We start from the raw sequence: 109647 nt of genomic DNA on the forward strand, positions 1-109647 counted from the left end.
CGTTCTGTGGGCATTGATCCGTGACGGACGGTGCTTCCAACGCGAACTCCCTGTCACAGTCGCGGCTTGACAACGTCATTAGGAGGTGTTCGGTACCGTTTCAGGCTGCCGCGGGCCGTTTCGGGCGGAGGTATTGCCCGATTTGATTCGGGCTTGCGGTCAACCGGCTGGTCATGGAGTTGACCATGGCCCAGTGGATCATTGACCGGGACCGTGTCGGCAGGGCTTCGCAGTCGCGGTGCAAGCGCCGGCACCGGCTCGTGATCCCGAAAGTCTGCTTCACACGCCATCGGACCTTCTGGACCACGAAACCCTTCTGCTCCGCATCGCGCGAGACGACCTCCACGTTCGCGGATCTCCTCGGCGGTGCCGTCTGCCTCCCACGCCTAGAAATATCCGTAGACCGTTGTGTGAGGAGGCAGGTCGTGCGGCAGGTACCGCCACGCGATGCCGGTGCGCGCGACATAGAGGATCGCGTTCACGACCTCACGAAGGTCGGTGGTCGGCTCCCGGCCCTCGGCACGCGCTGCCCGCCGCTCCAGCAGTAACGGCTCGAGGCAATTCCCACTGGTCGTCCTTCAAATCCGAGGGATACGCCCGTCGTTCAGTCACCACATAGTGAATACAGCCTCGGTAGCAGCTCCCGCTACGAGATCATGGAGCCGAGGTCCATCCCGCCACCGAGCGATCTGGACAGTTGGGGGGAATCCCCTACCGAACGCCCACTCAGAACGCCGCGCACCTCGGCCAAGGCGCTCGCCGGACGGCACCGGGCATGGACGAGATCGAGGCCGCCGCAGGCTTCGAGCGGCTCGGCAGCTGTCACCGCAAGGGTGAGTCGGCGGTGGGCGTCAGCACGGACTCGGCCACGTCGACGATCTGGCCGATGTCGAAGCCCTCCATGTCTGCGCGGAATTCGGGGCTGGACAGGTACGCCTCCAGCCGCTCCTGAACGTCGTCGGCGTCCCGGTAGGAAACGAGGGCGTACAGCTGGGGCGCCTGACTCCCGGGAGCTGCGGGCACCGTCCAGACGCCGTGTGTGGCGATCCTGTGCTTGGCCATACCGGGAATGTGCTTGGACCAGATGTTCTCGTAGGCGACGAGCGCCTCAGGGCTGCGCAGTGTGTAGACACGAAGCTGATACTGGGACATGAACTCTCTTTCCTTCTCTTCTGCGGCCGGGGCAAAGATCCCCGTCCGTAAACCAGTGGGGAGGCTTCTCTCAGCCTTTCGGGAACAGGTTTGCCAGTTCGAGGTTCCAGTCGATGTGTCCGGACTCGGTACCCCGTGGCACCAGCTCCTCCGTGTTCTCCAGGAAGGTTCTGACGTCCTGCACGGGAACCTCGAGCAAGGCGGTGCCCGCGGGAGACCCGAGGACGATGTACATCGCCTGGTCACCACGGCCAACGGCCGGCCAGATCCGGATGTCCCCGCAGCCTGTGGAACTTTTCAGGCCATCGGCCAGAAGATCACGCCCCAGGACCCATTCGACCGGCTCGTCAGTGTCGGTGAAAAAGACGGCACGCACGACGTAGGGATCAGTGGGCTCGTAACGCAGGCTCATGCACACGGACAGCGAGTAGGTGCGCGAGATGACAAGCTGCACGGCCACCCCCTGCACCACGGTCTTCAAAGACTCCATCGACTTTCACTCCAAGGTGTCTCTGCCTCGGCTCCCGCCGCCGGACCGCCGCTGGGCCGGCAGCGAAGAGGCAACGGAGAAAGAGGCGTTACAGCACGGCCCCCGCGCCGGAGCGCCGGCCGCCCGGGCGGCGGTCAGCGACCGTCGATCTCATCCCGGCCATCGTGGTGCCAGCCACGGATCCCGTCCCAGGAGTAGCCCTGCTCGAGCAGGTAGCCGACACCGTGGTCCCAGCGGTAGGCGCCGGCGTCGACACTGACGGCCGGGGGGACGTGCGCGGATGCAGAAGTCGCCGCAGAAGCGGTGCCCCCGGCACCGAGGACGGCGGCACCCGCGACCGCCACGGAGGAAGCGGTGACAGCGACGCGCCTCGTGAGCCTCTTCATGGTCTTTCCTTCCCGATCGGTGCGATCTGCACCATCGACTGCATGCAGGCGATGTGCGGCGCCTGGCGTGGTCCGAGCGAACCCTTCCATACGGCGTATGGAAGTGCCCTCCCAGGATTACCATACGACGTATGGAACTGTCGAGGCGGCGAAAAGCGGCCCGCACGGCCGGCCGCGGCATGTACAGCCCGACGTCCCCGCCAAGCCCGCGCCGGCCGCCCGGACGAAGTCCGCCCGACCTTCGAGAAGATGCTCACCCGCATCAACCATCTCCGGCTCTGCACCAAGGAGATCAGCCACACCGGCGAACAACCCGACAGCCCTTCCCGGCCGTTCACCCACCCTTTCCCTCACCGGCGGGCCCTCGGACTCGACCACGCCCTGAGCTGAGCCGTCGCCCGGGGCGGACGAGCTGCCCGCAATTTCCGGAGCGTGGCGTGCGGGCACCCCAGGTCCGGCCCCATGCTGGAAACAAGGGGGTGAGACAACGGAGGGAGTGGTGGGGATGCAGACCGTTGTGGATCTCACGCGCTGCCAGGGCTATGCGCAGTGCGTGTTCCTCGCGCCGGAGGTGTTCCAACTGCACGGGGAGGAGGGGTTGCTGTACACCACGGCCGTCCCCGACGACCAGGTCGAGCGCGTGCGCCAGGCCGCGGCGGCGTGCCCGGTGCAGGCGATCCTCCTCGGTGAGGAGGTGAGCGCCGGTGCCCGGTGACCTCAAGGACGGCCGCATCGTCATCGTCGGCGCGTCGCTGGCGGGGCTCAGGGCCGCGGAGGCGCTGCGCGAGGAGGGCTTCACCGGCTCGCTGACCGTGGTCGGGGACGAGCCCCACCCGCCCTACGACCGGCCGCCGCTGTCCAAGCAGGTGCTGCTCGGGCAGGCGTCGGCGGACACCACCGGGCTGCCGATGCGCCAGGACCCGAACGCCGACTGGCGGCTGGGCGTTCGTGCCACCGGCGTGGACCTGCTCGGGAAACAGGTGCTGCTGGAGGACGGCGAGTCACTGCCGTACGACCGGCTGCTGATCGCCACCGGGACCCGCGCGCGGCCCTGGCCCAACCCGGAGGAAGCCGCCCTGGACGGGGTGTTCACCCTGCGTACCCGCGAGGACGCCGGGGGACTGGCCCAGCGGCTGGCCGCCGGGCCGGAGCGCGTGCTGGTGATCGGCGGCGGCTTCACCGGCTCGGAGATCGCCTCGGCCTGCCGGGAGCGGGGCCTGGAGGTCACGGTCGCCGAACGCGGCCCCGCACCCTTGGTGGGCGCGCTCGGTGGCACCCTGTCGAAGCTCGCGGCCGTCATGCAGCGCAACCACGGCGTGGACCTGCGCACCGGGGTGACGGTCACCGCCCTGCGTGGGAACGGCAGCTTCACCGGTGCGGAGCTGTCCGACGGCAGCCGCCTCGACGCCGACCTCTGCGTCGTGGCGCTGGGCGCGGTACGCAACGTCGAGTGGCTGGCGGAGTCCGGGCTGGCGGCGGGCCCGCGCGGGATCGCCTGCGACGCCGGATGCCGGGCCTTCAACATGTACGGGATCGTTACCGACGACGTCTTCGTGGCCGGTGACGTCTCCCGCTTCCCCCACCCGCTGTTCGGCTACCAGATGATCTCTCTGGAACACTGGGCAAACGCGGTCGAGCAGGCCGAGGTGGCGGCACACAACATGGTCAATCCGGGGCCCTTGCAGCGCCCGCACCTGGCCGTCCCGTCGTTCTGGTCGACCCAGTTCGGGCTCAACATCAAATCGGTGGGCGTGCCCACCTACTCCGACCACGTGGTCATCGCCCAGGGCTCCCTGGAGGCGCGCCGTCTGGCAATGGTCTACGGCTACCAGGGGCGGGTCACCGCCGCCGTCACCGTCGACATGGCCAAGTCGCTCGACTACTACCGGCACCTGATCGAGACGGCTGCGCCGTTCCCGCCTCCGCTCGGCGCCCAGGACCGTGCGATCGCGGCCGACATCCCGATTCCGTCCGACGTGCCGGACCCGAAGGGGCTGTCCCACGGCCCCACCGTGGCGCTCACCGGTTACCTGCCCGACCGCCGCCTGACCGTGGTGCAGCCCACCGGCTGACCCACGTCCCGCCTCACCACGAGGAGCCGTACGCATGACCGCCGACACCCTCCTGTCACGGATCACTGACTACGCAAACCGCCCCAACCCCTACCCGCTGTACGCGGAACTCCGCGAGACCGGTCCTGTGGTGCAGCAGGCAGACGGCAGCTACCTGGTCGGCACCTACCACGAGATCGCCGCTCTGCTCCACGACCCGCGGATGAGTGTCGATCCCCGCGCCCGTGGCGAGACGACACACAAGCCGCCGTTCCTGCGGCTCGACGACCCCGAGCACCACAGGCTGCGCACCCTGGCCATGCGGCCCTTCGGCCCGCCCCACAGCCCGGGCCGGGTCGATGCCATGCGCGGCGAGATCGACCAGAGCACCAAGGAACTGATGGAGGCCTTCGAGGCGGGCCGGCAGATCGACGTCGTCGACGATTTCGCCTACCCGCTGCCCGTCACGGTGATCTGCCGCCTGCTCGGCGTACCGCACGAGGACGAGCCGCTGTTCCGGGCCTGGTCCGACGCTCTGGTCGCAGCCGCCGACGTCAGGCCCGAAGAGGACACCACCGAGACGGACAGGGCGGGCGATCAGGCGCGCATCGAGATGGGCGGGTATCTGGTGAACCTCGCCGAGCAGCGCCGTGGCCGGCCGAGCGACGACATGCTCTCCGCCTTCGTCAACGAGCCGGACCCGGCCCTGCGGCTCAGCCAGGAGGAACTCGCGGAAACCGCCGTGCTGCTGCTCATCGCCGGACACGAGACCACGGTCAACCTGATCGCCAACGGAGTGCTCACCCTGCTGCGCCAACCCGAGCACCTGGACCAGCTGCGCCGCGACCCCGACCTGCTGCCGAAAGCGGTGGAGGAACTGCTGCGCTACGAGCCCCCGGTCCACATGCGCGAGCGCATCCCCCTCGCCGACATCGAGGTCGCCGGCACCACGATCCCCGAAGGCACACCCGTCGTCCTGGTGCTGGCCTCGGGCAACCGCGACCCCAGGCGGTTCCACGAGCCCGACCGGTTCGACCCCACCCGCCCGGACAACCAGCACCTCGGCTTCGGCAGCGGCATTCACCTCTGCTACGGCGCCCCCCTCGCCCGCATCGAAGCTCAGGCCGCACTGGGCGCGCTGCTCCCCCACCTCGGCACGGCACGCCTAGTCCAGGACCCGCCCCCCTACCGCCAGAACGCCATGCTCCGCGGACCCCGCCACCTGCCCGTCCAACTCTGAGGCTGCGGGGAGGCGACAGCAGGCGGGAGAGACCAGTCACCCCGGTACATCACGCAGGGCGGGAACGCGGGAACCGGTGCGCAGTCGGCGCCGGTCGGCCGGTGCGCGACAGGATCCTCTTCACGCTGCAGCGGGAAGGGGCCGCCGGGCGAGGTTTCGGGCCTCATCCGGGGAGAGGCCGAGCATGTGCAGGATCATCTCGGCCATCGTGCCTGCGGCCTGGTCGCTGTCGGCCTCGGGCTGGTTGCACCACAGCTCCAGGAGCGCCAGCAGGCTGCCGTTCAGCACGGTCAGGGCGACCACCGGGTCGACCACGGCGAACCGGCCTGCGGCCATGCCCTGCTCCACATCGCGCTTCGCGCGCGGAGCCAGTCCGTTGCCGGCGTATATCCGACCGAGCTGGCTGTGGCACAGGATCTGCATGATCTCCGGATATGACTCGGCCATGCGCGCGCTGAGCCGCACGCCCCCAGCGAGGCGCTCGGCGGGATCGTCGACGCCGTGCAGGCGTTCGTCGACGGCTTGGGCGTACTCCTCCAGTGCATCGGCCACGGCCGCGTCGAACAGGTCCGGCTTGCCCGTGAAGTGGTTGTAGAAGGAGCCGAGGCCAACGTCCGCGCGCTCCGCGATGGCATGAATGCTGGCGCTGGTGCCACCGGACTCGGCCAGGATCTGCCGTGCGGCGCAGACGAGTGCCTGGCGGGTCTCGGCACGACGGCGTTCGAATCGGTTCCTGCGTGGAGCTGGCATAGGCATGCTCCATGAATAAGAGCAGCAGTTCTGATCAATTCATCATTGCACTGCCCGCCTCGACTGTCCATCCTGGCCCACCAATCCCGACTCCGCGGTTGCGTGACGAGACGGCGTGCGCGCGTACGGTCACATCTGGCAATTTCAAATTCGGGCGACTTGACGATGAAGCGGTCGTATCTGACTATTTCATCAGAAGTGGACAAAGTCGTCCAAGGTTGGCAGATGTCGCGCCGGTGGCCGCTCAACCGTCGGCGAGGTTGCGCGCTCCATCGCAGATCGGGCCGACGCCGCACATGCCGACCCTGTCTCACACACGTCCGCACCGATGGGAAGAACCGGATGACGATGACCGACCGCACGCCACTCGCCGAGCCGGTGAGCCCCCGAGAGATACCCGATGCGGCAATAGCGATGCTCGATGCGGAGGGGACCGTGGTGGGGTGGACGCACGCCGCTGAGCAGCTTGTCGGGTACTCGGCCGGGGAAGTGGTGGGCCGGTCCGCCGCACAGGTGCTGCCGCCCGCCGAGGAAGCCCCGAGTGCTTCGGCGTTCGCCGAGCAGTGCCGTGACCAAGAGGGCTGGTCCGGCACCGTGGCGGTCCGCCACCGCGACGGCCACGCCATCAAGATGACGCTGCGGATCTCGCTGCTGTGGGGGCAGGACGCCGGAACCCGGTGGCTGGTGTCCGTGACCGACATCGGCACCCTGTCCTCGGGGGCGTCCGAGGGAGCTGTGCGGGAGTCGCTCCTGGCCCACGCACCGATCGGCATCGCCGTCTATGACCCGCAGCTGCGCTGTGCCTGGATCAACGACGTCATGGAGCGTCACCACGGCACTCCTCGTGAGCGATGGTTCGGACGCCGCCTGCGGGACTCACTGCCCGCCGTCGAGGCCGAAGCGCTCGAGGTGGTGATGCGGCAGGTACTGGAGAGTGGCACCACCACGGTCCACGAGTACCGGGCGTGGTCCTCGACGGACCGGCGCCGGGAGCACGCGTTCTCGGCCTCGTTCTTCTGCCTCCTGGACGCGGACGGCACGGCAGTGGCGGTGTGCTCCATGAGCGTGGACGTCACCGGCAACCGGCGGGCGCGCGAGCGCCTTGCCATCCTCAGCGAAGCCGGCACGCGCATCGGCAGCACCCTCGAGGTCATGCGGACCGGGCAGGAACTGGCCGACCTTGCCGTGCCCCTGCTGGCCGACCACGCAGTCGTCGACCTGATGGAGTCGGTTCCGTTCGGCGTGGATCCCTCGGCGGGGACCGGCAAGGCGAACGGCCGCCCACCTGTGCTGCGCCGTGCCGGTGTGGCCTCCATCGACCCGGGTCTCCTCAAGTTGCCGTGGGTGCGCCAAGAGGTGATCCGCCCCTTCCCGACCTCGCTGTTCGCCACCGCCCTGCGCACGGGCAGGTCTTACCTGGAATCGGTGCTGGACACCTATTCAGGCCCCTGGACCCACCACGACCCGGTGCGGACGCAGAAGCTCCGTGACAGCGGCATCCACTCTTTGATGGTCGTACCCATCCGTGCGCGGCGCTGTGTGCTGGGACTGGCGGTGTTCGGCCGCTCCGAGGAGCCGACGCCGTTCCAGGAGGACGACCTCCTCCTCGCCGAGGAGCTCGTCACCCGGGCCGCGCTCAGCCTGGACAACGCTCTTCAGTACGCTCGCCAACGCGCCGCGGCCCTGACGCTCCAACGCGACCTGCTCCCCCACCATGTGGGAGGCGGCGCCGCCGTCGATGTGGCCTCGCGCTATGTGCCGGCTGACATGGACCACGGCGTTGGGGGCGACTGGTTCGACGTGATCAAGCTGTCCGGCGCCCGGGTGGCCCTCGTCGTCGGAGATGTGGTCGGACACGGCATCAACGCCGCGGCGACGATGGGCCGACTGCGCACCGCCGTCCGCACGCTCGCGGACATGGAATTGCCTCCCCACGAACTGCTGACACGCCTCGATGACACGGTCAGGCGGCTGAGCGAGGAAGATGCCGACGCTCCGGACCAGGTCCCCGCGGTGGTGGGCGCCACCTGTGTGTATGCCGTCTACGACCCGGTCACCCGGCGGTGCACGATGGCGCGGGCGGGGCATCCCCCGCCCGCGATCATCGACCCGCAGGGCCATATCACTTTCCCCGACATGCCCGCCGGGGCCCCGCTCGGCCTCGGCCTCGGTCTGGTCCCCTTCGAGTCCGTGGAACTGGAACTGCCCGAGGGAACTCTGCTCGCGCTCTACACCGACGGTCTGGTCGAGTCCCGCGACGACGACATCGATGTGGGCCTGGACCGCCTGGGCGCCGTCCTGGCAGAGGCCGGTTCGTCCCTGGAGGACCTGTGCTCCCAGGTGATCGAGACCTTGCCGACTCAGGCCCCGGCCGACGATGTCACCTTGCTCCTTGCGCGAACTCGCGGACTCCAACCGGCCCAGGTCGCCTCCTGGGAACTGCCGAACGAACCGGCCGCCGCCCGCATCGCCCGGCAAGCAGCAGCCCGGCAGCTCAGCGAATGGGGGCTTGCGCATCTGGTGACCACCGTGGAGCTGATCGTCAGTGAACTGGTCACCAACGCCATCCGCTACAGCGGCGAGCCGATCCGCCTACGGCTCATCCAGCACCAGGTCTTGACTTGCGAAGTCTCCGACAGCAACACCAGCCACCCACGCCCCCGTCATCCCCACATCATCGACGAGAACGGCCGCGGTCTCTTCCTCGTCGCTCAGTTGTCCCGCAGATGGGGCTCCCGCTCCGCAACGGACGGCAAGGTCGTCTGGGCCGAACAAGACCTGCCCTCCAAAGCCGTTGCGGTGTGACGCGCTGCCGACCGGGCGGCCGACGGCCGCCACAGCAAGCCGATCTCTCGAGCCGCAGGCTCTCGTATAGAAAGCCAGAGATGGATACAGACAATGTCAAGAACGCCCACCCGGCAGGCGCCTCCCCAGGACGGACGGGCGTCAGCGGTTCCGGTCCCAGCGCCGGGTTGCACGCCTTCGACGGTCTGGCAGCCGCCGTGCTCGACACTCGAGGCGCGGTGGTGCGGTGGGCCGGGACAGCAGAGGACCTGACCGGCTTCCGCGCCGAGGAGGTCTGTGGCCGCCCCGTGCAGGAACTGGTGGCCGACCTCCCGGACAATCTGTGCGGCGCCACGCAGATGCCGGCCTCCGGGCGGGTACGGCTGTGGCACCGGTGCGGCGACACCATCGATGTCACCTTCCGGACCACAAAGGTGGAGGGCACGGCGGAGGTCCTCGTCCTGGCGGCCCCTACACACCACGTCGCCGACCACGAGCAGGGCGCAGCGCTCCTGCGCGCACTGTCCGCACAGAACCGGATCACGATCGCTGTACACGACACGGATCTCACCACTGTGCAGACGAACGCCACGCCGGGCACTCTCGACGGCCGTCCAGTACAGCCCGGCGCTCGGCTGAGCGACGTGCTGTGCGCCAAGGACGCCGAGAACCTCGAGGCAGTACTGCGCCAGGTACTCAAGACGGGTGCCCCAGTGGTCCGCAGAAACCAGCAAGTGAGCTGGCGGCACGATCCGGCGCGGCAGCACACGCTGTCGCTGTCCGCCTTCCGTCTGGAGGACACGCGAGGACGCCCCACGGGGGTCGCAGCCCTGTACACCGACAACGCCGACCAGATGCGCGCCCGCCGTCATCTGGATCTCGCCCGCGAGGTGGCCGAGCGAGTAGGAGGATCCCTGGACGTCGTGCGCACTGCACAGGACCTTGCGGACGTTCTCGCACCTGCGTTCGGGGATCTCGCCGCAGTCGACCTCGCGCACTCCGTCTTCGACGGGGAAGAACCCTCGAAGCAGCCGGGCAGTGGAGACATGGCCAACGCGGCCCTCGCGCCGGCCACCGCAGTGTGGCCGGCCGGCATCAAGCGCGGCGAGCCCGTCCCGCCCCTTCCCGACCACCCCCTGCTGCGCAGCTTCCGACACGGCGAGACAGTCGTCTTCAGCCTTGACGACTTCATCGCCATGGTCAGCGACCCGCATCTGGTCGTGTATCTCGTCCCGAAGGACGCCCATTCGGTGATGGTGGCACCGCTGCATGCCCGCGGGCTCACGCTCGGCGCCATATCGGCCTGGCGCTGCGGCCGATCCGCCCCCTTCACCCAGGACGAGGCGGATCTCATGAAGCAGATCGCCTCACGGGGTGCGCTCGCCATCGACAACGCCCGCCGTTACACGCGCGAGCACAGGGCGGCCGTAGGTCTGCAGCAGCTCCTCCTTCCCCCGGCCACCACCGACACTCCGGCAGCCGAGACCGCCGGCGCCTACCTGCCCGCAGGCGGCGGAGCCGAAATCAGCGGCGACTGGTACGACGCCATCGCTCTGCCCTCTCTCCGACTGGCTCTTGTCGCCGGGGACGTGGTCGGCCACGGTATGCTCGCGAACGCCACCATGGGCCGCCTGCGCGCCGCCATCCAGACGCTCGCGGACCTGGAACTCGAACCGGACGAGTTGCTCACCCGAATCGCGGACCTGGTCCAGCGCCTCGCGGCCGAAGCCCCACCCGGCGACCACGACATCGTCGGCGGCACATGCCTGTACGCGGTCTACGACCCGGTCACCAGGCGGTGCGCCATAGCCAGTGCCGGGCACCCGCCACCCGTCCTGATCCGGCCCGACGGGACCGCCGAAGTCGTCCAGATCTCCCCGGGGCCACCACTCGCCGTCTGCGACATGCCGTACGAGACCACCACGATCGACCTCGAGCCGGGCAGCGTCCTCGCCCTCTACACCGACGGCCTGGTCGAACAGCACGACCGCGATCTCGGCCAAGGCCTGCGGCGCCTGACGGATGCCCTCGCCGCGTCCTGCCGTCCGGATCGCGCTCTGGCCGAAACCGGCCGGGCTCTCCTGGCCGACCTGACAGACCAAGCGCCGCGCGACGACGCGACGCTGCTCCTGGCCCGCACCCGCGCCGTCCCGGCGGAGGACACCGCTCACTGGGAATTCCCGGCCGACCCTGCCGCCGTCTCCGAGGCCCGAGAATGGACAACCCGCCAACTCACCACGTGGGGGCTGCAGGACCTCCTCTTCACCACCGAACTCATCGTCAGCGAACTGGTCACCAACGCCATCCGCTACGGTCGTGCGCCGCTGGACCTCCGCCTGATTCGCCACAACGTCCTGGTGTGCGAGGTCACCGACTCCAGCAGCACCCAGCCTCGTCTACGGCGCGCCCGCACCACCGACGAGGGAGGACGCGGTTTGTTCCTCGTCGCCCAACTCGCCGAGCGCTGGGGCTGCCGCCACGGCCACAACCGGAAGACGATCTGGTCCGAGCAGCCCATCGAGTGCCCCCGCTGACCGTGGCCCACTCATTTGCGGCCCCAGTCGACGACGCGGTGGGCGCGTCGGTACACCATGAGCGCTTCGCGGGACCGGCAAGCCCGGCCCCGCCCGTGCCATCACTCGTAGCAGACCGGGCCCAGCCCGTTCCTCACCATGCCGCGCAGCGAACAGCCTCCACAGGCCTACTGCACGGCAGCCACCGTGCCCGCCGGCGACGCGTACCGGCCCCACTGCGGCCGCACCGAGTGGGGCCGCGCCGCCGGAAGCGCCGCGTGGCCAGGAGACGGCCGGCCCGGGACGCCCGCCCGTCGGGACCGGGCGTGTGGCCACTGGAACGTCGTGAGCGCGAAGGCCCGACATGATGCCCGGTCCGAGAACACTCCTTACGGCGGTCGGGTCGTCCCCCAACCGTGCGTGTGCCGCAGCCAGCTGGCACCCCCAGTCCATACCGCCCGGCCTGCACGCACAGGCCCTCCCCCGTACGTCGCGAGCATCGCCTCCGAGTGACCGCAGCTACGCAGCCGGCGGCCGCCGTCAGGTCAGCCGGAACGCAGTCGCCCACCGGGACGGACCGGCCCGTCTGCTGATGCGACGTACGGCCGTGCCGCATCACCCATCGGCAGCGTTGAAGAATGCAGCGCCTCCCGGCCCGCGCCCCCGCGCATCCGGTTCACCGTTCAGCTTTTTCCACCGCCTGCTTGATACCGCTCAGTGCCTCCTTGAGGCCGTGCTCGACCTGCTCGCCCGTGTGCCCGGTGTGCAACTCCACCGTCAGTCGGCAGGAGCCGGCGCCCTCACCTTCGTCGACGTGCAACCTGCCCCGGTAGTCGTGCGGGCCGGGCGCGCCCCATTCCAGGCTCTTGCCCTCCTCGACCACATGCAGGTACGCCTCGCTGGTCACGTCCTGCTCCGGGGCGTCGGCGGGTTCGATATGGGCGGTGACGGTGACCTGGTCGCCTTCATGAGGGTGCACGGAAGTCAGCCGCGGCATGTAGGAGGGCAGGTGCTCCACATCAGACAGATAGGCAAAGAGCCGGTCCGGCGGCACGTGCACGGTAATACTGTCGCTGTATTCACCCATAGCCAAAGAGGTCCCCGAAGCGTTTGGTCAGCAAACGGAAAAGCGCACGCTTCGCCCGGCAAGCGCACACCTCATGCCACGACGGGCACGTGGGCGCGGATTCCCCAACGGAGTCCTTAACGGAGTCCTTCAGCCGGGAGAGCACTTCAATGCTCGCGCAGGCCCCAGGGGGAGCCGTACTCGCTGAGCAGGTCGAGGAAGGGCCGCGCGGGAAGGGCCTCGGGACCGAGGATCCCACTGCCGGACCAGGTGCCCGACGCGATCAGCTCGAGGGCCACGACCGGGTTGATGGCGGTCTGCCACACGACGGCCTGGCAGCCGTACTCGCCCATGGACCACTCGTTGTCGACCACGTGGTAGAGGTACACCTCGCGCGGGCTGCCGTCCTTGGTGCCCTTGACCCAGGTGCCCGCACAGGTCTTTCCCCGCATGCGCTCCCCCAGGGTCGCCGGGTCGGGCAGGCAGGCGGCGACCACGTCGCGCGGGGAGACGCGTACCGTGCCGGTCCCGTCGGCCGCCGGGACCGGAACCGGTTCGGTGCGGTCGAGTCCCAGCAGGTGCAGGGTCTGCAGTGTGCGGATGAAGTCCTCGCCCAGCCCGTACTTGAAGGTGACGCGGCGCGCGTCGACCCAGCGGGGCACCAGGAGGACCTCTTCGTGTTCGACGTTGACGCACTCGACGGGCCCGATCCCCTCGGGGAAGTCGAAGACCTCCGGTTCGCTGAAGGGGGCGGTGGTGAACCAGCCGCGGCCGGCTTCGTAGACGACGGGCGGGTTGAGACATTCCTCGATCGTGGTCCAGATGCTGAACGACGGCGCGAAGTCATAGCCGTCGACCGTGAGGTTCGCCCCGTCCCGGATCCCGATCTCCTCGATCTCGTCGAAGAGCTCGTCCGCGGCGTAGCGCGCGAAGACATCCGACAGCCCCGGCTCCACTCCCATGCCGACCAGGGCGAGTGAGCCCGCCTTCTCCCAGTCGGCGGCGCGCTCGAACTGGGCGTCGCCGAGCTTGACACCACAGAGGTCGTACGGGCGATCGGGATGGGGCCGTGACAAGGACATCGCCATGTCCAGGTAGTGCGCCCCGGCGGCCAGAGCCGCCCCGAAGAGCGGCATGACGAAGCGTGGGTCGGTCGCGTTGAGGAGCACGTCGCAGTGCTCCTGGTTCAGCATGGCGGTGACGGCGGCCTCGTCGCTCGCGTCGATGCGCACGGCGCTGAAGCGGTGGCTTTCCTCCCCCAGGGCTTCGACGGCCGCTTCGGCCCGGGACAGGTCGTAGTCGGCGACGACCATGTGGTCGAAGAAGGAGCGGCGGGCCGCGATACGGGTGATGGCGGTGCCGACACCGCCGGCCCCTACGAGCAGAACACGCATGGAAGAAACTCCGTTTCTCGGACACTGCGTCCAGGGCGCCGCTGACGATGCCGCGCCCGCGAGATGCGATACAACGCCTGCGCTCCTATTCACGTCAATCGTGTTGGCATAAGCTCGGCGGGCCGGACGTCACGTCGTGAAGGAGAAGGCCATGCCCAAGCCAGTGGTGGCGGAGAACGCGCGACGACGACGTCGCCCCACGAAGAACGGCGCGGTCCTGTCGGAGCAGCTGATCGTGGAGACGGCGCTGCGCATGCTGCGGGAGCACGGGAGCGCGGGGCTCACGGTACGCCGCCTGGGTACGGCTCTGGGGGCCGATCCGAGCACGCTGTACCGGTACTTCAGCGGTATCGACGACCTGACGCTCGCCATCGGGGACGTGCTCATCGGCAGGGCCCTGGCAGGCTGGCAGGCAACCGGTGAATGGCGCGCCGATCTGCGCGAACTGGGCCTGCGGATCCATGCCGCGTACCTCGGGCACCCGCAGGCGGCGGTGCTCACGGCCAGCCGGGTGACCGGGCGGGACCACGAGGTGGCGGCCGACGAGACGATCCTCGGACTGCTGCGCTCGGCCGGCTTCGCGGACGCCGACGCGGTCCGGGTCTACCACGCGTTCATCGACCAGAGTCTGGCCTTCGCCGCACTCGACGCCGCTTCTCTCGCGCTGCCCGAGGCTGCTCGCGCGGCGGACGAGGAGGTCTGGCGAGCCACGTACGCCCGGCTGCCTGCGGCTACCCATCCGCACATCGCGGCGACCGCTCCGCTGCTGGTCGCCCGGATGAACGACAGCGCCTACCCGACGGCGTTGGACATGCTGCTGGACAGCGCGCAGGCACAGCTCGCCGCCCGGCGCGGGGGCGGCTGAGCGGGCAGGGCACACCGGCCTCCAGCGCGCGACCGAAGCCGGTCGGCGCGCCGATGAACGCTGGCGACCGGCAACGACAGGCGCCCGGCGAAAGGGACGTCCCTGCGCTGGGAGGCGGCAAGGCTGGCCAAGGCGGCCTGGGACGCCCCCGACTTCTATTGCGACGCGATGGCCCAGATCCGTATGGACCGCTGGTCGCAGGGCCGGGTGGTCCTGATCGGGGATGCCGGATACTGCGCATCGCCGCTGTCGGGCCATGGGACGAGCTTGGCCCTGGTCGGTGCCCAGGTGCTCGCCGACGAACTCGGTCGTACGCGGGCGAACACCTCGCCGCGTTCACCCGCTACGAGGACCGCATGCGGCCGTTCGTCGCCCTGAACCAGGATCTGGCCACCGAGAATCCCGGTGGGCCGGCCTCCGAGGCGTTCGTCACGCGGGCCAAGAACGCCATCTCGCTCGACAGCTGACGAACGACTCGCGCCATCGGACCCCCTTCTGACGTGTCATCAGCCCGTGTTCGAGGGAGAGGCTTTGGCGTCGGGAGCTCCTACCTGCCGATCGCCGCGACACTGTAGGCGTAGAGAGCGACCACCCCTGCGAGGCAGGCGAGGACCACCCAGGAGCCCAGGCCCGTGTGTCTCCCTCTGCCTCCCTGCTTCCCGGAGCGTCCGGGCTGAGGGAGCCGACCGGGCCGGCCGGGCGGGCGCGAGCGGCCGGCCGGTTCCCGTCTCGGCGCACGCGACGCCGCATCGGCAGCGGCCTCGGCAAGAAGCCGGCGGCAGGTCGCGGCAAGTTCGGCCGTCCCGGCGGCCAGCGGCACGATCGCCTCCGAGCGCGCCGGTGCGGTGGTGCCGCCGTCAAGAATGCGGCCCGCACGGACGAGAACCTCGCCCCGGCCGCCCGCAGGGGCGAGACTGATCCAGCGCTGGACGTGTTCACCGCGGATGACGACACACCCGGACCGGTCCCGGTACACGACACACTCCCGCCACAGCACCTGGGCCAACTCGCTGGCGGTCTCCTTCAGTTGCGCACTCACGCGCCCCTCCCCCCTGCCGTACGGCATTCGTCGAGCACCGCACTCTAGCGTCAGGTACACACCAAGCTGACCCAGGGGGCTCATGGTTGGTGGGGAGCCCGGGCGGGACCGGCCCCGTCGGGTCGGCCCTCCCCTCGGGTCGATCGGAGGAGTGACCGCCGACCGGGCGTGACCGGCCACCGAGGAGGCCTGGAACCGGCGACCGCCGGCGCCGCGCATTTTCCGGGTCTGAGCGGGCACCCGGCCGCTGTGAAGGGCCAGCGACTGCAGTTCGACGGCTGGATCGCGGGTATCGGGACGTCCTCCGGCACCCGGCTGGTGCTCGGGCACTGGCCGCGGTCGCCGTTCGGCCCGTTCAGCGACGTGATGCTCGAGCGGGCCACCGGTGAACGTCTCCTGCTCGCACCCACCCGGTCGATCGCGGAGTTCGTCGGCGATACGTATGCCTTCGATCGCATTCAGGTCGTACCGGTGAGGGTGCGCCGCGCGGAAACCACGTCCTGGACCGTCGAGGCCGGTGCGCTGGCAGTGCAATTCACCGTCGGCAGGCGCGGCACTCTGGGCCTGCTGCTTCGCGCCGTACCCGGTCCGCTCGCCGCCCGGCCGGCCTGGGCCGCCGTGCTGGACCGCCCCGCCCGGCTGCTGCACGGTGTACGAACCCGGGGCAGCGCCGGTCCCGACCGCCGTGAGTGGTACGGCGCTCTGGACCTGTGGCCGGTCACCACGGCCACCGCCACCTTCGGGGGAACCGACCTCGGCGCACTCGCCCCCGTCGACCCGCCCGTACGTTTCGGGTTCGGTTCGGTCCCCCGCAGTCCCGCCCTCGTACGTGTCACGACCACGGTCGAGCTGCGCAGGGGCCCTCCCCTTCGATGCGCCCTTTGATGCGGCCCTGTTGTCGCGTCCCTGTTGTTGCGGGGGACCTTCCCACTCATACCGGAGGCCTGCTCCTTCGATGTCCGGGTAAAGGCCCAACATCCGTACGTCCACTGGAGGACAGAGTGACCAGCAGCGAACAGAACGCCGTCGCCAGACCGAACGAGGGCCGGGAGGAGACCGAGGACGAGCGAGCCGATCGGCGCTGGCAGGAGCTCATCCAGGAAATACGCGTGACCCAGACCGGAGTTCAGATCCTCTTCGGCTTCCTGCTCACCGTCGTGTTCACTCCGCACTTCCAAGGGCTGGGGCAGACGGACAAGAACACCTACATCGTCACCGTAGTGCTCGGCGCGCTCGCAACAGGGGCGTTGATCGGGCCGGTGGCGTTCCACCGGATCGTGTCCGGACGCCGGATCAAGCCTCAGGCAGTTGTATGGGCCTCCCGGCTCACCTTCACCGGAATCATCCTCCTTCTCGCGACCCTGACTTCCGCTCTCTTCCTGGTTCTCCGGGCCGCCACGCACAACGGATTCGTGCCGTGGCTGGTCTCCGCGGTGGTCGCCTGGTACGTGCTCTGCTGGTTCGCCCTGCCCCTGTGGGCCCGTTACCGGCTGACCTCACAGAGCTGAGGATCCTCGTGGTCGCGGCAGGTGCGGCCGCGACGATTGCGGCAGCCGGGTGGTGTTCGGCCGCCACCCGGACGGCGTTACGGTCGGCGGCGCTCCTTCTGGCCCACAGTTGGTGCGGTCGCGTCCGGGCTCCAGCGCACGCGGCACGGAATGCCGTACTCCGTCCCGCAGCCGAGCAGAACCGGGGAGACCGATGCCACCCGCCGTCCAGGCCGCACCGCTCGGCAAGCGCTCGTGATGCTCATGACGCCGGTGCTCGCGGCGTTCGGGGAGCCGGACCTGGCAGCCGCACGGATGCAGATGGCTTTGTCGCTCGGCTGGCACATCGTCCTCGCCTGCCTGGGCGTGGGCATGCCCGCCATCACGTTGATCGCCGAGTGGCGCGGCCACCGTACGGGTGATGTGTACTACCGGCTGCTGGCCCGGCGCTGGGCCCGGGCGATGGGCGTGCTGTTCGCGGTGGGGGCGGTGTCGGGCACCATTCTGTCGTTCGAGATGGGCCTGCTCTGGCCGGGGCTGATGGGCACGTACGGCGAGGTCATCGGCCTGCCGTTCTCGCTGGAGGGCATCGCGTTCTTCGTCGAGGCGATCTTCCTGGGTATCTACCTCTACGCATGGGACCGGTTGCCGCCGGTGCCGCACATGCTGTCCGGGCTTCCCATCGTGGTGGCCGGGGTGGCCAGCGCGTTCTTCGTCGTCACCGCGAACGCCTGGATGCAGGTGCCGACCGGTTTCGACACGGAGAACGGGCAGATCGTCGCGGTCGACCCGTGGGCGGCCATGTTCAATCCGGCCACTCCCCCGCAGACCGTCCACATGATCCTGGCCGCCTTCATGGTGGCCGGGTTCCTGATGGCCGGCGTGTACGCGGTGGCGATGCTGCGGGGAAGGCGGGACCGCTACCACCGCCTGGGGTTCCTGCTGCCCTTCACCGTCGCCGCGCTCATCACGCCCGTGCAGATCGGCGTCGGGGACTGGGCCGCGCATTTCGTGGCGGAGAACCAGCCCGTCAAACTCGCCGCCATGGAAGGTGTCTTCCACACTGAACGCGGCGCTCCCCTGCACCTCGGCGGGTTCGCGGTCGGTGGCGAACTCCGTTATGCGCTGGAAATTCCCAACGGACTGTCGCTGCTGGCGCATTGGAGTCCGAATGCGGAGATCGTAGGGCTGGAGAACGTGCCAGAAGCGGATCGCCCGCCGGTCAACATCACCCACTGGGCGTTCCAGATCATGGTGGGGCTGGGCGTCGGACTCCTGGCCCTGGTCGTATGGGCTGCCTGGGCCTGGCGGCGCCACCGCGAGCTGCCCCGCTCACCGTGGTTCCTTCGGGCCTCGGCCCTGTCCGGGGTGGCCGCGGTCCTCGCACTGGAGGCCGGATGGACCGTCACCGAGGTGGGACGCCAGCCGTGGATCGTCTACGGGGTGATGCGGACCTCCGAGGCGGTCAACCCCGCGCCGGGGCTGGTCTACGGGTTCGTCCTGGTGGCGTTGGTCTACGCGGTGCTGACGGTGGCCACCGTGTACGTCCTGCGGCGCCTGGCGCGCGACGAGCCCGTCCCTGTCGCCCCGCAGGAGCGCGACGTCACCGACTACAAAGTCATCTGAGGACACAATGCACCTGCCGGAGATCATGCTGACCGTGCTGTGGATCGGCATGACCGCCTACGTACTCTTCGCGGGCGCCGATTTCGGGGGCGGAGTGTGGGATCTGCTGGCTGGGGGCACGGAGCACGGCCGGAGCCAGCGCGCACTGGTCGAGCACTCCATCGGCCCGGTGTGGGAGGCCAACCATGTCTGGCTGATTTTCGTGATCGTGCTCACGTGGACGGGGATTCCGCCGGTCTTCGCCGCGATCGCCTCCACCCTGTACATTCCGCTGACCGCCGTGGCGCTCGGCATCATCGCCAGGGGTGCGGCGTTCGCCTTCCGGAAGGTCAGCCGCGAACCGTGGCAACAACGCCTTTTCGGCGCCACCTTCGCCTTCTCCTCGGTGGTCACACCCTTCTTTCTGGGGACCGTGGCCGGCGCGATCGCCTCCGGACGGGTGCCTCCGGGCATCGCGGCGGGCGATCTGGTCAGTAGCTGGCTCAACCCCACGTCGCTGGTCAGCGGGGTGCTGGCGGTGGGGACCGCCGCCTATCTGGCTGCGGTGTACCTCACCCGGGACGCCCAGCGCGAGGGTGATTCGGACCTCACGGAGGCGTTCCGGCGCCGCGCACTGAGCGCGGGGCTGTTCGTCGGTCTGATGTCGGCGCTGGGTCTGCTCGTACTGCGAGCCGACTCGCCGCCGTTGTACGACAAGCTCACGTCCGGGTCCGCCCTGCCGTTGCTGGTGCTCTCGGTGAGCGCGGGTGTGGTGTCGCTGGCTCTGCTGCTCTGGGGCCGTCTCTATCTGGCGGTGCGGCTCACCGCCGCGCTTGCGGTGGCCGGGCTGCTGTGGGGGTGGGGGGTCGGCCAGTACCCGGTACTGCTGCCCGGGACGACGCTCGAGGAGGCGGCGGCGACGGACACCGTACTGAGCGCCAGTCTCGGTGCGCTGGGGGTCGGCGCCCTGCTGCTCCTGCCGTCACTGTGGTGGCTCTACGCCACGTTCCAGCGTGACCGCACAGCCTCGAAGGAGCAGCCCACCTCCCCCACCGGGCAGTGACGCCCCGGCGTCGGCCGCGTTGTCGACGGCCCGCGTGCTCGACGGCCCGGGACGGCTGCCCTCCGAAGTCACGCAAGTTTCTGCCGGCCAGGTTTGAAAGCTCCGTCACCGCGCACACGGTGACTGGAAGAAGTCATGCACTTCGAGGCAGGAGGAGCCACACATGGGCATCATCGCTTGGATACTCATCGGTCTTCTGGCGGGCATCATCGCCAAGACACTGATGCCCGGCCGGGACCCCGGCGGGATCATCATCACCATGCTCATCGGAATTGCGGGTGGGCTCCTCGGTGGCTGGCTCGGCAAGGTCATCTTCGGTGTCGATTCCATCGACGGCTTCTTCGACCTCTCCACCTGGGTCGCCGCCATCGTTGGCTCGCTCATCCTGCTGATCCTGTACCGGCTCGTCACCGGCAACAGGTCCTCTCACCGCCACGCCTGACCGACGGCGAGCACGGATGCGTGCGTGATGACGAAACGCCGACCCTGTACGGCCCTGCTCCCTTCAAGGGGTGGGGCCGTACAGGTGTGTCCGACCGAGGCACGCGCCTCGGTCGGACACGCCGGCGGGCCGTGCGTCGCGCTCCTGCTGGAGTACGACGCCCTCCCCGAACTCGGGCACGCGTGTGGGCACAACCTGATCGCCTCGGCCGGCCTCGGCGCGGCGCTGGCCGTGCGCAGCGCGCCGGGAGAGGTCGACGGAACGCTGCTGGCCGTGGGTACTCCTGCCGAGGAGGGCGGTGGCGGCAAGGTCACCGAAGTCGACGCCGGTGTGTTCGACGGGGTGGACGCGGCTCTGATGTTCCACCCGGGCGTCCACAGCCGGTCGTGGGCGCCGTTGACCGCGCAGGTTCAGGTGCGCGTGGGGCTCCACGGCCGGGCGGCGCATCCCACCGGAAACCCCACGGAAGGGATCGACGCGCTCGCCGCGCTCCTCCAGCTGTTCCACACTCTCGCCGTACTGGGCGGGCGGCTGCCGTCCGGTTCCCACGTACAGGGCGCCGCGGCGGCCGCGAGCACGTCGGGCCGGCGGGCCATGCTCGCGTCGGCGGAAGCGCTGGCCTGTACCGCAGCCGACGTGGGGGCGCGCCCGCGAGTGAGCTTCAGTCCTCCGGTCAGTCCTCCAGGGAGACGCGAACGGTCTTCACCTCGGTGTCGGCCGCATCGGGCACGACCATCCCGGCGTCGACTCCGGTGCGCAGATAGCGCACGACCTCCGCGTTGAGGCGCTCACCAGGCACTGCGACCGGGATGCCGGGGGGATACGGGGTAAGCATCTCCGCGGTGATCCGGCCCGCTGCCGACTCCCACGAAACCTGTTCGGTCCGGCCGAAGAACGCGTCCCGCGGCAGCAGCACCTGCTCCAGGCTCAGCTGCGCGGAGCCGGGGACCTCGACCTCCCGCGCAGGTCGCAGATCACTGACGTGAGCGGCCACGTCCCGGAGCGCCGCCAGGAGGACGTCCGCGGTCTTCTCGTCGTCGGCGTGGGTCAACTGGGCACTGATCCGGCGGTGGTCGGAGAGGTGCATGTTGATCTGGTGGTGCTCGCGCAGCCAGTCGGCTGCCTGGTAACCGGTCGTGCCAAGGGCGGTGATGTCGACGATGATCTGGAGCGGATCCAGGTCGGCCGCCGCGCCGGGCCCGCAGAAGTCGTCCCGTTCGTGCACGTGAATGCCGTCGATCTCGGCGATCCGGGGGACCGCACGCCCTTCGCCCCACGCCTCGTCCACGATGAGCGGCTTCCCCCGGTTGTGGCAGACCGTCGCGATCGCGCCGAGATCCGAGCAGGTGCCGTACGGGGTCGGAGTGGTCACCAAGGCGCCCGGGCGTCCGGATGCTCGGCGAACGCAGTTTCGAAGGCGGCGGCGGACGGCGGGTGGGCCAGGTGACGTTCCCCGTCCCATCGCCGCTCGACCCAGATGGGCCGGATGCCGGCAAGGATGAGGCCCGACACCACGGACTTGTGCGCGTCCCGCCCCACCAGCAGCTTCTCGTGGGGGCCCGCCACCGACAGCATCGCCGACTTGACCGAGAGAGAGCTGCCGCAGGTCGAGAAAATGCGACCGACGAAAGGGAAGGGCACATGGCGACCGACGACTCAGGGCCGGGGCTGCACTGCCTGGTGACCGGGGCGACGGGCTACATCGGCGGACGGCTGGTTCCCGAGCTCCTCGGTGACGGTCACCGGGTACGCTGCCTGTCCCGCTCCCCCGGCAAGCTCTGGGCAGCGGCTCGGGTTTCGAGGAGACCGACCGCAGGGCCGCGCGGATCTTCGCCCGGCACGCTCGTCGGGCGGGCGTACGGCGCATCGTCTACCTCGGTGGTCTCACGCCCGCAGGGGTCCCGGACCGGCAACTGTCGCCGCACCTGCGCTCCCGTACCGAGGTGGGCCGGATCCTGCTGGATTCGGGGGTGCCGACCACGGTGCTGCGCGCCGCCGTCATCATCGGCTTCGGCTCGGCGTCCTTCGAGATGCTGCGGTACCTCACCGAGCGCTTGCCGGTCATGGTTACGCCGAGCTGGTGCGCACCCGGATCCAGCCGATCGGCGTCCGCGACGTCCTGCGGTACCTCGTCGGCAGCGCGCGGATGCCCGCGGGCGTGAATCGCACCCTCGACATCGGCGGCCCGGACGTCATCACCTATCTGGACATGATGCGCCAGTACGCGCACGTGGCCGGGCTGCGGCGGCAGTCTCTACACCGACCTGCGGGAGCTGCCGGTCGACGCGCCGCCCGGAGCGCTGTGGCGCGTGATCGAAGGCATCGGAGGCGACAACGGCTGCTACTCGTTCCCGCTCGCCTGGGCCGTGCGCGGATGGCTGGACCGGTTCGTGGGCGGCGTCGGACTACGCCGTCGGGCGCCGGGACGCGGCCCGGCTCAGAGTCGGCGACTCACTCGACTTCTGGCGGGTCGACGAGATCGAACCCGGCCGGCTGCTGCGGCTACGCGCCGAGATGCGTCTTCCGGGCCTGGCCTGGCTGGAGATGTACGCCGACGAGGACGACACAGGCCGGACCCGCTTCCGGCAGCGGGCGCTGTTCCATCCGCGCGGACTGCTCGGGCACGCGTACTGGTGGAGCGTGTCACCGTTCCATTCTGTGGTGTTCGGCGGCATGGCCCGCAACATCGCCCAGGCCGCCGCCGAAGGCATGCCGACGGACAGGGGAAAGCACCCGGCGTCGCGTTGACCACCGCATCCGCGCAGCCGTCCTGAGCGGAACAATGCGTATCGCCTTCCATCCCGACCAGGAGTGGCGCCATGAACGTCTCGGTCGTCCTTTTCACCTCCGACCTTCGTCTGCACGACAACCCTTCGCTGCGCGCGGCTCTCGCCTCCGGTGACGAGGTGGTGCCCCTGTTCGTGCACGACGACGGCATCCGCTCCGCCGGCTTCGCCGCCCCCAACCGCCGGGCCTTCCTCGCCGACTGCCTCGCCGATCTCGACGCGGCACTGCGCGACAGGGGCGGTCGGCTCGTCGTGCGCTCGGGCGATGTCGTCGACCAGGTCTGCAGGACCGTCAGCGAGGCGGATGCCGTGGACGTGCATACGGCTGCCGGAGTCAGCGGGTACGCCCAGCGGCGCGAGGCGCGTCTGCGGGCGGCGCTGGAAGCCACCGGCCGGCGTCTGCACGTCCATGACACGGTCGTGACCGCCGTGGCACCGGGCGAGGTGACCCCGGCAGGGTCCGACCACTTCGCGGTCTTCACTCCGTACTTCCGGCGCTGGTCGGAGCTGCACACGCGGGGGGTGCACAAGGCACCGCGCACGGTGCGGGTGCCAGACGGGATCGGCTCGGAGGAGATCACGCCCCGCAAGGACGTGGCCGGCGTGTCGGAGGGCCTTGCCGCCGGTGGGGAATCCGAGGGCCGGATGCGGTTGCAGACCTGGCAGCTCAACGGCTTGGCGGACTATGCGGAGCGCCACGACGATCTGGCGGGTGACGCGACCTCCCGGCTCTCGCCCCACCTGCACTTCGGCACCCTCTCCCCGGTCGAACTCGTCCACCGGGCACGTACGTCCGGCGGGCCGGGCGCCGAGGCCTTCGTGCGGCAGTTGTGCTGGCGGGACTTCTACTACCAGGTCCTGGCGGCCCGGCCGCAGGCCGCCGCCGCCGACTACCGCGGCCATCGCGACCAGTGGCGGGCCGAGCGCGCGGCGGCGGAAGACATCGAGGCCTGGGAAGAGGGCCGGACCGGCTATCCCGTCGTCGACGCCGCGATGCGCCAACTGCGGTACGAGGGCTGGATGCACAACCGCGGTCGTCTGCTGACGGCCGGCTTCCTCACCAAGACGCTGTACGTGGACTGGCGCATCGGGGCCCGGCACTTCCTCGAGCTGCTGGTGGACGGCGACATCGCCAACAATCAGATGAACTGGCAGTGGTCGGCCGGGACGGGCACGGACACCCGCCCCAACCGGGTGCTCAACCCCGTGCTCCAGGGAAAGCGGTACGACCCGGACGGCGCCTACGTCCGGCGCTGGGTGCCGGAACTCGAAGGCCTCGAAGGGGCGTACGTTCACGAGCCGTGGAAACTCCAGGGCTTCGAGCGGGCCCAGTACGACTACCCCGAGCCGCTGGTCGCACTGACGGAAGGGCTGGCCCGCTTCAAGCGCGCCCGCGCCACCCACTGAGGGGTCGCCACCGGCACCCTGGAGCGGGACCGGAGCCCGCCGGTGTCCTGACGTCCCCGCGCCGCAGGGGGGGCGTGACGCCCAGTACCGGCCCTGCCAACTCCAGGCCGGGCCGCTCAGACAGGTAGCGCAGCAATGACCGCGAAAGCAAGTGAGCACCCCACGACGCTGACCACGCCTTCGGACCGCGAACTCGTCATCACCCGCGTCTTCGACGCGGCGCGCCCCCTTGTCTTCGAGGCATGGACGAAGCCCGAGCATGTCCGGAACTGGTACGGCCTCCGATCGATGGAGACGACCGTCCGCGACATCGACCTGCGACCGGGTGGTGCCTGGCGATGGGGCCAGACCGCACCGGACGATCAGGAGATCGTGAGATCCGTGACGCCGCCCTGGCCACCGGCATGGAGGACTGCGCCGCCGAGCAGTACGAACGCCTCGACGAGCACCTGCGCACCAGGGCTGAGGGGAGTACGGTCCGCGCGGCTCACCGAGGTACGGTCCGCGTCGGCCCACCCGAGTTGTTTGTCCCTCGGGCGGACGGGCAGCCGCAGCACGTCCCGGGATCCACGAACAGCCACGGAGCCACACCATGAAGCGCACCGTTGACCATGACGCCGTGCGACTGCTGTTGCTCTCCGACACGCACGTGCCCAAGCGCGCCAGGCATCTTCCCGAGGAAGTTCTGCAGCGGATCCAGCAGGTCGACGTGGTGCTCCACGCCGGTGACTGGGTGGACACGGACACCCTCGACCTGCTGCACGCTCTGGCACCGCGCCTGATCGCGGTCCACGGAAACAACGACGGCCCCGATCTGCAGGCCCGGCTCCCCGAAGTGGCCCGGGCGCAGCTGGGTGGTCTGCGGTTCGGCGTGGTCCATGAGACCGGCCCGGCCGAGGGTCGCGAACGTCGGTGCGCCGCCCGGTTCCCCGACCTCGATGTCCTGGTGTTCGGTCACAGTCACATCCCCTGGGACAGCACCGCTTCAGGTGGCCTGCGGCTCCTCAACCCCGGCTCCCCCACGGACCGGCGGCGCCAGCCGTACTGCACCTACATGACCGCCGTAGCGGCGGACGGCCAAATGACCGAGGTGCGCCTCCACCAACTCCAGCCGCGCCGCTGACAGGCCGGGCGCTTGCAGGCTCGTCGATTCATCGCTTGCCCCGCCTGACGGCCGGGGAAGAGCCATCGGGAGGTCCTGCTGCTGGCGTAAGGCACATGCTGATGTGATCCGAGGCAGGCCCACATCAAGTCGGCGACGGGCTTGGGGAGCGGAAAGGGCGGGTCGCGCAGACGAACGGTGACGCTGGTCCCGTCGTCGGTGCCGCCGTACGTGGCGCGTCACCGCTTCGAGAGGGGCTTGTCCGTCCACAGGGGACGACAGAAGGCAAAGGCAAGGAGGTTACCCACTCCTTGCCGCTCTCAACATATAGCGCACCGGGGGCCTTGCGGCAAGACCCGCGTCGTGCCGCAGAATGGCCGGCCAAGGCCAGAACCTGCGGAAATGGCAGCTTCGCCAAGTGCGTGTGCTGTTGTCGACGTATGGGTTGCGCGGGACGTCGAACCGCCGGTGGGACTCGCGGTGCGGTTGCGGGGACTCGACGCGGAGGTGCGGGTGTGCGTGCCGCCGTACTGCGCGGAGCGGCTGGCCGAAATCCAACTGCGTCGAATGGGCGTTTTGATGATTGACGTGATCGTGGTCGGCGGCGGACCGACCGGCTTGATGCTGGCCAGCGAGTTGCGGCTGCACGGCGTGCACGTGGTCGTGCTGGAGAAGCTGACCGAGCCGACCGGGCAGTCCCGCGGGCGCGGCCTGCACGCGCGCAGCGTCGAGATGATGGACCAGCGCGGCCTGCTGGACCGGTTCCTCGCGGTCAGTGAGAAGTTCCAGATCGGCGGCTTCTTCGGCGGCATCCACAAGCCGTGGCCGGACCGGTTGGACACGGCTCACCCGTACGGCCTCGCCACCCCGCAGCCGGTCACCGAGCGGCTGCTCGACGAGCGTGCCCTCGAACTCGGTGCCGAGATCCGGCGCGGCTGCGAAGTGGTCGGGCTGAGCCAGGACGATGACGGAGTGATCGTCGAGCTGGCGGACCTTACGCACCTGCGCTCGCGCTACCTCGTCGGGTGCGACGGCGGCCGCAGTGCGGTGCGCAAGCGGCTCGGCGTCGGTTTCCCCGGCGAGCCCGCCACGGTCGAGACGCTGCTGGGTGATATGGAGGTGACCGAGGATCCGGCGACGGTTGCCGCCATCGTCGCGGAAGTCCGCAAGACCCAACTGCGGTTCGGCGCCATTCCCAACGTGGACGGGAACGAGGGGGTGTACCGCATCGTCGTGCCCGCCGGCAAAGTGGCCGAGCACCGTACGACCGCGCCGACCCTCGAGGAGTTCAAGCAGCGGCTGCGGGCGTTCGCGGGCACCGACTTCGGCGCGCACTCGCCGCGCTGGCTCTCCCGGTTCGGCGACGCCACCCGGCAGGCCGAGCGCTACCGGGTCGGACGGGTGCTGCTGGCCGGCGACGCGGCGCACATCCACCCGCCGACCGGCGGGCAGGGCCTCAACCTCGGCGTCCAGGACGCGTTCAACCTCGGCTGGAAGCTGGCCGCCGCGGCCAACGGCTGGGCACCGGAGGGGCTGCTGGACAGCTACCACGCCGAACGGCACCCGGTGGGCGCCGCCGTGCTGGACAACACCCGCGCGCAGATCACCCTGCTGGGGACCGATCCGGGTGCTACCGCACTGCGGGAGCTGTTCTCGAAGCTGATGGACTTCGAGGAGGTGAACCGGTACGTGACCGAGATCATCACCGCGGTCGGGGTCCGCTACGACTTCGGCGAGGGCCACGAACTGCTCGGCCGGCGGCTGCGGGACGTGAAGCTGAAGCGGGGTCGCCTCTACGAGCTGATGCAGGGCGGCCGCGGACTACTGCTCGACCAGACCGGCCGGCTTACGGTGGCAGGTTGGGCAGATCGGGTCGACCACGTCGTCGACGTCAGCGAGGAACTCGACGCGCCCGCGGTGCTGCTGCGGCCGGACGGCCACGTGGCGTGGGTCGGTGAAGATCAGCAGGATCTGCTGAGCCAGCTGCCACAGTGGTTCGGCGCTGCCGTCATCTGAGCGCGCAGTTGTGGCCGGAAAGGGTGGGGCTTTGATCGCGCCGGTCGTGCGCTGCTGCCACGTGCGCGGCCGGGTACCGCATGGTGCCGTACGCCGCCAGCTCGAAGCCCCCGCGAAGTAGGCCAACCCCAACAAGACGCAGGACCGCAAAGATGTTCGTGATTGCCACGTTGAGCACCCCTTCGTCTGCGGTCGAACCCTACTGACTTCCCGTCATGCGATCGTGGACATGGTTGCCGTACAGCGCCCGTTTCTGATCCCCGGTTCTGCGCAGCATGGGGCTGTACGCCGTCGTGGTGTCCGAGTACACCGGGCGGAACGGGGAGAACGGCAGTCGCGTATGGATCTCCGGTTGGGCAAGCGTCTGGCGGCCGTGCGCAGCGGCGCCGGTGAAGTCGGGTGCCCCTGCTGCGCCACCGCCCTCTGCGGGCGGGACTGACACCCGATGGGCGCAACCTACGCGCCGCGTTCGCCGAGCGGCTCCTCCATCGTGTTCAACTGACGCATCGTCACAGTCAGCTCTTCCGATCAAAGGATCACGATGACGCGTCACAAAACCGCCGGGACCCCCATGAGGCGTATCGGTACGGCCATGGGCGCCGTCGTCCTCGCCGCAGCCGTCCCGCTGATGACCGGTCCGTCCGGCGCCTTCGCCGCCACTCCGTACGCAGATCCGCGCGTCGACTGGGACGCCATCGCCCGATGCGAGTCCAGTGGCAACTGGCGGGCGAACACCGGTAACGGCCACTACGGCGGCCTGCAGTTCAAGCAGTCGAGCTGGCTGGCTGCCGGAGGCCGGAAGTACGCGCCGCGCGCGGACCTGGCCACGCGGACCGAGCAGATCAAGGTGGCCAAGAGACTCGCCGCGATTCAGGGCATGGGTGCCTGGGGCTGTGCCTGACAGGAAGAACCGGGGCTGACGGGGCACGTAGCGGGGCGGGAGTCGCATCCTCGGCCGGAAGCTGCGTGCTCGTCAGCCGGCAAACGCGGGGCAGCCACCACCTGGCGTGCCTGCACGTGCGAGAGAGCGGCGGCCATCGCGCCGTACCCGGCGGGTGGCGTACAGGAACGGCCGGTGCCGGCCCGTACCGGCGCACCGGGTGCTCCGGACACGGGACGGCAACCGGCCGGCGCCCTCTCACGTCCCCGCCACGCGGGACCGCCGGTGAGGAACCCCAACGGGACCGGGCGGGCGCCTGGAGAGTCCTCAGCCCTGCATGCCGCGGCCGGTCAGCATGTCGCGGGCCCGGTCCACCATCCCGAGGCCGGGCGCGAGCAGCCTGTTGGCCGGAGGCGTGTCCGGGGCCCAGGGGTGCGGGCGGGTGGGGGCGGACTCCTTGGCTGCGCGCACCTTCTCGCCGAGCTGCTGAAGAACCTCGGCGGAACATGACTCGGCCAGCAGGACGAACAGCCGTTGCTCTTCGTCGGCAACATGCTCGGTGACCGCGGCCTTCACCTGCCGGACCAGAGTGTCGAACTTGGGGTCGTCAGGCCGGCAGTCCTCGAGGTCCTTGAGCATGCGCTCGACCCTGCTGTGGTCGGCGATCTCCTTGTCGGCCATGTCGTCGCCGTCGTCCACGTACCGGCGCACCGCCGGGTAGAGGTGTTCCTCCTCGGCGACCGAGTGCCTCACCAGCTCCATCGTCAGCTCATCCGCCAGCTCGCGGCGCTTCGGATCGCCGACCGGCCGGCCCTCGATCTTCGCGAACAGCTCTTCCACCTCGCGGTGGTCCGCCGTCAGCTCCTCGATCACATTTCCGCCGTGTCCCATGTCTGAGTGGTCCTCTCTCCGGGTCTGCTGTGCTGACCGTCTCAGAGCCTTCCTTGGCGGCCCTCGCGACACGCGTGTGCCCGGCCGCAGCTCGCCCACACGACCCAGCAGCGGCAGGGGCGTCGCTGGGCTGCGGGAGCGGCGGGGGCTACCCCACCGGGGCGGTCAGGCCGGGTGCCGGCACAGCCGGAGCCGGAATGGCGGTCGACGCTCCGGCCGCCGGGTCGGACGTCTGGCTCGGTGCCGGGGCGGGCGTGGGCGTCGGCACCTGCGCGGCCGCGCTGTTCAGCTCGTCGATGCAGTCGACGAACGTGACCACGCCCTCGGGAATCGCGTTGTCGAGGACCGCGAAGTCAACGGCCGTGTGGCTCCGGATCAGACACATGTCGTAGCGCGCGACCTTCGGGATGCTCTCGGTCGGAGCGGACGTCCGGTACTCGTGGCGGCCGACCAGCTGGCAGGAGTCGTAGCGGATCAGCGGGCCCCGCGCACCGATGGCGTAGCGATGCGGGCGGACCTCCCCGGAGAAGTCCTTGAACGCCTGAGCGGTGTCGTCGCAGTCACTGAAGCGGACGGTTCCGCCCTTCCACGAGCAGTCGATGACCAGCACTTCGGGGTCGCGTACTTCGAAGCGGATGTCCGCCGCGTGGAAACGCTGCACGGAGTCGTGGTGCTGCCCCTGGGGGAAGCGGAAGAAGGTACTGCTCCTGCCGTACTCGGGAGTGTCGACGGGGCGTCTGCCGGTGATGAGATACGACCCCCCGCGGCATGTGATCGAGCCGCCGTAGGGAAACTCCAGGAAGTTCCCCCACTCGTATTCGACCTTCATGTCGTTGAACCAGTAGTTGAGGAACTGGTCCTGCCGCTGCGGGTCCGGAGTGCGCTTCGACAGGCCCGAGTACAGGAAGGCCTTGCGGTAGGAACCGCCGACCCGGCAGGCGTCCCAGCGCATCTCGGAGTTGGTGTCGACCCCGTCCAGGGCGACCCCGTACTCCCACTCGCCCATCCACTCGCATTCGGAGAACCGGTAGTCCTGCGCCAGACCGGTCGAGTACGAGTAGAAGAACGACGCGCCCGGAGTGGCCGAGCGGAACTGCATGTGCTCGAACATCACGTTGGCCCAGACGTCCTCGTTCCGGCACAGGTACGAGCCCGGGCCCGTCTCCGGCTGAAAGACGATCTGCGTCATGCGCTTTCCGGCGCCCCGGAAGCGCAGGCCGTTCGCCGGGCGGGGCGGAGCTGTGCCGTTGAGCAGCGCATGCGGGCGCTTGACGAGGAACTTGCCGGCGGGGATGTCGATGACGGTGCGGCCGATGCCGTCCCTTACCCGTGAGGCCGCGTACCGGTAGGCCAGTTCGAACGCCCGGGTGTCGTCCGTCACTCCGTCGCCCCTGGCCCCGAAGTCCGCGACCATGTTCACCACGGACGGCGTCCAGAAGGGAAAGCCCCGATCCTGGCCGGCATGGTTCAGGACCTTTCGGCCCGTCCCGTCCGGGCCCGGCGCCGCGGCCGCCGGCGCACTGTTCGAGAGCACCGTCGCGCCGGCAAGTACTGCCCCGCCACGCAGGAGATTTCTACGGCTGGCTCCGGGTGCCCCACCGTCCCTGTCTGCCATAATTCATTCCTTTCCTGCCATCTCACAAAGAACAGGGACAAAGTGAGCGATTTCGCTGAAGCTCTCAGGCTGCTGTCGACGGCGCAGAAGTCCGCGAAGGGGGTCTCGGTCTACACGCGGTACGTCAACCGCCCGGCGGGTCGCCTGCTCGCCGCTCTGGCGTACCGGGTCGGAGCGACTCCCAATCAAGTGACGGCGCTGGGCGCCCTGTTCACTTTTCCGGCACTGCTGGCCGTCGCGCTGCTCCGGCCCGGGCCGGCCATGGCGTTCTGGGTATGCGCCGCCCTGATCGTGGGGTTCGCGCTGGACTCGGCCGACGGGCAGCTGGCGCGGAGCCGACGGGCGGGAAGCGTCTCGGGAGAGTGGCTGGACCACGTTCTCGACTGCGCCAAGATCGTGACCCTGCACCTGGTGGTGCTGATCTCGTTCTACCGCTTCTTCGACCTGCCCGATCCACTCTTCCTGCTTGCCCCGATGGCCTTCCAGCTGGCGGCCGTCGTCATCTTCTTCGCCGGGATCCTGACGGAGCAGCTGAAGAGGAGGACTGAGCGGACAGCGGTTCCATCGACACCGCCCCCGGCGCTGCGGTCGCTGCTCCTTCTCCCCGTCGACTACGGGATGGTCTGCGTGATGTTCCTATTCCTTGGCAGCCAGGATCTGTTCCTCGGCCTTTACAGCGCGCTGCTCGTTGCTCACGTGCTCTTCATGGCCGCCTTCCTTGTGAAGTGGTTCCGGGAGCTGTCCTGAGCCGCCGACTCCGACGGCAGCGGGAGCGGGCACGGGCTCTGACGAGGGCGAGGACGAGGTGAGCAGGTTGAGCGCGCTGCGCAGCAGCGTGCTCGACGTATGCACCGTGTAGGGGAAGTAGACGACCTCTACGCCGACCTTCCCGAACCTGTTCTCGTACGTAGTCCACACGTCCGTGCCCCGCCAGTCGTCTCCCTTGAAGATGACATCGAATCCGACGCACTTCCACGTCTCGAGCTTGTCGAACAGTGACTCCACGATCGCTTCGTCGACGAAACGGATACTCTTCACGATTTCCAGGCGCTCGACGAGCGGGACGACCGGTGGCCGTCCTTTCAGCCTGACCACCATGTCGTCGGAGGTGACGCCGGCGATCAGATAGTCGCAGTGCGCGCGAGCCTCGCGGAGGATGTTGAGGTGTCCCACGTGGAACAAGTCGTATACGCCGGGCGCGAATCCGACACGTTTTCCTACCATGAAAGGCCTGCAATTCCTGTCTCGGCGGAGGCTGAACGCCCGGCGACCGATGCGGAAAGTGGCGAGGTGTTGGTCCCGTCGGTCACCCTGATCGCGTACTGGTGGCGGCTGTTCGCGGCCACCGTGTCCGTGAAGCTCATCTGCGGGCGGTTCCAGAGGGCGGATCGCTGCGTGAGCGAAGTCAGCAGCACGCCGTCGCGGTAGATCCTGTACGTGAGATAGGCGTCGTCCCGGTCCCACGAGGCACGCCAGGTCAGCCTGTTCCTGGTGGCGCTGGTGCTGGAGACATCAAGCTGGGGAACCTTCGGCGCCTCGATGTCGGGACCCGGGCCGAAGCGGGTCAGCCCCTGCTGCGGCTTGTCGTTGACGGTGGTGAATTCGCCACCGGCCCACAGAATTCCCCGGGCCACGACAAGTGACCTCGGACCCAGTTTCTCCCCCAGCCCCCCGTTGGTATCGGGGAACCAGTGCTGAATGGTCTTGTGATCGGTCGAGTTGGCCAGGAAGTGCTGGCGGTTGTGGTGCTCGGGGAAGCCGCCGGGCGTGGCGCGGCAGTCGTGGGCATGCGATCCGCTGTAGAGGACACCCTTGTAGGGGGCGAGAGCCTGGGTGGCGCCGAAGCAGTAGTCCTTCCACCGCATGGCACCGGTGGCCAGGCTGCCGGCGATGCGCCCGTCGAAGGAACCGTTTCCCGTTCCTTCGCCTCCCACGTAGAAACTCGTACCGTCGTTCGCGAGGGCTTTGACGTCCGACCCGCGCGGGATCCAGCCTCTGTATCTCTGTACCGTCGAGCCGCTCGACGGGTGGAGGGCGACAAGGGCCTGCGCCCGCTTGCCGTTGACTCTGGTGAAATCACCGCCGACGATGATCTTTCCGTACTTCTCGGCCGCCGTGATGGCCCGGACCGTCCGGTCCAGGTCGGCGCGGAACGGGAGCAGGGCTCCGGTCGGCTTGAACGCGGCGACCCGTTTCCTGCTCTGGCCATTGACGCGCTTGAAGTCGCCCCCCAGGTAGACCGCCTTGTCAGTGACGTCGATGGCTCGCACGGTCGCCGACACGACGGGCTTGAAGTCCTTGCGCAGCGAGCAGTCGGCGGTATTCAGCGCGACGGCGCTGCCCGCGCCGCTGGCATTGACCCGGCTGAACGAACCGCCTACGTAAAGCACCGAGTCGTCCCTGGACGCCTTGAGTGCACGCACGGTGCCCGCCCCACCGGTGAACGTGGGAGCGCAAGGAAGCAGGGCGCCGGTTACGGCGTCGAAGGCGGCGAAGTTCTTGCGGGGCTGTTCCTTCACGCCGGGCGCTGCGCCCGGCGGACGGACCGCGGTGAAGGTTCCTGCGGCGTAGACGACGCCGCGTGCGTATTCGACCGACCAGACGATTCCGTTCGTCTGCCAGGTGGCCATCGGGTCCGCGGTCACGGCGGTCCCGTCCGCCGCCGCGGAGCCGGACCCGGCGACGAATGCGGTGGCGGTGAGGCAGGCTGTGGCGCATGCCGTACCGGCGACTTTGGTGGTGACTCTTTTCAGGCGCATGGAAACCCCGGGCATAGCAGCGAATTGGGATGGCGATGAGCAGTGGTGGAACTACGGCGTTCCGGATTCTGCGGGGAGTCTGTGATGACGCAGGTGCGGAGTACGTCTGCGGAATGCGGCGACGAGGTCGTTCAGACCCAACGTCTCGCGATATCGCCACAAACTAATACCAAATACGCATAGTGTCACGGCGATTCCGACGGCGAGTCCCCACACCGTGTCGCCGGCCAGCAACCGGGCGGGGACCGCGAGCGCCATGGTGACGCCGAGCCCGACGCGGACTGCGGCAAGGTAGCCGCCGTCGATCGTCGTGAAGCCGAGACGACGATGAACCAGCCAGGCCGAGACGAGGTTCTCCACGATGATCGCCGCGCCCCATGACGCCGCGGCGCCCACAACCCCCCAGCGCGGAACAGCGAAAAGCCCGATAGCCAGATGCACGGCGAAGGCGGCGCCGGTGACGACCAGGTGCCATACGCTCTTCCCCGCCATGAGGAGCACGGTCTGGGCATTGCCCACCGCGATGTTGACCGCCGAGGCCGCGCACAGGACGAGCAGGGCGGCCGTCCCCTGGTCGAATCCAGCTCCGAATACCGAGAGCACGGTGGCCGGGAAGCAGGCGACGATCACGAACAGCGGCCATGTGAACAGGACCATCCAGCGGGTGGAAATCCGGTGCAGGCTGCGCGCCTGGCCGGTTTCACCCACCGCGAGGAGCCGGCTGATCTGCGGAGCGACCGCGAGTCTGATGGCGAGTTGCAGCAGAGTCACCGCGGTGATGATGCGGCCGATGGCCGTATAGAGGCCCGCCTCTTCCGTCGTGGCCAGCATCGACAGAAGGATCACACCCACCCATGCGGCGCTGATGTCGAAGACCGTGGAGACGGCTCGGGGGGCCGCAAATGCCCAGAACTCCCGCCGTGGGAAAGGCAATTGGGTCTTCCGCAAAGCTCCGGCAGGCACTGCGCGACAGCGGCGCAGGGCGAGCCAGGCGGCCACCCCCCCGGCCAGGGTCGGGACGAGCCAAGCGGCGGCGAGCGTCAGAACGCCCGGCACGAGCAGTGCGGCCGGTACGGCGAGGAGTACGCGCAGGACCGGTTTCCCGATCTGCTCGACACCGACGAACGGCAGCACAGTGCCGTAGCCGCGCGTCGCACCGAGCAGCAGCAGTGAGACGGTGGCCAGCGGAAGGAACACCGCGAAGAGCCTGACGAGCGTGCGCGCGTCACCCGGGGCCATCGAGGGAAACAAGGCTGTGGAAAGCGGGGCCACGGAGAAGAGCATCGCCGCGACCGCGGTGGCGGCCAGTGTGCCCGGCGCCACCGCGATGCGCACCAGCGACGCAACCTGGCGCCCTTCACCCGTCGCGAGATCGCGTGAGATGAAGCGCACCAGGCCGGCATCGGCGCCCAGCTTGCAGGCGTTGCTCAGGATCGTGAAGACGGCCACGCCGGTGAACACCACCCCCGCCCCGTAGGGCCCGGCGACACGGGTGATCAGAGCGACCAGGACGAAGCCGAAGACCGCGTTGGCGCCCGATCCCAGCAAGCCCCACCAGCCGCCGCGTGCGGTGGCGGCCACCCCGCTCGAGGTGGCCGTCTCGCCAGTGGCGGGGACGGCCATTCCCGATGCGGTCATCCCTGGGAGGCCGTCAGCGTTTCGTCCTTCTCCGTGAGCGGGGACTCAGCGTGGTGCTCCGGGTCGGGGCGGAACATCGGGATCCGTCCGCGGTACTTCTTCCTGCGGTGCCGGGCGCCGTCCAGGGCGGTACTGAGCCGCCCGCCCCGGACACCGGTGTCCAGTACCGCGCCGGCGATTCGGCCACCCGCACAGACGATCAGCTCGTGCACCCGCCTGAGGTCGTCGCGCCGGGTGCTGTTCAGACCGCCCACCACGAGAACTCCGTCCACCCGCTGGGCCAGAGCCAGGCCGTCGGCCTGTTCAAGCATGGCCCGGGCCAGTACCACCACTGAGGCGGCGGGGAAGTTGGAGGGCAGGATGTGGGTCGCCCCGCGCGGGGCCGGCGAACCGGAGGTGTCCAACTCGCTGTTGCCGGAGACGATCGAGAAGCGACCGGCCCTGCCGGCGTCGACGACGGAGTCGGCGCTGTCGGGCAGGATGGGCAGCCGGGACGCCAGTGCGGGCGCCGAGCCCGTGGCGTCCACGAGCACCACGTCGTGGCCGATCTCCGCGATCGCGGCGCAGAGATTCACAGCGACGGCTTCGGTGTTCGGGTGCTCTCGCGGGGCCAGGACGAGCAGGCTGTGGCGGCCGGCCGACCGCTCGTCGTGGGTGAGCCGGAAGGCGAGCGTGCGGTACGCCTCGGTCAGGCGGTTGTGGTTGCGGCCGACCGTCAGCAGTTCGTCGTCCTCGGTCGCACCGGGCAGGATGCCGATGACCGGAGCACGCAGGCTGCTTTGCATGTCGGCCACGGAGCGCACCCGCGGTTCCAAAACGGCGCGCAGCCAGGCGAGCATGATGCCGATCGTGAGTCCGCCGAGCAGGCCGAGCCCGACGATGACGACCTGTCCCGGTCCGGCCGGGTGGGCGGGCGGCTCGGCCCCGCGCACGACGTCACCGCCGCTGGTGTCGCGGGTCTCGAGGTCCGAGAGGCGCTTTTGCAGTGAGGCGATCTGTGTCTCGACTCCTGAGCGCGTCGGTCCCTTGGTCGTCGCACTCTGTTTCCTGAGCGTGAGGATCTGCTCGTCCAGGGCCCTCGTCATCCGCTCTACCTTGGCGTCGGTCCGGTCCTTGCGGTCGGCAAGGTAAGCCTCGACAAACGCGTTGGCCGCGCGAGCGGCCCGCTTCGGGCTGCCGGCCGTGTACTGGAAGCGCAGTACCTGCGTGTCCGGCGGGTTGACAACCCTGAGGCTGCTCTGCAACGCGTCGGTGCGGGCCGCCGGTTCACCCAGCGTCTTCGCGGCGCGGTCGGCGACCGTCGCGCTGAGGGCGACCTGCCGCTCGGTGGGCATACTCAGCTGGTGGTCGATGGACACGCTGATGTTGCTGAACGGGTCCGCTGTCGACCGTACGACCACCTCGCCGGTGGAGATGTACTGATCGACACGCAGCAGTGCGAGGAGCACTCCGCAGAGCAGCCCCAGTGCGGCACCGAGCGCGATGATGGCGCGGTACCTCAGCAGTCGGCGCACCTGGTCGCGCAATTGGTCCGGCTCGTTGTACCGGTCGTCGAAGCTGGTGGGGCCGGTCACGGATGCCCTCCTGTTCCGGAGATTGTTGCGTGGCCGGCGGTGCCGGCCGGCACCGCCGCTGACGAGAACCGGCGAGCCCGGGCGCCGCGGGTGGTGATGAAGAACGGGATGGTCAGGAGCAGGAACAGCGGTCCCACGATGCCCATGAGGCTGCCCCGCAGGAGGACCAGCTGGTACATGGCGAAGGCCGGGACCAGCAGGGCGGCCAGGGTGGCGTGTCCGAGCCGGCTGCGGATGTCGTCCATCCGGCGTCCGGCCGCGCCGAGCAGGCAGAAGACAAGGATCACTGCCGGGAAGCCGGCCCAGAGGTAGCTTTCGATCCACAGCGGTGCGGAAAGGTTGTGGAAGTCGTAGCCCGCGAACTGGGCGATGTGGACCCCGCTGTCCGGCGGTTTGTCGGGCCAGACCGAGCGCGGCACCATGAAGAGGACGGGACCCAGGGCCGTCGACGGCGAGAATCCGGACTCTTTCGTGTAGTCGATACCGGTCTGCATCTGCTGGAAGGCGTCGTAGTCACTGTTCGTGGTGAACTGCTCCGCGATCGAAACCACGTTGACCGCTTCGCGTTCCTCGTAGCGGAAGTAGTCGCTGTACGGGAAGACCAGGAGCAGCGTGGCCAGGACCGCGGCCGCGGTGACGCGGAAGGCGCGCGGGCGGCGCAGGAAGCTCGATGCGAACAGCAGCGTCAGCAAGACGGTGCCGGCCCAGAAGCGGGGTTTGCTGATCGGGTTGTTGACGACGACGTTGAGGGCGAGCAGGAGCGGCAGCAGCATCCAGCGGACAGCGCGCAGCACCCGGTCCCCGACGTTCATACGGGGCAGGTGCACCAGGGCCACCAGCGCCCAGAACGCGGGCACGGCGAGCGACCAGGCCACCATGACCTGGGCCACGCTATGGGTCGAGTCGCTGACGCCGCGTGCCTCTCTGACCGCCTGCCGACTGGTGAAGAAGATGCCCGGCCCACCCTGCTGGGGAATCAGCACGGCGGCGATCACGAACACCAGACCGCACAGAAGGAGCACGCGAACCGGAGCCAGTCTGCGGGACAGTACCGCCTCCACCACCACGGACTGGTCCTTGACGTGCCTGGCCGCGATGAAGGCCCCCGCGCTGTAGGCCAGGAATCCGACTTCGATCAGAACGGTGGCGGTGAACGCGGTGCTCGCCCCCGCCCGGTAATCGAGGGGGTACTCGTCGGTGGCCAGCATGGTGAGCGGAGCAAGCCCGAGCCAGACGTAGGCGAAGAGCCAGAAACCGAAGGCGACCAGCCGCACTTTCGTGGCGGTGAGCACGCGGGCGAGCGCACCGCCGGCGTGGGCCACGACGACACACTGCAGAGCGAGTGCGGCACTCAGGCGCACGTCGAGCGCCTGCAGAAGCAGTCCTGGCAGCAACGCGATCAGCAGGACCGCCCAACCGCAAACCGCAGCCACACTACGGACTTGACCGCCCTGCTCCACGCGTCCCTCGCTCACCTGGACTTGACAGGATTAATCATCATGAGGCGCTATCTATATCTCATTTCGACACCGCCGCGTGAGCCGACATACCGACCTAAAACGGCATTAGTCCGATACCTCACCTATGCAATGTAATCTTCAGAAATGAATAGTTCGCTCGTGGGTCGACGTGTACTAGTGGTGTCGACCAACTACGCCCCTGAGCACGCGGGGATCGGACCGTACTCGACCCAGACCGCGGAGCATTTGGCCGCGTGTGGTGCCGAGGTACATGTACTCGCGGGAATGCCGCACTACCCGGCCTGGCGGCTGGACGACGACTACCGGGGACGCCGACGGGTGACCGAGATCCGGCAGGGCGTCCAGGTCCATCGCCGCCGCCACTACGTGCCCCCGCGTCAAACCGCGCTGCGCAGGGCCCTCTACGAGGTCAGCTTCCTGGTGCACGGATCGGTCGCACCGCCGCCCGGACGCCCGGACATCGTGCTCAGCCAGATGCCGAGTCTGGCCGGAGGCATCATCGGCGGCCGCCTGGCCCGCCGGCACGGGGTTCCGCACGTGGTCGTCGTACAGGATCTGATGGGTGCCGCCGCGGCGCAGAGCGGCATCAGCGGCGGCAGCCGGGTCGCCTCACTGGCCTCCCGGGTCGAGGCGGCAGTCCTGGGGTCGGCCTCACTGGTCGGCGTGGTGCACGAAACGTTCGTGGACCGCGTCAAAGCCATGGGGATCCCCGCGCCGCGCATCAGAACGGTGCCCAACTGGACCCATGTGGCCTCTCCGACCGCCAACCGCCACGCCGTACGGGAACGGCTCGGCTGGTGGCCGGACGAGGTCGTCGTGCTGCACTCGGGCAACATGGGTCTCAAGCAGGGACTCGAGGTGCTCATCGAAACCGCTCGGCTCGCGGCCGGCGGGAGCCCACGCGTCCGTGTGGTGCTGATGGGGGACGGCAGCCGGCGTACCGAACTGGCGCGCCTCGCTGTAGGTCTGCCGAATCTGGACCTGTTGCCGCCGGCGGACGAGAAGGACTTCCCCGACGTGCTGGCCGCGGCCGACGTGCTGGTGGTGACTCAGCGGGCCTCCGTCATGGACATGAGCCTGCCCTCGAAGCTGACCTCCTACTTCGCCGCCGGACGGCCCGTGGTGGCGTCGGTGGCCCAGGAAGGCGGTACTGCCCAGGAGGTGCGCCGCTCGGGCGCGGGGATCGTGGTCGCACCGGAGGACGCCGCGGCGCTGTACGACGCCGTACGGGAGTTGAGCGGGGATCCGGACCGTTCAGCCGCACTCGGGGCCCGCGGTCCGCTCTATGTGGAGGAGCGACTGAGCCGCGAGGCCGGACTCGGACGGATCACCGCGCTGCTCTCCGAAGCGCTCAAGGCCTAGATTCTGGGCCGGCGGCTCAGCTGACGTCCTGCGGGCCGGCTGAGGCTTCCTCTTGCCAAGGCCGGTCGGCAGGCGGTGGTGGAACCTCGTGGTCGGTGCCGCGCGTCGGCCCTCAGGCCGAGGCCGCCGCGACGCAGAACTCATTGCCCTCCGGGTCCGCCATCACCACATGGTGCCCGTCGAACTCCGCCAGGACGGTCCCGCCCGCCTTCACCAGCCGCTCGTACTCCGCCCTGATCCGCGCCCACCGCTCACCGGGGTTGCCGTACCCCGGCACCCGGACATCGATGTGCAGCCGGTTTTTCGCCGTCTTCGGCTCGGGAACCCGGAGGATGCAGAGCCGGGGGCCGAGACCTTCCGGGTCGCAGAGCCACGCCCCGTCGTCCACGGAGTCGTCCTCCGGCACGTCGAACTGGGCAAGCCACTGCGCGCGGGTCTCGAACGGAGCGGGCGGCGGCTCGTCTACATACCCCAGCGCCGTCTTCCAGAACGTGGCGAGTAGCTGCGCGTCCGTGCAGTCAAGGGTCAGATCGATGCCGGCTGCCATGGCAGGACCCTACTGCGTGCCTCTGACAGTCACGGCCGAACCACGTGCAGGCCGCTCGCGAGGAGCCGGTGGCGGACGGCACAACGCCCGACGGGTACCTCTTCCGTCGGGCGTTGTGCGGAGTCAGTGCCGTGGCACCGGGGGTGCGGTCACAGCCGGCCGTCCGCGATGGCCTGCCGTACCCACGGGATGACCTTGTCCAGGATCTCGTCCAGGGCGGTCGTCGCCTCGAATCCGAGAACGTCCCTGGCCTTGGACACGTCGGGGGTGCGACGCTGCACGTCGTGCTCGAAAGGCGTGTCGGTCGTGTAGCGGAACGGCACGTCGTCACCCTTGATCTTGTGCCAGATCCGTTCGGCGAGGCCCAGAACCGTGGTCGACTCGGCGTTCGCCAGGTTGAAGCTTTCGTTCAGGGCGTCGGGGTGGAACACCGCTTCACAGATCCCGCGAGCCAGATCCCCGCCGTACGTGAAGTGCCGTACCTGAGCGCCGCTGCCGAGGATGTGCAGCGGGTCCTGTCCCTTGAGCACCTTCTGCACCAGGTCGGGGACCACATGCGACATGCTGACCTTGATGTCGCCGGAGCGCTCCTCCCCCTGGCCGACCGTGCGCTCCTCGCCCACATCCACACAGTTGAAGGGCCGCACGATGGTGTAGGGGAGCTTGTACTGGTCCCAGGCCGCCCGGGCGAAGTACTCGACCGCCAGCTTCTGGAAGCCGTAGGAGGACGACGGCGGCGGTACGTGGCGTTCGTCACCCTCCTTGGACGGCCAGGTTGTGGTGTTCTCGTACACCATCGAGGAACTCAGGTAAGTCACCTTCTGCAGCGGCCCGTTGCCGTAGACCCGGATCGCCGCGTCGCAGGCCGCGGCGGTGATCCGCTCGTTGGTGGCGAGGAGGTCGTAGGCGAAGGTGTGGAAGTAGGAGATGCCACCGATCATCGCGGCGCAGGCCACGAAGTGATCGCAGTCGACCAGCAGATCCGTGAGCAGATCGGCGTCGCGCGCGTCTCCCTGGACCAGTTGGTACTGCGGGTGCTCCAGGCTACGGCGCCCGGCGGGGCCGTACTTGGAGAAGTTGTCGACGCCGACCACGCTGTGACCGCGGGCGAGCAGTTCCCTGACCAGATAGCTGCCGATCAGGCCGGACGAGCCGGTGACGAGAACCTTCACGAGATCCCTTTCTAGTGTTGAGTCAGGCCTTGACGCCGCGGCCGGTGATTCCCCAGAGGTCCACGACCGGCTTGTCCGTTTCCAGGTTCCGGTACTCGGCGTGGGGGGTGGCGATGACGAGCACGTCGGCCCTGCGCAGGACCTCGCTCAGCTCCGTGAAGCGCGGATCGCTGACGTACGGGTCCGTGCAGAGCGTTTCCCGTGCCTTTGCATTGAGGATTCTGCGCAGTTTGAAGGACAGACTTTCGCGTACGTCGTCGCTGCCTGCCTTGAATCCCATTCCGAGGACGCCGACCCGCGTTTCGGCAAGAGTGAATCGGCGCTCCATCCGCGACACGAGGTAGAGCGGCAGCCCTTCGTTGATGAGCATGGCCGTGTGTCCCAGGACGAAGTTGTTCCCGGTGAAGGCGGCGAGCTGGAGCGTGTCCTTGAGCAGACAGGGGCCTGCGGCGAATCCCGGCCCGGGCATGTCCGCCGCCCGTGGATATTCGAAGGTGATGGCCTTGCGGATCCGTTCGAAGTCGAGTCCGGAGTCATTGGCCATCATCCAGAACTGGTTGGCGGTGGCGAACTTGATGTACCGCCAGGTGTTGGCGAACAGCTTGGCCAGCTCCGCCTCCTCCGGCTCCATCCTGATGATGCGGTCCGTGAGGGTGCGGAAGAATTTCTCCGCGCGGTCGCCGGCCCGGTCGGAGCGGGCGGCCACCAGCTGAGGGAGTTCGAAGAGCTCGGTCATGGCCTTGCCCTCGGCGATGCGCTCCGGGCAGAACGCCACGTCGACGTTCTTGCCGAGCCGCTCGAGCAGCCGCTCGGTCAGTGCGGTGACTCCGGGGTGGACAGTGCTCCGGAGCATGATGAGCTGCCCGTCGGAGAGGTGGTCGGCGCAGCGCTCCAACGCCCTTGGCACCGCGCCAAGATCGGGGTTGAGGTGCTCGTCGACCGGCGTGCCGACCACGACGACCAGGTTCTCCGCGGTGGCGACGCTCGCCGCGTCGGTCGTGGCCCGCAGACGGCCCTCGTCCACCGCCTCGCGCAGCGGTTTCGCCGCGCCCTCCTCGGCGAAAGGCATGGTGCCGTTGTTGACCTTGTCGACCGCCGTGGCGTCGATGTCGTAGAGGGTCACCGAGAGCATTCCCCGGGAAGCGAGCGCGATCCCGAGGGGAAGGCCCACGCGCCCGCAGCCTCCGATGATGACCACGTCGGCTGTGGAGAGAGACGGACTCTCCTTGCCGGTAAAGGATTCCAGGCTCATAGGTCAGCGTCATCTCCGTTGCTTTGTTGACGGCAGTTGTAGATGTCTTCGAGTCGGTCTCCCACCGCACGAATGGAGAAGACTTCGTCGACGGCACGGCGTCCGGCTTCGGCAAGCGAACGCCGCAGTTCTTCGTCGCCGAGCAGGTCGCGGACCGCGTCGGCCATTTCTTGCGGGCTGCCGTCGGTGACGATCGCCGCTTTGCGGCGGGCCAGCTCACCCGCGATGCCGCTGCTGTCGGTGCAGACCACGGGAGTTCCGGCGGCAAGCGCTTCGAGGACAGTCATGGGGAATGGCTCGTTGACGCTCGGCAGTACGTACACGGAGGCCTGCCGGTAGGCGCGCACGGCATCGGTGTACTCCAGTGCGCCGCCGTAGGAAACGACCGTGTCCAGCCCACGGGCGGCGATCAGTTCGCGGACCCCCGGCAGCGATCCCTCGTCCGACCCGTACAGGGTGAATCGTGCGTCGGTCACCTCTTTGTGGACCAGCGCGGCCATCTCGACGAACGCCTCGGGGCGTTTCCGCGGGTGCAGGCGGGCGAGGAACAGCACCTCGCGGCTGTCGGGGCCGCGCTCGTCACGGCCGGCCGGAGGGCGAACGCCGTTCGGCAGCAGCAGCAGCGGTGGGCCGTCCGGGCCAATGGCCCCGGTCAGCGCCTGCCCCTCGGCCTCGGTGAGCACCAGGCAGCCTCGCGCCCTGCGCAGGAGGGGAACGTAGGCCCGGTCGAAGAGCCTGGCGGCCACGGTCTGCCGGGGCTCCACCATGCCGTGCGTCTGGACGAAGAACCTCTTGCGCCGCATTACGGCGAGCGTGAGCGCCGTGAGCGAGACCAGGTCGCGCCCCGCGTGGACATGCACCACATCAGCGCCCTTCATGGCCCGCCACATGTCGCGTACCAGCATCGGGTGCATCAGTCCGAGAAAGCCCTGGCCGGGGACGATGGTGCGGGCCGGCCTGGATCGCAGCAGGACCGAACCGATCCTCTTCGGTGCTTGGGACTTGCCACGCCACAAGGACAGGAGCGCCACCGAGTGTCCGCGGGCGGCGAGTTCGTCGAGGTGACCGAGGGCCACGCTCGTCGGCCCGCCGTAGGCCCCGTCGTCGCTGACGAGCGTGACCACGTGCACGACTCTCATGCCATGGCTCCCGTCGTGACGACCGCGCCGGGGCTGACATCGCGATGGGCGACCGAAGCGGCCCCCACCACCGAGCCACGCCCCACGGTGACTCCGCGCAGCACTACCGCCTTCGCCGCCACCCACGCGCCGGGCTCCAGCGTGATGGGGCCGTTGTCGAACTCGAACGTGGGCGAGAGCCGCCGGTGGCTTCCGGTGCACAGAAGCGCGCCCTGGGAGACGCACGAGTCGCTGCCGATCGTGATGGTCTCGAGGTTGAGGAGCCAGGCGTCCTCACCGATCCATACGTCGTCGCCCACCACCAACTTCCACGGCCAGTGGACCCGCACCCCATGGCGGATGAACACTCGCTTCCCGATCCGCGCGCCGAACGCGCGCAGCAGGGCGGGCCGCCAGCGAGCCGGGAACCACCACTTGACGAAGACAAGCCTGAGCACGACGAACCAGGCAGCCTGAACGACCAGCGGGCGGCCCTTGTCATACCCGGCTCCGGTGAAGCCGCGCAGCGAACGCTCCAGCATCGGTACCCCTTCCTGAGGGCGAAGGAATATCCGCTTTTACTAGGTTTTATGCGTACCGACATGAAATGCACCGTTTGCGGGTGTGCTGCTGGCACACTCGGCCCATGGAAGATCTACTCCCCACCCACGCCCGCGTCTTCGTCGCAGGTCACCGCGGGCTCGTCGGCTCGGCCGTCGCCCGCCGGCTTTCTGCCGACGGGTATCAGGTCCTCACCCGGCCCCGGTCCGAACTCGACCTCCGCGACGCCGCCGCGACCGAGGCGTATCTGCGCGACGCCCGTCCCGACGCCGTCGTGCTGGCCGCCGCCAAAGTGGGCGGCATCATGGCCAACAGCACCTACCCGGTGCAGTTCCTCGAGCACAACCTGCGCATCCAGCTGAGCGTGATCGCCGGAGCGCATGCCGCAGGGGTACCCCGGCTGCTGTTCCTCGGCTCGTCCTGCATCTACCCCAAGCTCGCACCGCAGCCGATCCGGGAGGACGCGCTGCTGACGGGACCGCTGGAGCCGACCAACGAGCCGTACGCCCTCGCGAAGATCGCCGGTATCACCCAGGTGCGGTCCTACCGGCGCCAGTACGGCGCCTCGTACATCTGCGCCATGCCGACCAATCTCTACGGACCCGGCGACAACTTCGACCTGGAGAGCTCGCACGTCCTCCCGGCGCTCATCCGCCGCTTCCACGAGGCCGCGCAAGATGCGCGCGACGAGGTCGTGCTGTGGGGAAGCGGCACGCCGCGCCGGGAGTTCCTGCACGTCGACGACCTCGCCGCCGCGTGCCTGGTGCTGCTGCGCGGTTACGACGGGGACGAGCCGGTCAACGTCGGCTGCGGCGAGGACCTGACGATCCGTGAACTCGCGGAGACAGTGCGGGACGTCGTCGGTTTCGACGGCCGGATCGCCTTCGACACCACGAAGCCGGACGGCACACCCCGCAAACTGCTGGACATCTCCCGGCTGGCCGGTCTGGGCTGGAAGCCGAAGATCGCTCTTCGGGACGGCATTGCCGCCACCTATGACTCGTGGCTGAGCAGTCGGGAGACGCTGACCGACGACCAGGCGGCGGTCAGCGTCTGAGCCTCAGTACGCCCCGCGTCCGCTGAGCACCGCGCGGACCGTGCGGGTCATGACGTCCATGTCCCAGGACAGGGACCAGTTGTCCACGTAGCGCAGGTCGAGCGAGACGGTCTCGTGCCAGGTGAGGTCCGACCGTCCGCTCACCTGCCACAGTCCGGTGAGACCGGGCTTGACGCTGAGCCGGCGCATCTCCACGGCGTCGTAGTGCGCCACTTCCTCCGGAAGGGGCGGGCGCGGACCGACGAGTGACATGTCGCCGAGGAGAACATTGAGCAACTGGGGCAGCTCGTCCAGCGAGTAGCGGCGCAGGAAACGGCCCACGGACGTGACGCGCGGATCGTTGCGCATCTTGAACATGTGGCCGTCGTTCTCGTTGACCGACTCCAGGTCGCTCTTCAGCCGGTCCGCGTCCACCACCATGGTGCGGAACTTCCACATGGGGAAGTGGGTGTTGCGCTTGCCGACCCGGATCTGACGGTAGAAGACCGGTCCGGGCGATCCCACGCGTACGGCGACCGCGAGCAGAGTCAGAACCGGAGCCATACAGACGATCAGGAGCAACGCACCCAGCCGGTCGATGACGGACTTGAGTACCGTCGGCAGGCCTCGGCGGGCGGGGGGTGCGACGTGCAGCATGGTGAGCCCGGCCGCCGAGGCGAGCCGAAGCCTGTGCCGTGCCACGTCGAAGATGCCCGGCAGAACAGCCAGCGGGCATCCGTGGTCGTGCAGAGCCCAGGAGAGCCGGCGCAGCCGTTCGCCCGACATGTGCCCGCCGGGACTCACGAAGACCAGGTCGACGCCGAGTGAGTCCGCCGCCTCGATCACGGCCGAGGCGTCCTCCTCGAGCACCACGGGGCGCTCCGCCGCGAGCCGGACGTAGACCGGTACGCCGGAACGCACGTCGCCTTCACCCACCGCGCAGGCTCCCACCACGACGTACTCGTGGTCGGTGCGCTGGGCCAGCTGTTCGACGACCTCGTCCACCGCGGCGGCCTCACCGATGACGAGCACATGGCGCAGGGCCTGGGCGTCCCGGCGGGTGGCCATCAGGTCCCGGTGGATCAGCTTCCGGCAGACGACAGTGACGACGAGGGAGGGAACGAGCGCGGCGCAGGCCGCGGCCGGTGCGCTGTCGAGACCGCTCACGGTCCGTAGGACCGCCAGAATGCCGAGCATCGCCAGCCAGTCCCGGAACACCGGGCCGGCGCGCCCTCCGCCCAGATTCCAGGACGCGTAGCGCTTGCCGACCACACCTGTGAGCAGCCAGATGAGGGTGGCGATCGCCGCATGCTGGAAGGGGTGGGGCTGACCGGCAGCGGAGAGCGCGGTCGCCACTGGCAGCGCCACTCCCACGGAATCGAAGAAGAGCACAGCGGGCAGATACCAGCCGGCCTTCGTTTCTCTGCGCCTTGTTGACGCATTTCTCTGCGGCGTGACAGGGGACGCCTGTCGTTCTGCCGCGACTCTGAACCGCCGCATGGCTCTCCCTGCTACCCCGACGGAGGCGAGTGGGCGCGACTGCAACGCCCTCGTTGCCGACCGCCGCACGCCTCAATTGGATTCTTATATCAAGAAATGCAGATTTATACGGGGCCCACATGTGCTGCCGCACCATGTGGGCCGGTACCGGCGCTAGCTGCCCGGGAGGGTGACGTACTGCCGGATCGGCAGGTCACTGGCCCGAACCTCTTCGGCGACCATGCGGGCCAGCCGGGTCGCGCCGTACTTCTGGAAATGCACGTTGTCCGACTTGCCCGACGGATACGCCGGGTACTTGCGCGGGGCGACGTGCAGGAAGACGCCCTTGCTCGCCTTCGCTCCGATGCGGTTGTAGAACGCGATACTCCTGGCGTTCAGGTCGATGACCTGCGCTTTGCGCTCCTTGCCCAGCTGCCGCATCGCCTTGGCGTAGTCGGAGAACTCGTTGACGAAGCGCCCCTCCCCGTTGAAACGGCGCGTACCCATCGGGGTGACCAGGACGGGAGTGGCGCCGTGTGCGCGGGCTCCGTCCACGTACTTCGCCAGGTACTTCTTGTAGCTCGTGTAGGGCTCGGTGTGCCGGTTGCAGTACAAGGGCTTCGATGAGCACTTGGAGTCGGTCAGCGGCTTGTCGTTGTGGCCGAACTGAATGAACAGGTAGTCGCCCCGGCGGACTTTGGTGAGGATCCGGTCGAGATGGCTTTCGAGCACAAAGGACTTCGCGCTGCGTCCGCCGCGCGCCCGGTTCTCGAACTTCACCTCCGCGGTGAAGAACTGGCCGATCATCTGGCCCCATCCCGCCATGGGACGGACCGACGCCGGATAGTTCGCGACGGTCGAGTCCCCGGCGAGAAACACAGTGGTCGGACGCTTGGCAGAGTCGTCCGCTGCGTTCCCTGCCGCGGCGGGTCCGGCGAGGGGGAGGACCGACCCGGCGGACAGCAAAACGGCGAGCACCACACGGAGGCGCGGCATGGTTGTAACCCCTTGTCTTAGTGCGGGCACTCCCGGGGTGCGGGCAACGTGCCGGGATGACTGTCCTTGACTGGAGCCTCGGCCACGCTCGCGAGGCATGCCAACTCTTGTTGGTCCATCAGCCGTACGGACAGCCTCCGGACCTCCCGCCGCCGCCTGTTCCGGGCGGGAGCCGCCGGAGCACCGTGCCCAGCACTCGATCCGCCGGAAAGTAGCCCACTCGGCGTGAGTCGAAGCTGACGGCGTGGTGGTCGCCCAGCAGGACCAGGCTGCCGCGGGGCACGCGCTCTCCTCGAGAACGGCGCCCAGAGCAGGGACGCGGTCGCGGGGCACCGGGTCGCCCGGCGCCGCCGCCACCCGCTTGATGAGCCACTGGCGGCCGGCCACCTCGGCGGCGCTCGCCCGCCGCGGCACCGGCGGCAGGTTCCATGCGGCGCCGGCGGCGGGCCGCTCCGCCACGACCACCTGACCCGGTACGGGCGCCCCGTCTCGGCGCACGAGCACCCGGTCGGCGTCGTGGTACGAGGGCTCCATGCTCGCCCCGCGCACGGTCACGGCGACGAGCTTGCGCCCAGCACGGCGTACAGGAGCCCGACGGGCCCGCCCGTCATCACCCTCCTCCCGCAAGGACGGGGTCCTGCTCCCCGTCGGTGCGGTACCCGCACGCCTGCAGGGTGAAGAGCCTCGCGTACACGCCATCGGCGGCCATCAGCGTGGCGTGGTCGCCCTGTTCCACGACCTTCCCCTCGTCGAGTACGACGATGGCGTCCGCCTCGCGCACCGCCCCCAGACGGTGGGAGACGAGCGGGCTGGTCCGTCCCTCGCGGTGCCGCCGCGGTGACACGTGCGTCTCGTGCTCGGCCACCGCGTTGCGGTCATCCTTCAGCCGCTCCAGCTGCAGCCTCTGCGTGACGTCGATCAGCTCCAGGTCGACCGCCATCTCCAGCAGGCTGTTCTCCACCTGCTGCATTGGTGCACGCCGAGTCGGCGTCGAGCCTGCCTTGAGCCGCGTCGACGTCCTGGACCAGGTCACGGGCCTGGCTCTCACCGCGGTCCTGCAGCACCCCGGCCTTGTCGATCAGATCCGCACATACAGCAGTCCAGGTGAGGACTGTGGCCGCCCTGGCAGCGCCCGCCGTGTAGCAGCGGTACGCCTCACGCACCAGCGGCGACATGCGCGCGGTCGGACCGAGGTCGTCCCGCACGCGTACGGCGCCCCGCAGGCGGCCGGGCCGCAGCGGCCACGCGATGCCTTGACGGGCCAGGCGTGGCCGCCCTCGTCGTCGCGCACGCGACACCTGTCCGACACAGGTGTTCAGCACGGCTGTCGACGCCTCACCCGAGCCAGCGGCCGTCCTTCATGAGATCGCGCCCGGCGATCTCATTGACCTCGCGCCAGGCCTGGATCCGGACGGGCGTGATGCGGAAGTACGGGTAGGCCGGCCGGATGTCGCGCGGGTCGAAGCCAGTCTTGACGGCGAAGGCCGCCCCTTCCCCAGGGCCGAGATCCGCGACCTCCGCCGTCGTGGAGGTGCCTTCCACGAGGACGACGTCCCGCGTCGCCCCGAAGGCCAGCCGCACCCGCCCGTGGGTGTGCAGGTTACGGGCGGTGGGGCTGGCACGGGCGGTGGAGAGGAGAAACGTCCTGCCGTCCCAGAGGAACGACAGCGGTACGAGACACGGCACGCCCGTCCCGTCCGCCGTCGAGACCCAGACGTCGACATCGTTCTCGAACCGCGCGAGCGTGTCCTTGCGGCGTTGATCGAAGGTGCGCGGTGCGTCGAGTGTCACGTGTCTGCTCCCGTCGGACGGCGGAGGCTGCCTCGCTCAGGGTGCCGTACGGGCCCGCCGAGACCAAGGCGAGCGCCCCCGGGTGAAGCAGACGTTGAGCGACGGTCCGCTGATCGGGCGGATCCGAGGGCATCTGCCCGATGATTCAGCGCCGCGGCGGGAGTCCTACTTCCGAGCACACACATGGCGGGCCCGAGCTTCCCGGCGCTGATGCGGGACTTCTGGTAGTACGCGGCGGGGGCGTGAGGGGTGGCGCCTGGCCGGCGCGGGGCCGCAGTCGGCCGAGCTGCTCGAGGCGCTCGCCGACGGCCGGAAGGGACCGGGTCTCGGAGCGGCTGGCGGCACGGGACGCGATCACCCAACCCCGGTTGTGCCTGACCGACGGACGGGTCGAGGACCGGCGGTACACCCCGCTCGTGGCCGTACAGCGGCCGTGCGGCAGCGTGGCACCGCAGAACACCATGCTGGAGCCGGTGGGCGGGGATATGTACCGCATCCAGTGGCACCACCACCACCCGGACTACGGCAAGCGCTGCTTGAAGACGCTGACCGACGAACCGGGTGCGGGACTGCTGGAACCGATGGACGCCTGCCAGGACGGCAGCCGCTTCCACATCGAGCCGTCCGGGGCCGACGGAAGCGGCCGTGCTCCGCGTCGACTGACAGGGCTGCGTGGGCACCAGGGAGTCGAATACGTCCGAGGGCACCGAGGCAGTGATGGAGCGGTGCGTGGGCAAGGGCGGCCAGATCCTGCTCAGTACGTCTCCTGGCGACGGGGCGGCGGCCGCAGCGCGCTCCAGTCCAGGGCGCTCCGTGCTTGCTGATGCGTGTAGTGGGCAGCCTCGCGAGCCTCCTTGACGACGTCGCCGTGCTCCCGGAGCAGCTGGTCGTATATCGGTGGGTTCGATGACACGTTGTCTCTCCTGGGTCAGGCGGTGAGTTGTACATCCAGCTGCGCCTCGGCAGCGGCCAGCGCGGCCTCGGCCGTCCGGGTGCCGGTGGAGACACACAGGGTATACGTGACGTCCTCCAGCTCCCTGCGCGATTCCGCCGTGCGCTGTTCCGCGTGCAGCTTCCGCAGCGCCTTGTACCGGTCGACAAGATTCCGCAGGACCAAGGGGTGAGCCATCAGCACGGGCGATACCTCCGTCGTCGAACCAGGGTGGGCAGACCGCGCCTACCCGGACCGGCGAAAAGCATTCTGGGGGCGCCGTCACGCAAGACATGCATTTCTTCACGGGTCACTCATGACGTTCGTGACTGTTACGCGGTCCGACGGCGTGTCAGCGTCTTGGTGTCACCGGCCGAAGGAGTGGGATGAACAAGGGGTACGCCGTCTTCTGCGACGCGGACCGGCATTTCTATGATGCCCCGCACCGTTCCCGGCAGGACGGCGCCGGCAACGGCACCGGCACGGCCCCCTACACGGCCGCGCTGCGGGAACTGCCCGAGAACTGGCAGCGCCATCAGTCCGGCGACTGGCTGGCGTTGCGGCCCCTCGACAGTGAACTGCCCAGCCAGGGCTGGAAGATCCACCTGTCGGCCACCCTGGACAACGCGGAGAAGGTGCTCGCCCAGGTCTGGGACTACTGCGTCCCGAGAGCGATCGCCTTCAAGTTCATGCCGAGCCGGTATCTGCTGCACACCCGCAACGCCAAGTACGCCGACCGGGCCGCCAGCGGGAAGTTCATCACCGTCTACCCCGTGGACGACCACCAGTGCCGCACCGTCGCCGAGGACCTGGACGCCCTGCTCGGCGGCGAGCCGGGCCCGTACATCCTCAGCGACCTGCGGTGGAACGCCGGTCCGGTGTACGTGCGCTACGGCAGTTTCACGGAGCGGCACTGCTACGACGACCGGGGCGAGCTGTGCCCCGCGGTCGAGGACGCCGATGGACTACTGGTCCCCGACCGCAGGACACCGGCCTTCCACGTCCCGGAGTGGGTCTCGCCTCCCGCGTTCCTCGAACCGCATCTGGCCGCGCGTTCCGCCACGCGGCTCGACGAACTCCCGTACCGGATCGAGCGCGCACTGCATTTCTCCAACGGCGGCGGCGTATATGTCGGCCGGGATCTGCGCACCGATGTGCAGGTTGTCCTGAAAGAGGCACGCCCGTACGCCGGCCTGGCCGCTGACGGGGCCGACGCGGTGTCCCGGCTGGAGCGCGAGAGGGACGCGCTGCGACGGCTGTCGGGGCTCGCCTGCACTCCCGAGGTGCTCGACTGGTTCACCTGGGGCGACCATCACTTCCTGGTGATGGAGTTGGTCGAGGGCCGCCCGCTGAGCAGTTACTTCGCTCACCGGCACCCGCTGATCGAAGCGGACCCCGGCCCGGAGCGCCTTGCCGAGTACACCGAGTGGGCGCTGCGGATCCACGGCCTGGTGGAGGATGCCGTCGCGTCGATCCACGCGCGGGGCGTGGCCTTCAACGACCTGCATCTCTTCAACATCATGCTGTCCGAGGACGAACGCTCGGTGGTTCTGCTGGACTTCGAGGCAGCCGCGGTCGACGACGTGAACCGCCGCCAGGTCATCGCCAACCCGGGGTTCGTCGCACCGGCCGACCGGCGGGGCTTCGATGTCGACCGGTACGCCCTGGCCTGCCTGCGTCTGGCCCTGTTCCTGCCGCTCACCAGTCTGCTGGCCATCGACCGGTCGAAGGCCGCTCATCTTGCCGGGATCGCCGCCGAACAGTTCCCCGTACCGCGCGCCTTCCTACGGGAAGCGGTCGACGAGATCCTGCGCGGCCATCGTGCTCCGGACATACCGGGGGCCCGGGCGGGTGGCGGCGGCGAGCCGTACCTGCCTGTGCGGCTCGCCGACTGGCCGAGGAGCCGCGACTCCATGGTCCGGGGCATCCTGGCCTCCGCCACCGGGGAGCGGGAGGATCGTTTCTTCCCCGGAGACACGGCGCAGTTCGCCACACCCACCGGCGGGGCTTGCTTCGCCTACGGAGCCGCCGGCGTCCTGTACGCGCTGACCGAGACCGGCGCCGGACCGGCGCCGCAAGCGGAGGAATGGCTTCTGCGGGCCACGAAGGCGCCTCCGTCCGGAAGCCCCCTCGGGTTCTACGACGGCCTGGCTGGTATCGCCTGGATGCTGGACCGGGTGGGGCACCGCGAAAGGTCACTCGACCTCATCGACACCGTCACCGCACAGAGCTGGGAGCACATCGCGCCCGACCTGCACAGCGGGCTGGCCGGCATCGGCCTGGCCCTGGATGCCCTGGCCACGTCCACGGGCGAGAGTGCCCTGCGGGAGGGAGCCATGCGGTGCGTCCGGCTGGTGGCCGACAGTGCCGGTTCCCTCGATGACCCCGGCAACAGCAGGACACCGCGGGCCGGACTCCTCCACGGAGCCGCCGGCACGGCGCTGCTCCACCTGCGCCTGTACGAGACGACCGGAGACTCCGCGTTGCTGGACCTCGCCGCCGACGCGCTCCGCCGGGACCTCGCCCGCTGCGTACGGGGAGCGGGAGGCGCGCTCCAGGTCGACGAGGGCTGGCGGACCATGCCCTACCTGGGCGCCGGCAGCGTGGGTATCGGCATGGTGCTCGACGACTACCTCGCACACCGACCCGACGAGGAGTTCGAGCAGGCCAGGGGCGAGATCGTACAGGCGGCCCAGGCACGGTTCTACGCCCAGCCCGGCCTGTTCCGCGGAGCGGCGGGCATGGTGCTGCACCTGAGCCGTACGACAGCCGGAGGCCCCGGCACCCGGGCGGCCGACCTGCGGCGCCAGATCGACTCGCTGGCGTGGGGCGCGGTGCCCTACCAGGGGCATCTGGCCTTCGCCGGCGAGCAGATGATGCGCCTGTCCATGGACCTCAGCACCGGCACCGCCGGCTGCCTCCTCGCGCTGGGCAGCGCACTGCACGACCGCCCCGTGCACCTGCCCTTCCTTCCGCCGCCCCGGCGGCCCTGAAGCCGGCCCCCCGGTCGGGGGGCCTGAGCAAGATCCGTCCCCAACCAAGGAGAGAACACCTCATGACACTTCTCGACCTGCAGACGCTGGAGACCCCCAAGACCGAGGACACCGGCGAGTTCGCGACCGGAGGCGGCAGCCGCGCGAGTCTGCTGCTCTGCGGCGACAGCAGCCTGAGTGTCACCACCTGTAACTGACCCGCGGTCGCCGCGGTCCCGGGCGGGCGACCCTCGCCCGGGACCGCGGCATCCCGCTGTGCACCGCACCGAGGGAGGCGAGGACCGCATCCGATGGCCCCGACGACGACCCGGCCACAGCCGTCCCGGAACAGCACGGAACTCGCGCCCCGCGCGGACGGTTCCGGCCTCCTGGCCGATGCGGTCCGCCACAGTGCCGGCCGCACAGGCGCCGTCTTCCTCTTCAGCGCCGCGTCCGCCGCCGCTGCCGTCGCCCTGCCCGCCGCACTGGGGCACACCCTCGACCTGCTTCTCGACGGAGCCCCGGGAATTCGGGCGGCTGTCGCCCTGTGCACCGTACTCGTCGCCGCCGAGGTCCTCTTCGACGTTCTGGAGGCACTGGCCGGGGGCACGACCAGCGCCCGCAGTACCGCTTGGCTGCGTCGGCGCGGGATCGCGCACCTGCTCTCGGTTGCGCCACACCGCGCCGCCAACCGCTTCACTCCAGGCGACCTCGTGACCCGCCTGACCGGCAATGCCGCGGAGGCAGGCACCGCGCCCACCACCGCGGCGATCGGGCTGGCCTCGCTGCTCGTCCCGGCCGGCGGCCTGATCGGCCTGGCGCTCATCGACCTCCGGCTGCTCCTCGTCTTCCTCGCGGGGATCCCCCTGCTGGCTCTGCTGCTGCGCGCGTTCGCCCGGGGGTCCTCCGACAGCATCTCCCGGTACCAGGGCGTGCAGGCGGACATCTCGACCCGCCTCCTCGAAGCGCTCGGCGGCGCCCGTACCGTCGCTGCCGCGGGAACCGCCGAGCGGGAACGCGTACGCGTACTGGAGCCGCTTCCCGAACTGGCAGCACACGGGCGGCGCATGTGGCGGCTGTACGGTCGCGCCTCGGTCGGCAGCGGCATTCTGGTACCGCTGCTGACCACCGGCGTCCTGGCCGTCGGCGGAATGCGGCTGGTCGGCGGGGACCTGTCCGTCGGTGACCTGCTGGCCGCCTCCCGCTATGCCGCGCTCGCCGCCGGGCTGGGGGGCATCGTCGGCCAGCTGGGCTCACTCCTGCGCAGCCGCGCCGGGGCCGGCCGGGTGGCCGAAGTCCTCTCCCTGCCCGCCGTGCCGTACGGAACGCGGCCCCTGCCCGCGGAAGGCCCCGGGCGCCTGGAGCTGCGCGGTGTCACCGTCACGCGCGGCGGCGCCTCCGTGCTGCGCGGGGTCGACCTGGTGGTGCCCGGGGGGACGACCACGGCCGTCGTCGGGCGGTCGGGTGCCGGCAAGTCCACGCTCGCGGCTGTCGCCGGGCGGCTGACCGACCCCGATGCGGGGATGGTGACGCTGGACGGCGTACCGCTCACCGAGGCTGATCCGGCGGACCTGCGCCGGGAGATCGGCTACGCCTTCGAGCGGCCGGTCCTCTTCGGCGACACGGTCGGCGGTGCCATCGCTTTCGGACCGCGTACGCCCTCGGAACCGGAGGTGGAGGCCGCCGCCCGGGCGGCGGGGGCCGACACCTTCGTCCGGCTGCTGCCTGCCGGTTACACGACACCACTGGCCGACGCACCGCTGTCGGGCGGCGAACTGCAACGCCTGGGTCTGGCGCGGGCGTTCGCGCACGCAGGCCGCCTGCTCGTCCTCGACGACGCCACGTCCAGCCTCGACAGTGTCACCGAACTCCACGTCGGCCGGGCACTCGTGCACGACGTGCGGGCGGGAACCCGGCTGCTGATCGCCCACCGCGTGTCGTCGGCAGCTCGTGCCGATCAGGTCGCGTGGCTGGAGGACGGCCATGTCCGTGCGGTGGGACCGCACGAATGTCTGTGGGAAGAACCCGCCTACCGGGCCGTCTTCGCGGACGGCACGGACACCGGCCGGAACCCGGACGGGAGTTGACCGCGACGATGACCAGCCCCCGGCTGATGCCCCAGGCCCGGCGTTTCCTCGGCAGGCGCCCGCGCGTACTGCTCAAACTCGGTGGCTGGTCACTGCTGGAGTCGGCCCACACCTTTCTCGGCGGCTACGGCGTGGCAAGGGCACTGGACGATGGGTTTCTCGCCGGCCGGAGCGGCACGGGCCTGGCCTGGCTGGCCGTCGCCGCAGTGGCCGTCGTCATCGGCGGCCTCGCCACGGGTGGCGTCTTCCGGGGACTGGCAGACCTGGTGGAGCCGCTGCGGGACGGTCTGCTGCGCCGGGTGGTGGCACGGTCGCTGAACGAGGCGCTGACAGAACCGGCACGTACGGCGGACAGCGCTGTGGTGTCCCGGCTGACCAGTCAGACGGAGATCGCGCGCGACAGCTTCGCCGGGCTGGTGCTCGTGGCCCGGTCCTTCGTCTTCACCTCGGCAGGTGCCCTGTTCGGCCTGGCGGCCCTGGCTCCGCAGCTGCTGTTCGTGGTGGCGCCGCCACTGCTGACGGGGCTGCTGCTCTTTATGGCCACGCTCGTGCCCATGGCGGCCCGGCAGCGGGACTTCCTCCGCGCCGACGAAGCCCTCTCGGCTCAGGTGGGGGCGCTCGCACACGGCCTGCGTGATGTGGTGGCGTGTGGCGCCCGGACGCCCACCGCGGACCGGACGGACGTCCTGGTCGAGGCCGAGGCACGCGCGGCACGCTCGCTCGCCCACTGGTCGGCTGTACGCGTCCTGTCCCTCGGGGTGGCCGGACACCTGCCGGTGGTGCTGCTTCTGGTGGCCGCTCCGTGGCTGCTGCGCGAGGGCGTGAGCGCGGGCGCTCTGCTCGGGGCGCTGACGTATCTGACCCAGGCTCTGCTTCCCGCGCTGCACACTCTGATGAACGCCGTCGGCGCGGCAGGAACCCGGCTGCTCGTGGTCCTCGGCCGGCTCTCCCCCGGACCGGCCGGGCTGCCCGCTGTACCGGCATGGGCGCCGGGGGACGAGGCACTGGGCGGCCGTCCTGACGTACCCGGTGCCGAGTTCCACGGGGTGACGTTCGCGTACGGCGCAGGAGCGCAACCCGTTCTCCGGGGCCTCGATCTGACGATCGGGACCGGCGAACACCTCGCCGTGGTGGGGCCCAGCGGCATCGGCAAGTCCACACTCACCTGCCTGCTCGCCGGCCTGCTCACACCGGACCGTGGGACGGTGCGGGTCCAGGGCAGGCCGGCGCACCACCCGCCCGGCGACCCCGCTCGGCTGCGCGTGCTCATCCCGCAGCAGGCCTACGTGTTCACCGGCAGCCTGTACGACAACCTGGCCTACCTCTGCCCGGACGGGACATCACCGTCCGCGATGGAGGCCTCGGCGGAGGCGGTCGGCCTCAGACCCCTGGTACGCAGGCTCGGCGGTTACACCGCCCGAGTCGATCCGACGGCCCTGTCGGAGGGCGAACGGCAGCTCATCGCCCTTGCCCGGGCGCATCTGTCCCCGGCGCCGCTCGTCATTCTGGACGAGGCGACGTGCCACCTCGATCCGGAGGCCGAGGCCCGGGCCGAACGGGCCTTCGCGCGGCGACCCGGGACGCTGGTCGTCGTCGCCCACCGGATCAGTTCGGCACAGCGGGCCGACCGGATACTCGTGCTCGACGGCGTGCACGCCGAGTGCGGGAGCCACGAGCAACTGCTCGACACCTCGCCGCTCTATCGGGATCTGGTCGGGCACTGGCGCGCCGAACGCATCTGAAGCGCATCTGAGCCGTGCGGATCCGGGCTGATCCGGGCGGATCCGGGCGGTTCCGGGCGGGGCGCGGGCCTGCGCACCGACGCGGCCCGCTGCCCGCTGCCTACACCCAGCCGGCTCCCTGGGATCTGCGCACCGCGTCCAGCCAGTTGCGGGCGTGCGTCTTCCTGACGATCGCGGACATGTAGTTCCGCACGGTTCCCTTGGCCAACCGGAGGGTCGAGGCGGTCTCGGGTACGGACGCGCCCTCCGCCGCGAGGGCCAGCACGCTCAGCTCACGCGGAGTCAGTGGCACGTCGGCGGCATGGAGGAGGTCGAGTGCGAGGGTGGAGTCGACGTACCGCTTCCCGGCCGCCACCAGTCTTATCGCCTTCAGCAGCACGGCGGGCGAGGCGTCTTTGTCGACAAAACCCAGGGCCTTGGCCTGGGCGGCACGGCGCAGCACACCCGGCCGGCAGGACGTGGCCAGGACGAGGAGGTTGCAGCCCTCCCCCGCCGGGTGGTCCGGTAATCGCGAGGATCCCGGACAGTCCGCGTCCACGACGCAGAGGTGGGGCCGTAAGGAGAGGGCCCGGCTGGGAGCCTTCTCCCAGCAGGCGGCGGCTGCGTCGATGCCGTCCGCGGCCTGCAGCAGCGCGGTGAGCGCGGACCGCATCAGCCCTGAGTCGTGCACCAAGAGAACCCGGATCACATTCGCCCCACTTCGTGTGAAGTACCGAAACTCGCGCCGAGCGCATCCCTCCCTCTACCCAGTCGGGACGGCGGGATGGGCCCCCCTTTCAGCCAGCCGGGCGCAGGGGGCGCACGGGAGGGGCGCACCCCGTCCCGACCGTCCGCTCCCGCCAAGAAACCCCCCTCCGCAGGTCCGCCCAGACTCCACGCGCAGACAACGGCTGCGACCACCCCGGCCAAGAGCCGGCCGCGGCGGCGTCGAACCGGGTCTCCGGCCGTGGACATGAAGCCGTAGTCCACCAGGGCGCAGGTCCGGAGATCGTCGTCCACCAGGACGTTCTCCGGGAAGAGGTCACCGTGGACGACCGCCTGAGGGGCTTGGGCCACAGACCGCAGTCCTCCGGCGAGGCGGGCATGCTTACCGCCGAAGTCGTCGACGTGCGCGGTGAGCAGCTCACCGCACCGGACGCCCCCCCGATCAAGGAGGTCCGCCAGGGCGGAGGCGAAGGAGGCGTGGCCCTGCCACAGCGGACGGCCCTCGTCCAGGTCGGGCACCGCCGAATGTCCTCGAATGCGCGCCCTGGCGGCCGCCAGGGCGCGCAGCACCGCGACCAGGCAGTCGACGGCTTCCGGCAGCGGCTCGGGGTCGTCGGTGGACACCTTGGCGGCCAGTGGCTCGCCGGTCGGCTCCCGTTCCAAGGTCACCGGGATGCCGTGCGGCTGCCGGACGCGCCGCGGGGCGGGCGGGGCGCAGGCCGCCGCGTCCAGGAACCTCCGTCCACGGCCGCCCGGAAGCCGGCACGGCCCGGCACCGCGGTCCGCGCTAGTTCTCCCGGGTGGTCGTCGAAGCGGGGTCGCCCGGGGCGGGTAGTCAGCACATCTGTGCCACCCGTCCTTTTCCGTACTCGACCTCGACGGAGCCGCCGTGAAATTCGGAATCGCAACCTTCATCACCGACCAGGGCATCAGCCCGACCCGGCTCGGAACCGCACTTGAGGAACGCGCGTTCGACTCGTTGTTCATCGCCGAGCACAGCCATATCCCGGCGAACCGCCAGACGCCCTACCCGGGCGGTGGGGAGCTGCCGGAGATCTACTACCGCACCCTTGACCCGTTCATCGCGCTGACGGCGATCGGCGTGGTGACCGAGCGGCTGCTGCTGGGCACCGGCGTCGCGCTGATCCCGCAGCGCGACCCGATCATCACGGCGAAGGAGGTGGCCTCGCTCGACCTGGTCTCCGGCGGCCGCGTGATCTTCGGCGTCGGCGTCGGCTGGAACCGTGAGGAGATGAGCAACCACGGCGCCGATCCCTCCACCCGCGGCCGGCTCGCCGACGAGCGGCTGCGCGCCATGCGAGAGCTGTGGACTGCGGAGAAGGCGGAGTTCCACGGCGAGTTCGTGAACTTCGATCCGGTCTTCGCCTGGCCCAAGCCCGTACAGCGCCCCCATCCGCCGATCTACGTCGGTGGCGGCGAGGGCGCGTTCCGCCGGGTGGCGCAGCTCGGAGACGCGTGGCTGGCCAGCAGCGTGCCGCCGCAGGAGCTCGGTCCGCAGATGGAACGGCTGCGCGCCCTTGCCGGCCGGGACGTGCCGGTGACGGTGTACGCGGTTCCCGACGATCCCGAGCAGATCGAGGAGTACAGCCGTCTGGGGGTCGAGCGGCTGCTGTTCTACGTGCCGACGATGCCGGAACGGGAGACGCTGGAGTATCTGGACCGGCTGGCTGCAGTCGCTGCCCGCTTCCGCTGAGACACCTGGGCAGCGCCGGGCCTCGGAAGTGTGGGACCGACCCGGCAACCGCGAACGCCATGACCGCCGCGACTGCCGTGATTGCCGTGATTGCCGGAAAGGGGTGCGATGCCCGCTCTGACGAATGCCGAGGCACGGAAGCGGTTCGCCGCGGCGCGCATCGCCCACCTCGCGACGGCCGACACGACGGCCCGCCCGCACCTGGTGCCGGTGGTGTTCGCTCTGGACGGCGACACCGTGACGCTGGCCGTGGACCACAAACCGAAGCGGACGACGCGGCTGAAACGCCTGGCCAACATCGCCGCCAACCGGTCGGTCTGCCTGCTTGCCGACCACTACGAGGAGGACTGGGACCGATTGTGGTGGGTCCGGGCCGATGGCGAGGCCCGAGTGCTCCCGTCCCCGGACCGGTCGCCGGAGGCCGCCCGCCGCATCGGCCTGCTCACGGCGAAGTACCAGCAGTACGCGGACCGGCCACCCGGCGGACCGGTGGTCGAAGTCTCGGTCCTGAACTGGAGCGGCTGGCGCGCGTCGTGAGCCGCGCGCAACTCAGCGCGGCCGGTCCGCCGCGGAAGAAGGTCGTGCCGGTGATCGTCACGACCACCATTCGGAACCGCCGGCTCGACGGATTGGGCCACCACCCGATCGGGTGAAGGTCGCCGCCTGCCCGGCCGCCGGCGTGGATCCGCTCTCGGGTGCGACCGCTCCGGATCAGTGGTGACATGGAAGGCGAGATCGCCCGAGTGCGACGACGCGACAGGTGAGCGAGGAAAATTGCGTGTCATCCGCCGACAGCGGACCTGACGCCCGACTCGAATCGGGTGAGAACCTGGACGAGCTGTTGGCCCGGGTCGCTCGAGGGGACCGGGACGCGTTCGGCGCGGTGTACGACGCGGTCAGCGGACCTGTCATGGGACTCGTGGCCCGGATTCTGAGGGACCCGGCGCTGGCCGAGGAAGTGACGCAGGATGTGCTCCTCGAGGTATGGCGCACCTCCGGACGGTTCAGCCGCGAGCTGGGCACGGCCATGGCGTGGGTCATGGTCCTCGCCCACCGGCGGGCGGTGGACCGGGTCCGGTCCACGCAGGCCGTGAGGGACCGTGAGCACAGAGCGGCCCTGCTGGCGCACACCACACCGTTCGACGAGGTGACCGAACAGGTCGAGACCCGCATGGAGCAGCAGGAGCTCCGCCGCTGTCTGAGGAGCCTCACCGAGATCCAGCGGCAGTCGATATGCCTGGCCTACTACGAGGGAATGACGTACCGGGAGGTGGCCGAGTCGCTCCAGTTGCCTCTGGGGACGGTCAAGACCCGGCTGCGAGACGGCCTGATCCGGCTCCGTGACTGTCTGGGAGAGAGCCGGCAGCACTGATCGGCACACCAGATCCGGCGCCTACGCTCCGCGGGCCGTGTCGGCGTACGGCGGGCAGTCCGCCGTCAGGCGCTCAGACCGCCTGTGGGCGGCCGAACAACTGGTCGTATTCCGGAGGGAGTTGGAGGAGAACGCGGCGCATCAGATCTTCGTCGGCCGCGTCGGCCACCACGCTCAGCACGGCGCTGACGTCCCAGCGGGCGGTCTGTTCGGTGGCTCCCTCGATCCATGCGGCCGCTGCCCGGACAAAGCGTTCGGGCGTCAGCGGTTCGGCGGCCGGGAGCGGGTTGAGCAGCACGAGGGCGCATGCCTCGGGGAGCCGGGCGGCCAGTTCGGTCCGCTCGGAGCCCACCACGTGCGCGCCCAGCAGGGCGAGCACCACGCGGGAGGCCCGCTCGGCCTCCTCGGGCGAGGCGTATTCGCCCCGCTCCTGGACCTGCTCCAGGAACGCTTCCCATCTCATGACCATGTCGGCTCCTCGGCGGCGTAGCTGCGTCGGACGATGCCCGTCGCGGGGGCGGGAAGGCGGGCACCTGCCCGGGGGTCCCGCCCCCGTCCGGGTCAGCCGCGGATCTGCTTCGGGACGTCTCCGCCGGTGATGGCGATCTTGCGCGGCTTGGCCTGCTCGGCGACCGGGATGGTCAACCGCAGTACCCCGGCGTCGTAGGACGCGTCGATGCGATCGGTGTCGAGGGTCTCGCCGAGGAACATCTGACGGCTGAAAGTTCCGGCCGTCCGTTCGGCGATCAGGACTTCCGCGTTCGCGCTCGCGCGGGAGCGGCGCTCGGCCCTGACGGTCAGCACATTCCGCTCGACGTCCAGGTCGATCGACTCGGGGGCCACCCCGGGAAGGTCCAGTTCGACGACGAAGGTGTCACCCTCCCGGTAGGCGTCCATCGGCATGGCCGTCGGCCTCCCGGGGGTCCCCAGCAGCTGCTGGGTGAGCCGGTCGAACTCGCGGAACGGGTCGGTTCGCATGAGCATCATCGGTCACTCCTTTCCCGGATACGGGATGCACATGTGGCGACACCACTTATATAGCTCGCCGCAGCAACCTTGACAAGTAACCGCTCAAGTCGGGTCTCACGACTGCGCCCGGCGACTTCCGCTTCTGCTGCGGCGGGCCAGGGCTCGTTGCGCCCCGGCGAGCACGCGGGCGGCCGCGCGGTGGGTCCGCAGGGCCGCGCGGGCCGCGTTGGCGCCGGGTGCGCCGTGCACGCCGCCGCCCGGGTGGGCGCTGGCGGAGGCGAGGTAGAGGCCGGGCACCGGTGTCTCCGGGCGCCCGGTGCCGGGGATCGGGCGGAACACGAGCTGCTGGTGGAGGCTGGTGGTGCCACCGTTGATGGCGCCGCCGTGCAGGTTCGAGTCCATCGCCTCCAGCGTCGGCGGGGCAAGGATGCGCCGGGCGAGCACACGCTCGCGGAAGCCCGGTGCGTAGCGTTCCACTTGCGCTTCGATCCGGTCCGCCATCGCCTCCTCCTCGCGTCTGTCCCACACACCGCTCAGTTCGTCGGGCCCGGCGTCGCCCTTGATGCGGTGCGGGACATGGGTATAGGCCCATGCGGATTCGGTGCCGGCCGGCGAGCGGCCGGGGTCCGCGGTCGTCATCTGGCCCAGCAGGACGAAGGGTTCGTCCGGTACCTGTCCGGTGGAGATCTGGGCCGCGAACCGGGTGAGCCCGTCCACTCCGTCCGCCAGGTGCACGGTGCCGGCGGTCGCGGCTTCCCGTGCGGTCCAGGTCACGGGCCGGTCAAGTGCCCAGTCCACTTTGAAGGTGGCAAAATCCCACTGGAAGCGGCGCAGATCGTCGAAGACCCGGGACGGCAGATGCCGGGGGTCGACGAGCCGGGTGTAGAGGTCGGGGGCGACGACATCCGCCAGTACGGCCTTCGTCGCGGGGACCGCCTCGCCGGCGGCGGTGCGTACGCCCACCGCCCGGCCGCCCCGGACGACGACTTCGGCGACCCGCTCACCGCAGCGGACCGCCGCATCGCGCTGTTCCAGCCGACGGACCAGGGCGGCGGTCAACTCCCCCGACCCACCGACCGGGACCGGAAAGCCGTGTGACTGACCGAGCATGGACATGAGCCAGCCGAAACCGCCACTGCCCGCGGCTTCGGGCGCCAGATCCGCATGCAGCGCGCTTCCCGCGAGGAGGAGCCGGCCCCCCTCGCCGCCGAACTCCTCTTCACCCAGCCGACGTACAGGAAGCATCAGCGTCCGGGCGAGCCGCAGTCCGCCTCCGCTGCGCAGCCGCGCGGCCAGCCACGCCGTGGCGCGCACGGGCGGGAACGGCGTGAAGAGGGCCTCGAGAATCTTGTCGCCCAGCAATTCCCAGATGCTGCACAGGCGTTCCCAGGCCTCACCGTCGCCCGTGCCGAACGCTTCCAGGCCGGCCGCCGTCGTGCCGCGGTCCTGCTCGAGTACGGCGCACCGCCCGTCCAGCAGGGGATGTGCCAGCACCCGGGGCGCGCGGCTCCAGCGCAGCCCGTGCCGGGGCAGGTCGAGGGCTTCGATCACCGGCGACGCGGCAGCCAGCGGATAGAACGCGCTGAACAGGTCGCTGACGTAGTCCGGATGTACACCACGGTCGCTGCGCACGGCTCCGCCGGGCTCGTCCTGCGCCTCCAGCACCTCCACGCTCCACCCGGCGTCGGCCAGGACGTTGGCGGCTACGAGGCCGTTGGGTCCCGCCCCGATCACCACCGCGTCGGGCATGGCCTGCCTCCCGTCCCGCGCTGCTCGGCGCACCCCTCGTCCACCTCGCGCACCCGCCCGCCGGCACCGGCGCGGCTGTGCGCCCACCCGTCGGCCGGGCGGCGGCCTGCGCTCATGTCGAGGTCGTGGCCGCGCGGGGGCGGCTGGTCGCTTCCTCGACCACGTCCGCGAGGCGGCTCAGCATGCTGCGGTGCCGTATCTGGATCAGGGCGTCCAGGGCCGTGTTGTGCAGCGCGCCGCCGGGACCCCGCAGGGGGTGCTCGTCGACGATGACCAGCGTGTCCGGGCCCCATGAACGGATGTCGAAGGCGATGCGCGCGGTGCCGAGCGGCCCGCTGAGGGCCTCGAGTTCGAGCCACTGCGGTGGTTCGAGGCGCCGTACGACGGTGTTTCCTGCGAACGTCCACGGGCCGAGCCGAATGTCGTATTCGATCTTCGAACCCAACTGTGGCCAGTTGTCGTCGACGGGGCGGGAGTCGGACGTACCGACGACCCAGTCGGCATAGCGGTTGCCGTCTTCGAGCACCGCCCACACCGCGGGCGGAGGCCTCTTGATCAGCTGGTGTCGTACGGCCATTCTGCGCCTCCACGAACCCTCGGCGGAACAATTGCCATGGCCCTCCCCGTGTTCCCAGCCTAGGTCAGACCACTGCGTGGGGCCCCCGGGCCGTGGCCCGAGTGGAGAACCCCTCCCAACGGGCGCAGACTGAGAACGCCGAGCAGGCCGGTTGGGCCGACATTAAGCTCAAGGGCGCGGTAGTGGTCGTCACGGGGGCGTCCAGCGGAATCGGCCGGGCAACCGCCCTCGGGTTCGCCAGGCGGGGATCGACCGTCCCGTACGGGGTCTGGACTGCGCGCGGCGGCAGGAACTCTGGCTGGAGAAGGCCCGGAACATTCATGTGTGCACGGTGCTGCCGGCAACCATCGACACGCCGTTCTTCCATCATGTCGCCAACCGGACCGGCCGGAAGGTACGTGCCATGGCACCCGTCTACACGCCGGCGCGGGTCGCCCGCGCGATCCGGGGTCTGGTCCGTGTGCCGCGGCGTGAGGTCGTGGTCGGGCCGCTGGGGCGTGGCCTGTTGCTGCAGACACAGCTCGCCCCGGGGATCACGGAGAAGGTGCTCGCACTCAAGGTGGACCGGAACCACTTCGAACGGCACGAGTCCGCCCCGACAGCGAAGGCACCCTGTTCGTACCGCCGCCCGGGCCCGGGAGCGTTCACGGCGGCTGGCACGGCGCCGGCCACAGCGCCGCGCGGAGGTTCGCGGCCGTCGCGGTCGCGTCCTGTGCCGCGGTGAGGGCGTACCGGCGTCTGTCGGCGACGGGAGCACATGCCGCCACGGGAGATAGGCGGGCGCAGCCTCGATACGGGGCGCGGCCTGACCGGGCCGGGGCACGGAGCCTGGTCGCGGGGCGGCGCACCGACGGTTCGCCGCCCCGCGGCGGGCCTACTTCAGGCCGAGCGCCTTGCAGGCCGACTTGTACTTCGGCGTGCAGATCTCCTCGACCGTGTACACGCCGTCCCTGACGACCGTTTCCTCGATGTTGTCCTTGGTCAGCGAGACCACGGGGACCAACACCGCCGGGATGCCCGACTTCGTCGGGCTCTCCACCTCGGACTTGGCGATCGAGTCGAGCTTCTCCCCCTTCGCGAGCGCCACCGCCATTTCCGCCGCAGCCGCGGCCTCGGGCCCGTACGGCTTGTACACGCTCATGAACTGCTCACCCGCGACGATCCGCTGTACGGCGGCGAGTTCGGCGTCCTGGCCGGTGACCGGCGGGAGCTTGGAGAACCCGACGGCCTTCAGGGCGTCGATGACGCCGCCGGCCATGCCGTCGTTGGCGGAGTAGACGCCGATGATCCGGTCCGCGCCGATGGCCGAGGCTGCCCCCTCCATGTTCTCGTAGGCGTTCTCCGGCTTCCACTCCTTGGTGTCGTACTCCTTGCCGATTTCGACCTTGCCGTCGAGGACGGAGTGCGCGCCCTTCTTGAACAGTTGCGCGTTGGGGTCCGTGATGGCGCCGTTCATCATCACGATCCGGCCGTCGTCGGCCTTGCTCCCCAGGGCCTGGAGCAGGGCCTTGCCCTGGACTCGGCCGACCTCCTCGTTGTCGAACGAGACGTACCCGTCGATCGGACCCTCGGCCAGACGGTCGAACGCGACTACCGGAATCCCTTCGTCGTTGGCTCTTCGGACCGAACTCGAGATGGTCCACGTATCAACAGCGCCCAGGATGATCGCATCCACCCGCTCGGTGATCAGCTGGTTGACCTGGCGCTTCTGCTCCGTGGCGTCCTGTTCGGCATTGAGGTACGTGACGGTGGCGTCCGGCGCGAGCTCCTTGATCCGCTTCTCGATGAGCGGCCGGTCGAACTTCTCGTACCGCGCGGTCTCCTTCTCCGGCAGCAGCAGACCGATGTTCAGCGGGCCCTTGTTGGACTGGCCGCCCTTGTCGTCCGTCTCGGCACTGCCGCACGCGGCGAGCGAGAGCGCGGTCACGGCTGTTGCGGCAGCCATAGCGGTACGACGCACTGTTGTGTTCACTTTCCAAGCCTCCCTGACAAGGCCGCATCCCTGCGGCCGAGGTGCAGGAAGTCAACGTTGCCGTCAGGTTTGAGTCAAGAAGTCGCACACTAACGACCAGGCAACGGGGCTGTGCCTCTGCTTAGTGAAGGCAAGCCGGGCGTGGTACATCTCGTCCTGACGTGCCGCACGGCCGGCACAACCCCGCACGGGACGCAGGAGGCACGGGTGCGAGATCTCGCGGTCATCGAGGCGCCGTCCATTCTGGGGTTGCGGCCCTCCGGCGTCGAGGACCTGCCGACGGCACTGCTGCGAGCCGGTCTGCTCGACGGCCTGAAGGCGGTGCACGCGGGCCGCCTCGACGCACCGCCGTACGATCCGCTGCGGGACCACGACACGGGTGTGCTCAACCCGCACGGCATCGCGCGGTACTCGGCCGACCTGGCCGACGTCGTCGGCGGGGTCCTCGACCTCGGCCTGTTCCCCGTCGTCCTCGGTGGTGACTGCAGCATCCTGCTCGGCAACCTGCTCGCCCTGAAGCGGCGAGGCCGCTACGGCCTGCTCTTCCTCGACGGCCACACGGACTTCTACCAGCCGTCGGCGGAGCCGACGGGCGAGGTGGCCTCGATGGAACTGGCTCTGGCGACGGGCCGTGGCCCTCGGCTGCTCGCCGACGCCGAGGGGCGGGGTCCTCTCGTACGGGACGAGGATGTCGTCGCCTTCGGCTTCAGGGACTCCGAACAGTCCGCGGAGGCCGGTATGCAGCCGCTGCCGCCCGGGCTGAACACCATCGGCCTCGGCGCGGTACACGAAGCGGGTGCCGCGGCGGCGGCGCAGACGGCGGTGGACCTGCTCACCGCCGCCGACAGCTCCGGATTCTGGGTCCACCTCGATGCCGATGTCCTGGACGACGCGGTCATGCCCGCTGTCGACTACCGGCTCCCCGGTGGGCTCGACTGGGCCGAGTTGGACAGTGTGTTCGAGATGGCACTCGCCCACCCCGGGGCGATGGGGCTCGACGTCACCATCTTCAACCCGCGGCTCGACCCGGACGGACGGATCGCGGCCCGTCTCGCGGCGTGTCTGCGCCGGGGGCTGTCAGTATTGACCAGCCACGACCGGCCACCGCTGAACCGAGACAGTTCTCCCGATCCCGGAGAGAGACAGTGATGAAGGAAGTGACGCTCCCTCTGGTTCCTGACGACCGTGGCGTGTTGCATGCCGCGGCTTCCGATGTGAGCGGTGTGCTGCGGAGCCTGGGCGCGGGCTGGCTGCGCGCGGTCCGCGCGGGCGCTTCGGAGCTGGACGAGGAGACCGTGGCCGCGCTGACCATCGAGCTGGCGAAGCTCGCCGACCGGATCGATGTCGAGTGCATCGGCCACACGAGCAGGGAAGACGGCCGATGAGCCGGCACCGGAAGGGAGCGGGGGAGCAGACCCCGCTCCCTTCCGGTGCACCGGTGTTTCAAGCCGTCACATGGGATCAGCTTTCGCCGCCACCGTAGGGGCGGGTGATGACCTCCATGCCGTAGCCGGCCGGATCCATGAAGTAGACGCCGCGGCCGCCGTCGTTGTGGTTGATCTCGCCGGGCTGCTTGCCGTGCGGGTCGGCGAAGTAGCTGGTCCCGCACGCTCGGATGCGCTCGAAGATTCCGTCGAACTCTTCCTCGGTCACCAGGAACGCGTAGTGCTGCAAGGCGATCGACTCGGCCGGGATGGCCGCGAAGTCGAGAGTGACGCCGTTGCTCAGGGCGACCGGGATGAACGGGCCCCACTGGGGACCGGTCTCAAGACCGAGGATGTGCGCCAGGAACTCGGCGGATTCCCGGTTGTCCCGGGCGTGGATGATCGTGTGATTCAACTGGACAGACACTGTGGAATGCCTCCGTAGGGCAATCTCACGGGCACCTCCATGCCTCACCCGGCCGGTGACCGGCACGCGATGCCGTTCCGGGGATCCTACTGGGGCGTGTGCGGAGTCGCGACGAGCCGGTGGCCGGCCCAGGGCCGCCAAGCCCGGGCCGTCGACGCCGAGGTCGTCGATGAGCTGGTGCGCACCTACGGGCCCGCCGCCTGAGTCAGAGCGTTTCGCTCAGGGAGTCCGCCAGCCGGCGCCGGGCGGCCCGGGCAGCAGGCAGCGCGGCGGCGGCGACCGCGCCCAACAGGGCCCCGGTCACGACCGCGGCCGGCAGCGACGCGGGGGGCAGGTGGGCGATTCCGGCTCCCATGCCGCTGAAGCGGCCCTGGGTGTCCACCAGCCAGCTGCCCGACACCAGGCCGAGTCCAGTGCCGAGGAGGGCCGCCGCGAGTGCCGTGAAGCCCGCGGCTGCCACGATGGCCGCGCCGATCTGCCGGGGGGTCAGTCCGATCGCCTTGAGGGCGAGCAGATCCCGGCCACGGTCGCGTACTCCCGTACCGATCAGTGTCATCAGCTCGGTGAGCCCGATCAGGGCCAGTACGGCGATGAGCGCCGCGATGACTCCCCGTGCGGGTTCCAGTCCGTCCGCCGGATTCCGTGTCTCCCGGATCTCCAGGACTCCGCCCGCCGCACCGGCCAGCTCGGCGCTCACCGACCGGGGGTCGGAACCCGGGCGCAGGACGACATGGCGGACGTCCGGCCGCAGCCCCGGGTCGCGTTCGCGGAGCGTGTCGACGGTCGCTGAGATCACCCGGCCGCCCGCTTCCGGTTCGATGCTGCGCCCGACGACGTGCAGGATCTGCGGGCGCCCTTCGACGGTCATCCGTACCCAGTCGCCGATCCGTACGTCCAGCAGATCGAGCAGCCCCTGTCCTGCGACCGCTTCGTCCGGGCCGTGGGGCGGGCGGCCCTCGACGACGGTGAAGGGATAGGGGTCGCGCGCTGTGCCCAGCCCGCGCAGGGTGATGGTGCCGGTCTGCCCCGGGACCAGGGCCGCGACCTCCACCGCCGGATGGACGGCGGCGACGTCCGGCGGCGCACTGAGGGTTCGGTCGAGTTCCTGGGCGGTGAGGCTGCCGGGCCGCTCGGCCCGTACGGTCAGGGCTGCGGGCAGTCCCATCCGCGCCGGGCTGCTGCGGAACTGGTCAAGGGTGGACCAGGCGACCAGCGCAACCGTGATCATGAGCAGCGGAAGCGCGAGCCGGGCCACGGTGATCAGGGTGCGGGGCCGGCGGGGGAACGCGGCCCGCCAGCCGAGCACCAGGGCGGGCGGCACCCGCAAGCCGATGGCACGGCGCCCCAGGCCGGTCATGGGCGCGGCCGAGGGGAGCGCCGCCCGGCCGGCGGGCACCGGCGGGACCCGGCCGGCGCGCCAGGCGGAGAGGCCGGTCGCTGACGCGATCACCAGCACCGCCCCACTCGGGACGCCGAGCATCAGCGCCGTGTGCCCGGGCAGGTCCTGCCACACGGCGGCCGCCTCCCCGATTCGGCCGGGTATGCGGGCGCCCAAGAGGGCGATCGCCGCGGCGCCCAGGGTGACCCCGAGCAGCGCGAAGGCGAGGTGCTGGAGGAGGAAGCCGCGTATCACCTGGCCGGGAGTGAATCCGATGGCCTTGAGGATGGCTATGTCCCTCAGCTGTCCGCGAATACGGGCGCCGATGGCACCGGACGCGGCGAGCGCGGCGGCGAGCAGCGCACCCAGACCGAAGACGGCGAAGAGCTGTCCGAGCAACCGGTCGTCGCCGCCGGCTTCGGCACGCGCCTGCTCCCATGTGGTGACCTGGGCGACACGGTCGGCGCCGAGCAGGGTGACCGCCCGCTGGACGGTGAAGTCGGTATCGCCCGGATCGTCCAGTCGCAGTCCTGTGCTCTGCCCGGTGCTGCCGGGTGCGATGCGGTCGAGCGTGGCCGGCAGTACCCAGCCGATGCCCGGCTGCCCGCCGGGCCGGTATCCGGGTTCGGCGGCCTCGGCGACACCCGTCACCCGGAGGGAGCGAGTGGCGCCGTCCGTTCCTGTGACGGTGAGGGTGTCGCCGGGCTCGGCCCACAGCACTCGGGCGAGGGAGCTCTCGAGGACGACTGCGCCGGCGGCATCGGGGGCGTCGGCGTGCGGAGTGAGCCAGCTGCCCGCGGTGACGAGTGGCCGGCCGGTCTCCGGTGGGCGGGTGTCCGCCGCGCGCAGGGTGGTACCCGCCCTGGCGCCGCGCGACTCCAAAGTGGTCTGGGCGGTTCGGTAGGGCCCCGATACGCCGACGACACCGTCCAGCCCCGAGAGGGCATTCGCGTCCGCGGCGACGCGGGTGTGAAGCCAGACGTGTGCCCCCTGGGACTGGGTGAAGATCCGCTGCCAGGGGTTGGCGGCGTAGCTGAACAGGGCGCCGGCGAGGAGCAGCGAGGCTATGATGCCGGCGCTGGCCAGCACGACGAAGAGGGCCTGGCCGCGATGTGACCGGAAGTCGGCGTGCGCCCAGCGCAGGGTGGCCCGCACGGTCACTCCTTCAGTTCGAGTACGCCGGAGACTCCGCGGCCGGGGTTCCGGTGCCCGCCGCCGAGCGCCGCGTCGTCGGCGATGCGCCCGTCGAAGAAGCTGATGACCCGGTCGGCGGCGCCCGCCACCCGCGCGTCATGAGTGACCAGCAGGATCGTCTGGCCGCGCTGGTGGAACCGGGAGAGGAGCCGCAGCACCTCCCGGGTCCCCTTGCTGTCCAGGCTGCCGGCCGGCTCGTCGGCGAGCAGTAGCGCGGGGTGGTTCACCAGGGCTCTGGCCAGGGCGACCCGCTGCTGCTCGCCGCCGGAGAGTTCGCCGGGCATGGACCGCTCCCTGCCTTCGAGGCCCAGTTCGGCGAGCAGTTCACTGCGGCTGTCCCGGGCGGCCTTGGGCGAGGCGCCCGCGAGCAGTGCGGGGAGTTCGACGTTGTCGGCCACGGTGAGGTCGGAGACGAGATTGAAGAACTGGAACACGACGCCGACGCTGCGGCGGCGCAGTACCGCCCAGCGTGCTTCGGAGAAGGTGTCGACCCGTTGGCCGTCGAGCCAGAGGCGCCCGGTGTCGGGCCGCTGGAGTCCGCCGATGAGGTGCAGCAGAGTGGACTTGCCGGCGCCGGAGGGGCCGGTGACGGCGACGAACTCGCCGGGCCGGACAGTGAGATCCACTCCGCGTACGGCCTCGACGGGGGTGCCTTCGCCGTAATGGGTCTTGGTCAGGCCCTCGGCGCGCACGATCGGCTCAGGGGCCCCGGGGCCGGGTACGCCCGTCGCGGCGGGAGCGGTGCCGTCGCTCATTCCAGCTCCTCCTGACAGCGTTCCAGCCAGTCGAGGTCGGCTTGCAGATGCAGCATGGCGCCCTCGATCAGAAGCTGGGAGAACCGGTTGTTCCGGTCTTCGGCCGCGGCCAGCTTCGACAGGTCGCGCATGGTTTTCAGGTACTGCCGCCGCTGCTTGTTGATCAGGGCGATGGGGTCGGCCAGTCCCGACTCCGGGGCGAGGGCGAGCTTCATGAAGAACTCGTCCCGCACCCTCGGTTCGTCGTTGGTCTCGTCGAACCAGGCGAGCACGGCCTCGTGTCCGGCATCGGTGAGCCGGTATGTCCGTTTGTTGGGCCTGCCGGACTGCTCGACATCCTCACCGGCGATGAGACCGGCCTTTTCCAGCCGCCCGAGGGTGACATAGATCTGGCCGACGTTGGGCTGAGGGTACGCGGCGCCCAGGAGCTTCTCAAGGTCCTGCTTGAGCTCGTAACCGTGCGCCGGGCCGCGGGTGAGGAGTGCCAGGAGCGGCAGCCGCACGCGCTCCCCCTCCCTCCCGGTTCCGTAGTTTCTTGTTGGCTCGGATGCGAGAGTGGTCCGCGCCACCAGGCTTCTCCGCCTGGGTGTCTAGTATCGCCCATGCCTAACGGGTATACATAGGCCACGATGGACGGCGGCGCGGCCGGATCGGTGCACTGGGAGGAACCTATGCGGTGGATGCATGCCGCGGGTAGGGGGCTCCTCGCGGTCGCGGTGTTGCTGGTGGGTTACGCGGGATTCGGCATTCAGCCCGGAGACGCAGACGCCGGCTCCACGAAGGGGCGCGGGCCCATGACGCTGGTGACGGCCGGCGATCTGACCGATTACCTGGGTCCGTTGCTGGACGACTGGAACCGTGGCCGCCCCAAGGAGCGGGTGACCGTCGTGGAGCTGCCCGACTCGGCCGACGAGACCCGGGCCCAGATGATCAGTGAACTCCGTTCCGGCAGCGACCGTTTCGACGTCCTGAACATCGATGTGGCCTGGACTTCCGAGTTCGCCGCGGCGGGCTGGGTCCGTCCGCTCGATCCGGACCGGTTCCCGCTGGACGCCTTCCTGCCGCCGGTAGTTGACACCGCCACCTTCGACGGCCGCCTGTACGCGGTCCCTTATGTGACGAATGCCGGAATGCTCTACTACCGTTCGGACATCCTCCGACGGGAGGGCGAACGGCCGCCGCGCACGTGGGCGGAACTGGCCCGGCAGGCCAGAACCCTCGCGCCCGAATACGGCATGGGCGGGTACGCGGGCCAGTTCCTGCCGTACGAAGGACTCACCGTGAACGCCACCGAGGCGGTGCACTCGGCTGGTGGCTCCTTCCTGCGGGACGACGGCGCCCGGGTAACGGTCGACTCGGCCGCGGCGCGCGCCGGACTGGAATTCCTGGCCGGTGGCGTGCGGGACGGCTGGATCTCCCCGGACGCCCGCGGTTACAAGGAGGAGGAGTCGCGGCAGGCGTTCCAGGACGGACGGCTGCTCTTCCTGCGGAACTGGCCCTACGTGTACTCGCTCGCGGGCGCCAAGGGCTCCAAGGTGGCCGGCAAGTTCGCCGCGGTGCCGCTTCCCGGTCCGTCCGGCCCGGGCACCAGCGTCCTGGGCGGCTCCAATCTCGCCGTCAGCAGCCGCTCCCGACACCCGCAGTCGGCGGCCGATCTGATCTCGTACCTGACCAGCGAGCGGGTCCAGCGGCAGGTACTCACCGCGGGATCGCTGCCACCGGTGCGCGCCGCGCTGTACGAGGACCCCGCGCTCATCCGGGACTTCCCTTATCTGCCGACGCTGCGGCAGAGCATTCTGGCAGCCGAGCCGCGCCCCAAGAGCCCGCGGTACGACCAGGTGAGCCTCGCCGTGCAGGCCGTCGTACAGGACGTCATGGCGCTGCGTCAGACGCCGGAGCAGGCAGTGGCGCGGCTGACCCGCGAGCTGGGATCGATCGCCCGCAGGGGCTGAATCCGCCCTCCTCATCCTCGCATGCGCGGCACCCGCTTCTACTTTCGCGTTAGGTAACCCGCCTTTTTCGATATCGCCAAATTCCGGGCAAACTTGGGCCGCTTTTCGCAGCATCGTTGACACTTGCCTGTCACCCCTACTTAACATGCATGCATAACAGCGCACCCGCTCTGGGTCGCTCTCGCATCCAGCAGGAACAGGTCAACGCGAGATGCTCACAGCTCTTCCGGCCGGCATCGGCCACCCTGCCCGCACCGCCACCGCCGCCTGGTGGCGCGATGCGGTGATCTACCAGGTGTACGTACGCAGCTTCCTCGACAGCACGGGGGACGGCATCGGCGATCTGGCCGGCGTACGCGCAGGTCTGCCGTATCTGCGGAAGCTCGGCGTGGACGGGATCTGGCTGAGCCCGTTCTATCCGTCGCCCCAGCACGACCACGGCTACGACGTGGCCGACTACCGCGACGTCGACCCCGTATACGGGGACCTGGCCGAGTTCGACCTGTTGATGGCCGACGCCCGCCGCCTCGGACTCAAGCTGCTGCTGGACATCGTCCCCAACCACTGTTCCAGCGAGCACCCGTGGTTCCGCGAAGCGCTCGTCGCCGCCCCGGGCAGCGGCGCCCGCGCCCGCTTCCACTTCGCCGACGGCCGCGGGCCGGACGGCGCGGAGCCCCCCAACAACTGGCGGGCCATGTTCGGCGGGCCCGCCTGGAGCCGGATCACGGAGCCGGACGGCACCCCCGGGCAGTGGTATCTGCACCTGTTCACCCCCCAGCAGCCGGACCTCAACTGGCGCAACCCCGAAGTGGGCGACTCCTTCGAGCAGGTGCTGCGCTTCTGGCTGGACCGGGGCGTGGACGGATTCCGCATCGACGTCGCCGCCGGCCTCTTCAAGCACCCGGAACTGCCGGACTCGGCCGACCCGGGAGCCGACGAGCGCGCCCGGGACTCGGTGAACCCGCTGGCCTGGAACCAGCCCGAGGTCCACCAGGTGTGGCGGCGGTGGCGCTCGGTCTGCGAGGAGTACGCGGACCGGGACGGCAACGAGCGGCTGCTGGTCGGCGAGGTGTCCGTACCGACCGCACGTGAACACGCCGAGTACGTACGGTCCGACGAGCTGCACCAGGCGTTCTTCTTCGACCTGCTCAGCGCCCCCTGGGACGCCGACGCCTTCCGGGCGACCATCACGGAGGCGATACGCGACATCGCCGGGACCGGCTCCACCGTCACCTGGGTGCTCAACAACCACGACCAGGTCCGCACAGTCACCCGGTACGCGGGCGAGCCCGGTGTGGAGGGCAGCGGCCTCGGCGCCGCACGTGCCCGTGCCGCCGCGCTGCTGATGCTGGCGCTGCCCGGCGCCGCCTACGTGTACCAGGGCGAGGAACTCGGCCTGCCCGAGGTCCTGGACCTGCCCGACGACGTCCTGACCGACCCGATCTTCCACCGCACCGGAAGCCGCAAGCGCATCCGCGACGGCTGCCGAGTGCCGCTGCCCTGGTCCGGGCACGCCTCCCCGTTCGGCTTCAGCCAGGGCGCGGCCGGCGCCCGGCCCTGGCTTCCGCAGCCCGAGTGGTTCGCCGAGCACGCCACCGACCGGGCCCTGTCCGACACCCGGTCCTTCTGGCACCTGTACCGCGAAGGACTTCAGCTGCGCCGCAGCCTGCCGCAGCTGGGCGAGGGAACCCTGCGCTGGCTGGAAGCGCCCCCGCAGGTCCTCGCCATGACCCGCGGAGACGGGTTGATCTGTGCCGTCAACTTCGGTACCGAGCCGGTTCCCGCCCCCGTGCCCGGCACCCCGCTGCTCTCCAGCGGCCCCTGCCCGGACGGTGTGCTGCCCGGCGCGACGGCCGCCTGGTGGACAGGCGACTGCGCCGCCCCCTGAACTTCCACCCCCGAATCTCCACTGACCGCGCGTACTTCTCCCCACCCGTTCCGGAAGGACACCCACCATGCGACGACCCACCACAACCCGGCGGACGGTAACGACCGCGTCCGCCGTGCTCGCCCTCACCCTCGGCGCGACTGCCTGCGGCGGCTCGCCCGGCCCGGCGAGCGGCAAGGAACTCAGCGGCCAGACCGTGACCGTGGCCGGAGTCTGGACCGGCAGCGAGCAGAAGAACTTCAAAAAGGTGCTCGACGCGTTCACCGAGAAGACCGGCGCCAAGACCGACTTCGTGCCCACCGGCGACAACGTCTCCACGTTTGTCGGCAGCAAGATCGAGGGTGGCAACGCCCCCGACGTGGTGATGGTGCCCCAGCTCGGCGTACTCCAGCAGTTCGCCGGGGAGGGCTGGCTCGCACCGCTCTCGCAGCAGACCGCGACGACGGCCGGCGCCAACCTCGCGCAGGTGTGGAAGGACTACGGCACCGTCGACAAGACCTACTACGGGCTGTACTTCAAGGCCGCCCACAAGTCCACGGTCTGGTACAGCCCGAGCGCCTTCGAGCAGGCCGGCGTGGCCGAGCCCAAGAACTACGCGGAGATGCTCAAGACGGGCCGGACACTCGCCGACTCCGGGCTCCCGGCCTTCTCCGTCGCGGGCGAGGACGGCTGGACCCTGACCGACTGGTTCGAGAACATCTACCTCTCCCAGGCCGGGCCCGAGAAGTACGACCGGCTTGCCGCCCACACCCTGCCGTGGACGGACGCGAGTGTGGTCGCCGCGCTGACCACCCTGGGTGAGCTGTTCAAGGACAAGCAGCTGGTGGCCGGCGGCTCCGAGGGTGCGCTGCGCACCGACTTCCCGGCCTCGGTCGAGCAGGTCTTCGGGCCCGCGCCGAAGGCCGGCATGGTCTACGAGGGCGACTTCGTGGGCGGCATCGCGAAGGACGAGTTCGGCAGGAGTCTCGGCAAGGACGCCAAGTTCTTCCCCTTCCCCGGTGTCGGCAACGGCAAGGCTCCCGTGGTGAGCGGCGGGGACGCGGCCGTCGTGCTCAAGGACGGCAAGAACCAGAAGGCCGCGATGCGGCTGCTGGAGTTCCTCGCCACCCCAGAAGCCGCCTCCGTGTGGGCGGGCGCGGGAGGCTTCCTCTCGCCCAACAAGGAGGTGGACCCCGCTTCCTACGGTGACGACACCACGCGCGCCACCGCCGAATCGCTGGTCCGGGCGGGCGATTCCGTCCGCTTCGACATGTCCGACCAGGCGCCGGCCGCATTCGGCGGCACCAAGGGCGCGGGTGAGTGGAAGCTCCTCCAGGACTTCCTGCGCGACCCCTCCGACCCGAAGGCCACGGCGGCGAAGCTGGAAGCCGCGGCCGCCAAGGCGTACCGGAACTGAAGGCCCACACCATGGCTGTCACCACATCCGCCCCCGCTCCCGCCGCCGTGTCGCGGGACGTCAACCCCCGCCGGCGGGCCCAGCGCAGGAAGCGGAACATCGCGGTGCTGTTCGTTCTGCCCGCCCTGCTGCTGCTCGGCGCGCTCGTCGTCTACCCCGTGCTGTTCTCCCTCGGACGCAGCCTCTTCGACGCGAGCGGCGACCGTTTCGTCGGCGGCGAGAACTACGCCGAGATATTCAGGGATCCCGCGACGCTCAAGGCGATTCGCAACAGCACCATCTGGGTGGTCGTCGCCCCGGTCCTGCTGACGGGACTGGGCCTGGTTCTCGCCGTTCTCACCGAGAAAGTGCGCTGGGCAACTGCGTTCAAGCTCGTACTCTTCCTGCCGATGGCCGTCTCGTTCCTCGCGGCCGGAATCATCTTCCGGCTCGCCTACGAGCAGGACCCGAACCGGGGCGTACTCAACGCGGTGGTCGTCGGCGTACACGATGCGTTCAACGACCGGTCCGCCTACCCCACCGCCCGGGCCCGGGAGAACCAGGGCCTGACCGGGGACGCGGGTGGTGCGTACCGCACCGGCGACACGGTCCGGCCAGGGCAGTCGGTCAGCCTCGGCTTCGTGGGAGTGGCGCCGGACAAGATGCCCGCCGACGCCCGCCCCGCCCGGTCCGCGGCCGCCGCCCCGCCCGCCGGGGACGCCGTCGGCGGAGTGGTCTACCTCGACTTCACACCGGGCGGAGGCGGCACGGCGGGCAAGGTGGACCCGGCCGAGAAGGGCCTGCCGGGCATGACGGTCGAGGCGGTCAGGGACGGCCGGGTGGCCGCCACAGCCACGACGGCCAAAGACGGATCGTTCAACTTCCCCGCTCTGCAAGCCGGTTCGTACACGGTGCGGCTGCCCGGTGAGAATTTCGCCGCCCCCTACGAAGGGGTCTCCTGGCTCGGACCCGCTCTGGTGACGCCGGCCGTCATCGGCGCCTATCTCTGGATCTGGACCGGCTTCTCGATGGTGCTGATCGGCGCGGGACTGGCCGCGCTGCCGCGGGACACCCTGGAGGCGGCCCGGATGGACGGCGCCACGGAGTGGCAGATCTTCCGGAAGATCACGGTGCCGCTGCTCGCTCCGGTGCTGACGGTGGTCTTCGTGACCCTGGTGATCAATGTGATGAAGGTGTTCGACCTCGTCTACATCATCGCTCCGGGGCCGGTGCAGGAAGAGGCCGGCGTACTGGCGACCCGGATGTGGCTGGTGTCCTTCGGCGGCGGCAACAACCAGGGACTCGGGAGCGCCCTCAGCGTGCTGCTGCTCCTGCTGGTCGTTCCCGCCATGGTCTTCAACGTACGGCGCTTCCGAGGGAGCGGAAAATGAGCGGTCACAGCACCATCGAGCGCAATCCGTCATCCGTGCCCGCGGCCGCATCCCCAGGTCGCGTCGCCACCCCGTCGCCGCCCCCGCGCCGGCGTGCTCCGGGCCTCCTGGCCCGATGGCTCGGCAACGGGCTGGTACAGGCTGTCCTGATCGTGGTCGCCCTCGTCTGGGTCACCCCGCTGGCCGGGCTGTTCCTCTCCTCGATGCGCTCCGAAGGGGACAACGCGGCCACGGGCTGGTGGACGGCACTCACCGATCCAGGGCGACTGTCGCTGGACAACTACACCGTGCTGCTCCAGGACTCGGGCATCACCCGCGCCTTCTGGAACACCGTACTGATCTCGGTGCCGACCACCGTCCTGGTCGTCGGAATCGCGGCGCTGGCCGGATACGCCTTCGCCTGGCTGGAATTCCCCGGCCGCGACACGATCTTCCTGGTCGTGGTCGGGCTCCTCGTGGTGCCGGTCCAGATCGGCCTGCTGCCGGTGGCCAAACTGTTCGGCTCCCTCGGCCTGTTCGGCACCATCCCGGGCGTGGTCCTCTTCCACGTCGCGTACGGGCTGCCCTTCGCGATCTTCCTGCTGCGCAACTACTTCGCAGAGATCCCCCGCGAAATGCTGGAAGCCGCCCGGATGGACGGCGGCGGCGAGTGGCGGATCTTCTCCCGGCTGGTCCTGCCACTGGGGCGGCCCGCTCTCGCGAGCCTGGCCATCTTCCAGTTCCTCTGGGTCTGGAACGACATGCTCGTCGCACTCCTCTTCGCGGACAGCGACGCCCAGCCGCTCACCGTCGCGCTCCAGTCCGAGATGCGGCAGTTCGGCAGCAACTTCGGCGTACTCGCGCCGGGCGCGTTCCTGTCCCTGGTCGTGCCGGTGGTCGTCTTCTTCGCCTTCCAACGGCACTTCGTCCAGGGGGTGATGGCCGGCTCGGTCAAGTAACGGAAGAAACGGGACCGGTGGCGGGCCCGGTACGGCCGGCGACAGGGGCGCGGACGGCGAGGCGGGACGGGGCGGCGGGGCGGATGTGTCAGACCAGGCTGCCGGCGCTGGTCAGTGCCGACGGCAGGCTGCGGCCCAGTTCCAGCAGGCGGCGGGGCTGGCGGAGCCAGTTTACAGCCGCCACCGCCACCCCGCGCCGGTCGGCGAAGTCGTTCAGCCGCTCCAGGAAGTGCAGTCCGGCCGAGTCCATGAAGGCCACTTCAGCCATGTTCAGCACGACATTGTGCGTATCGGCCGACAGGGCTTCCAGGGCCGCGTCCAGAACCCGGACGGACTCATGGTCGATCTCCCCGCACGGCGTCAAAACGGCGCTGCCGCCGCTCAGTCGGGTGCGGACGTCCAGGCCGTACGAGCAGTCCGAGTCAGACAGGTCTGTCCTTCGCGACATGCCTTTACCATGGCAGGGACAGACCAATCTGTCCATCGACGGACGACAGGCCTACGCACGGGGCAGTGATGACCAGCGAGAAGTCGGCACCGGAAGCACCGGCACTGTTGCCCCGCGAGCAGCCCCGCGAACGCATTCTGAACACGGCCTACGCGCTCTTCTCCCAGCGCGGGATCCGGGACGTCGGCGTGGACGAGGTGATCGCCCGTTCCGGAGTGGCCAAAGCGACCCTGTACCGGCACTTCCCCTCGAAGAACGATCTGGCGCTGGCGTTCCTGCAGATGCGTGAGGAACGCTGGACACTCGGGCTGGTGGAAGCCGAGGCCAGGCGGCGTGGGAGCACTGCCGAGGAACAGCTCCTGGCGATCTTCGATGTGTTCGGCGACTGGTTCCGCCGTACCGACTTCGACGCCTGCGCGTTCATCAACGTGCTCCTCGAGATGCGGCCCGAGCACCCCCTCGGCCAGGCCAGCATCCAGTACCTCGACAACATCCGCTCCATGGTGCGGGGCCTGGCCGAGGAGGCCGGCCTCGAGGACACCGATTCCTTTGCCCGGTCCTGGCACATCCTGATGAAGGGCTCGATCGTCTCCGCGACCGAGGGCGACATGGACGCCGCCTCCCGGGCTCAGGCGATGGCCCGCGACCTCATCGGCCGGCACCGCCGCGGCGCGGACGGTGCCGTCGGCGACTGATCCGTCCGGATACGGTGGGACGGTACGGAATCCGCGGGCGGCGGGCACGGCGGCGTGGTTCAGCCCGCGGGGCCGGCCTGTTGAGAGCCCGGGCGAGGGCGGACGCGTGCCGCGAGGACAGCGACGTCGTCCTCGGCGTGCAGCGCGTCGAGGCGGGCCAGCACCTCGTCCAGGATCTCGTCCACACCGGCTCCGGCAGGCATCCGTAGCCGGGCCAGCCGGGAGAGAGACTCGTCGATGTCCTCTCCGCGCCGCTCGACCAGGCCGTCGGTGAACATCAGCAGCGTTTCGGCGGACGAGAGGTCGCGGGTGACCAGTTCGTAGCCGCCCAGCCCTGTACCCAGGGGCGGCCCCACGGGGACGTGCAGCACGTCGGCGGTGCCCTCGCTCGTGAACACCACGGGAGGCAGATGGCCCGCGCTCGCGAACGCGGCGATTCCGCGCGCGGGATCGACGCGGACGAGCAGGCAGGTCGCGGGACGCCGGACCCCCTCCTCGGACACGGCGGCGTCGAGTTGGCGCAGCACCCGGTGGGGTGGCAGATCTGTCGAGGCCACATAGCGGAGCATGGAGCGGTAGGCGTTCATGTCGACCGCGGCATCGATACCGTGTCCCATCACGTCCCCCATCACAAGCAGTGTCCGGCCGTAGTGCAGCCGTACGGTCTCGAACCAGTCACCTCCGACGAGCGCGGTGGAGCCCGAGGGCAGGTAGCGGGTGGCGAGTGCGAGATTGGGATGCGGCCGGCCCGGTTCGGCGAGCAGCGCCCGCTGGAGGTTCAGGGCGGTGGCCTGCGCCTCGGCGTGCCGGCGGGCGTGTCCGACGTGGACCGCCGCCAAGCGTGCCGCGTAGTGAATGGTCGCGGTCTCGTGGTCGGTGAACGTACCGCCCTTACGGACGGCGAGCAGGACGCCGTAGATCCGGCCGTGGGCGAGCAGTGGCACCGAGACAGCCGCCAGGGCGACTCCGTCGGACACGGCCGCCGTGGAGATGATCGGATGCCCCTCGTCCAGCGCCCGCACCGATACCGTCGGGGCAGGTTCCGGGGCCGCGGACCCCGCTTCCGCTGCGCCGTGCTTCGTCACCTCTGTGTCCAGCAGGTGTACCTGGCCCGCCGTCGCGGCGCGCCTGTGCGGGGCGTGGGGAGACGCGGAGCGCTCCGCCGCGGCGTCCTTGTCGAGGAGGTCGACCGCTGCGGCGTCGCACAGCCGGGGGCAGAGAAACCGCGTGAGCTCCAGACAGGTCGCACGCTCGTCGAGGGTGGTACCGATCCGCTCGGCGGCGTGTTCCATCGCTCGGAGCCGCGCCAGAATCCGCGCTTGCTCGCCTTCCCGGTTCGACAGGGCAGCCTCCACGACACTGCGCGCCGCCTCTGTGGTTCAGCGCTGATGCAGCTATTTCAGCAGGAGAAGGGCATTTCCACCCATTACGGCCCAGACTCCAGTGGGCGGGGCGGTCGAGAGAGAGGGGCAGCCGGGTGGTGGCGTCGCCCTTGGCGGCGTTGAGCTGGGACTGGGTGAGGAAAATGCTCCCGGTGAGGTCGGCGCCGCGCAGATCCGCGTCCCGGAAGGCGGCCCCGATCAGATCGGCCGCTCGCAGGTCGGCACCCCTGAGATCGGCGGCGATGAGACAGGCGCCGCGGAGATTGGCGCCCCGAAGGGCGGCTCCCTTGAGCTCGGCGCCGATGAGATCGGCTCCCCGGTAGTTCTTCTTCCTGCCCGGGACGCGTGCCCGCACGAATTCGCCCACGCGCAGCAGCAGGACGTTGACCTCCTCGCGGAGCGCCGCCACGTCCGCCTCCGCGAGCGTTTCGGCACTGCTGCGCGTGAGCTCGTCGATCCTTCCGGGACAACGTACTTGATCTCCTGGTACATGGTGCGTGCCGCTTCGCGCCGCGCTCCTGACGCGTCCCATTCTCTCCGACCGGACGCGACAGAACGTGACCGGCTTCCGCACACCCCATCGCAAAACCGGGGGCGCCGTGAGACTCTCCCGGACGTGGCACGGCGACGGTGAGGGAGCGCGGCCGTGGAGTTGTTCAGCCTTTCCCCGGTGGTCCTGGCCGAGCCCAGGCGATCGCTGCTGCGCGCCCATCACGGGCCGAAGATGGTCCTCTCCGCTGCCGACGGCCCCGTGCTCGCGCGGCTGTACGAGCGAGGCACGCACAGCTACGCCGTCGAGGACCTGACGGGCACGCCCGTACTCGGGGTGGATCTGGTGGCCGGAGCGTCGTTCGGGAAGCCTCGGTTCCGGCTGACGGGGCAGGGTGGCCGCCTTCTGGGCGAGGGGCGGGCACACAGCCGGTTCTTTTCCGGCCGACTGGATGTGTGCACGCCCAACGCGACGCTGCGTTTCTCACGTACGGCGCCGGCGGGGAAGGGTGCCTGCAGGGCGCGCGTCCCCGCAAGGGGTGGTGTGACCGTCTTCACCCCACCGAGCCCCTGTTGTGACGGTACGTACTGAGACCATTACGTCCTCGATACGTACTGTTACCTGTGTGGTCAAAGCACACCACGGGGCACTGGAGGAGAAGCATGCGACCGTTCGCGCTGAACTACGCACTTCCGGCAGAGGACTCACCGGCCATCAGCTCCTACGCCTATGACTCCACACTGCAGTTGAACGTTCTGCCCGACGGACGTCCCGCGATCAGCGACCGGGCCGTACTCCTGGCGGCCGGCGCCACCGCCTCCACGGCCGGCTCCAAGACACACTTCGACGACTGACCTCCCCGGCGCACCGATGACTGTGCTGATCCTGACCTGTAAACAGGATGTGACCGCGGACATGGTCGTGGCCGAGCTCCACGAACGCGGTGTCCCGCTGGTACGCCTGGACCCCGCGGATCTCCCCGGCGAGGTGGCCCTCTCGGGCGAGTACGTCCGCGGCGACTTCCACGGCCACCTGACGGTCGGCGGGCGGCTGTTGAGCATGAGCGCCCTGCGCTCGGTCTGGATCCGCAGGCCGGGCGAGCCCGCGGCCCACGCCCCCGACCCGTCGGCATGGCTCACCGCCGAAGCGGGGCAGGCCCTCTACGGAACGCTGTACTCCACCGGCGCGCGGTGGATGAACCATCCCTGCGCGGCCGCACAGGCCCGGTTCAAGCCGTGGCAGCTGCATGCCGCCCACCGCAGCGGGTTCGCGGTACCGCCCACCCTGATCACGACGTTTCCGCGGATCGCCCGTCAGTTCGCCGCCCAGTACCGGGACATCGTGGTGAAGTCCGCCACCGGCCCGCCGCGCGACGATCAGCCGACCACCCTGCCCACCACGCGTCTGGCCCCGGACACCGACTTCACGGCAGTCACCGCAGGCCCTACGCTCCTTCAGCAGTACATCCCGAAGCAGGCGGACATCCGCCTGACCAGTGTGGGCGGCCGGCTCTTCGCCGCCCGGAAGGCTGCCACGCGCGGCCAGGTCGACGGCCGCTACGACACGGCCGGGGCCTGGGAGCCCACAGAGATCCCCGACCGCATCACCCGCGCCGTCCACGAGTACACGGGCCTCGCCGGGCTGGCGTACGCCGCGTTCGACTTCGCCGAGGACACCGAAGGCACCTGGTGGTTCCTGGAATGCAACCAGGGCGGCCAGTTCGGGTTCGTCGAGCTCCACACCGGGCAGCCCATCGCCCGGAGCGTCGCATCGTGGCTGGCCGGCACCGCCCCTTAGGCCACCGAAACCCGGTAGGGGATCCGCGCGTCGCGGATCTTGCCCTTGGCCCGTACGAGTCGCTGGGCCATGGTCGCCTCCGGCACCAGGAAGGCGTGGGCGATCTCCGCGGTGGTGAGTCCTCCCAGCAGCCGGCGCGTGAGCGCGACCTGCGTGCCAGATGCTCCTTCCCTTCGGCGTACGGGCCGGATTCGGGCTTGGACGGTGTCAGGCGTTCTGCGGCTTGGCGTAGTCCGTCATTTCGCCGGCCATGTCATAGACCAGGGCCGTCTCGTCCCCCACCACCCAGGCGTCGTGCCCCGGTGAGCACACGAAGAGGTCGCCCGGGCCGGCCTCGTTCTCCGTGCCGTCGTCCATCAGGACATGCAGGCGCCCCTGGGCCACATATCCGATGTGCGAGAACTGGCAGCTGTCCGTCCCGGCCAGCGGACGTACCGACTCCGACCAGCGCCAGCCCGGCTCGAACTTCGCCACGCCGAAGTTCATTCCGGGCAGGCTGACGACGTCGAGGTGTCCTTTGGGGAAATCGCGGCTCTCGTCGGCTTCTCTGACGTTCTTGATCTCAAGCATGACGTTCCGCTCCCTCCGCGGATGGAAGAACCCGTCCTCTCCATCATGGCGCCCGACCGGCCGGGACGCCGCAGGAGCGGAACAGGGCGGTGGCGGCGGTCAGTCCGTGGTGTCGCCGAGCGATTCGAGGAGATTCCGCAGCGCGTCGGCCAGGGCGTCGCGCTCGGTCGTGCGGAGTGCTCCGAGCAGCCGGTTCTCGTTGGCGATGTGGTCGGGCAGGGCCTGGTCGATCAGCACGCGGCCCGCGACGAGTGCGGCGAGGACGACGAGTCCGCCCAGGGACTGTGCAGCGGTGAGTTCCTGACCGAGCGCGAGCCAGCCGAGGCCGGTGTGACGACCGGGCTGAGCAGGCCGAGGAAGCGGGCCTCCGTACCGCCTGCCCCCCGCCGACCTGATGCGGACGGCCATGGTCACCTCGGGAGCCGTCACCCAGCGTCTGGACCGCCTCGAAAGCCGCGGCCTGGTGTCGCGCACCCCGAGCGAAGCGGACGGCCGCGCCGTCCACGTCGCACTCACCGGCGAAGGCCCCAGACGAAGGATCAACCGGCCCCGGCCGACCGCAGATTTCGTCAGTCCGATCGGAACAAGGAGCGAATATCCATGCGCAGCAGCGTCTTCTGAGCGGCCGAAAGCGTAGGCGGCCGAGTGGTCACGGAGGCCCTGTTTCCGGGGCCACCGGGTCCCGGCAGTCGTACGCGATCCGGCCCGATTACCCGAATTACCCGCCGCCGCGGTCCCTCGGCGATGCCGGAACGGTGCCGCTCGGACACCGCAGCGTGGTCACGTTGCCGGTGGGGTCACTGCGCCGCCGCCTCCCGGAGCGCGTCGAGCAGCCCGCGCAGCGCGGGCTCCGCCGGTGAGGACTCGCGCACCGCCGCGCAGATCGGCCTGATCGGCTGCGGTTTGCGGACCTTGCGCACCACGACGCCGGGGTGGCGATTTCCCAGACCCATGCGCGGCATCAGGCTGATGCCGAGACCGGCCGCCACGAACCCCTGCGCCGTGGCGTAGTCCTCGCTCTCCACCACGAAGTTCGGGCTGAACCCCGCCGCGGCGCAGGCATCCAGTACCACTTCGAGGCAGGGGCCCGCCGGCCACTCGTTACCGACCCACGGCTCGTCGGCGAGATCGGCCAGATCCAGCACCCGTTTCACCGCGAGCCGGTGGCCCCGTGGCAGCACCGCCCGGTACGGGTCGTCGAGCAGGTGGACGAGACGGATGCCTTCACTGTGCCCGCCTCCCGGTCGGACCACGATGGCCAGATCGGCCCGGCCCTGTTTGACCTCGGGCAGCGGGTCCTCGGGGTCGATCAGCTTGAGGTCGACCCGCACGCCCGGGTGGTCGCGGCGCAGTCGCGCCAGCGCGGGCGCCACCAGCGCGGCGCCGGCGGTGGCGAAGTAACGGATCGACAGATGCCCCGTGCGCCCGGCCCGCAGGTCGGCCAGCGCCGTCTCCGCTTCGGCGACCTGTTTGCCGATGGCGGCCGCATGCTCGGTGAGCAGGCGCCCCGCCGCGGTCGGCTGTACGCCCCGGCCGACGCGTTCGAGCAACGCGACTCCGGCCTGCTTCTCCAGCGCCGCCACCTGCTGACTGACGGCGGACGGCGTGTACCCGAGATTCCTCGCTGCCGCGGTCACCGAACCACTGGTCACCACGGCCCGCAGCACCTGCATACGTCGCACATCAAGCATGTAGCAGAGGTTAACAGTGCATGCAGGTCTTTTCACTTGTCCTGTCAGGTTGGCTCAGGCACCGTGCAAGCAACGGAGCGAACAGAAGGGCCAACTGTGTTCAGTATGTTCAGTGGCGGACGGGGAACCCTGGTACGCATGGGCCTGCTGGCCCTGCTGTGGGGATCGGGCTTCCTCTGGATCAAGGTGGCCCTGAACAACGGCCTCCCCCCTCTGCACATCACCGTCACCCGCTGCGCGCTCGGCGCGGCCGTGCTGCTGATCCTGTGCCGCTCGGCCCGTCAGCGCCTCCCGCGTGGCCGCGCGACCTGGGGGCATCTCGTGGTCGCCGCGTTCTTCTGCAACGCCCTGCCGTTCGCCCTGTTCAGCATCGGTGAGCAGACCGTCGACTCCGGAGTTGCGGGCGTACTGAACGCGACGACGCCACTGTGGTCGCTGCTGATCGGTCTCGCGATCGGCGCGGAACGCAGCTCTCACCCGATCCGCCTTGCGGGGCTCGTGCTCGGGTTTGCGGGCACGCTCCTGATCTTCGCGCCATGGCAGCAGACGGGGCTGGTGAGCTGGGGGGCTCTGACCATCCTCGCGGCGGCGGCGAGTTACGCCGTCGCGTTCGCCTACATGGGCCGCAAGCTCGTGGGGACCGGCACCACTCCCCTCGCCCTCTCCGCCGCCCAACTGCTCACCGCCACGGGGCTGAGTACGCTGGCCCTGCCCGCAGCCGGGCCGGTGACCTCCGGGATCACTCCGGCGGCCCTGATCGCTGTCGCCGTCCTGGGCGTCTTCGGCACCGGGTTCACCTTCGCCCTCAACTACCGCCTGATCGCAGACGAAGGCGCGACCAACGCCGCGACGGTCGGGTATCTGCTGCCGGTGGTGTCCGTGACGCTGGGGGCGATCGCGCTGGGCGAGGAGATCGGTCTCCGGATTGTCGCGGGCATGGTCGTGGTACTGGTCGGCGTGGGCCTTACCCGGTGGCGGAAACGGACGCCCTCCCTCACACCTGTTGCGACTGACGCCCCCGGAGCGCGGCCGGAGTTGCCGCACCTTCGCTGATGTGGTCCGTCGAACGGTGCCTGCAGCCGGAAAAAAGAAGCCAGATCTGTCGCGCCAGGCAACAGACCGAATCCGTGCGGGTACCGCTCGGATCGCGTCGAAGATGTCGGCGCCGGGAGCGGAGACGGGCAGCCCGGCGGCCACCCACACAGCGCGTGCGCGTGCCATGCGGCGATCAGTCGCCTGTTCGGACTGCGCCCGGCAGCCGGCTGCCGGCGAAAACGCGCTGATCGGCCGGCAGCCGCAGCACACACGCTCAACGAGGCCGGATTTGGTGATGCAGTGGAGCGGCCTCGGTCGGCGTACGCCGAACGGACGCGGCAGCCCTCGTCGGCGGCTTCCCCCGTCACTTCTTCATCGCCGTGATGGAATCCATCGACATTGAAGCGCCGGCCACCGGACTCACCACCACAACCGACGGAACCGGGCACATCACGGACCGGACCTGGGCCATGGGCGACGGCACGGATTCAACTACATGTTCTTCACAGCGCATGCGGTGCGCATGTCCTCCTGATAATGCGGGGCTCTTTGGAGATCTATTCCGGCCGATCACGGATTCGGCCGGATGACGCCGGACTCGGGCGTCCGCACCGCGAACCCGGGGAGGCCCTCTTCACAACTCCGTTGCATGGTGCTGAGATATGCGCGCCATCTCGGCAAGTCCCCCGCTTTACCTTCACAATGGAGAACACCCATGCGCAGAACTCTGGCTGTCGGCGGCGCAGTCGCGGCGTTATTCGCCTCGGCGACGTCCGCGCAGAGCTCACCCACGACCATCGTGGCGCCGCCCGACAAGATCGTGATCGAACTCGCAACCGTGAACGGATCGGGCTGTCCCGAGGGGACCGCCGCCGTCGCCGTGGCCCCCGACAACACCGCGTTCACCGTGACGTACAGCGACTACCTCGCCCAGGTGGGCGTGGGCGCCTCTCCGACGGACTTCCGCAAGAACTGCCAGCTCAATCTCCGTGTGCACGTTCCGCAGGGCTTCACCTACGCCATCGCAAGGGCGGACTACCGCGGATACGCGTACCTGGAGAAAGGCGCGACCGCCCAGGAGAAGGCGAACTACTACTTCCAGGGCATGCCGCAGACGGTCCAGAAAACGCACCCGTTCAAGGGTCCGTACAACGACAACTGGCAGACGTCCGACGAGACCGAGGTCGGCGCGCTGGTGTGGGCACCGTGCGGCGAGAAGCGCAACTTCAACATCAACACAGAACTGCGCGTAAGTGCCGGCACGTCCGACCCGAAGAAGACGACGAGCTTCATGACGATGGACTCGACGGACGCCGGCATCAGCACCATCTACCACCTTGCGTGGAAGGAATGCCCCGACCCGGCGTAACGCATGCGCGGGCCGTATTTCTTTCCGACGGCCCCTTGACGCATTCAGGCAAACGGCGCGCCTGAGTGCGGGGGTGGGGCGCGGTTCCGAGCCCCCCGGAATCGAGCCTCACCCCTGGCCGGCCCATTACGGGCGCCGCGCCACCACCAGGCGGCAGCGGGGCCCGCCGTCCGGCCGCAGGCCTAGCTCCGTCAGAGGCAGGAACTCCACCGCGAACCCGGCGTGCGCCAGCTCGGCCAGTACGTCCGGGAGCCGGAACGTGCGGTAGTACATGACGAACGACGGCCGCCACAGCGCATTGCGCACGCGCATCACCGCGTCGAAGCCCACCTGCGCCCAGTAGGCCCGCGAGCCGGTCCGGGGCGGTGCGCCCACGGGGAAGACAAACATGCCGCCCGGCCGGAGCGACGCGTACACCTGGGCGAACAGCTCGGGCCGCTCCTTCGCCAGGAAGTGGCCGAACGCCCCCAGGCTCACGCCCACATCGAAGACCGGGGCGAAGGGAAGGGCCAGGGCGTCGGCCCGCACCCAGTCCACCACGGGCGCCCCGGCCCCCTCCGGGAGCGCGGACCGGCCCGCCTCGAGCATGCCCGCGCTGAAATCCGCTCCCACAACTCGCTCCCCGCACACCTGCCGCAGCACTCCTACGCCGGCGCCGGTACCGCAGCAGATGTCGAGTCCGGTGTCGAACGGCCCGAGCTGCCGGAGCGCGCCCGTCACGGCGTCCAGCACATGGTCCGGGGTCCGGAACGGGGTCTCGTCGAACTTCGGTGCGAGCAGGTCGTAGCCGCGCTCGATGGAGGACAGCGCCTGCACGGCGAGTTCGCGGAGGGTGGGGCCGAGCGGGGTGAACATCGCAGCCAGCCTAGCGGCCCGGGGCCATGATGTGCGCGGAGTTCCGCGAGCTAGGATCCCGTTCGACAAATGGCTGCTGGTGCCGGTCGAGAGGGCGCCGGGAGTCGAGCCGGTCCCACCCCGAGCAAGGTGACGCCATGACGAGCACGCATCAGCCGCCCGCTCGGAGTCCCCGTACGCCCGACGCCCCGGCCATGCCGTCGTCGGTCGACCACACGGCGCGCATACGCCGTCGCCTGGAGCGGTTGATCGGGATTGCCGCGACCGAGGGCAACGCCCTGCTTCCTTTGCGTAACGGGGACGAGATCTTTGCCGCGATGCTGGCGGAGATCCGTTCCGCCGAGCACACGGTCGACATGATGACCTTCGTGTACTGGCGCGGAGACATAGCCCGACAGTTCGCGGAGGCACTGGCCGACCGGGCCCTCGCGGGCGTGCGGGTACGGCTGCTGCTGGACGGCTTCGGCAGTCGGCTGATCGAGAAGGAGCAGTTGGCGGCCATGGAGCGAGCCGGGGTGAAGGTGGCGTGGTTCCGCAGGCCGCTGTACCTGTCCCCGTTCAAGCAGAACCATCGCTGCCACCGCAAGGTGCTCGTGGTGGACGAGAGCGTGGCGTTCACCGGCGGGGTGGGGATCGCCGAGGAATGGTGCGGCAACGCCCGCAACGAGCACGAGTGGCGGGACACGCACGTAAAGGTGAGGGGCCCGGCCGTCGACGGGATCGCCGCCGCGTTCGCGCAGAACTGGGCCGAGTGCCACGAGGAACTGTTCGACCACCGCGACCGCTTCGTCGACCACCGCCCGCAGGGCGGCGCGATCGTGCAGGTGGTGCGCGGCTCGGCGAGCTTCGGCTGGCAGGACATGCAGACCCTGATGCGGGTCGTCCTGGAGTCCGCCGAGGAGCGGGTCCGGCTGGCCACCGCTTACTTCGCCCCCGACGCTTACTTCATCGAGCTGCTCTGTGCGACCGCGCGGCGCGGCGTCGCGGTGGAGATACTGCTGCCGGGTCCGCACACCGACAAGCGGGTGTGCCAGCTGGCCGGCCAGCACTTCTACGAGGATCTCATCGCCTGTGGTGTGAAGATCTTCCAGTACCAGCCGACGATGATGCACGCCAAGGTCGTCACCATGGACCGGATCGCGGCGCTGATCGGCTCGACCAACTTCAACCGCCGCTCTCTCGACCACGACGAAGAAGTGATGCTCGCGGTCCTGGACGAGGAGTTCACCGCTGCGCTGGACCGCCACTTCGACGACGATCTGGCCGTGAGTGAGCAGATCGCCGGGGGCCGCTGGAAGCGGCGTTCCGTCATTCAGCGGGCCCGGGAAGCCGCCGTCCTCCCGATCCGCCGGTTCCTCTGACCCGCCCGGCGCTCAGGTGGCAGGGTTGTCCGTCGGCAGGAGCCGTTCCACCATGGTGGCGATCAGGTCGTCGAGGGGGTACGGGTCCAGCAGACCGGGCGCGGTGAGGTCGTCCACGATCAGGCCGAGCATCGCCAGGTAGAGCAGCACGACGCCGGTGCGGTCGCCGGGCAGCCCCGCTTCGAGGTGGAAGTGGATGTTGCCCTCCAGCTGGTCGCTGAAGAAGCTCGTCAGTTCGGCGTGCAGTTCCGGGCGGCGGGTGGCCTCCAGCCGCAGCTCCAGCATGGCCAGGTGGGTACTGCGTTCCCGGCGCATGCGGTCCACGAGCTGGCGCAGCAGTGTCGCCGTCATCTCCGCGGAACGCGGTGCCCGCATGGTCTCGGCCAGCTCGGTCTCGTCGGGGGTGAGGCGTTCGCGGGTGCGGTGCATGACCTGCGCCAGCAGGTCCGCGCGGTTGGCGAAGTAGTTCGACGTCGTGCCGGTGGGCACACCCGCCTCACCGTCCACCGCGCGCAGCGTCAGGCCCCGGGAGCCCTCGCGGGCGAGGACTTCGATGGCCGCGTCGAGCAGCGCGGTGCGCCGGGCCGGATTCTGTCGCACGAGGGGTTCTCCCAACCATGACGCACCCGAGAAGGCACGGAAGTACTGCAGGCAGAGTACGTCAACTGCAACCCCGCGCCGGCGCCAGGAGCCGACCCATAGATCATGCTTATGGGCTCATAGAAGACCGACGGCTACCAGCGCCGACCGGATCTTGTGAGGGTGGCGTACGAGACAAGCTTCCGGCCCGCTCGAAGGGAACATATCCATGCCCCGACCCCTGCGGGTCGCGATCGTCGGAGCCGGCCCTGCCGGCATCTACGCCGCCGACGCACTGCTGAAGTCCGAAGCCGCCGCCGACCCCGGCGTGTCCATCGACCTCTTCGAGCGGCTGCCGGCCCCCTTCGGCCTGATCCGGTATGGCGTCGCGCCCGACCACCCGCGTATCAAGGGCATCGTCACGGCTCTCCACCAGGTCCTCGACAAGCCGCAGATACGGCTGTTCGGAAACGTCGACTACCCCAACGACATCAGCCTCGACGATCTACACGAGTTCTACGACGCCGTCATCTTCTCGACCGGTGCCGACGCCGACCGGGTTCTGGACATCCCCGGCATCGACCTCGACGGCTCGTTCGGCGCCGCCGACTTCGTTTCCTGGTACGACGGCCACCCGGATGTCCCCCGAACCTGGCCGCTGCACGCGCGGCAGGTGGCCGTGCTCGGGGTCGGGAACGTCGCCCTGGACGTGGCCCGGATCCTCGCCAAGACCGCCGACGAACTGCTCCCCACCGAGATTCCCCCGAACGTCCACCAGGGGCTGGCCGCCAACCAGGCCGTGGAAGTCCATGTGTTCGGCCGGCGCGGCCCCGCCCAGGCGAAGTTCAGCCCGATGGAGCTGCGCGAACTCGACCACTCCCCGACCATCGAAGTCGTCGTCAACCCCGAGGACATCGACTACGACGAGGGCAGCACCGCCACGCGGCGCGCCAACAAGCAGGCGCACATGGTCGCCTCGACCCTGGAGAACTGGGCGATCCGGGACCCGGGCGACCGGCCGCACAGGCTCTTCCTGCACTTCTTCCAGTCCCCGACCGAAATCCTCGGCGAGGACGGCAGGGTCACCGGACTGCGCACCGAGCGCACGCGGCTCGACGGCACCGGCAACGTCACGGGCACGGGCGAGATGCGCACCTGGAACGTCCAGTCCGTCTACCGGGCCGTCGGTTACCTGTCCTCAGAGCCGGCCAAGCTTCCCTTCGACTTCCTGACCGGAACCGTGCCGCACGAGGCCGGGCGCGTCATCGAAGGAGGCAAGCACCTCCGGTCCACCTACGTGACGGGCTGGATCAAGCGTGGTCCGGTCGGTCTCATCGGCCACACGAAGGGGGACGCGAACGAGACCGTCGCCTGCCTGCTCGACGACCACCGCAACGACCGCCTCCTCTCCCCCGCCGCCCCCGGCGAGGAAGCGGTCGTCGCCCACCTCGAGGGCAGGGGCGTCCGTTACACGACGTGGGACGGATGGCACCGCCTCGACGAGGCGGAACGCGCGCTCGGAGCCGCCGAGGGGCGCGAGCGGGTCAAGATCGTGGACCGGGATGCCATGCTCGAAGCCTGCACGGACCCGGCCACGGGCCGCTCGTGACGGGCTGAGCCACTGGGCCATGTCCGGGCGGTGTCCGCGGTCTTGTCGTGACCGCGAACACCGCCGGACAGGTTCTAACCGAGCGGGCACCGCGTCAGCAGTGACGCCGTGTCAGCTGAGCCGGGACGTGGCAGGGTCCGGCTGGACGGCGGCTGCTCTTCCCGGCGGAGCCAGTCCTCAAGTGCCGTGAACGCGGAGCGATGGCAGGGAACCAGAGGCCGCAGCCGGTCGGGGAAGGCGTCGAAGAGCGAGTCGACGTGTGTACCCGCCTCGACGCGGTAGTAGCGGAACAGGCCGCCACGGCCCGTGTCACGCACCATGCGGGCGTAGACGTCGGACTGCTCACTGACGGGCAGCTGTACGTCGAGTGTGCCGTGCAGGGTGATCAGCGGCTTGCCGATCCGGCCGCTCAGGGCGATCTTCGCCACCGCGTCGCGCACCTGCTGCGGCCTGGACGCGTAGTCGTAATCGGCGTCGCACGCGGGGGTGCCGGGCGTGCAGTACGGGTCTCCGGCCTCGGTCGGGCCGTCGAAGCCGGGGTCCAGCTCCTCCCGGTAGATCCGCTGGGTCAGATCCCAGTAGACCTGGTGGTGGAACGGCCACAGGAACTCCGAGCCGGCCGGGTAGCCCGCGGCAAGCATGTCCCGGTGGGCGCGCTCCGCTCCCTCACCACCGGCGGCGTACGCCGGGTAGGCGCGCAGTGCGGGCGGCATGAAGGTGAGGATGTGCGGTCCTTCGGTACGCCAGAGGGTGCCTTCCCAGTCGACGCCCCCGTCGTAGAGCCCGGGGTGGTTCTCCAGCTGCCAGCGCACCAGGTAGCCGCCGTTGGACATGCCGGTGGCGAGCGTTCGGGTGGGCGGCCGTTGATAGCGCTGTGCGACCACCGCTCGTGCGGCACGGGTGAGTTGCGTGACCCGGCTGTTCCATTCCGCGATCGCGTCGCCCGGTTCGTCGCCGTCCCGGTGGAAGGCGGCGCCCGTGTTGCCCTTGTCCGTGGCGGCGAACGCGTACCCGCGCGACAGTACCCAGTCCCCGATCGCCCGGTCGTTGGCGTACTGCTCGCGGACCCCGGGTGAGCCGGCGACGACGAGTCCGCCGTTCCACCGGTCGGGGAGGCGGACGACGAACTGCGAGTCGTGTTTCCAGCCGTGGTTGGTGTTGGTGGCCGAGGTGTCGGGGAAGTAGCCGTCGATCTGGATGCCGGGTACGCCGCTCGGAGTGGCCAGTCCGGCGGGAGTCAGGCCCGCCCAGTCGGCCTGGTCGGTGTGACCGGAGGAGACGGTCCCGGCGGTGGTCAACTCGCCGAGGCAGGACGTCTCCTGGAGTTCGGCGCCGGGCACCCTCAGCCGGTCCATCCGCGCGCAGTGGCCGGCGTCACCACGTTCGGTGTCGCCGGGCCGCTGGGCGGCCGCGGGGACGGCGGCGAGTGTCACGAGCACCGCGGCGGTGGCAACGGCCCGCCGGTGCAGGCGGGTGCGGGACGCCGGCCCTGCACCCCGCGCAGTTGGTCCCGACGGTACGGCACGGGCCACGGACAGGAACACGGATACCTCCGGAAAAGAGGGGGTTGAGGCCGGCGGGCCGGGGTGCCGGTAACCGTAGAAGCCGCAACCACCCGTGCTGAATGGCGATGCCACCCACAATCGCGTGAACTCCCGGAGGTCCCCGCCCCGTTGCGCCGCTGCCGCAGCCCCTGCTATCGGGCCCGGAGGAGGGACAGGACTCCTTCGACTCCGGTAACGGTCCCTCGGTGATCAAGGGAGTGCCGTCGCCGTGAGCCCGGACGATCCGGGCCGTCTCCGGCCCGGCGAGTCCCTGCGCCTCGACCAGCTCGCCCGCTTCGGCGAGCTTCTGGTTCGTCTCCATCATGAACGCGATGTGCGCCTGGATCTCCTCCGGCGCCCAGGTCCCGATCCCCGGGAAGTCTGCATTTCGACACTCCGGGTGAGATTACGCAGAAGAAATCTAGCCGGGTGAAGTCCGGGAGCGCCCGGGCACGCCCGTCACCGCACCGGCCGCGAGGTGGCAGCCGCATCCAGCCATTGACTTTGATGCGCTCCTGACAATCGCGTCGATGCGTGGCACTCTGCCTCACGCACTTCGAATCCGCACCCCTTGTCTGCCCGGACCGCTCACACCACGGCCCGGCCCCCACACGGACCGCGCGGAACCCCGCGCGGCCTTGGCAGAAGGAGTACGCGTGAGGCGTCCCCGTCCCATCGCCGTCGGCATCCTGCTCGCCGCAGGCGCTCTGCTCACCACAGGACTGCAGGCCACCGCGGCGGGCGCCGCCACGGTGCCCGCCCCGGCGGCCACCCACGGCGCGGCCACCTCGGCGGCCGCCCAGAAGCAGGTCAGCGGCTTCTGGACCGCCGAACGGATGCGCAAGGCGACACCGCTCGACCTGACCGCAGTCAGTCCCGGTGCCCTGCGCGCCCGGAAAGCCGGGGGTCCGCCCTCCACCGTCGCGCCCACCAGCCCGTCCGCGGGCGTCAAGTCCTTCCCGCAGGCCGGTGGACCCTGGACCGGCGGCGGCGCTGTCGTGAAGACCTCCGGCCGGGTGTTCTTCACCTTCCAGGGCCGGACCGCATCCTGTTCGGGCAACGCCGTGACCAGTCAGAACGCCAGCACGGTGATCACCGCCGGGCATTGCGTGAAGTATCAGGGCAGCTGGCACACCAACTGGGTCTTCGTCCCCGCCTACAACAACGGACAGACCCCGTACGGCACATGGACGGCGTCGAAGACGCTGGCCACGCCGCAGTGGGCGGCCGGCGAGGACATCAACCACGACATCGGCGCCGCCGTGGTGAACCCGCTGAACGGCCAGAAGCTGACCCAGGTCGTCGGAGCGCAGGGGCTGCAGTTCAACGGCGGGTACAACAAGGCCATGTACGCCTTCGGCTTCCCGGCGGCAGCCCCGTACGACGGCTCCAAGCTCATCCACTGCAGCGGGAACTCCTCGAAGGACTTCCTGTTCTCCCAGGACCACAGCCTGGGATGCAACATGACGGGCGGCTCGAGCGGCGGTCCGTGGTTCGTCTCCTTCAACGAGTCGACCGGAACGGGCCTGCAGGCCTCGGTGAACAGCTTCGGCTACACCTTCCTGCCGAACCGGATGTTCGGTCCGTACTTCGGCAACGAAGCGAAGGCCCTCTACGACCAGGCACAGGCTTCCTGAGACGCCTGCGTCGCCGTGCGCGCCATGGCGGCCGGTACGCACTCCGTGCCGGCCGCCGGCTGCGAGGCCCAGTTCGGTGGCCGCCTCGCCCGCCAAGCGGCCGGAAAGGTCGGTCTCGACCGCCCGGACGGCATGACCGGGCTCACGCAGGTCGTGGAGCACGGCCTCGCACAGGCCCGGGAACATCCGACCGGCACGGCGATCTTCTCCACCTCTCGCAGCAGCAGTTCGTCCTCGGCGCTCACCCGGCACCGCCCGTCGTCCCGTCCCGGCCGTCGGGCGTGAACAGGCGGCTCATGGTGGTGGTGGCCTTCATCCCGGAACCGGTGAGCAGAACCACCGTGGTCTGCCCCCGCCCGATGGCCCCCCGCGCCCTGAAGACGTCAACAGCCGCGGCCGCGGTCGCGCTCGTCGGCTCGGCGTACAGTCCCATTGCCGCCAGGCGGCGTACCGCGGACTCGATGTCGGCCTCCGGTATGGCCGCCATGTCTCCGCCGGACCGCCGGATCGCCGCCAGCACCTCCGGGAGCCGGACGGGTTCGGGGATGGCCGCGCCCTCGGCGATGGTCGGGGCGTGGTCGACCGGTACGAGCGTGTCCGATCCGGCGTGGAAACTCGCATGGAGCGGCGCACAGTTGGCGGGCTGTGCGACCAGCAGCCTCGGCCGTCTCCGGATCGCACCCGCAGCCAGCAGTTCCGAGAAGCCGATGTCGCAGCCCAGTACGATGCTGCCCGCGCCGGCCACGGTGACGATGTTGTCGGGAGCGCTGAAGCCGAGGTCCTCCCACAGTTCGTACGCGAGCGTCTTCGTGCCCTGCAGGAAGAACGGATGCCAGTTGTGGCCGGCGTAGTGCGTGTGGGCAGACTGGCGCAGCGCTTCGGCCGCGGTGGCTTCCCGGCCGCCCGGTACGAGCTGAACCTCGGCGCCGTACGCCCGACTCTGCACGATCTTCGCCGGCGAGGTCGACTCGGGCGCCAGGATCCGGGCCCGGATTCCGGCCGCCGCGCAGTAGGCGGAAACGGACGCGCCGCCGTTTCCGGAACTGTCCTCGACCACCTCGGTGACCCCCTGCTGCGCGAGCAGGGAGATCATCACGCTCGTGCCGCGGTCCTTGAAGCTGCCCGTCGGACTGAACCACTCGAGTTTGAACCCGATCCGCTCGCCGGCCCACGATTTCTCGACCAGCGGCGTGCAGCCCTCGCCCAGGGAGACCGGACGCGTGATGTCCAGGGGCAGCGCCGCCCGGTAGCGCCACAGTGAACGCGTACCCGTGTCCACGTCGCCGCGTGTGATGCCGGGCTGCGGGCTCACGGTCAGGGGCGCGCCGTCGTCGCCGCGCCAGCGCAGATCGTCGATCGGGTAGGTCCGGCCGGACCGCTGGTCGACGTAACTGGGTGCCGCCGTCGCTTCCATGGTTGGCCAGGCTGTCCACATTTACATTTGCTGTCAATGTGGGTGGCCGCCGAGGCCCCGTTGCGCTTTCCCAGGCTCCGCTTATGCTCCGAGGCGTGTTCGACTCCCGGCACATCCGGACGTTCCACGAGGTCGTCAAAACCGGCTCCTACTCGGCCGCCGCCCGCTCCCTGGGCTATACGCAGCCGGCCATCACGCAGCAGATGAAAGCGCTCGAACGGGCAGTGGGCACCCCGCTGTTCCTCCGTGTCGGCCGTCGTATGCGGCTGACCGAGGCCGGCGAGACTCTGGTGCGCCACGCGGACGTCATCCTGGGCAGCCTCTCCGCCGCCCAGCAGCAGCTCACCGCCCTCACCCGGCTGCGGACCGGCCGCGTACGCGTGTGCGCCTTCCCGAGTGCCAACGCCACTCTGGTGCCCGAAGCGCTGTCCAGGCTGGCGACCGGCCACCCCGGTGTCCGGGTCGAGCTGCTGGAGGACGAGCCGCCCGAGTCGCTGCGGCGGCTGGTGCGCGGCGAGTGCGACCTCACCCTCGCCTTCACCTATCCAGGCCTGCACGACGAGGTTCCGGACGAGGTGGTGGAGATCCTGCTGATGGAGGACCAGTTGACCGTCCTCCTGCCGACCGGTCACCCGCTCGCCCGGCGCCGCTCGGTCAAGATCACCGATCTGGCCGGTGAACGGTGGATCGCCGGGTGCCTGCGCTGTCGCGCGAACCTCCTGCACGAGTGCGCGGAGCTGGGGTTCGCGCCGGACGTCGCGTTCGCCACCGACGACAACCTGGTGGTGCAGAGCCTGGTCGCGGAGGGGCTCGGTGTCGCCATGGTGCCGGCTCTGGTCCTCTCCTTCATGTGCCACAAGAAGGTCACCGGGCGCCCGCTGGACCCCGCGTCCCGCCGCCGGGTCTGCGCCTACGTTCTCCGGGAGCATCTGCGGATCCCGGCCACCGCCCTGGTGCTCGACGAACTCCGTGCCGTGGCGGCCAACAAGGTGGGCTGCTGAGCCTGTCGCCGTACGTGTCCTCCGCACGGCCATCCATAAGCCGGAGTTGGCGTCCGGCGAAACAACTGTCGTTGGACGCGGGGACCGGGTGCCCCGACGCTACCCGTATGACCTCACCGACCGCTCCCGGGCCCACGACAGTCCGCACCGCGCGGCTCGACGCCTTCGTCGCCGAGGCACGGGCCGTCGTCGAGCGGGGCCTGCCACCCGCGCCGACGGCGACCCGGGTCGGCGAACGGCTGGCGCCCCATCTCGGTACGCCGGACCTCCTGCTCCCCCACCAGTGCCTCGGCGACCCGCTGCGGTACCGCCAGCACATCCTGCACGCCGAGCAGGACGGCAGCTTCTCCGTCGTCGCCCTCGTCTGGCTGCCCGGGCAGCGGACACCGGTGCACGACCATGTGTCGTGGTGCGTCACGGGAGTTCACCGCGGCCAGGAGAGCGAGCGCCGCTACCGGCTGGTCCCCGACGGCGACACCGGCCGACTGGTCGCCACCGGCGATGTGGTCAACGCGGAGGGTGACGTGTGCGGCTTCGCTCCGCCGGGAGACATCCACCAGGTAAGCAACTCCTGCCGCGGCACGGCGATATCCCTTCACGTCTACGGCGCCGACATCTCCCGGCTCGGCAGCAGCATCCGCCGGGTGTACACGCTGCCGGCCGATTGCTGACGGCGCTCTGATGACACTCTGATGGTGTTCCTCAAAGAGGGCGCCCGCCTGCGCACGCTCCACGTGCCGCGGCGCCGGGCGGTGGCGCCCTCCATCGTGCCCGGCCTCTCGCTCGCCGTCCTCGGTGTCGGCGCGGCCTGGTCGGTCCACCTGCTGGTGCCCGCCGTACCGGTGCTCACCGCGTCCGTGGCGCTCGGCATCGCCGCCGCGCATCTGCCGGGTACACGAGGATGCGTACGGGGCGCCGGCCGTCCCGGTCTGTCACTCGCGGGCAGGCGGCTGATGCGCCTCGGCATCGTCCTGCTCGGTCTGCGGCTGGGCCTGGACGACATACGCGGCCTGGGCTGGGCCACGGTCACCATGGTGCTGGCCGTGGTGACCGCCGCCTTCCTCGGCACCTGGTGGCTGGGCCGCCGGATCGGTCTGCGCGGGGACCAGCCGTTGCTGATAGCGGCCGGCTACTCGATCTGCGGGGCATCCGCCATCGGCGCGGTCGGCGAGGTCTCGGGCAGCGACGAGGAGGACATGGCCGCTTCGGTCGCCCTGGTCACCCTGTGCGGCACCCTGGCAATCGCCGTACTGCCTCTGCTGCAGTACCCGTTGGGGCTCACCGACGCGCAGTTCGGGCGCTGGGCGGGGGCGGGCGTCCACGACGTGGGCCAGGTGGTGGCGACGGCCCAGGCCGCCGGACCCGGCGCGCTCGGCGAGGCCGTACTCGTCAAACTGATGCGGGTGGCACTGCTGGCGCCGCTCGTGGCTGCGGTGGCCCTGGCCGTACGAAGGCGACAGCAGTACGGCGGAGACCGGGCCCGGCGCACAGCCGAACGCCCGACACCGGTTCCGCTGTTCGTGCTCGGCTTTCTGGCGATGGTCGGCCTGCGCAGCACCGGTCACCTGCCCGGCATCGCACTCGATACCGCACACGGCGCTCAGGAACTGCTGCTCGCCGCGGCCCTGTTCGGCCTCGGCAGCATGGTCCACCTGCCCACTCTCGCCCGGACCGGGGGCAGGATCGCGGTGCTGGGCCTGAGCGCGTGGGTGATGATCGCGGGAGCGTCGTACGCGGGCGTACTGCTGACGACGGCCTGACCCCGGCGCCAACGCGCCCGCCGACGCGGCGCCCGACGGGAGCGCTGTCGAATTCCGGACACGCGTGCCCGATGGGTGAACGGTGGCGATTGACGCATAACACAGCGCCGCCGGCCCGGCTGCCGCGTCCACGGCCGGCGCGGGCCCCTCGCCCGCAGGGCCAACCCGCGGGGCGTGAGCCGCGCTGCCGGGCTGCCGGGCTGCCGGCCCGGCGTGTGCGGGAGCCACCGCACACGTACGGGACTCCGAGCACCGGCTCAGGCCGCCCGCACGGGGAAGAGGGTTCGGCTCCGGTGACCCGACACGGGGGATCCTGCCACTCTCAGCAGCGGAAACAGGAAACGGCGTTCCAGTTACCGGACCCCACTCGTCCCGGGCAACAGGTCCCGGCGCTCCGGCCACTTGCGTCCCGACCGTGCTCCAGCAAACGGCCAACGGACCCTCGCCATGCACTCCCCGACCCGTGCGCGGAACTCCCGCCGTGAGGTGACGCCCGTCCGGCACCCTGTCCCTACGCGCGGGTGGCTGGCTCTCACGGTGGACGCGCGTAGAGCGGCCGAAAGCCGATCTTGCCGCAGAGCGAACCGGAGGCGAGTATCCCTACGACACGACTTGTCAGGGCCATGTCGGTGGCGCCAACCGTCCCACCCCGGCTGCCGTGCCGCGTTCGGGTCCGCCCACCCAGCGGGCCCCGGATCCCCCCAATCGGAGGATGTAGTGAACATCAAGCGCTTCACCCCCCTGATCTCTGTGGCAACGAGCCTTCTGGCCGTCTGCGCACTGGCCGCCGCCCCCACTGCCGCGGCCGAGCCGGCCGACAACGTCCGGGCGACCACCGCGCAACTGGCCCAGGCGAGCGACGCTGTGCTGGAGGCCGATGTGGCAGGCACCGCCTGGTACACGGACAAGTCGTCGGGCAAGCTCGTCGTCACGGCGGACGACACGGTCTCGGCCGCCGAACTGGCGGAGATAAGGAAGGCCGCGGGCGACCGGGCGGGCGCGCTCGAGATCAGGCGTACCCCTGGCAAGTTCAACAAGCTCATCGCGGGCGGCCAGGCCATCTACGCCGGCGGCAGCCGCTGCTCGCTCGGCTTCAACGTCCGCAGTGGCAGCACCTACTACGCCCTCACGGCGGGTCACTGCACCAACATCGGCGGCACCTGGTACACCAACTCCGCTCACACCACGGTCCTGGGCCCCACGGCGGGATCCAGCTTCCCCAACAATGACTACGGCATCATCCGGCACTCCAACGCCTCGGCCGCCGATGGCAGGGTCTACCTCTACAACGGCTCCTACCGTGACATCACCGGCGCGGGGAACGCCTACGTCGGTCAGTCCGTCCAGCGCAGCGGCAGCACCACCGGCCTGCGCGGCGGCACGGTGACCGGCCTCAACGCGACCGTGAACTACGGTGGCGGAGATGTCGTCTACGGCATGATCCAGACCAACGTCTGCGCCGAGCCCGGCGACAGCGGCGGCGCCATGTTCTCCGGCAGCACCGCACTCGGTCTGACGTCGGGCGGCAGTGGCAACTGCTCCTCCGGCGGTACCACGTTCTTCCAGCCCGTCACCGAGGCGTTGAGCGCCTACGGGGTGAGCGTCTTCTGATGCGCCGCTGAACAGACCGGCGGGTCCGCGCAGGCGGACCCGCCGGTTTCTCGCTTCTCCGGCCGACCGCTCAGACGACCCGCTCAGACGACCCGCTCGGGCGCGCTGCCGACCAGCGAGTCGTCCGCGGTACGGGCGCCGGGAAGCCGGTAGCGAGCCGCGACCAGGGCGGCCGCCACATCGCTCGTACCGGTCGCGACACAGAGCAGGTGGGCGACATCCTGGAACTCGCTTCGACCCGCCGGGCTGCCGGCGTCCGCGTGCAGCGCGGCAAGGCACCGGTATCGCTCGACGAGGTTGTTCAGGATGACGGGGTGGGCCAGCAGCACGGGGGTACTCCTCACTTCGACGGGCGGGTCCGGTCGCTCCACACCCGGCTGCCCCGTGCTCGCACTTCCATGCCCGCCGTACGCACCCGCGGCCGGTCAGGACCGCGTGGACGGTGACGGCGACGGCGACAAGGACTGGGACCCGCCCTCGCGTTCCGCCGTCGCGTGCAGCGACCTCAACGCCAGCAGCAGTACGCCGATGTCGTCGAGCAGCACGGGATCCGGCAGCAGGTCGACCGGGAGCACTACGTAGGCCAGCGCGCCCCAGAATGCCCAGCGGCTTCCGGCGGGCACTCCCGCCCGGCGCAGCTCACGGCGAACCCGCACCATCCTGACGACCAGGGCGATGACCAGTCCCAGCGTGATGGCGGCCACTACCACCACCACCGCGACGACGACCTGGAGTTCGGTACTCATGGGCGCTCCCCGTTCGGCCGGTTCACCCGACGTCCTCTGACCGGATACCCGGCCACGGCCCGGGATATCGCCGAGCCACACCTCAACACCCGGACGCGCCAACGCTCAGGGCAGACGGCCGTCGACGGGGATGAGAAGTTCCGGCCGGTCCCACATCACCGCGGGTGGACGCGCGGCCTCGATACCGACCCGTACGGCGCCCATGCTGCGGTAGAAGCCCTCCGCGGGGGGATGCGAGACGACCCGGACACCCGTGAGTCCGGCGCGGCGCGCCTCGCCCCTCATGTGCTCGACGAGGCCGCGGCCGATACCGAGCCCCTGGGCCGCGTCGGAGACGAACATCAGGTCGAGCTCGGGCGGGGAGAGGACAAGGGCGTAGAAGCCCAGCAGCCGGTCGTCGGCCCCGACCGCCACGAAGACCTTGTGCGTCTCGATGTAGTCGGGTCCGACCCGGTAGCCGGCAACCATCGGGGCGTACGGGCCTTCGTACGCACGGGAGGTCCGTACGAGCCTGGTGAGCCGCTTCGCGTCGCGTGCGGTCGCCCGCCTGATGACCGGGGCCGCCCCGCGCGGCCCGCGCCCTGTGGTAATCGCCGGACTCATACAGAGAGTATTACTGATCCCTGGCCGGCCGATACACGTAAGGGGTGGTGGTGCTCAGCGGTACGAATCCGAGCCGGTGCAGGATCGGGCGGCTCTGACTGGATGCGTCGACCTGCAGGTAGCGGTAGCCGCGGTCCGCGGCGATACGGGCCCGGTGGGCGACCAGGGCCCGGTAGATGCCCCTGCCCCGCCAGGGGGCAACGGTGCCGCCGCCCCACAGGCCGGCGAAGTCGGTGTCCGGATGCAGTTCCATGCGCGCCGCGCACACCGGCAGGCCGTCCGCCATCGCGACGGTCATGCTGACGGTCTCGGGACTGCGTTCGAGTTGCGCGCGCAGCCTCTTCCGCAGCCCGGCGCCGCTCGTGCCGAAGGCCTGCTCGTGCACGTCCGCCACAAGGTCCACGTCTGCCGGGTCGTTCACCGGACGGAGCCGGACGCCGGCGGGCAGGTCGACAGCGGCCGGAAGGCCGCCGAGTTCGGCGACCATCAGCGTCTCCTCGTCCTCCGGCGTGAACCCGGCCGCCTCCAGCCGGGCGGCCAGGCCGTCGGGCCGGTCGTGGGCATACAGCTTCCATTCGAAGGAGCGGCCGAGCGAGGTGAAGTACCGCACCTGCGCGGCGATCGCCGGCCCCGCCGTGACCCGGTCGAGGTCCGACCAGACGACGCCACTCCAGTCGTCACCGCCTGCGCCGACCTGCCGGACGACGCCGCAGACCCGCTCGACCCGGCCTCCGGGGCCTTCGGCCGGGGCGTCCCGCCGCATCTGCCGGTCGAACAGGGCGAGCACCTCGTCGGGATCCATCCGTACATTGCAGCAGCGCGGGGGCGAACCCACCAATGCTTTTCCCGCGCTCAGCGGTGCGGCCCCCGGGCCGGCCGACGGCGCACGCCGGGACCTACGACGTTGCCTCGAGAAGGTCCCCGGCCTGCACGAGGGTGTTCGCGATGTCGACCCGGTCGTCCTGCACGACTCCGACCTTCACGTGTTCGGAGGGCCCGCCGTCCGCGTGGGCGGGGAGGCTCAGCAGGGACACCGTGGCCAGGGTGCTCGCGGTGACGGCGGTACGGAAGGCGGTGCTGCTCATGGTGCGGCTCCAGTACGGGACGGCCGGCGATCCGCCCCGGGTGGGCAGTCGCTCACCCGGATCAACGACGCGGAACCCGAGTACGCACCGCCCCGCGTTCCACCGGCGGGCATACGGGTGAACGCGGGCGGCCGCGGGCCCGACCGGAATTCGAACAGAGGTACGATCGAAGGGTGACGACCTGCGACTCTCCCATTCCTGGCCGGCTGTGTGCCCTGCAGCTCCGGCTGCACCGCGTGCGCGCTCGGTACAAGGCGCCGTACGGAGCCCCGCCCTGGTGCGCGGAGCCGGCCGCGGGACGGACCGCGGCCGCCAGGACGTACGGCACGCGGCGGCTGCGCGAGCGCGTGCCGCGGCTGTCGGCAGCCGTGCCGACGCACCCGCACTGGGCGGCAGTGGGCCGCGGCCGGGTCGTGGATGCCCGCACGGAGCTCACGCACGTCCGTACAGCCGGGGCCGAGGCGGCGTAAGCGCCATGGAAGACGAACGGCCGGCGCTCGCGGACGGGGAGATACCGTCCGCGCCGCCCACTCCCCCAATCAAGATCGTGCTCTACGACGACCAGGAGCTCTTCGGCAGGCTGCACCGGCGCTGGCAGGCGAACACCGGCGCGTGGATGTACCGGGTGTCGGTGACACTGTGGGCAGCCGTGCAACTGGGCGGCCGAGAGGTGTCCGAACCGAGCGACGTCGAGTTCGACGTGCCCTCCACACATGTCAGGCCGGTCGCCGGGGTGGACTACCGCGACGTACCGATGCGCCGCCACCGGGAGGCGGTCGTCCGGGCCCGCACCGGCCGCCGGCCCCCACCGGCTCCGGCACCCGACGCCACGGGGGCTCGGCCCCGGCCGCCCGAACGCCGGTCCCCGGACAGGTGGACCCTCCAGCGTCTGCGCATCGCGTACGACGCGAGCGGACCACGGCCGGCCGTCGTGCACCGCGCCGGCTGCTTCGTCAGCGACGAGCGGACCGCGCTGACCACCGATCAAGCGCTGGAAGCCCTCGCCCGGCCTGGCGTCAGAGCATGCGACACGTGCGGTGCGGACGAGGGGCTCCAGGAGATCCGCCGGCAGCGCGGAACGGGTGCCGTGTCCGACCCCTGGCAGGAGCCCGGCGCCGGTGGAGAGCGGCGCCGCGCCTGAGCGGCGCGCGTTCGGTGGTCAACACGGGTCAACACGCCCCGCAGGCGAGGGCCGTTGTCAGTCCCGGCAGGGAAGCTTGAGGTCCACACTCTTCCCGACAGGAGCCAAGATGATCGCCACCACTCACGAAATCGCTGCGGCTCAGGCCTACCTGAGGCTACTGCGGACCGCCCGCGCCGTTCTCGAGGGCCCGGCGACGGCCCCGACGCCCGTGCAGGTACTTGCCGTTCCGATGGCCGAGGCCGACCAGGCCCTCAGCGACGCCGAGTTGGCGGGCAACGAAGCGGCGTTCTTCGCACTTGTCGCCGGGCTCTGCACGGACGCGGGCGTCGGCTCACCGGACCCCTGTCAGCGGTAGGGCGTGCCTTCGGGATCGGACGAGCCCGGCACGATCCGAGAAGTACGCCGCAGCCGTCATCCCGCGCCCGGCTGCCGCGACGCCCCGCTTCTGACGCCCCGCATCAGAAGCCGCGAATCAAATCAGGAGCGCATGCCCGCCCCTCCCGGCACCATGAACGCCATGCCGAGAGAGTCGACCTTGCGTACCGCTGCCGCCGAAGCCGCTGCCGGAGACCTGGCGAGCGCGCTAAGTGCCCGCCGGCGTCTTCTGGGCCTGGTGGGGTCCTTCCCGCAGGACCTGGAGATACGGGAGCGGCTCGCCGCCGTCTGCCGACTGCTCGGCGAGGCGGACCAGGCCGGCCGCTGGAGCTACCTCGGCGATCACCGCGACTCGGACGAGACCGCCGCGTTCGAGCGCGCGTTCGCCGGTGCCGAGGGCCGGATGAGAGCACTGCGCTGGGTCGGCCCCGAGTCGGACGCGGCCACGCCGGTCGCCGCGGGACGCCTGCGCGAGCTGCGGGAACTGGCCGAGCGGGAGAGCGGCGAGCCCCTCGCGTACGAGCGTCCGCGCCGGCGTGCGCACGACGAGGCCGCGTCCGAGGAGAGCGCCTGGGCGGGCTTCCTCCTCTTCTCCGGCTGCGCGCTGGTGACGCTGCTCCTCGGCGTCGGACTGGTGACTCTCGTCCGGTTCCTCATCGACCGGCTCACCGGCTGAGCCGGTCGGCGCATGCGAGTCGCGTGCCGGGTGACAGAGAAGAGCCCCGGCTGGACGGGGGGACCAGCCGGGGCAGTCAAGGGGTGCGGGTGCATGGACTTCGCCTGCGACTTCCGCACGTAGATGAATGATAAACCACTCGGACGTGTGTTTGTCCAGCGGCCTGCACCGGCTTCGAGCGCGGCCACACGGCCGACACGGTTGTGCCGTCCGGAGGTCAGGCTGATCCTGAAGGGACGGAGAGGCAGGTGCCATGCGCCCGGTACACGCAGCCGAGGACGCCGACTTCCGCGGCCCCCTCGATGTCACGCGCGCAGCCACGGCTGTCCTCGATGCCGGCGGCACCGTCATCGGGTGGAGTCCGACTGCACAGAGCCTGCTGGGATATCCGCCCCAGGAGGTTCTCGGACGCCCCGTCACCGGTTTCGTGGAGTCCGGGCCCGGGGATCTGCTGGCCCCGGACACGGCGGGTGGCATGCACTTCCGTCGCGGCGAGCTCCTCGTCCGGCACCGGGACGGCCACCTCATGCGCATGTCCGCGGGAGTGCTCCCGCTTTCCCACGCCGACGGCGGGGCAGCCCGGCTGCTGAACGTGGCCGACGCGGCGGAAACGGAGCAGTGGGAAGCGAAGCAGTCGATGCTGCGCGGGCTCGCCACGGAGTCGCCCGTCGGTCTGGCCATCTACGACATGGACCTGCGGGTGGTGTGGACGAACGGGGCCCTGTACAAGGAGATGGGCGACACCGACTACATGGGGGTGGGCCCCGACGACATGGTGGCGCAGGGGGAAGTCCTGTCGGCGCGCTATCCGCCGACCTTGACCGAGGTCATGAACCACGTGCTCGCCACCGGCGAACCCGTCGTCGACCTCCACTACCGTGGCCGCCCGCCCTTCGACCCCGACAGCGACCACGTCTGGTCGTGCTCGTACTACCGTCTGCAGGACACCAGAGGAACTCTGCTGGGCGTGTGCGAGGAGACGGTGGACATCACCGATCGCTATCTCGCTCAGCAGAGGCTGGATCTTCTCGTCAGGGCCGGCGAGCGCGTGGGCACGACGCTGCGCATGGACCGCACCGCGCAGGAGTTGGCCGAGGTCACCGTTCCCCGATTCGCGGACGCGGTCACGGTCGACCTCTGGGAAGCGGTGCTGGAAGGTGAGCAGCCCCCACCCGGAACCGCACCGGCAATCCGCATGGTGCGGGTGTGGGGAGGGGCCGGAGACGAGGCGACGAGGCCGGGCGGGACCACGTACGGTGAGCCGGCCCTGATCGACCACTCGCCGGATTCCCCCCAGGCTCGTTCGCTGGCGTCCGGGCGGCCGGTGCTCGAGCGCGTGGCGGGGGACGGCGCCGCGCCGGGAATGCCTCCGGCGCGCTCGCAGCTCGTCGTACCCCTGCGATCCGAAGGCACCACGCTCGGGCTGGTGAGCTTCACGCGTGACCACAACCCCGCCCCGTTCGACTCCGGCGAACTTGAACTGGCCGACGAGCTGGCCATGCGCACAGCCGTATGCATCGACAACGCGCGGCGCTTCACCCGTGAGCACACCGCGGCGCTCACTCTCCAGCGCAGTCTGCTTCCGCAGGCGCTCCCGCGGCAGAACGCGGTGGAGCCGGCGTACCGCTATCTGCCTGCCGACAACGAGGCCGGCGTGGGCGGGGACTGGTTCGACGTGATCCCCCTGTCGGGCGCGCGCGTGGGACTCGTGGTGGGAGACGTCGTGGGCCGTGGCCTGAGTGCGGCCGCGACCATGGGGCGGCTGCGCACGAGCGTACGAGTGCTCGCCCAACTGGACCTGGCTCCGGAGGAACTGCTGTCCCGTCTGGACGACCTGGTCGGGCAGACCGCCAACGAACGAGCGGCCATCGACCCGGCCGGCAAGGAGATCCCGGAGGAGGACGACCAGGCGCTGGGGGCCACGTGCCTGTACGCGGTGTACGACCCGGTGACCGGGCAGTGCCGGATGGCGCGGGCGGGCCATCTCCCTCCCCTGGTGGTCGAGCCCGCGACCGGATTCGTCTCATGCCCGGACCTTCCGGCCGGCCCGCCCCTGGGTACGGGGGGTTTGCCTTTCGAGAGCACGGAGCTGGACCTGCAGGAGGGCAGCCTCCTCGCTCTGTTCACCGACGGCCTCGTACAGACCCATGACCGGGACATCACCGAGCAACTGGACCGCCTCGGTGCGGTCCTCACCCGGCACACGCTGCCGCTGGACGCACTGTGCGACGAGGCGGTGGCCACGATGCTGCCGGGAGCCGTGGGCGACGACGCCGCGCTGCTACTCGTCCGCACGCGCAAGCTCGACCGGCATCAGGTCGCCGCCTGGGAGCTGGCTTCCGACCCGGAGCAGGTCGGCCGGGTCCGAGCCGCGGCCGCCGCACAGGTCGCGGAGTGGGGACTCGACGAACTCGTCTTCACCACCGAACTGGTGGTGAGCGAGCTGGTCACGAACGCGATCCGGTATGCCGCGGGGCCGATCCAGGTGCGGCTCATCCGGGACAAGACCCTGATCTGCGAGGTCTCGGACGCCGGCCACACGTCTCCCCATCTGCGGTACGCCGGCAGTGACGACGAAGGCGGCCGAGGGCTTTTCCTCATCGCGCAGATGACCCAGCACTGGGGCACCCGTTACACGCCCACCGGAAAGACGATCTGGGCGGAACAGCCCCTGCCCTCCGCCGGACCGGCCACGGCCTCCGACAGCGCGCGTACCACCTGACCGGCAGCCGCGGCGGGTTGCGCCGGCGCCCCGGGGCCCCGGGGGGTCCGGGCGCCGCCCCCCCCCTCGCCCCGGGGGCGGGGGGGGCGGGGGGGCCCCCCCCCCCCCCCCCCCCGGGGGGGCGGCCGGGCACTAGGGAAAGGCCA

The 109647-nt window shown here is 70.0% G+C and carries 104 protein-coding genes and 12 pseudogenes; 58 read left to right on the top strand and 58 right to left on the bottom strand.

Features of this window, described 5'->3' with window-relative positions:
- Window positions 1–100: 100 nt before the first annotated feature.
- The 4 genes and pseudogenes from AB0M62_RS23660 to AB0M62_RS23675 all read right to left on the bottom strand — a co-directional run bounded on the left by AB0M62_RS23660 (window position 101) and on the right by AB0M62_RS23675 (window position 2028).
- A pseudogene (locus AB0M62_RS23660) lies at window positions 101–612 on the bottom strand (transposase).
- A 210-nt stretch (window positions 613–822) separates the two neighbouring features.
- On the bottom strand, window positions 823–1152 hold the full coding sequence (locus tag AB0M62_RS23665; protein WP_366076281.1) for an NIPSNAP family protein: 330 nt from the start codon (window positions 1150–1152) through the stop codon (window positions 823–825).
- Between the two features lie 70 nt (window positions 1153–1222).
- Complete coding sequence (locus tag AB0M62_RS23670; RefSeq protein WP_366076282.1) at window positions 1223–1642, bottom strand: SsgA family sporulation/cell division regulator; 420 nt, start codon at window positions 1640–1642, stop codon at window positions 1223–1225.
- Window positions 1643–1776: 134 nt separating this feature from the next.
- A complete protein-coding gene (locus AB0M62_RS23675; RefSeq protein WP_366076283.1) occupies window positions 1777–2028 on the bottom strand; it encodes a hypothetical protein in 252 nt (83 codons plus the stop codon).
- A gap of 249 nt (window positions 2029–2277) precedes the next feature.
- Between AB0M62_RS23675 and AB0M62_RS23680 the strand changes: the two genes are divergently transcribed.
- The 4 genes from AB0M62_RS23680 to AB0M62_RS23695 all read left to right on the top strand — a co-directional run bounded on the left by AB0M62_RS23680 (window position 2278) and on the right by AB0M62_RS23695 (window position 5319).
- Complete coding sequence (locus AB0M62_RS23680) at window positions 2278–2418, top strand: hypothetical protein (protein WP_366076284.1); 141 nt, start codon at window positions 2278–2280, stop codon at window positions 2416–2418.
- 115 nt (window positions 2419–2533) lie between these two features.
- Entirely contained in the window at window positions 2534–2743 is a 210-nt protein-coding gene (locus tag AB0M62_RS23685; RefSeq protein WP_366076285.1) for a ferredoxin, read from the top strand.
- A complete protein-coding gene (locus AB0M62_RS23690) occupies window positions 2733–4100 on the top strand; it encodes an FAD-dependent oxidoreductase (protein ID WP_366076286.1) in 1368 nt (455 codons plus the stop codon). Before AB0M62_RS23685 ends, AB0M62_RS23690 begins: the two co-directional genes overlap by 11 nt.
- Window positions 4101–4134: 34 nt before the next feature.
- Window positions 4135–5319: a cytochrome P450 gene (locus AB0M62_RS23695; RefSeq protein WP_366076287.1), complete on the top strand. Its 1185-nt coding sequence runs from the start codon at window positions 4135–4137 to the stop codon at window positions 5317–5319.
- A 120-nt stretch (window positions 5320–5439) separates the two neighbouring features.
- On the opposite strand, the gene AB0M62_RS23700 is transcribed toward AB0M62_RS23695, so the two are convergent.
- Window positions 5440–6075, bottom strand: a complete 636-nt coding sequence (locus AB0M62_RS23700) for a TetR family transcriptional regulator (protein WP_366076288.1) — start codon at window positions 6073–6075, stop codon at window positions 5440–5442.
- Between the two features lie 336 nt (window positions 6076–6411).
- Here AB0M62_RS23700 and AB0M62_RS23705 point away from each other — a divergent pair, with 336 nt between their 5' ends.
- Together AB0M62_RS23705 and AB0M62_RS23710 are read left to right on the top strand one after the other, a co-directional pair.
- Entirely contained in the window at window positions 6412–8874 is a 2463-nt protein-coding gene (locus AB0M62_RS23705; protein ID WP_366076289.1) for a SpoIIE family protein phosphatase, read from the top strand.
- A gap of 80 nt (window positions 8875–8954) precedes the next feature.
- Window positions 8955–11387, top strand: a complete 2433-nt coding sequence (locus AB0M62_RS23710) for a SpoIIE family protein phosphatase (protein ID WP_366076290.1) — start codon at window positions 8955–8957, stop codon at window positions 11385–11387.
- A gap of 655 nt (window positions 11388–12042) precedes the next feature.
- Here AB0M62_RS23710 and AB0M62_RS23715 read toward each other — a convergent pair.
- Together AB0M62_RS23715 and AB0M62_RS23720 are read right to left on the bottom strand one after the other, a co-directional pair.
- Complete coding sequence (locus AB0M62_RS23715; RefSeq protein WP_366076291.1) at window positions 12043–12453, bottom strand: SRPBCC family protein; 411 nt, start codon at window positions 12451–12453, stop codon at window positions 12043–12045.
- A 146-nt stretch (window positions 12454–12599) separates the two neighbouring features.
- On the bottom strand, window positions 12600–13826 hold the full coding sequence (locus AB0M62_RS23720) for a saccharopine dehydrogenase C-terminal domain-containing protein (protein WP_366076292.1): 1227 nt from the start codon (window positions 13824–13826) through the stop codon (window positions 12600–12602).
- 151 nt (window positions 13827–13977) lie between these two features.
- On the opposite strand from AB0M62_RS23720, the gene AB0M62_RS23725 reads away from it, so the two are divergent.
- Window positions 13978–14691, top strand: coding sequence for a TetR/AcrR family transcriptional regulator (locus AB0M62_RS23725; RefSeq protein WP_366076293.1), 714 nt, complete (start codon window positions 13978–13980; stop codon window positions 14689–14691).
- Window positions 14692–14799: 108 nt separating this feature from the next.
- Window positions 14800–15158, top strand: a pseudogene (locus AB0M62_RS23730) (FAD-dependent monooxygenase); the annotation flags it as partial.
- Between the two features lie 80 nt (window positions 15159–15238).
- On the opposite strand, the gene AB0M62_RS23735 reads toward AB0M62_RS23730, so the two are convergent.
- Window positions 15239–15730 (bottom strand): hypothetical protein, encoded by a 492-nt coding sequence (locus tag AB0M62_RS23735; RefSeq protein ID WP_366076294.1) that lies wholly within the window; start codon window positions 15728–15730, stop codon window positions 15239–15241.
- 249 nt (window positions 15731–15979) lie between these two features.
- Between AB0M62_RS23735 and AB0M62_RS23740 the strand changes: the two genes are divergently transcribed.
- The 6 genes and pseudogenes from AB0M62_RS23740 to AB0M62_RS23765 form a co-directional block, all read left to right on the top strand.
- Window positions 15980–16615 carry a hypothetical protein gene (locus AB0M62_RS23740; protein ID WP_366076295.1) on the top strand — a complete coding sequence of 212 codons (636 nt, stop codon included), beginning with the start codon at window positions 15980–15982 and terminating at the stop codon, window positions 16613–16615.
- Window positions 16616–16731: 116 nt separating this feature from the next.
- Window positions 16732–17238 carry a DUF6328 family protein gene (locus AB0M62_RS23745; RefSeq protein ID WP_366076296.1) on the top strand — a complete coding sequence of 169 codons (507 nt, stop codon included), beginning with the start codon at window positions 16732–16734 and terminating at the stop codon, window positions 17236–17238.
- A gap of 243 nt (window positions 17239–17481) precedes the next feature.
- Window positions 17482–18843, top strand: coding sequence for a cytochrome ubiquinol oxidase subunit I (locus AB0M62_RS23750; protein WP_366076297.1), 1362 nt, complete (start codon window positions 17482–17484; stop codon window positions 18841–18843).
- Between the two features lie 7 nt (window positions 18844–18850).
- A complete protein-coding gene (locus AB0M62_RS23755) occupies window positions 18851–19885 on the top strand; it encodes a cytochrome d ubiquinol oxidase subunit II (protein ID WP_366076298.1) in 1035 nt (344 codons plus the stop codon).
- A gap of 163 nt (window positions 19886–20048) precedes the next feature.
- Entirely contained in the window at window positions 20049–20327 is a 279-nt protein-coding gene (locus AB0M62_RS23760) for a GlsB/YeaQ/YmgE family stress response membrane protein (RefSeq protein ID WP_366076299.1), read from the top strand.
- A 123-nt stretch (window positions 20328–20450) separates the two neighbouring features.
- Window positions 20451–20885 (top strand): annotated as a pseudogene (locus AB0M62_RS23765) (M20/M25/M40 family metallo-hydrolase); the annotation flags it as partial.
- A 115-nt stretch (window positions 20886–21000) separates the two neighbouring features.
- Here the strand turns inward: AB0M62_RS23765 and AB0M62_RS23770 are convergent.
- Window positions 21001–21941, bottom strand: a pseudogene (locus AB0M62_RS23770) (ornithine decarboxylase); the annotation flags it as partial.
- Window positions 21942–21968: 27 nt separating this feature from the next.
- Between AB0M62_RS23770 and AB0M62_RS23775 the strand changes: the two are divergent.
- The 3 genes and pseudogenes from AB0M62_RS23775 to AB0M62_RS23785 all read left to right on the top strand — a co-directional run.
- Window positions 21969–23075, top strand: a pseudogene (locus tag AB0M62_RS23775) (SDR family oxidoreductase).
- Between the two features lie 71 nt (window positions 23076–23146).
- The gene (locus AB0M62_RS23780; RefSeq protein ID WP_366076300.1) at window positions 23147–24520 is read left to right on the top strand and encodes a deoxyribodipyrimidine photo-lyase; all 1374 of its coding nucleotides are present in this window, start codon (window positions 23147–23149) and stop codon (window positions 24518–24520) included.
- A 135-nt stretch (window positions 24521–24655) separates the two neighbouring features.
- Window positions 24656–24838 (top strand): annotated as a pseudogene (locus AB0M62_RS23785) (glutathione S-transferase); the annotation flags it as partial.
- A 44-nt stretch (window positions 24839–24882) separates the two neighbouring features.
- Here the strand turns inward: AB0M62_RS23785 and AB0M62_RS23790 are convergent.
- A complete protein-coding gene (locus tag AB0M62_RS23790; RefSeq protein ID WP_366076384.1) occupies window positions 24883–25101 on the bottom strand; it encodes a hypothetical protein in 219 nt (72 codons plus the stop codon).
- A gap of 38 nt (window positions 25102–25139) precedes the next feature.
- Between AB0M62_RS23790 and AB0M62_RS23795 the strand changes: the two genes are divergently transcribed.
- The 3 genes from AB0M62_RS23795 (at window position 25140) to AB0M62_RS23805 (ending at window position 28539) form a co-directional block, all read left to right on the top strand.
- Complete coding sequence (locus AB0M62_RS23795) at window positions 25140–25643, top strand: metallophosphoesterase (RefSeq protein ID WP_366076377.1); 504 nt, start codon at window positions 25140–25142, stop codon at window positions 25641–25643.
- A gap of 558 nt (window positions 25644–26201) precedes the next feature.
- Window positions 26202–27638 (top strand): rifampin monooxygenase, encoded by a 1437-nt coding sequence (gene rox, locus AB0M62_RS23800; protein ID WP_366076378.1) that lies wholly within the window; start codon window positions 26202–26204, stop codon window positions 27636–27638.
- Window positions 27639–28179: 541 nt separating this feature from the next.
- A complete protein-coding gene (locus AB0M62_RS23805) occupies window positions 28180–28539 on the top strand; it encodes a transglycosylase family protein (RefSeq protein WP_366076301.1) in 360 nt (119 codons plus the stop codon).
- 306 nt (window positions 28540–28845) lie between these two features.
- Here AB0M62_RS23805 and AB0M62_RS23810 read toward each other — a convergent pair whose 3' ends face one another.
- Window positions 28846–29409, bottom strand: a complete 564-nt coding sequence (locus tag AB0M62_RS23810) for a hemerythrin domain-containing protein (RefSeq protein ID WP_366076302.1) — start codon at window positions 29407–29409, stop codon at window positions 28846–28848.
- A gap of 148 nt (window positions 29410–29557) precedes the next feature.
- Complete coding sequence (locus AB0M62_RS23815; protein ID WP_366076303.1) at window positions 29558–31024, bottom strand: glycosyl hydrolase family 28-related protein; 1467 nt, start codon at window positions 31022–31024, stop codon at window positions 29558–29560.
- Window positions 31025–31066: 42 nt separating this feature from the next.
- Between AB0M62_RS23815 and AB0M62_RS23820 the strand changes: the two genes are divergently transcribed.
- Entirely contained in the window at window positions 31067–31771 is a 705-nt protein-coding gene (locus AB0M62_RS23820) for a CDP-alcohol phosphatidyltransferase family protein (protein ID WP_366076304.1), read from the top strand.
- 60 nt (window positions 31772–31831) lie between these two features.
- Here the strand turns inward: AB0M62_RS23820 and AB0M62_RS23825 are convergent.
- The 5 genes and pseudogenes from AB0M62_RS23825 to AB0M62_RS23845 form a co-directional block, all read right to left on the bottom strand.
- Window positions 31832–32248, bottom strand: a pseudogene (locus AB0M62_RS23825) (adenylyltransferase/cytidyltransferase family protein); the annotation flags it as partial.
- On the bottom strand, window positions 32242–33783 hold the full coding sequence (locus AB0M62_RS23830) for a fibronectin type III domain-containing protein (RefSeq protein WP_366076305.1): 1542 nt from the start codon (window positions 33781–33783) through the stop codon (window positions 32242–32244). The pseudogene AB0M62_RS23825 and the gene AB0M62_RS23830, both read right to left, overlap by 7 nt.
- 51 nt (window positions 33784–33834) lie before the next feature.
- Entirely contained in the window at window positions 33835–35364 is a 1530-nt protein-coding gene (locus tag AB0M62_RS23835; RefSeq protein WP_366076306.1) for an oligosaccharide flippase family protein, read from the bottom strand.
- A 53-nt stretch (window positions 35365–35417) separates the two neighbouring features.
- Window positions 35418–36995: a hypothetical protein gene (locus AB0M62_RS23840; protein WP_366076307.1), complete on the bottom strand. Its 1578-nt coding sequence runs from the start codon at window positions 36993–36995 to the stop codon at window positions 35418–35420.
- Complete coding sequence (locus tag AB0M62_RS23845; RefSeq protein ID WP_366076308.1) at window positions 36992–38428, bottom strand: hypothetical protein; 1437 nt, start codon at window positions 38426–38428, stop codon at window positions 36992–36994. The genes AB0M62_RS23840 and AB0M62_RS23845 overlap by 4 nt, the downstream gene beginning before the upstream one ends.
- A 171-nt stretch (window positions 38429–38599) precedes the next feature.
- On the opposite strand from AB0M62_RS23845, the gene AB0M62_RS23850 reads away from it, so the two are divergent.
- The gene (locus AB0M62_RS23850) at window positions 38600–39838 is read left to right on the top strand and encodes a glycosyltransferase (RefSeq protein WP_366076309.1); all 1239 of its coding nucleotides are present in this window, start codon (window positions 38600–38602) and stop codon (window positions 39836–39838) included.
- 112 nt (window positions 39839–39950) lie between these two features.
- Here the strand turns inward: AB0M62_RS23850 and AB0M62_RS23855 are convergent, their stop codons facing one another.
- From AB0M62_RS23855 to AB0M62_RS23875, 5 genes are all read right to left on the bottom strand, one after another.
- Window positions 39951–40385 (bottom strand): VOC family protein, encoded by a 435-nt coding sequence (locus tag AB0M62_RS23855; RefSeq protein ID WP_366076310.1) that lies wholly within the window; start codon window positions 40383–40385, stop codon window positions 39951–39953.
- 149 nt (window positions 40386–40534) lie between these two features.
- Window positions 40535–41557 carry an NAD(P)-dependent oxidoreductase gene (locus AB0M62_RS23860; RefSeq protein ID WP_366076311.1) on the bottom strand — a complete coding sequence of 341 codons (1023 nt, stop codon included), beginning with the start codon at window positions 41555–41557 and terminating at the stop codon, window positions 40535–40537.
- Between the two features lie 22 nt (window positions 41558–41579).
- Window positions 41580–42809, bottom strand: a complete 1230-nt coding sequence (locus AB0M62_RS23865; RefSeq protein ID WP_366076312.1) for a nucleotide sugar dehydrogenase — start codon at window positions 42807–42809, stop codon at window positions 41580–41582.
- Entirely contained in the window at window positions 42806–43948 is a 1143-nt protein-coding gene (locus AB0M62_RS23870) for a glycosyltransferase (protein WP_366076313.1), read from the bottom strand. Before AB0M62_RS23870 ends, AB0M62_RS23865 begins: the two co-directional genes overlap by 4 nt.
- Complete coding sequence (locus tag AB0M62_RS23875; protein ID WP_366076314.1) at window positions 43945–44469, bottom strand: putative colanic acid biosynthesis acetyltransferase; 525 nt, start codon at window positions 44467–44469, stop codon at window positions 43945–43947. Before AB0M62_RS23875 ends, AB0M62_RS23870 begins: the two co-directional genes overlap by 4 nt.
- 104 nt (window positions 44470–44573) lie before the next feature.
- Between AB0M62_RS23875 and AB0M62_RS23880 the strand changes: the two genes are divergently transcribed.
- Window positions 44574–45545 carry a GDP-L-fucose synthase gene (locus AB0M62_RS23880; RefSeq protein ID WP_366076315.1) on the top strand — a complete coding sequence of 324 codons (972 nt, stop codon included), beginning with the start codon at window positions 44574–44576 and terminating at the stop codon, window positions 45543–45545.
- Between the two features lie 3 nt (window positions 45546–45548).
- On the opposite strand, the gene AB0M62_RS23885 is transcribed toward AB0M62_RS23880, so the two are convergent.
- The 8 genes and pseudogenes from AB0M62_RS23885 to AB0M62_RS23920 form a co-directional block, all read right to left on the bottom strand.
- On the bottom strand, window positions 45549–46916 hold the full coding sequence (locus AB0M62_RS23885; protein ID WP_366076316.1) for a sugar transferase: 1368 nt from the start codon (window positions 46914–46916) through the stop codon (window positions 45549–45551).
- A gap of 261 nt (window positions 46917–47177) precedes the next feature.
- Entirely contained in the window at window positions 47178–47999 is an 822-nt protein-coding gene (locus AB0M62_RS23890) for a rhamnogalacturonan acetylesterase (RefSeq protein WP_366076379.1), read from the bottom strand.
- A 118-nt stretch (window positions 48000–48117) separates the two neighbouring features.
- Window positions 48118–48282: a S26 family signal peptidase gene (locus AB0M62_RS23895; protein ID WP_366076380.1), complete on the bottom strand. Its 165-nt coding sequence runs from the start codon at window positions 48280–48282 to the stop codon at window positions 48118–48120.
- Between the two features lie 104 nt (window positions 48283–48386).
- A pseudogene (locus tag AB0M62_RS23900) lies at window positions 48387–48698 on the bottom strand (S24 family peptidase); the annotation flags it as partial.
- On the bottom strand, window positions 48610–48969 hold the full coding sequence (locus AB0M62_RS23905; RefSeq protein WP_366076317.1) for a hypothetical protein: 360 nt from the start codon (window positions 48967–48969) through the stop codon (window positions 48610–48612). The gene AB0M62_RS23905 and the pseudogene AB0M62_RS23900, both read right to left, overlap by 89 nt.
- 365 nt (window positions 48970–49334) lie before the next feature.
- On the bottom strand, window positions 49335–49790 hold the full coding sequence (locus AB0M62_RS23910; protein ID WP_366076318.1) for a pyridoxamine 5'-phosphate oxidase family protein: 456 nt from the start codon (window positions 49788–49790) through the stop codon (window positions 49335–49337).
- Between the two features lie 754 nt (window positions 49791–50544).
- Window positions 50545–50703 (bottom strand): hypothetical protein, encoded by a 159-nt coding sequence (locus AB0M62_RS23915; protein WP_366076319.1) that lies wholly within the window; start codon window positions 50701–50703, stop codon window positions 50545–50547.
- A 15-nt stretch (window positions 50704–50718) separates the two neighbouring features.
- On the bottom strand, window positions 50719–50925 hold the full coding sequence (locus AB0M62_RS23920; protein ID WP_366076320.1) for a DUF5133 domain-containing protein: 207 nt from the start codon (window positions 50923–50925) through the stop codon (window positions 50719–50721).
- 182 nt (window positions 50926–51107) lie between these two features.
- Between AB0M62_RS23920 and lanKC the strand changes: the two genes are divergently transcribed.
- From lanKC to AB0M62_RS23940, 4 genes are all read left to right on the top strand, one after another.
- Window positions 51108–53714: a class III lanthionine synthetase LanKC gene (lanKC, locus tag AB0M62_RS23925; protein ID WP_366076321.1), complete on the top strand. Its 2607-nt coding sequence runs from the start codon at window positions 51108–51110 to the stop codon at window positions 53712–53714.
- 62 nt (window positions 53715–53776) lie between these two features.
- Complete coding sequence (locus AB0M62_RS23930; RefSeq protein ID WP_366076322.1) at window positions 53777–53911, top strand: SapB/AmfS family lanthipeptide; 135 nt, start codon at window positions 53777–53779, stop codon at window positions 53909–53911.
- Between the two features lie 93 nt (window positions 53912–54004).
- Window positions 54005–55780: an ABC transporter ATP-binding protein gene (locus AB0M62_RS23935; RefSeq protein WP_366076323.1), complete on the top strand. Its 1776-nt coding sequence runs from the start codon at window positions 54005–54007 to the stop codon at window positions 55778–55780.
- Window positions 55781–55788: 8 nt separating this feature from the next.
- Entirely contained in the window at window positions 55789–57522 is a 1734-nt protein-coding gene (locus tag AB0M62_RS23940; RefSeq protein WP_366076324.1) for an ABC transporter ATP-binding protein, read from the top strand.
- A gap of 100 nt (window positions 57523–57622) precedes the next feature.
- Here the strand turns inward: AB0M62_RS23940 and AB0M62_RS23945 are convergent, their stop codons facing one another.
- Both AB0M62_RS23945 and AB0M62_RS23950 read right to left on the bottom strand, forming a co-directional pair.
- Window positions 57623–58174 carry a response regulator transcription factor gene (locus tag AB0M62_RS23945; protein ID WP_366076381.1) on the bottom strand — a complete coding sequence of 184 codons (552 nt, stop codon included), beginning with the start codon at window positions 58172–58174 and terminating at the stop codon, window positions 57623–57625.
- 32 nt (window positions 58175–58206) lie between these two features.
- On the bottom strand, window positions 58207–59214 hold the full coding sequence (locus tag AB0M62_RS23950) for a phosphotransferase (RefSeq protein ID WP_366076325.1): 1008 nt from the start codon (window positions 59212–59214) through the stop codon (window positions 58207–58209).
- On the opposite strand from AB0M62_RS23950, the gene AB0M62_RS23955 reads away from it, so the two are divergent.
- The 3 genes from AB0M62_RS23955 (at window position 59117) to sigK (ending at window position 61313) form a co-directional block, all read left to right on the top strand.
- Window positions 59117–59941, top strand: a complete 825-nt coding sequence (locus tag AB0M62_RS23955) for an LLM class F420-dependent oxidoreductase (RefSeq protein WP_366076326.1) — start codon at window positions 59117–59119, stop codon at window positions 59939–59941. The two genes, AB0M62_RS23950 and AB0M62_RS23955, sit on opposite strands and share 98 nt — an antisense overlap.
- 108 nt (window positions 59942–60049) lie before the next feature.
- On the top strand, window positions 60050–60478 hold the full coding sequence (locus AB0M62_RS23960) for a TIGR03668 family PPOX class F420-dependent oxidoreductase (protein ID WP_366076327.1): 429 nt from the start codon (window positions 60050–60052) through the stop codon (window positions 60476–60478).
- A gap of 241 nt (window positions 60479–60719) precedes the next feature.
- Window positions 60720–61313, top strand: coding sequence for an ECF RNA polymerase sigma factor SigK (sigK, locus tag AB0M62_RS23965; RefSeq protein WP_366076328.1), 594 nt, complete (start codon window positions 60720–60722; stop codon window positions 61311–61313).
- A gap of 73 nt (window positions 61314–61386) precedes the next feature.
- Here sigK and AB0M62_RS23970 read toward each other — a convergent pair whose 3' ends face one another.
- From AB0M62_RS23970 to AB0M62_RS23985, 4 genes are all read right to left on the bottom strand, one after another.
- Window positions 61387–61782 carry a DUF2267 domain-containing protein gene (locus AB0M62_RS23970; RefSeq protein WP_366076329.1) on the bottom strand — a complete coding sequence of 132 codons (396 nt, stop codon included), beginning with the start codon at window positions 61780–61782 and terminating at the stop codon, window positions 61387–61389.
- A 92-nt stretch (window positions 61783–61874) separates the two neighbouring features.
- On the bottom strand, window positions 61875–62300 hold the full coding sequence (locus AB0M62_RS23975; protein ID WP_366076330.1) for an Hsp20/alpha crystallin family protein: 426 nt from the start codon (window positions 62298–62300) through the stop codon (window positions 61875–61877).
- A gap of 96 nt (window positions 62301–62396) precedes the next feature.
- Entirely contained in the window at window positions 62397–64031 is a 1635-nt protein-coding gene (locus tag AB0M62_RS23980) for an NAD(P)/FAD-dependent oxidoreductase (protein ID WP_366076331.1), read from the bottom strand.
- Window positions 64032–64143: 112 nt separating this feature from the next.
- On the bottom strand, window positions 64144–64608 hold the full coding sequence (locus AB0M62_RS23985) for an SRPBCC family protein (RefSeq protein WP_366076332.1): 465 nt from the start codon (window positions 64606–64608) through the stop codon (window positions 64144–64146).
- 403 nt (window positions 64609–65011) lie between these two features.
- Here AB0M62_RS23985 and AB0M62_RS23990 point away from each other — a divergent pair, with 403 nt between their 5' ends.
- Window positions 65012–65332 (top strand): hypothetical protein, encoded by a 321-nt coding sequence (locus AB0M62_RS23990; RefSeq protein ID WP_366076333.1) that lies wholly within the window; start codon window positions 65012–65014, stop codon window positions 65330–65332.
- A 150-nt stretch (window positions 65333–65482) separates the two neighbouring features.
- Here AB0M62_RS23990 and AB0M62_RS23995 read toward each other — a convergent pair whose 3' ends face one another.
- Window positions 65483–66580: a substrate-binding domain-containing protein gene (locus tag AB0M62_RS23995; protein ID WP_366076334.1), complete on the bottom strand. Its 1098-nt coding sequence runs from the start codon at window positions 66578–66580 to the stop codon at window positions 65483–65485.
- 207 nt (window positions 66581–66787) lie between these two features.
- On the opposite strand from AB0M62_RS23995, the gene AB0M62_RS24000 reads away from it, so the two are divergent.
- Together AB0M62_RS24000 and AB0M62_RS24005 are read left to right on the top strand one after the other, a co-directional pair.
- Complete coding sequence (locus AB0M62_RS24000; protein WP_366076335.1) at window positions 66788–67729, top strand: arginase family protein; 942 nt, start codon at window positions 66788–66790, stop codon at window positions 67727–67729.
- Window positions 67726–67965 (top strand): DUF6213 family protein, encoded by a 240-nt coding sequence (locus AB0M62_RS24005; RefSeq protein ID WP_366076336.1) that lies wholly within the window; start codon window positions 67726–67728, stop codon window positions 67963–67965. The genes AB0M62_RS24000 and AB0M62_RS24005 overlap by 4 nt, the downstream gene beginning before the upstream one ends.
- A 76-nt stretch (window positions 67966–68041) precedes the next feature.
- Here AB0M62_RS24005 and AB0M62_RS24010 read toward each other — a convergent pair whose 3' ends face one another.
- Window positions 68042–68431, bottom strand: coding sequence for a VOC family protein (locus AB0M62_RS24010; protein WP_366076337.1), 390 nt, complete (start codon window positions 68429–68431; stop codon window positions 68042–68044).
- Window positions 68432–68500: 69 nt separating this feature from the next.
- Here AB0M62_RS24010 and AB0M62_RS24015 point away from each other — a divergent pair, with 69 nt between their 5' ends.
- Entirely contained in the window at window positions 68501–68635 is a 135-nt protein-coding gene (locus tag AB0M62_RS24015; protein ID WP_366076338.1) for a hypothetical protein, read from the top strand.
- A 1-nt stretch (window position 68636) separates the two neighbouring features.
- Here the strand turns inward: AB0M62_RS24015 and AB0M62_RS24020 are convergent, their stop codons facing one another.
- The 3 genes from AB0M62_RS24020 to AB0M62_RS24030 are packed head-to-tail and all read right to left on the bottom strand — an operon-like array spanning window position 68637 to window position 72261.
- A complete protein-coding gene (locus AB0M62_RS24020; RefSeq protein WP_366076339.1) occupies window positions 68637–70964 on the bottom strand; it encodes an FtsX-like permease family protein in 2328 nt (775 codons plus the stop codon).
- Window positions 70965–70966: 2 nt separating this feature from the next.
- Window positions 70967–71758, bottom strand: a complete 792-nt coding sequence (locus AB0M62_RS24025; protein WP_366076340.1) for an ABC transporter ATP-binding protein — start codon at window positions 71756–71758, stop codon at window positions 70967–70969.
- Window positions 71755–72261 carry a PadR family transcriptional regulator gene (locus AB0M62_RS24030; RefSeq protein WP_366076341.1) on the bottom strand — a complete coding sequence of 169 codons (507 nt, stop codon included), beginning with the start codon at window positions 72259–72261 and terminating at the stop codon, window positions 71755–71757. The genes AB0M62_RS24025 and AB0M62_RS24030 overlap by 4 nt, the downstream gene beginning before the upstream one ends.
- Window positions 72262–72429: 168 nt before the next feature.
- Between AB0M62_RS24030 and AB0M62_RS24035 the strand changes: the two genes are divergently transcribed.
- From AB0M62_RS24035 to AB0M62_RS24055, 5 genes are all read left to right on the top strand, one after another.
- Window positions 72430–73710: an ABC transporter substrate-binding protein gene (locus tag AB0M62_RS24035; RefSeq protein ID WP_366076342.1), complete on the top strand. Its 1281-nt coding sequence runs from the start codon at window positions 72430–72432 to the stop codon at window positions 73708–73710.
- A gap of 211 nt (window positions 73711–73921) precedes the next feature.
- The gene (locus tag AB0M62_RS24040; protein ID WP_366076343.1) at window positions 73922–75598 is read left to right on the top strand and encodes a glycoside hydrolase family 13 protein; all 1677 of its coding nucleotides are present in this window, start codon (window positions 73922–73924) and stop codon (window positions 75596–75598) included.
- A 67-nt stretch (window positions 75599–75665) separates the two neighbouring features.
- Window positions 75666–76994, top strand: coding sequence for an ABC transporter substrate-binding protein (locus AB0M62_RS24045; RefSeq protein ID WP_366076344.1), 1329 nt, complete (start codon window positions 75666–75668; stop codon window positions 76992–76994).
- 11 nt (window positions 76995–77005) lie between these two features.
- Entirely contained in the window at window positions 77006–78364 is a 1359-nt protein-coding gene (locus AB0M62_RS24050; RefSeq protein ID WP_366076345.1) for an ABC transporter permease subunit, read from the top strand.
- Window positions 78361–79302 (top strand): carbohydrate ABC transporter permease, encoded by a 942-nt coding sequence (locus AB0M62_RS24055; protein WP_366076346.1) that lies wholly within the window; start codon window positions 78361–78363, stop codon window positions 79300–79302. The genes AB0M62_RS24050 and AB0M62_RS24055 overlap by 4 nt, the downstream gene beginning before the upstream one ends.
- 88 nt (window positions 79303–79390) lie before the next feature.
- Here the strand turns inward: AB0M62_RS24055 and AB0M62_RS24060 are convergent, their stop codons facing one another.
- Window positions 79391–79750: an STAS domain-containing protein gene (locus AB0M62_RS24060; RefSeq protein ID WP_366076347.1), complete on the bottom strand. Its 360-nt coding sequence runs from the start codon at window positions 79748–79750 to the stop codon at window positions 79391–79393.
- 68 nt (window positions 79751–79818) lie between these two features.
- On the opposite strand from AB0M62_RS24060, the gene AB0M62_RS24065 reads away from it, so the two are divergent.
- Window positions 79819–80445 (top strand): helix-turn-helix domain-containing protein, encoded by a 627-nt coding sequence (locus tag AB0M62_RS24065; protein WP_366076348.1) that lies wholly within the window; start codon window positions 79819–79821, stop codon window positions 80443–80445.
- 59 nt (window positions 80446–80504) lie between these two features.
- On the opposite strand, the gene AB0M62_RS24070 is transcribed toward AB0M62_RS24065, so the two are convergent.
- Complete coding sequence (locus tag AB0M62_RS24070) at window positions 80505–81737, bottom strand: GAF domain-containing SpoIIE family protein phosphatase (protein ID WP_366076349.1); 1233 nt, start codon at window positions 81735–81737, stop codon at window positions 80505–80507.
- A gap of 145 nt (window positions 81738–81882) precedes the next feature.
- Window positions 81883–82287, bottom strand: a pseudogene (locus AB0M62_RS24075) (pentapeptide repeat-containing protein); the annotation flags it as partial.
- Window positions 82288–82473: 186 nt separating this feature from the next.
- On the opposite strand from AB0M62_RS24075, the gene AB0M62_RS24080 reads away from it, so the two are divergent.
- From AB0M62_RS24080 to tgmB, 3 genes are all read left to right on the top strand, one after another.
- Window positions 82474–82908, top strand: coding sequence for a hypothetical protein (locus AB0M62_RS24080; protein WP_366076350.1), 435 nt, complete (start codon window positions 82474–82476; stop codon window positions 82906–82908).
- A gap of 71 nt (window positions 82909–82979) precedes the next feature.
- A complete protein-coding gene (gene tgmA / locus AB0M62_RS24085) occupies window positions 82980–83171 on the top strand; it encodes a putative ATP-grasp-modified RiPP (RefSeq protein ID WP_366076351.1) in 192 nt (63 codons plus the stop codon).
- Between the two features lie 16 nt (window positions 83172–83187).
- A complete protein-coding gene (gene tgmB, locus AB0M62_RS24090) occupies window positions 83188–84114 on the top strand; it encodes an ATP-grasp ribosomal peptide maturase (protein ID WP_366076352.1) in 927 nt (308 codons plus the stop codon).
- An 11-nt stretch (window positions 84115–84125) separates the two neighbouring features.
- On the opposite strand, the pseudogene AB0M62_RS24095 reads toward tgmB, so the two are convergent.
- The 3 genes and pseudogenes from AB0M62_RS24095 to AB0M62_RS24105 all read right to left on the bottom strand — a co-directional run.
- A pseudogene (locus tag AB0M62_RS24095) lies at window positions 84126–84266 on the bottom strand (sigma factor-like helix-turn-helix DNA-binding protein); the annotation flags it as partial.
- Window positions 84267–84321: 55 nt separating this feature from the next.
- Window positions 84322–84684 (bottom strand): cupin domain-containing protein, encoded by a 363-nt coding sequence (locus AB0M62_RS24100; RefSeq protein WP_366076353.1) that lies wholly within the window; start codon window positions 84682–84684, stop codon window positions 84322–84324.
- A 99-nt stretch (window positions 84685–84783) separates the two neighbouring features.
- Window positions 84784–85092 (bottom strand): hypothetical protein, encoded by a 309-nt coding sequence (locus AB0M62_RS24105; RefSeq protein WP_366076354.1) that lies wholly within the window; start codon window positions 85090–85092, stop codon window positions 84784–84786.
- On the opposite strand from AB0M62_RS24105, the pseudogene AB0M62_RS24110 reads away from it, so the two are divergent.
- Window positions 85052–85210: pseudogene (locus AB0M62_RS24110) on the top strand (MarR family transcriptional regulator); the annotation flags it as partial. The gene AB0M62_RS24105 and the pseudogene AB0M62_RS24110 overlap by 41 nt on opposite strands.
- Before the next feature lie 271 nt (window positions 85211–85481).
- Here the strand turns inward: AB0M62_RS24110 and AB0M62_RS24115 are convergent.
- Window positions 85482–86375, bottom strand: a complete 894-nt coding sequence (locus tag AB0M62_RS24115) for a LysR family transcriptional regulator (protein WP_366076355.1) — start codon at window positions 86373–86375, stop codon at window positions 85482–85484.
- 105 nt (window positions 86376–86480) lie between these two features.
- Here AB0M62_RS24115 and AB0M62_RS24120 point away from each other — a divergent pair, with 105 nt between their 5' ends.
- Window positions 86481–87428, top strand: coding sequence for a DMT family transporter (locus tag AB0M62_RS24120; RefSeq protein ID WP_366076356.1), 948 nt, complete (start codon window positions 86481–86483; stop codon window positions 87426–87428).
- A gap of 697 nt (window positions 87429–88125) precedes the next feature.
- Window positions 88126–88779 carry a DUF4360 domain-containing protein gene (locus tag AB0M62_RS24125; RefSeq protein ID WP_366076357.1) on the top strand — a complete coding sequence of 218 codons (654 nt, stop codon included), beginning with the start codon at window positions 88126–88128 and terminating at the stop codon, window positions 88777–88779.
- Between the two features lie 126 nt (window positions 88780–88905).
- On the opposite strand, the gene AB0M62_RS24130 is transcribed toward AB0M62_RS24125, so the two are convergent.
- A complete protein-coding gene (locus AB0M62_RS24130; RefSeq protein ID WP_366076358.1) occupies window positions 88906–89634 on the bottom strand; it encodes a class I SAM-dependent methyltransferase in 729 nt (242 codons plus the stop codon).
- Window positions 89635–89828: 194 nt separating this feature from the next.
- Here AB0M62_RS24130 and AB0M62_RS24135 point away from each other — a divergent pair, with 194 nt between their 5' ends.
- On the top strand, window positions 89829–90995 hold the full coding sequence (locus AB0M62_RS24135; protein WP_366076382.1) for a phospholipase D-like domain-containing protein: 1167 nt from the start codon (window positions 89829–89831) through the stop codon (window positions 90993–90995).
- A gap of 12 nt (window positions 90996–91007) precedes the next feature.
- Here AB0M62_RS24135 and AB0M62_RS24140 read toward each other — a convergent pair whose 3' ends face one another.
- Window positions 91008–91595 (bottom strand): TetR family transcriptional regulator, encoded by a 588-nt coding sequence (locus AB0M62_RS24140; RefSeq protein WP_366076359.1) that lies wholly within the window; start codon window positions 91593–91595, stop codon window positions 91008–91010.
- Between the two features lie 208 nt (window positions 91596–91803).
- On the opposite strand from AB0M62_RS24140, the gene AB0M62_RS24145 reads away from it, so the two are divergent.
- Window positions 91804–93183 carry an FAD-dependent oxidoreductase gene (locus tag AB0M62_RS24145; protein ID WP_366076360.1) on the top strand — a complete coding sequence of 460 codons (1380 nt, stop codon included), beginning with the start codon at window positions 91804–91806 and terminating at the stop codon, window positions 93181–93183.
- A gap of 74 nt (window positions 93184–93257) precedes the next feature.
- Here the strand turns inward: AB0M62_RS24145 and AB0M62_RS24150 are convergent, their stop codons facing one another.
- Window positions 93258–94616: a 3-hydroxybutyrate oligomer hydrolase family protein gene (locus AB0M62_RS24150; protein WP_366076383.1), complete on the bottom strand. Its 1359-nt coding sequence runs from the start codon at window positions 94614–94616 to the stop codon at window positions 93258–93260.
- A gap of 767 nt (window positions 94617–95383) precedes the next feature.
- Here AB0M62_RS24150 and AB0M62_RS24155 point away from each other — a divergent pair.
- On the top strand, window positions 95384–96364 hold the full coding sequence (locus AB0M62_RS24155) for a peptidase (RefSeq protein ID WP_366076361.1): 981 nt from the start codon (window positions 95384–95386) through the stop codon (window positions 96362–96364).
- Window positions 96365–96424: 60 nt separating this feature from the next.
- Here the strand turns inward: AB0M62_RS24155 and AB0M62_RS24160 are convergent.
- Together AB0M62_RS24160 and AB0M62_RS24165 are read right to left on the bottom strand one after the other, a co-directional pair.
- Window positions 96425–96609, bottom strand: a pseudogene (locus tag AB0M62_RS24160) (PAS domain-containing protein); the annotation flags it as partial.
- Window positions 96606–97778, bottom strand: a complete 1173-nt coding sequence (locus AB0M62_RS24165; protein ID WP_366076362.1) for a threonine synthase — start codon at window positions 97776–97778, stop codon at window positions 96606–96608. The gene AB0M62_RS24165 and the pseudogene AB0M62_RS24160, both read right to left, overlap by 4 nt.
- Before the next feature lie 95 nt (window positions 97779–97873).
- Between AB0M62_RS24165 and AB0M62_RS24170 the strand changes: the two genes are divergently transcribed.
- The 4 genes from AB0M62_RS24170 (at window position 97874) to AB0M62_RS24185 (ending at window position 102150) form a co-directional block, all read left to right on the top strand.
- On the top strand, window positions 97874–98779 hold the full coding sequence (locus tag AB0M62_RS24170) for a LysR family transcriptional regulator (protein WP_366076363.1): 906 nt from the start codon (window positions 97874–97876) through the stop codon (window positions 98777–98779).
- 107 nt (window positions 98780–98886) lie between these two features.
- Window positions 98887–99450, top strand: a complete 564-nt coding sequence (locus tag AB0M62_RS24175; protein WP_366076364.1) for a cysteine dioxygenase family protein — start codon at window positions 98887–98889, stop codon at window positions 99448–99450.
- 21 nt (window positions 99451–99471) lie between these two features.
- Window positions 99472–100539, top strand: a complete 1068-nt coding sequence (locus tag AB0M62_RS24180; RefSeq protein ID WP_366076365.1) for a putative sulfate exporter family transporter — start codon at window positions 99472–99474, stop codon at window positions 100537–100539.
- A gap of 717 nt (window positions 100540–101256) precedes the next feature.
- Window positions 101257–102150, top strand: a complete 894-nt coding sequence (locus AB0M62_RS24185) for a S1 family peptidase (RefSeq protein ID WP_366076366.1) — start codon at window positions 101257–101259, stop codon at window positions 102148–102150.
- 83 nt (window positions 102151–102233) lie between these two features.
- On the opposite strand, the gene AB0M62_RS24190 is transcribed toward AB0M62_RS24185, so the two are convergent.
- The 5 genes from AB0M62_RS24190 to AB0M62_RS24210 all read right to left on the bottom strand — a co-directional run bounded on the left by AB0M62_RS24190 (window position 102234) and on the right by AB0M62_RS24210 (window position 104584).
- Window positions 102234–102479: a DUF5133 domain-containing protein gene (locus tag AB0M62_RS24190; RefSeq protein ID WP_366076367.1), complete on the bottom strand. Its 246-nt coding sequence runs from the start codon at window positions 102477–102479 to the stop codon at window positions 102234–102236.
- Between the two features lie 96 nt (window positions 102480–102575).
- On the bottom strand, window positions 102576–102896 hold the full coding sequence (locus tag AB0M62_RS24195) for a YkvA family protein (protein WP_366076368.1): 321 nt from the start codon (window positions 102894–102896) through the stop codon (window positions 102576–102578).
- 105 nt (window positions 102897–103001) lie between these two features.
- Window positions 103002–103499 carry a GNAT family N-acetyltransferase gene (locus AB0M62_RS24200; protein WP_366076369.1) on the bottom strand — a complete coding sequence of 166 codons (498 nt, stop codon included), beginning with the start codon at window positions 103497–103499 and terminating at the stop codon, window positions 103002–103004.
- Between the two features lie 10 nt (window positions 103500–103509).
- A complete protein-coding gene (locus AB0M62_RS24205; protein ID WP_366076370.1) occupies window positions 103510–104301 on the bottom strand; it encodes a GNAT family N-acetyltransferase in 792 nt (263 codons plus the stop codon).
- A 94-nt stretch (window positions 104302–104395) separates the two neighbouring features.
- Window positions 104396–104584, bottom strand: coding sequence for a hypothetical protein (locus AB0M62_RS24210; protein WP_366076371.1), 189 nt, complete (start codon window positions 104582–104584; stop codon window positions 104396–104398).
- Between the two features lie 173 nt (window positions 104585–104757).
- On the opposite strand from AB0M62_RS24210, the gene AB0M62_RS24215 reads away from it, so the two are divergent.
- The 5 genes from AB0M62_RS24215 (at window position 104758) to AB0M62_RS24235 (ending at window position 109501) form a co-directional block, all read left to right on the top strand.
- Window positions 104758–105054: a hypothetical protein gene (locus AB0M62_RS24215; RefSeq protein WP_366076372.1), complete on the top strand. Its 297-nt coding sequence runs from the start codon at window positions 104758–104760 to the stop codon at window positions 105052–105054.
- A gap of 5 nt (window positions 105055–105059) precedes the next feature.
- Window positions 105060–105725 carry a DUF6233 domain-containing protein gene (locus AB0M62_RS24220; RefSeq protein ID WP_366076373.1) on the top strand — a complete coding sequence of 222 codons (666 nt, stop codon included), beginning with the start codon at window positions 105060–105062 and terminating at the stop codon, window positions 105723–105725.
- A gap of 109 nt (window positions 105726–105834) precedes the next feature.
- Complete coding sequence (locus AB0M62_RS24225) at window positions 105835–106083, top strand: hypothetical protein (RefSeq protein WP_366076374.1); 249 nt, start codon at window positions 105835–105837, stop codon at window positions 106081–106083.
- A gap of 132 nt (window positions 106084–106215) precedes the next feature.
- A complete protein-coding gene (locus AB0M62_RS24230) occupies window positions 106216–106779 on the top strand; it encodes a DUF6584 family protein (protein WP_366076375.1) in 564 nt (187 codons plus the stop codon).
- A 253-nt stretch (window positions 106780–107032) separates the two neighbouring features.
- Window positions 107033–109501, top strand: a complete 2469-nt coding sequence (locus AB0M62_RS24235; RefSeq protein WP_366076376.1) for a SpoIIE family protein phosphatase — start codon at window positions 107033–107035, stop codon at window positions 109499–109501.
- Window positions 109502–109647: the final 146 nt, after the last annotated feature.

The sequence above is a fragment of the Streptomyces sp. NPDC051219 genome (genome assembly GCF_040682335.1).
Classification (GTDB): Bacteria; Actinomycetota; Actinomycetes; order Streptomycetales; family Streptomycetaceae; genus Streptomyces.

Excerpts from the sequence above, each read along its gene's own strand:
- AB0M62_RS23665 (WP_366076281.1), bottom strand. The coding sequence starts at position 1,152 with ATGTCCCAGTATCAGCTTCGTGTCTACACACTGCGCAGCCCTGAGGCG.
- AB0M62_RS23670 (WP_366076282.1), bottom strand. The coding sequence starts at position 1,642 with ATGGAGTCTTTGAAGACCGTGGTGCAGGGGGTGGCCGTGCAGCTTGTC.
- AB0M62_RS23675 (WP_366076283.1), bottom strand. The coding sequence starts at position 2,028 with ATGAAGAGGCTCACGAGGCGCGTCGCTGTCACCGCTTCCTCCGTGGCG.
- AB0M62_RS23680 (WP_366076284.1), top strand. The coding sequence starts at position 2,278 with ATGCTCACCCGCATCAACCATCTCCGGCTCTGCACCAAGGAGATCAGC.
- AB0M62_RS23685 (WP_366076285.1), top strand. The coding sequence starts at position 2,534 with ATGCAGACCGTTGTGGATCTCACGCGCTGCCAGGGCTATGCGCAGTGC.
- AB0M62_RS23695 (WP_366076287.1), top strand. The coding sequence starts at position 4,135 with ATGACCGCCGACACCCTCCTGTCACGGATCACTGACTACGCAAACCGC.
- AB0M62_RS23700 (WP_366076288.1), bottom strand. The coding sequence starts at position 6,075 with ATGCCTATGCCAGCTCCACGCAGGAACCGATTCGAACGCCGTCGTGCC.
- AB0M62_RS23705 (WP_366076289.1), top strand. The coding sequence starts at position 6,412 with ATGACGATGACCGACCGCACGCCACTCGCCGAGCCGGTGAGCCCCCGA.
- AB0M62_RS23710 (WP_366076290.1), top strand. The coding sequence starts at position 8,955 with ATGGATACAGACAATGTCAAGAACGCCCACCCGGCAGGCGCCTCCCCA.
- AB0M62_RS23715 (WP_366076291.1), bottom strand. The coding sequence starts at position 12,453 with ATGGGTGAATACAGCGACAGTATTACCGTGCACGTGCCGCCGGACCGG.
- AB0M62_RS23720 (WP_366076292.1), bottom strand. The coding sequence starts at position 13,826 with ATGCGTGTTCTGCTCGTAGGGGCCGGCGGTGTCGGCACCGCCATCACC.
- AB0M62_RS23725 (WP_366076293.1), top strand. The coding sequence starts at position 13,978 with ATGCCCAAGCCAGTGGTGGCGGAGAACGCGCGACGACGACGTCGCCCC.
- AB0M62_RS23750 (WP_366076297.1), top strand. The coding sequence starts at position 17,482 with ATGACGCCGGTGCTCGCGGCGTTCGGGGAGCCGGACCTGGCAGCCGCA.
- AB0M62_RS23755 (WP_366076298.1), top strand. The coding sequence starts at position 18,851 with ATGCACCTGCCGGAGATCATGCTGACCGTGCTGTGGATCGGCATGACC.
- AB0M62_RS23760 (WP_366076299.1), top strand. The coding sequence starts at position 20,049 with ATGGGCATCATCGCTTGGATACTCATCGGTCTTCTGGCGGGCATCATC.
- AB0M62_RS23780 (WP_366076300.1), top strand. The coding sequence starts at position 23,147 with ATGAACGTCTCGGTCGTCCTTTTCACCTCCGACCTTCGTCTGCACGAC.
- rox (WP_366076378.1), top strand. The coding sequence starts at position 26,202 with ATGATTGACGTGATCGTGGTCGGCGGCGGACCGACCGGCTTGATGCTG.
- AB0M62_RS23805 (WP_366076301.1), top strand. The coding sequence starts at position 28,180 with ATGACGCGTCACAAAACCGCCGGGACCCCCATGAGGCGTATCGGTACG.
- AB0M62_RS23810 (WP_366076302.1), bottom strand. The coding sequence starts at position 29,409 with ATGGGACACGGCGGAAATGTGATCGAGGAGCTGACGGCGGACCACCGC.
- AB0M62_RS23815 (WP_366076303.1), bottom strand. The coding sequence starts at position 31,024 with ATGGCAGACAGGGACGGTGGGGCACCCGGAGCCAGCCGTAGAAATCTC.
- AB0M62_RS23830 (WP_366076305.1), bottom strand. The coding sequence starts at position 33,783 with ATGCGCCTGAAAAGAGTCACCACCAAAGTCGCCGGTACGGCATGCGCC.
- AB0M62_RS23850 (WP_366076309.1), top strand. The coding sequence starts at position 38,600 with ATGAATAGTTCGCTCGTGGGTCGACGTGTACTAGTGGTGTCGACCAAC.
- AB0M62_RS23855 (WP_366076310.1), bottom strand. The coding sequence starts at position 40,385 with ATGGCAGCCGGCATCGATCTGACCCTTGACTGCACGGACGCGCAGCTA.
- AB0M62_RS23865 (WP_366076312.1), bottom strand. The coding sequence starts at position 42,809 with ATGAGCCTGGAATCCTTTACCGGCAAGGAGAGTCCGTCTCTCTCCACA.
- AB0M62_RS23870 (WP_366076313.1), bottom strand. The coding sequence starts at position 43,948 with ATGAGAGTCGTGCACGTGGTCACGCTCGTCAGCGACGACGGGGCCTAC.
- AB0M62_RS23875 (WP_366076314.1), bottom strand. The coding sequence starts at position 44,469 with ATGCTGGAGCGTTCGCTGCGCGGCTTCACCGGAGCCGGGTATGACAAG.
- AB0M62_RS23880 (WP_366076315.1), top strand. The coding sequence starts at position 44,574 with ATGGAAGATCTACTCCCCACCCACGCCCGCGTCTTCGTCGCAGGTCAC.
- AB0M62_RS23890 (WP_366076379.1), bottom strand. The coding sequence starts at position 47,999 with ATGCCGCGCCTCCGTGTGGTGCTCGCCGTTTTGCTGTCCGCCGGGTCG.
- AB0M62_RS23905 (WP_366076317.1), bottom strand. The coding sequence starts at position 48,969 with ATGCAGCAGGTGGAGAACAGCCTGCTGGAGATGGCGGTCGACCTGGAG.
- lanKC (WP_366076321.1), top strand. The coding sequence starts at position 51,108 with ATGAACAAGGGGTACGCCGTCTTCTGCGACGCGGACCGGCATTTCTAT.
- AB0M62_RS23930 (WP_366076322.1), top strand. The coding sequence starts at position 53,777 with ATGACACTTCTCGACCTGCAGACGCTGGAGACCCCCAAGACCGAGGAC.
- AB0M62_RS23935 (WP_366076323.1), top strand. The coding sequence starts at position 54,005 with ATGGCCCCGACGACGACCCGGCCACAGCCGTCCCGGAACAGCACGGAA.
- AB0M62_RS23940 (WP_366076324.1), top strand. The coding sequence starts at position 55,789 with ATGACCAGCCCCCGGCTGATGCCCCAGGCCCGGCGTTTCCTCGGCAGG.
- AB0M62_RS23945 (WP_366076381.1), bottom strand. The coding sequence starts at position 58,174 with ATGCGGTCCGCGCTCACCGCGCTGCTGCAGGCCGCGGACGGCATCGAC.
- AB0M62_RS23950 (WP_366076325.1), bottom strand. The coding sequence starts at position 59,214 with ATGAACAACGAGTCGAACGCGCGTTCCTCAAGTGCGGTTCCGAGCCGG.
- AB0M62_RS23960 (WP_366076327.1), top strand. The coding sequence starts at position 60,050 with ATGCCCGCTCTGACGAATGCCGAGGCACGGAAGCGGTTCGCCGCGGCG.
- AB0M62_RS23970 (WP_366076329.1), bottom strand. The coding sequence starts at position 61,782 with ATGGTCATGAGATGGGAAGCGTTCCTGGAGCAGGTCCAGGAGCGGGGC.
- AB0M62_RS23975 (WP_366076330.1), bottom strand. The coding sequence starts at position 62,300 with ATGATGCTCATGCGAACCGACCCGTTCCGCGAGTTCGACCGGCTCACC.
- AB0M62_RS23980 (WP_366076331.1), bottom strand. The coding sequence starts at position 64,031 with ATGCCCGACGCGGTGGTGATCGGGGCGGGACCCAACGGCCTCGTAGCC.
- AB0M62_RS23985 (WP_366076332.1), bottom strand. The coding sequence starts at position 64,608 with ATGGCCGTACGACACCAGCTGATCAAGAGGCCTCCGCCCGCGGTGTGG.
- AB0M62_RS23990 (WP_366076333.1), top strand. The coding sequence starts at position 65,012 with ATGGCACCCGTCTACACGCCGGCGCGGGTCGCCCGCGCGATCCGGGGT.
- AB0M62_RS24015 (WP_366076338.1), top strand. The coding sequence starts at position 68,501 with ATGCCGTTCCGGGGATCCTACTGGGGCGTGTGCGGAGTCGCGACGAGC.
- AB0M62_RS24025 (WP_366076340.1), bottom strand. The coding sequence starts at position 71,758 with ATGAGCGACGGCACCGCTCCCGCCGCGACGGGCGTACCCGGCCCCGGG.
- AB0M62_RS24035 (WP_366076342.1), top strand. The coding sequence starts at position 72,430 with ATGCGGTGGATGCATGCCGCGGGTAGGGGGCTCCTCGCGGTCGCGGTG.
- AB0M62_RS24040 (WP_366076343.1), top strand. The coding sequence starts at position 73,922 with ATGCTCACAGCTCTTCCGGCCGGCATCGGCCACCCTGCCCGCACCGCC.
- AB0M62_RS24045 (WP_366076344.1), top strand. The coding sequence starts at position 75,666 with ATGCGACGACCCACCACAACCCGGCGGACGGTAACGACCGCGTCCGCC.
- AB0M62_RS24050 (WP_366076345.1), top strand. The coding sequence starts at position 77,006 with ATGGCTGTCACCACATCCGCCCCCGCTCCCGCCGCCGTGTCGCGGGAC.
- AB0M62_RS24055 (WP_366076346.1), top strand. The coding sequence starts at position 78,361 with ATGAGCGGTCACAGCACCATCGAGCGCAATCCGTCATCCGTGCCCGCG.
- AB0M62_RS24060 (WP_366076347.1), bottom strand. The coding sequence starts at position 79,750 with ATGTCGCGAAGGACAGACCTGTCTGACTCGGACTGCTCGTACGGCCTG.
- AB0M62_RS24065 (WP_366076348.1), top strand. The coding sequence starts at position 79,819 with ATGACCAGCGAGAAGTCGGCACCGGAAGCACCGGCACTGTTGCCCCGC.
- AB0M62_RS24070 (WP_366076349.1), bottom strand. The coding sequence starts at position 81,737 with ATGGAACACGCCGCCGAGCGGATCGGTACCACCCTCGACGAGCGTGCG.
- tgmA (WP_366076351.1), top strand. The coding sequence starts at position 82,980 with ATGCGACCGTTCGCGCTGAACTACGCACTTCCGGCAGAGGACTCACCG.
- tgmB (WP_366076352.1), top strand. The coding sequence starts at position 83,188 with ATGACTGTGCTGATCCTGACCTGTAAACAGGATGTGACCGCGGACATG.
- AB0M62_RS24100 (WP_366076353.1), bottom strand. The coding sequence starts at position 84,684 with ATGCTTGAGATCAAGAACGTCAGAGAAGCCGACGAGAGCCGCGATTTC.
- AB0M62_RS24105 (WP_366076354.1), bottom strand. The coding sequence starts at position 85,092 with ATGGCCGTCCGCATCAGGTCGGCGGGGGGCAGGCGGTACGGAGGCCCG.
- AB0M62_RS24115 (WP_366076355.1), bottom strand. The coding sequence starts at position 86,375 with ATGCTTGATGTGCGACGTATGCAGGTGCTGCGGGCCGTGGTGACCAGT.
- AB0M62_RS24120 (WP_366076356.1), top strand. The coding sequence starts at position 86,481 with ATGTTCAGTGGCGGACGGGGAACCCTGGTACGCATGGGCCTGCTGGCC.
- AB0M62_RS24125 (WP_366076357.1), top strand. The coding sequence starts at position 88,126 with ATGCGCAGAACTCTGGCTGTCGGCGGCGCAGTCGCGGCGTTATTCGCC.
- AB0M62_RS24130 (WP_366076358.1), bottom strand. The coding sequence starts at position 89,634 with ATGTTCACCCCGCTCGGCCCCACCCTCCGCGAACTCGCCGTGCAGGCG.
- AB0M62_RS24135 (WP_366076382.1), top strand. The coding sequence starts at position 89,829 with ATGCCGTCGTCGGTCGACCACACGGCGCGCATACGCCGTCGCCTGGAG.
- AB0M62_RS24145 (WP_366076360.1), top strand. The coding sequence starts at position 91,804 with ATGCCCCGACCCCTGCGGGTCGCGATCGTCGGAGCCGGCCCTGCCGGC.
- AB0M62_RS24165 (WP_366076362.1), bottom strand. The coding sequence starts at position 97,778 with ATGGAAGCGACGGCGGCACCCAGTTACGTCGACCAGCGGTCCGGCCGG.
- AB0M62_RS24175 (WP_366076364.1), top strand. The coding sequence starts at position 98,887 with ATGACCTCACCGACCGCTCCCGGGCCCACGACAGTCCGCACCGCGCGG.
- AB0M62_RS24180 (WP_366076365.1), top strand. The coding sequence starts at position 99,472 with ATGGTGTTCCTCAAAGAGGGCGCCCGCCTGCGCACGCTCCACGTGCCG.
- AB0M62_RS24195 (WP_366076368.1), bottom strand. The coding sequence starts at position 102,896 with ATGAGTACCGAACTCCAGGTCGTCGTCGCGGTGGTGGTGGTAGTGGCC.
- AB0M62_RS24200 (WP_366076369.1), bottom strand. The coding sequence starts at position 103,499 with ATGAGTCCGGCGATTACCACAGGGCGCGGGCCGCGCGGGGCGGCCCCG.
- AB0M62_RS24205 (WP_366076370.1), bottom strand. The coding sequence starts at position 104,301 with ATGGATCCCGACGAGGTGCTCGCCCTGTTCGACCGGCAGATGCGGCGG.
- AB0M62_RS24210 (WP_366076371.1), bottom strand. The coding sequence starts at position 104,584 with ATGAGCAGCACCGCCTTCCGTACCGCCGTCACCGCGAGCACCCTGGCC.
- AB0M62_RS24220 (WP_366076373.1), top strand. The coding sequence starts at position 105,060 with ATGGAAGACGAACGGCCGGCGCTCGCGGACGGGGAGATACCGTCCGCG.
- AB0M62_RS24225 (WP_366076374.1), top strand. The coding sequence starts at position 105,835 with ATGATCGCCACCACTCACGAAATCGCTGCGGCTCAGGCCTACCTGAGG.
- AB0M62_RS24230 (WP_366076375.1), top strand. The coding sequence starts at position 106,216 with ATGCCCGCCCCTCCCGGCACCATGAACGCCATGCCGAGAGAGTCGACC.
- AB0M62_RS24235 (WP_366076376.1), top strand. The coding sequence starts at position 107,033 with ATGCGCCCGGTACACGCAGCCGAGGACGCCGACTTCCGCGGCCCCCTC.